The organism is Delftia sp. PX-1 (assembly GCF_055797465.1).
Window position 1 is genome coordinate 3,209,378 of the sequence record NZ_CP184763.1, and the last position, 113,692, is coordinate 3,323,069.

Below are 113,692 nucleotides of genomic sequence, written 5' to 3' on the forward strand. Positions count from 1 at the left end.
CGACGGCTGGATCGCCGCGCGCGGCTACGACAACCGCTCCGAAGCCATACGCGACGTGCTGCGTGCCCACCTGGCCCAGGTGCGCGAGCGCGAGGACGCCGACGGCCTGTGCGTGGCCAACCTGTCCTATGTCTACAACCACCACGAGCGCGATCTGTCCGAGCGCCTGGCCAGTCTGCAGCACGACCACCATGAGCTGCACATGGCCACCACGCACGTGCACCTGGACCACGAGCAATGCATTGAAACCGTCATGCTGCGCGGCCCGGCCAGCGCCGTGCGGCGCTTTGCCGACACCATCACGGCCGAGCGCGGCGTGCACCACGGCCAGCTCAACGTGGTGATGGCGCGCAGGGCAGAGCCTGGCGGGCACGATCACGCGCACCACCATCCGCATTCGCACGACGATTGAGCCAGCCCGGGGCCGGGCGCATTGCGCAGCCCCTGTCATGCAGGTCGGTATGAAGTTTGCTTTTTTCTTCATACAACTCCTGGAAACGCATGACACATCCCCTGAATTCCCCTTCCCGGCGCCTTGCCGTGCACCAGATTGCAGCAGCTGGCCTGCTGGGCCTGGGTTGCATTCCCCATGTCGGTGCACAGCAGGCGGGCAACGCCACGGCCAGCCTGCAGGCTGTCGAGGTCAAGGGCCAGACCGCGCGCGGCGCCTCGGCCGCCTACACCACCAGCGTGATCGAGGCCGAGGACATCGCCAACGCCCATGTCAGCCATCCGCAGGAGCTGCTGCGCCAGGTGCCGGGCATGAATGTGCAGAACTACCAGCTGTCCGGCGTGGGTGACGCCATCGTCATGCGCGGCTTCGGCGGTGGCGGGCACGGCGGCGACGTGGGCGTGGTGCTGGACGGCATTCCACTGAACGAGGCCATGTCGCATGCCGACGGCTATGTGGACCTGGGCGTCATCGTGCCGCTGGAGATGGAGCGCATCAGCATCTACAAGGGGCCGGTGTCGGCGCTGTACGGCAACTTCAACCGCGCAGGGCTGATGGCGATAGAGACGCGCAAGCAGGGCGACTACACCCCCTACCGCGAGGCCGACGTGAGCCTGGCCTCGCACGGCACGCTGGACGCTCAGGCGGCGCTGGGGCTGAAGCCGGGCGATGGCGAGTTCCTGAACCTGGCGGCCCAGCACTACCGCACGGACGGTTTCCGCGCGCAGTCGCAAATGCAGCGCAGCACGGCATCCCTGCGCTGGAGCAAGCGGCTCTCGTCGCAGCTGGAAGTGGCGCTGTCGGCACGGCTGCACCACGGCGAGGGCGACTCGCCTTCGTACCTGACGGCGGGGCAGTTCGCACGCGATCCGCGTGGCATCGATCCGCGCGCCATGAACGATGGCACGCGCAAGAACTTCGCCACGCTGCGCGCCGATGTGCAGTACGCGCTCTCGCCACGGCTGACCTGGCTGGGCTATGCCTACACCACGCAGCAAAGCTTCACGCGCTGGTTCAGCCGGCCCATCGACGCACTGCAGTGGCGCCAGCGCGAGGAAAGCTATGACCGCGCCGTCTACGGCGCAGGCACCAGCCTCAATGGCCGCCATGCCACGGCGCTGACCCCGATCAACTGGGTGGCGGGTCTGGAGGCCGTGCGCGAGTCCACCGACTACCAGTTCTACGACGGCCTGCAGTGGCGCGAGCGCACGGGCGCTGCCCTGGATGACCGCAATTCCAGGCTCAACACCCTCTCGGCCTTTGCCGAGGTGGATGCGCCCGTTCACCGCCTGCTGCAGCTGTCCGCCGGCCTGCGCTGGGATCGCTTCACGGGCGGCTGCCGTCCCAACGGCCCTGAGGCGGGCAGCGACCCCTGCGGCCCGCTGGCGCGCACCTCGCATGCCAGCCCCAAGCTGGGCCTGCGCTCGCAGGTGGCGCCGGGTGTGCTGCTGCGCGCCAGCTGGTCCGAAGGATTTGCGCTGGCCAGCGATTTCGCCAAGTACGCGCTGGGCGCCGCGCAGCTCGATCCCAACATCTTCCGCCAGACTGAAGTGGGCGCGCAGATCAAGCCCATGCCGGGCCTGGTGCTGGATGTGGCCGCCTATAGGCTGCAGTCCTCGGGCGAGATCCGCAGCGTGGCGCCTGGCGTGTACGAGAACTTCGGCGCAACGCGCCGCACGGGCGTGGAGGCCAGCGCGCTGTGGGCCGTGCGCAAGAACCTGGACCTGCAATTGGCCTGGGGCAGCGCCCATTCGCGCGTGACCGAGAACGGCAACCCGGCCCTGGTCGGCAACCAGGTGGCCGGCGTGCCCCGGCAGACGGCCACCGTGGGCCTGGCCTGGCGCCCGCTGGCGCAGTGGGAGGGCACGCTCACCTGGCGCCGCGTAGGCCGCTATGCCGTCACCGCCGACAACAGCGTCTTCTACGGCGGCTACGCCACCTGGGACCTGGGCCTGAGCTGGCGCCTGCCTTCGGCGCGCAGCCGCATTTACGCCGTGGTCTCCAACCTGGGGGACAAGGCCTATGCCACGTCGGCCTCGGTCATCCGCGGCGTGCCGCTGTTCGCGCCCGGCGCGCCGCGCACGCTCAAGGTCGGCGTACAGACGCAGTTTTGAGGAAACCCCAAATGAGAAACAGGTACATGACAGCCCGCCATCCCTTCGCCGCCGCAGCGTTCGCTGCGCTGCTGGCCTGCGCACCGCTGGCCCAGGCCCACAACGTCTGGCTGGAGCCCGATGCCGACGGCGCCTACACCGTGCAGTTCGGCGGCCATGAGGGCAAGCTGGAGAACTTTGCGGCCGGCAAGCTCAAGAGCGTTGAGGCCTATGACACGCGCGGCCGCCGCATCGACGTGGCCGTGCAGCCCGTGCCCGGCGGCGCCCGCGCCACGCCGGCGCGCAAGGCCGCGCTGCTGGCCGCGCATTTCGACAACGGATTTTTCAGCCGCGTGGGCGAGGGGCCGATGATTGAAAAGCCCATGACCGAGAACCCCGGCGCCACCAGCGGTGTGCATGCGCTCAAGTTCCACAAGACCATCCTCGAATGGGGCCCGGTCACCCGCGAGAAGCTGGGCCAGACCCTGGAGATCATCGCCAGGACCCGCCGCTCGCCCCACGCGGGCGAGCCCCAGCAATTCCAGGTGCTGCTGAACGGCCAGCCGCGGGCCGGCGTGCGCGTGTCGCTGGGAGAAAGCGGTCCGCCACTGGCAACCGATGCCGACGGCCTGGTGACCGTCACACCGCGTGCCGGCATGAACCAGCTGCTGGCCATCGTGCGCCTGCCCGTGGCAGGCGATGCGCGCACCACCAGCCTCAGCTACGAGTACCTGCTGGGGTTCTCGGCGCATTGAAAGGGGCTGGCGGCCAGGCCCGGCGTGGCCCGGCCTGGCGCGGCCCGGCGCTGTGGGGTCAGTCCAGCGCCAGGCGCCGGTCTGCAGCCAGCTTCTTCCACTTGGCGTTGTCCTGCGACATGAAGCGCTGGATTTCGGGCAGGGACATGGGCGTGGCCACGGCCCCGGCGGCCTGCAGCGTGGGGCGCAGCTCGGGCGACTGTATGGCCTGGTTGATCCACTGATTGAGCTGGGCCAGCCGCTCGGGGGGCGTGCCGGAGGGCACGGCCACGGCATACCACTGGGTGGCCTCGTAGCCGGGCACGCCGGCCTCGCGCATGGTCGGTACATCAGGCAGGCTGTCTATGCGCGTGGCGCTGGTCACGGCATAGGCCTTCAGCCGGCCCGACTGGATGTGCGGCAGCACGGGCGTCACGCCCAGCATGGCCAGGGGGATCTGCCCGCCCACCACATCGGTCACGGCCTGGCCGCCGCCCTTGTACGGCACATGCACCATGCTGGTGGCCGCCAGGGCGTTGAGCAGTTCGCCGGCCAGATGCTGGGAGGTGCCCGTGCCCGAACTGGCGTAGCTCCATTGGCCAGGTTTGGCTTTCATGGCGGCTACCAGTTCGCCCAGGCTGCCGGCCGCACCCGGGGCAGGGCCCACCAGCACCATGGCGCCCCGGGCCATCACGGCCACGGCGGTCAGCTCGCGGCCCACCTCGGGCTGGCGTGGGCCGGACAGCTGCGGTCCGGGCACGGAGACCAGGGTCAGGCCATCGGCAGGCGCCTTGGCTGCCGCCTGCAGGCTGATCGCGCCCGAGGCGCCCGGCCGGTTCTCCACCACCACGCTGACACCGGCCCTGGCCTCCAGTTGCCGGGCCACATGGCGGGTCAGCACGTCCAGGCTGCCGCCGGGCGCAAAGCCCACGATCCAGGTGATGGGCTTGCCCTGCGGCGCGTGCGCCGCCGGCTCGGCCGCGCGGGCCGTGGGCAGTGCAAGGGCCAGCAGGGCTGCGGCGGCCAGGGGGCGCAGTGCATGGCGGCGGGTGGTCGGCAGGCGGCCGCTGGCCTGCGGGGCGGGTAGGGGTGCGCAGGTCATTGGTCGGGGGCGCCGGGCGCGGTGTTGGGGTGTGCCTTGCAGCTTTCGTTGAAGCGCTGGACCATGGTCAGCATGGGGTTGAGCACCCAGGTGTTGAAGATCAGCACGTCATGCTCCTCCTTGGGATCGCGCACGATGTTGAACAGGTAGGGTGACTCCAGCTTGCCTTTGCTCTCGTTGACCTCGGGCTCCCAGTAGAAATGCAGCTTCCAGTCGCGCCACTTCGCGGCCCGCAGCTGGTCCTTGATGTAGAAGAGAAAGCCCTCGCGCGCGGACCGGGGCTCGCCCAGCAGGAAGGCCGTCTGGTCCAGGCCGTCGATGGGCCGGTCCTGTGGCATGGCGGCGCCCGCCACCGCCGCCAGGGTGGAGAAGATGTCGGTCACGTGCATGATTTCATTGCTGGTGCGCCCGGCCTGGATGCGGCCCGGCCAGCGTGCGATGAAGGGCACGCGCAGGCTGCCCTCCATGGCCGTGTGGTAGGTGCCGCGCCAGGGGCCGGCCGTGCCGCGGTAGGGCTGGCGGAACTCGGGGCCGTTGTCGCTGCAGAAGATGAACAGGGTGTCCTCGCGCAGGCCGAGCCGGTCGATCTCGTCCGAGATCTGGCCCACGCGATGGTCCATCTCCACCATGGAGTCGGCAAAGTCGCCCTGGCCGGTGCGGCCCGCGAAATCCGCATGCGGCAGCGTGGGAAAGTGCAGGTGCACCAGGGGCAGGTACAGAAAGAAGCGGCGGTCCCGGGCGTGGTTGCGGCGCATGAAGTCCAGCGAGCGCTCCACCAGCTCGGCATCGATGTTGCGCCGCGATTCTAGGTCGTAGACCTTGACATCGTCCGAGGGCGCGCCCGCGCGGCCTTCCATGATGTGGGGCAGGGGCGCCACCAGGGGGTCGTAGCCCGTGGTCGCGGTGAACTGGCTTTCGTCCGTGGTGCGGGGAATGCCGTACCACTCGTCGAAACCCCGGTCCGAGGGATAACGCCCCGGAATGTCCCCCAGATGCCATTTGCCGAAATGCGCCGTGGCATATCCCTGGGCCGACAGCAGCTGGGCCAGCGTGGTCTCGCCGCGCGTCAGGCCCTGTGGCAGCCCGGCCGGCACCGATTGCAGGGCACCCGTGCGGATGGGATGGCGCCCCGTCATCAGGGCCGAGCGCGTGGGCACGCAGTCGCTTTCCACGTTGAAGTTCTGCAGCAGCAGTCCCTCGCAGGCCAGCTGGTCGATGCGCGGAGTGGGCGCGCCGCGCAGCGCACCGCCGCCGTAGCAGCCCAGCTCGCCCCAGCCCAGGTTGTCCGCGACGATGAGCACGATATTTGGTGGGTTCATGATGTGGCTCAAAAAGTTTCCATGCCAAAACTCTAGCCACAAGCCCTGTCTTGGTGATAACCAAACCAGCGAAAATCGATGCACATCTGGAATGGCTTTGCTCGGCAAGGTAGCAAGCTTTCTCGTTTTTCTTCGTTGACAAGGAATGGCATGACGGGATTTGCCTATAACGAGCTGGCCTGCTTTCTGGCCGTGGCCGAGCATGGCCATTTCGGGCGTGCGGCCGCTGCCCTGCAACTGACCCAGCCGGCCGTCTCCAAGATCGTGCGCCGCGTGGAGCAGGGGGTGGGAGCGGCCCTGTTCACGCGCGGAACGCATGGCGTGGCGCTGACCAGCAGCGGCCAGCTGTTCATGGAGCCTGCGCGTCAACTGGTGCTGCGGCATGAGGAGACGATGCGCGCCGCCAGCGACATCCAGGCCCAGCATGTGGGCCTGATCCGCCTGGGCTTCACGCAGGCCACCTCGGAAAGCCGCGCCACCCGGGCCGTGGCCGAGTTGCTGCGCCGCCGCCCCGGCCTGCGCGTGCGGCTGACCGTGGGTAAGTCCGACGACTTGGAGCGCGCGCTGCTCGACGGCAGCCTGGACTTGGCCGTGGTGCCGTCCTACCCGGGCCATGCCACGCGCTGCGCCCAGGTGGTCATTGGCGAGGACGAGCTATGGGCCGCCGCACGGCCACGCCACCCGCTGTTCCAGCTGGCGCTGGAGCAGGGCCTGAGGTTCGGGCATTTGCAGGGCTACTCCTGGGCCTTGCCGGCACCGGGCGCCGCCGTGCGCAAGGTGGTGGACGAGGCCTTCGCGGCCCAGGGCCTGGGCGCGCCCACCGTGGCCCTGGAGATCCAGCACAACACCGAGGCCACCATCGACATCGTGGGCCAGACCGATCTGCTGTGCTACGTGCCCAGCCATGTGCTGCGCAGCAATCCCGAGCGCCTGCAGTCCCTGCCCATCCCCGAGCTGCGCACGCGCCGCAGCTGGCTTCTCATCAGCCACCCCAAGGCCCATTGGTCGCCGCTGATGTCCGCGCTGCGGGACCTGACGCTGGGGTAGCGGCCCGTAACGCAGGGCCGGTGCAGGCTGGCCTCAGATGTTCAAGGTGTCTTGCGCTCAGGCAGAGACGGGCGTGGAGCTGCCCCCCAGGTGCCGGGCCGGCCGGTGCGTGTAGCGGTCCAGGGCCAGGCCGTCGGTGCTGATTTCGGGGCTGCGGCCGGTGATCAGGTCGGCGATCAGCCGGCCCGAGCCGCAGGCCATGGTCCAGCCCAGCGTGCCGTGGCCGGTGTTCAGGAACAGGTTGGAGTAGCGCGTGGCACCGATGATGGGCGTGCCGTCCGGCGTCATGGGCCGCAGCCCGGTCCAGAAGCTGGCGCGCGCCACGTCGCCGCCCGGGAACAGGTCGTTGACCACCAGCTCCAGCGTGGCGCGGCGGCGCGGGTCCAGGCGCAGGTCGAAGCCGCCCAGCTCGGCCATGCCGCCCACGCGGATGCGGTCGTCAAAACGGGTGACGGCAATCTTGTAGGTCTCGTCCAGCACCGTGGACTGCGGCGCCAGCGCCGGGTTGCCCAGCGGCACGGTGAGCGAATAGCCCTTGACGGGGTAGACGGGCAGGTCCAGCCCCAGCGGCTCCAGTGCCTGGCGCGAGTAGCTGCCGAAGGCCATCACGTAGCGGTCGGCGGTCAGCAGTTCGCCATTGACGCGCACGCCGGCAATGCGGCCGCCTTCGACCACCAGGCCATCCACGTTCTGGTTGAAGCGCAACTCCACGCCCAGGCCGGTGGCGATGCGGGCCAATTCATTGGTGAAGCGGTGGCAGTCGCCGGTCTCGTCCTTGGGCAGGCGCAGGCCGCCGGTCAGCCGGTCGCGCGCCTGGGCCAGCGCGGGTTCCACCTGGGCCAGCTGGTCGCGGTCCAGCAGTTCGTAGGGCACGGCGCATTCGCGCAGCACGGCCACATCGCGCTCCACGGCGTCCAGCTGTGCCTGGGTGCGGAACAGCTGCAGCGTTCCGCCCGTGCGCTGCTCGTAGGCGATGCCGGTGTCGGCGCGCAGCTGCTGCAGGCAGCTGCGGCTGTACTCGGCCACGCGCATCATGCGTTCCTTGTTGACGGCGTAGCGCTGGGCAGAGCAGTTGCGCAGCATCTGCGCCATCCAGCGCAGCTGGAACAGGCTGCCGTCCAGGCGCACGGCCAGCGGCGCGTGTTCCTGCAGCATCCACTTCAGGGCCTTGAGCGGAATGCCGGGCGCCGCCCAGGGCGTGGAGTAGCCGGGCGAGACCTGGCCTGCGTTGGCAAAGCTGGTTTCGGACGCGGGCGCATCCTGCCGGTCCAGCACCGTGACCTCGGCACCGGCCCGCGCCAGGTAGTACGCACTGGTCACGCCGATGACACCGCCGCCAAGAACAAGGACTTTCATGGGATTCACCGCCAGGTCAACAAGATGAAATCAAAGTCTATTGACGATGAGGCAGTGGAAACCACTGAAATATTGATACTCTCCAGTGATTGATCATCCCCGGGAAGCACCGCCATGGCCGCCAGAAGTGAAAACCGCGTACTCGACCGCACCGACCGCAAGATCCTCGACATCCTGCAGCGCGATGGCCGCATCTCCATGACCGAGCTGGCCGAGCAGGTCAGCCTCTCGGCCACGCCCTGCTCGGAGCGCGTGCGCCGCCTGGAGCGTGATGGCGTGATCACCGGCTACCACGCCCATCTGTCGCCCGAGGCGCTGGGCAAGACGCTGCTGGTGTTCGTGGAGATCAAGCTGTCGTCCAAATCGGGCGAGGTCTTCGACAAGGTGCGCCAGGAACTGCTGCACGTGCCCGACGTGCTGGAGTGCTTCCTGGTCTCGGGCAGCTTCGACTACCTGGTCAAGGCCCGCCTGGGTGGCATGCGCGAGTACCGCCGCCTGCTGGGCGACATCCTCAAGAAACTGCCCGTGCCGGCCGAGTCGCACAGCTATGTGGTGATGGAGGAGGTCAAGGAGACGCTGTCGCTGCCTGTGGACCGGTGAGGGAGCCGTCCTCGGCGTTCCAGGGTCGGATCTACCCCCATTCCTTATTGTTATTTACTGCTTGAAACGTTTGTCACAATAGATTTGATTCAAATGGGGTATTGTGCGATCCAATCAAAATGGATATCAGGCGGCAGATCGGTTGTTATGGAGTTCCGCATTCATCGGCGCTCTCCGTTGAAAAGTAGGCAGGACGGCAACTTGGAGTTCCATTCCAATGGCGGTATTGCAAATATTTGTCATTGAAGGGTGAATTTTTGGGATTGGTGATTTTTAAAGTTCAATACCAGTGATACCTTGATAGTTCAAATCTATATATCACTGGGAGTTCTATGATAAATCACGCCCTCATGGCTGCCTTGATGGCCGGTGCAGCAATCTCGGCCTGCCCCCCCGCCAGCGCGCAAGTGACGCGTTACTTCGGGGAGATGAGAACCTCCTACTCGGATTTCCAGGATCGCACGGCTTGTCCCCTGGGGCCTCACGGCTCATGCCAGGATTATCCGAGGACCGCCCGCCTGGCCGGCTGGTTTGAAACGGCCGCACCCTTGCAGCCCGACCTGGACGAGAGCGAAATAAGGGCGCTGGTCACTTCCTATAGTTTCTCGGACGGATTGAACACCTACAGCAGTGCCGATCCGGATGTGCGCGCATTCATATTCAGGGTTTCCACGGACAGTGGGTCCAATATCGTGAGAAACAGAATCCACCTTCAACGCTGGCTGACGGGAAACAATCCGCACCGCTCCATCAATGGCGTTGGCCCGGGTGGATCTCCCAATGATGTGGATATGCTGAGCCGGTTTGAAATGGCCACGGAACAGGTGGCGGCGGTGAACAACGCGATGTGCGCTTCCCTGTTCTCGGAAACATCCCAGCAGGTCAGCCATTCGGGTGAGAGCGACACCTGTCTGGGGACCTATGAGATGCCCGACAACGGCGTGTCCGTTGCGTGGACCGGGGCGCCCGTGCAAAACCAGAACGTCATGTCCTGGCACAGGGAGGCCGTGCATCCTGCCCTGTCGTTGACCCACAGCATCTCGCCCGCAGGCCAGGTGCAGGCGGGGCAGGAGGTGCGCTACATCATCACCGTCAGGAATACGGGGACCGTGGCCGCCACCCAGGCGCAGATTGCCGACAGCCTGCCTGCCGGCCTGGAGCGCGCCACTGGACCTGTACGCCCGGCGCCAGCACGCCATGTCCCGTGGCGTCAGGCTCCGGATCGCTGGCAGTCACGGTGCCCGTGTTCGCGGCAGGAGACTCGCTGGTGTTCACCGTGATGGCCAGCGTGTCCAACCCGGCGCCCGCAACCATTACCAATGTGGCCACCGTGGATGCCGGGGACCCGTCGGTGCAGTGCATGCAAGCAGGGCAGGTCGTGGGAACGGTGCCGTGCATGGCTTCCGCGTCCATCAATACGGTGGCGGCTTTCCCCGGCGGTGGCCAGGTGACCCCCGTGCCGACGCTGCAGCACACAGCCCTTGCGGTCCTGAGCCTGCTGGCCGCAGCCATCGGATGGATGGGGCTGGGGCGGCGCCAGCGGGTCGGCGCGGGCCGCTGACGCGGCCACAGGGGCGCTGGCGCAGCTAGGTCGCGCTGGCGTCCTGCGCGGCGGCGCCCATTTTCTGGCGCGTGTCCTCGTCGAGCAGGCTGCGCACCTGGGCGAACAGAGGATCGGCGCCCGTGTACTTCCTGCCGTAGCCCAGGTTGAAGCCGTAGTCGAAATCCTGCGGATTGATCCCCTGGTTGTGCTGCAGGATGGTCTCCAGCTTGTCCAGGGCCTTGACGGCGCGGGCCTCGGGGGTGGCGGCGTCTTCGTACTCCTGCCACAGGGCCATGATGGCGTCGCGGTGCCCGGGCTGCAGCGAGCGGGTCAGGTGCAGCAGGTCGGCCTTTTCCTGCGCGCTCTTGTCGGGGTGCTGGTTCTTTTCCACGGCGGGGATGTCGCCGTGGATGGCCTCGCCCAGGTCGTGGATCACGCACAGCTTGAGCAGCTTGAGCATGTCCAGCTGTGCGAACTGGTCCTCGAAGGCGATGGCCATCAGGCACAGGCGCCAGCTGTGCTCGGCCGTGCTTTCGGTGCGGCCGGTGGAGGTGTGGGCGCTGCGCAGCACGCTCTTGAGCTTTTCCGCCTCGCGCAGGAAGTCCAGGCGGCCCTTGATGTTGTTGATATCCATGGCGGATATTCTCGTCGGCTTTCACCAGGGCCGCGCGCGTCCGGGCTCAGTCGATCAGCCGCCCCTGCGTATCCCAGAACGGGTGCGGGCCGTCAAACTGGCCGCTGGCCACGGCATGGCTGACCAGTCGGCCGCCAGGCGGCAGGGCGTGCAGCATGAAGCCGGGCGGCTCCAGCGTCCAGGCCGATGCCGCATCGGGCGCCAGGTCCAGGCATACCTGGTGGGCGGGCGCAGGCGAGGTCATGGCCACCGTGCCGCCAAAGGCGACCTGGATGCTGCGGTGCAGGTGGCCGCAGATGACGCGCTGCACGTTGGGGTGGCGGCGCACCAGGTCTTCCAGCGCCTGGGCACCCTGCAGCAGGCCGATCTTGTCCATGTGGCCTATCAGGGTCTCGAAGGGCGGGTGGTGCATGGCGATGACCACGGGGCGGCCTTCGCTGGCGGCCAGTTGCAGCTCCAGCCATTGCAGGCGCTCCTCACACAGCGCGCCCTCGCTGTGGCCGGGCACCACGGTGTCCAGCGCGATCAGCCGCAGCGCGCCAATGTCCACGGCGTACTGGATGAAGCCTTCGCTGCGCAGCCAGGGATGCTCGGGAAAGGCGGTGCGCAGCGCGTCGCGGTCATCGTGGTTGCCGGGCAGCAGGTAGATGGGAAGCGTGCCCAGCGGCGCCAGCAGGCTGCGCAGGTGGGCGTATTCGGCAGGCCGGCCGAAGTCGGTCAGGTCGCCGGTGATCACCAGGGCGTGCGGCTGCTGGGGCAGGGCCAGCACGCTTTGCACCGTGCGCTCCAGGTATTGGGCGGTATCGATGCGGCGGTAGGTCAGGCGGCCGGGTTCGCGGATGTGCAGGTCGGTGAGCTGGGCCAGGAAGGTGGTCATGGAGGGGCGCAGGGTTTCAGGCGTGGGCATGGTTGGGCATCCATTGGTGGGGGGCGATGCGCAAGGCCACGCGGTCGCCCGATTGCGCGGCGTGGTCGCGGGCCACGTCGGCCATCAGCGGCGTGTGGCCCGCCAGCTCCAGCGTGAGCTGCAGGCGGTCGCCCAGGAAGACTCGGCGCGCCACCGATGCGGGCACGGCGCCCGGCGTGCCGGCGGCGCAGACCTCGATGTCTTCAGGGCGCAGCAGCAGCCGGGCCGCGCCCGTGCATTCGGCCGGGCAGGCCAGTTCCATGCCGGCCAGCGCCAGCCGGTTGCTGCGCGCATCGTCTTCGCTGCGTTCGACCTGGTTCACGCGCCCCAGGAAGGTGGCGACAAAGGGATGGGCCGGTCGGCGGTACAGGCTCTCACCGTCGCCCACCTGCAGGATGCGGCCTGCCTGCATGACGGCCATGCGGTCGGCAATGGCCATGGCCTCCTGCTGGTCGTGCGTGACGTGGACGGCGGTGATGCGCAGCTGGCGCAGCAGCTGCGCGAGTTCGTCACGCAGGGTTTCCTTGAGCTTGGCGTCCAGCGCGGTCAGCGGCTCGTCCAGCAGCAGCACGCGCGGGCGCGATGCCACGGCGCGGGCCAGGGCCACGCGCTGGCGCTGGCCGCCGGACAGTTCGGCCGGGCGCTTGTGCTCCAGGCCGTTCAGGCGCACCAGGTCCACCAGTTCGCCCACCACGCGGCGCTGCTCCTGCTCGGACACGCCGCGTATGCGCAGGCCGTAGGCTATGTTGGCCTGCACGCTCATCTGCGGGAACAGCGCGTAGTGCTGGAACACCATGCCCACCTGGCGCTTTTCTATGGGCACGCGGGTGACGTCGGTGTCGCCGAAGGCGATGCGGCTGCCCGCATCCGGCGTCTCCAGCCCCGCGATGATGCGCAGCAGCGTGGTCTTGCCGCAGCCCGAGGGTCCGAGCAGGGCCAGCACCTCGCCGGGCTCCACGCGCAGGTCGGTGGCCTGCAGGCCGCGCGTTCCGTCGGCATAGGTCTTGGCGCACTGCCGGATGTCGATGGCGACGCTGTTACTTTCCATAATGCTTCTCGATGAAATGCCCCAGCGCCTGCAGCAGCCACATCACGGGCAGGATGACGATGAGGAAGATGAGGGTGTAGGCCGAGCCCACCTCGATGCGCATGGACGCATAGCTGTCGGCCAGGCCCACGGGCAGGGTGCGCGTCAGCGGCGTGTGCAGCATCCAGGTCAGGTTGAACTCGCCCATGGACAGGGTGAACACCATCAGGCAGGCGGCCACGATGGCGGGCAGCACGGCAGGCACCAGCACGCCCAGGAAGCGCTGCGCGAACGAGGCGCCCAGGCTGCGCGCAGCCTCCTCCAGCGCCACCAGCTCCTGGCGGCGCAGCGCCGAGCCCACCATGCGCACCATGAAGGGCAGGGTGAACACCACATGGCCCACCAGGATGAAGGCAAAGCTCTGGCGGAAGGCGGCCACGCTGCCATAGGCCAGCAGCAGGGCCAGGGCGCTGGCCAGGCCCGGAATGGCCACGGGCAGGGTCAGCAGCTCCTCGAAATGCCGGGCCCAGGACGAGCGGCTGCGCGCCAGCGCATAGGCGCAGGGCACGCCCAGCACCAAGGTCATGGCCACGCAGGCGCAGGCCAGCAGCAGCGACATCAGCACGGTATTGCCGTAGCCGGCCCAGACCTCGGCCAGCCAGCGCGTGGTCAATCCGCTGGACAGGCCCTGGCCGTAGTTCTGCACCAGCCCGGCCAGCACGGACAGCAGCATGGGCGCCAGCATGAACAGGGTGACGGTGGCGGTCACCAGCCACATCAGCGGCGGCATTTTTGGCCGCCGGGCCGCCCCAAGGCAAAAAGCGGCCCCTTCGGGGGGCAGCGGACCTTGCGCTGCAAGGGCAGCGTGGGGGCCATTTTCTTGTGTGGTCCGCATGGTCAGACTCCTGTGGCGGCGGGACCCGCCCAGCGCCGCGACAGCCACAGCACCAGCCAGGTGATCAGCCCCAGGCTGATCGACAGGCTGGCGGCCAGGGCGAAGTTGGCGTAGTTGGTGAACTCGTTGTAGATGGTGATGGGCAGCACCTCGAACTTGCTCGACAGGGTGAAGGCCGTGCCGAAGGCGCCGACCGACGTGGCGAACACGATGGCGCCGCAGGCCAGCGTGGTGGGCAGCAGCTGCGGCCACCACACATCGCGCGCCACGCGCCAGCCGTTGCCGCCCAGCGAGCGCGCGGCCTCCTCCAGGTGCGGGTCCAGCGCCTCGGCCGCTGCCGTGTAGGAGGCAATGGCGCGCGGCAGCGAGAAGTACAGGTAGCCCAGGAACAGGCCCAGCAGCCCGTAGGCGAAGGTGATCCGCTCACCGCCCAGGGCCACCGACAGGTCGGCCAGCGCGCCCTGGCGCCCGCCCAGCAGGATGATGAAAAAGCCGATGATCACGCCCGGAAACGACAGCGGCAGCGTCAGCAGCGACAGCAGCAGGCCGCGCCCCGTGAAGCGGTGGCGCGCCAGCGCAATGCCCATCACCGCGCCGATCAGCAGCGTGGCCACGGTCACGGCCAGCGACAGGGCCAGCGTCTGCAGCAGGCTTTGCAGGTACAGCGCGTCGGTCAGGGTGGCGAAATAGGTGCGCCAGCCTTCACGCGCCGGCAGCGCCAGCAGCAGGCCGGCCGGCAGCAGCCAGAACGCCGCGAAGAAGGCCACGGCCGGCGCGCTGCAGGCCAGCAGCAGCGCGCGGGCGCGCCAGTCGCCTGGCGCTTGGGAGGGAATGCCCACGATGCAGTCCGCCCGGCTCAACGCACTTCACGCAGGTAGCGCGTGGAGAAGCCCTTTTGCACATCGGCCATCTTCTGGTAGTCCACCGAGGTGGCGCGTGCGTACTCGCTGGCGGGCAGGAAATGGCCGGCCACCTCCTTGGGCAGGGCCACGTCGCGCACGGGGCGCAGGTAGGCGTTGGCCCAGATGGACTGGCCCTTGTCGGACAGCACATAGTCCAGCACCTTCTTGCCGTTGTCCGTGTGCGGCGCCTTGTTCACCAGGCTCATCACATAGGGCATGACCACGGTGCCTTCCTTGGGGATCACGAAGTCCACGTCGGCCTTGTCCTTGTAGCGGGCGCGGTAGGCGTTGAAGTCGTAGTCCAGCAGGATGCCGATCTCGCCCGACAGCAGGCGCGCATACGAGGTCTGCTTGGGCACGATGGGCTCGTTCTTCTGCAGCTTTTTGAAGTAGTCGATGGCGGGCTGGAAGTTGTCCAGCGTGCCGCCCATGGCCTGGTTCACGGCCACGGCGCCCACATAGCCCACGAAGGCCGAGGCCGGGTCCAGGTAGCCGACCAGGCCCTTGTATTCGGGCTTGAGCAGGTCTGCCCAGGACTGCGGCACGGGCTTGCCGCCCAGCGCCGCCTTGTTGACCATGAAGCCCAGCGTGCCCGAGTGGATGGTCACCCACTCGCCCTTGGGGTCCTTGAGGCCGGCGGGAATCTGGTCCCAGTGCGCGGGCTTGTAGGCGGCGACCACGCCGTCTTTCTGCGCCTGGATGGCGAAGGTCACGCCCAGGTAGGTCACATCGGCCACGGGGCTGGCCTTCTCGGCCACCAGCTGGGCCAGCGACTGGCCGGAGTTCTTGTTGTCGGGCGGCACGGTGATGCCGGTATCGGCCTTGATGGCCTTGATCTGCGTGCCCCAGTCGGCCCATTCGGGCGGGCAGTTGTAGCAGATGGCGCTCTGGGCCAGCGCCGTGCCGCAGACGGCGGTGGTGGCGGCCAGCAGGGCAAGGCGCTTGAAGGAGAGCTTGAAGGGGAGGGCAGTCAGTTTCATGGTGCGTACTCGAAGAGGTGGGGGAGCGTGGGGAAGGGAAGGGCGCGGCCTTGGCTTGCGCGGGCCGCTGTTGTTGGTTTCAGAGCCGGCAGGACTCGCCGCTGCGCCAGCCATGCGGCAGGCACAGGCTGTCCTGCGCGGCCAGGGTTTTCTTGCCCGCCAGCGCATCGCACAGCAGGCGCACGCAGGCCGAGCCGATGTCGTGGTTGGGTTGGGAAATCGAGGCCAGCGAAGGCGTGAGATCGCCGGCCATGGCAATCCCGTCAAAGCCGACCACGCTCAGGTCCGCAGGCACGGAGAACCCGGCCAGCGATGCCGCGCGGATGGTGCGTATCGCCAGCAGATCGTTGCTGCAGACAATGGCCGTGGGCGGGGCCTGCTCGCTCAGGTGCTGCTGCAGCATCTGCACGGCGGTGGCGGCAAAGGGCACCTCCCAGACCGGCAGCGGCGACAGGCCTGCGGCCTGCATGCCCAGCGCATAGCCACGGCAGCGCTGCTGGGCGCGGTCGGACGCGCGCAACTGGCCCGTGACCATGCCGATGCGGCTGTGGCCTGCCGCAGCCAGGCGCAGCACCAGCTCCCTGACGGCGCCCGTGTTGTCCACGCCCACGCAGGCATGCTCATGGGTGTGGTGATAGGCCAGCACATAGGGCTTGCCGGCCTGGCGCACACGCGCCAGCGCCGCCGAATCGCCAGGGTTGGAGACCACCAGCACCAGCGCATCCACCCCGCTGGCCAGCAGCCGCGTGGTGGCCGCGTCTTCACCGGCGTGGTCGTATTCGGTGGTGCAAGGCGAAATCGCATAGCCGCGCAGCGCCGCCTGTGAGGCAATGCCCTGCAGGCACTCGGCAAACACCGGATTGGTGAGCGTGGGCAGCACCACGCCCAGCACCTTGCTGCTGCGCGTGCGCAGCGTGCGGGCGCTGGCATTGGCCACATAGCCCACTTCCTGCGCCACGCGCAGCACCGTGCTGCGCGTTTGCGCATTGACCACCTCCGGCGAATTGAAAACCCGCGAAACAGTGGCGACGGACAGGCCCGCGCGGCGTGCAACCTCGGTGATGCTCATGGATGTAAACGATTTCTTGAAAACGTTTACATTGCACCCGCTGCGCGTGACAGGGAGGTGACGAAGGTTTGAGGCTTTTGTGGCAGTTCAGGCGCTGCCCGGGTAGTCTCTGACGACCTCCATGAACGCCGCCAGGAGGGCAGAGGTATCGTCCCGGCGGTGGACGCAGCTCAACTCGATGTCCTTGAGAAAGCGGGAGCGCAGCGGGCGGAAGACGACGCCCGGCAATCTCAGCATGGTTCCCGATTCGGGCGTGATGCACAGCCCCAGGCCTGCGCTGACCAGGGCGATGCAAGTGGTGACGTCCTCCACCTCCTGCATGACCTCGATCTGCACTTTTTCGCGGCGAAACGCTGCCATCACCTCCTGCGCCAGTCCCGCCAGCGGCGTGTTCGGGTACAGGATCATGGGTTGGCGCTCCAGGTCGCGAATGGAAATCCCGGCGCGTGTGCTGAGCGGATGGCCTTCATGCATGCCCACGTACATGGGCTCGCGCAGCACCAGGCGCACGGCCAGGTCGGGCTCGGTCGGGGGCAGCCGGTGAAAGCCCACCTGGATCCGGTGTTCCCGCAAGGCCTGGATCTGCTCGCCCTTGGTCAGGTTGTGAAGCCGGATGCGGACCTCGGGCCGCTGCGTGTGAAAGCTCCCGATCAGGCGAGGGATGACGTTCAGCACCCCCGAGCCGAAGATGCCGATGTCCAGATCACCCAGCAGCCCCTTTCCTGCCCGAAGCGCACGTTCGCGGGCCAGCCGGGCCAGTTCCAGGATGTTCGGAACATCGCGCAAAAGGGAGTGCGCAGCCTCGGTCAGCTCTATGCCCCGGGATTTGCGCACGAACAGTTCCACACCGAGGTCCTCCTCCATCTGGCGCATCTGCCGCGACAGGGGCGGCTGCGCCATGTGCAGCCGCTCGGCCGCACGGCTGACGCTTTGCTCCTGTGCCAGGGCGAGGAAGTAACGCATATGCCGCAGATCCATGGCCATTCCCTTTTTTGGAGATACCTGAATGGTATGGCCGATCGCTGATTCGGTATTGGACAGTATGGGGAGGGCACTCGAGAATGGTTTGCACAACCCCTGCCATCGCAGCCACGACGCATTCAGGAGGAGACAGGCCATGCATTCACTCATCACGCGGATCGCGCGGATCATCGGCGTCTGGGCCTGCGCGCTGGTGCCGCTGTGCGGCGCGGCGCAGGCCTTTCCGGACAGGCCTGTCACCCTGGTCCTGGCCTACTCCGCAGGGAGCATCTCCGACGTTCTCGCACGCAGCGTGGCCCAGCAGTTGAGCGCCCGGTGGAAGCAGCCGGTGCTGGTCGACAACCGGCCCGGGGGCAACCAGATCATCGCGGCCAGCCTCGTGGCCAAGGCCGCCGCCGATGGCTACACCCTGCTGCTGTGCGATGACGGCGTCTTCACGCTCAACCCGCATCTGTTCCGCAAGCTGCCCTATTCGCTGGAGGACTTCGCGCCGGTCGCGGATCTTGCGCAGTTGCAGATGGTGCTGTCCAGCGCGAGGCAGGTGCCCGCTGCCAGCATCGCTGAACTGGTGGCCCTGGCCAGGGCCAGGCCGGGCACGCTGAACTATGGCTCGTTCGGCACGGGGAACATCGTCCACCTGGCCATGGATGCGTTTTCCCGGATGGCTGCCATCGAGTTGGTGCACGTGCCCTACAAGGGCTATCCCGACGCCATCCGTGATGTTCTGGCCAACCAGGTCCAACTGGTGCTGGGCGGCATTGGCGGGCCGGCGCTTCAGTATTTGAAAAGCGGTGCCATGAGGCCGCTGGCCGTCACGGGTCCATCGCGCAGCCCCTTGCTGCCGGATGTGCCCACCCTGGCCGAAGCAGGCTTTGCGCGGCTCGACCCGCAAGTCAATTTCATCCTCATGGCGCCTGCGGGCACGCCGCCAGCCGTGGTGCGCAAAATCAATGCAGCCGCCGCTGTCATCGTCCGGCAGGAGATTGCGGCCACGGTGCTTGCGCCCAACGGCATGAGACCGCTGGGCGCAAGCCCGGACGCCCTGGCGGCCTCGCTCAGGCAGGGCAGGGCCGCATATGCCGAACTCGTGAAATCGTCTGGCGTCAGGCTGGACTAGAAAATGGAGAAAGTTGCCATGATCATCGAAAAGCAGAGCGACGTGACGGCCGCCGTGCTGGAGCAATTGCAGCAGTCAAGCGATCCCCGCTTCAAGGAGATCATGACCGCCGCAGTCACCCATCTGCACGGCTTCATACGGGACGCCCGCCTGTCGGAGGCGGAGTTCCACCAGGCCTGCGCCCTCATCGCCCGGCTGGGGCAACTGACCACGGCCTCGCACAACGAGGTGGTGCTCATTGCCGGCTCGCTGGGCGTCTCCGCCCTGGTCTGCCTGCTCAACAACGGGGACAACGGCCAGACGGAAACCACGGCCAACCTGATGGGCCCGTTCTGGCGCATGGATTCTCCGCCCACGGAAAACGGCGGCTCCATCGTCCGCTCTCCCACGCCGGGCATGCCCGTGTTCGTGAACGCCTGGGTGTGCGACCGGCAGGGTCGGCCCGTGCCGGATGCCGAAGTCGATGTATGGCATGCGTCGTCCGAGGGCTTCTATGAGAACCAGGACCCGGAGCAGGCCGACATGAACCTGCGCGGCAAGTTCAGGACCGATGCCGCAGGGTGCATCACCTTTCGCACCATCAAGCCCGTGGGCTATCCCATTCCCTTGAGCGGCCCGGTGGGCGCCCTGCTGCGCGCGCAGGGCCGGCACAACATGCGCCCGGCCCACATCCACTTCATGATCTACAAGCCCGGCTTCAAGACGCAGTTTGCCCAGGTGTATTCCAGTGACGATCCGCACCTGGAGACTGATGTGCAGTTCGGCGTGACGCGGGCGCTGATCGGACAGTACGTTCTTCACTCGGGCGAGACCCCTCCGGCAGACGACGTGCATGGCGCCTGGTACACGCTGGACCACCATTTCGTGATCGAGCCAGGGGAGGCTCGGCTGCCCAAGCCCCCGATCACCGGCAAGGCCGGCGGGGAGCGCCCGACGCTCACCGTGCTGGAGCGCTGTACAGACACTCACTGAGGAAAGCCCGGAAATGATCGATGCCACCGAACGCCAGGACGCGGCCCATGCGCTGCTGCAGGCAGAACAGAGCCGCCAGCCCATCGCCCAGGTCAGCCGGACCTGGCCGGCCATGGAGATAGCCGATGCCTACGCCGTGCAGCAACTGTGGGCGCAGGCCAAGGTCAAGGCTGGCGCGCGCATCGTGGGCCACAAGATCGGCCTGACCTCGCGCGCCATGCAGATGGCTTCCGGCATGAATGAGCCGGACTACGGCGTGCTGCTGGATCACATGGTCCATGCGGATGGCGCCCGGATATGCGCTTCGCAATTCCACCGGCCCCGCCTGGAGGTGGAGCTTGCCTTTGTCCTGGGCAAGTCCTTGGGCGGCACCCGGCCGGGCGGCAGGCCGGTGACGGTCTATGACGTGCTGGACGCCACGGCCTATGTGACGCCTGCGCTTGAGATCATCGACTACCGTACCGAGGTGCCGCGCAGCATCTGCGACACCATCGCGGACAACGCCGCAGCCGCCGCCATGGTCACGGGAGGGCGCATCGTGCGCCCCATGGACATCGATCTGCGCTGGGTGGCCGCCACCCTGTCCAAGAACGGCGTGATTGAGGAGTCAGGTGTCTCGGCTGCCGTCATGGGCCATCCCGCCCTGGGCATCGTCTGGCTGGCCAACAAGCTCGCGGGCCATGGCATCGCGCTGGAGGCCGGACACATCCTCCTGGCGGGCTCCTTCACTCGGCCCACGGCTGTCACGGCCGGTGACACCATCCATGCGGACTTTGGACCGCTGGGCTCCATCGGGGTGTCGTTCACGGAATAGGAAATGCCTGCCGTCCGGCCTTCACGGGACCGATGGATCCAGCTCCGATGCCAGCAACTGCTGCTGCCGGTGCAACCATTCCAGAAAGCTGGAAAGCCGGGCACTGAAGAGTGTTTTGGGCATACACGGTGCCCTGGCCTGGATCAGGAAGAAATCGATGGACTCTGCCAATTCCGGGTGGCGCTCTGAAAAACATCCGGCGAACTCCTCCAGCGTGCGCGGCCAGAAACCCCCTGAGCAGGGGCGCAGCACATTGGTGGCCCGGATCAGCTTGCGTGCGGCTTCGCGTTGCAGGCGCAGGGCCTCCATGTCGTCCCGGGTTCCGGCAATGCGCTGCAGGTAGTCGTTCAGCACCTGCACGTAGTCACCATTGACGGCTTGTGCAATCGCCCTGGACGGCTCGAACGCCTCAAACTGCTGCGCCAGGTCTTCTCCATGGATGCAGCGGCACTCATGCTTGAGCCAGTAGCCCCAGCTGTAGAGATGGGCCGGGTCCAGCACCTCTTGCCGAGTGCCCAGGTCGAAATCGATCTTCACGACTTCTGTGTGACGTAGTTGCAGGTCCTGGCGCAGCTGCTCCAGCCGGGCGCTCTCCTGTCCACTAAGGCAGCGCACCAGGACCACCGTCAGGTCCAGGTCCGAGAAGCCCGCCCTTGCGCAGCCGCGCGCCACGCTGCCATACAGGTAGAGGCTGTCCAGCGCCTCGCCGAGGGCGCTGGCGATGGCTGCGCGCGCATCTGCCACCAAATCCACAAATTCCGGCTGGATGGGGGCTCTGACAAAGACTTCGAGAGTGCCAGCGGAGCCGAGGTTGTTCATTGGTCTTGCAGTAGTGGAACGGGAGGCACGGCTCTGAGCCAGTCTCCTGCGAACAAGCCTGGAGCCTACAGGCCCCCTTCAGGGTCAGGCATAGGATTTGTAGCGATTGGAAACCGCATGCATCCCAGCGTGCGGGCGTCCATCATAAAAACACAACTCCAAGCCTCCTATGTCTTCATTCGATACCCAACTGCTGCTCATCGCGCTGGCCAGCGTGCTGGTCCTGGTCGCGCTGATCGTCTCGCGCATTCGTCTTCATCCCCTGCTGGCGCTGCTGGTGGTTTCCATCGGCGTGGGCTTTGCCACCGGCATGGCGCCGGGCGAGATCGTCAAGAACCTCACCAACGGGGCCGGCAAGACGCTGGGCGCGGTGGGCGTGGTGATTGCCCTGGGCGCCATGCTGGGCAAGATCCTGGCGGACTCCGGCACCACCGAGCGGCTGGCCAGTGCCATCCTGCAGCGCACGTCCGAGCGCATGATTCCCTGGGCCATGACCCTGGTGGCCTTCGTGATCGGCATTCCCATGTTCTTCGAGGTGGGGCTGGTGGTCATGCTGCCGCTGATCTTCAGCGTGGCGCGCAAGCTGGAAAGCAATGAGCGCTTCAAGGGATCGGCCTATGTCTATGTGGGCGTGCCCGTGATCGCCGCGCTGGCCGCCATGCACGGCATGGTGCCGCCGCACCCGGGCCCGCTCACTGCCATTGCCACGCTGCACACCACGGTCGGCCCGACCATGCTGTACGGCTTTCTGGCCGTGATTCCCGCCATGGTGCTGGGCGGCCCGCTGTACGGCGCCTTCATCACGCCGCGCATGAGTACGCGCCCCGATGCAGCCCTGCTGGAGCAGTTCACATCAGGCAAGAAGGAAGGCGGGGAGGGCAGTGCGCCCAGCATCGGCATGGGCGTGCTGTGCGCCTTGCTGCCCGCGCTGCTGATGCTGGTGCATGCGCTGGCCGAGGTGCTTCTGCCCAAGGATTCGGGCCTGCTGCATGCGGCGGCCTTCCTGGGCAATCCGCTGGTGGCCATGCTGCTGGGCGTGGTGTTTGCCTCCATCACCCTGGGCTATCTGCGCGGCGCCGATGCAGAGAAGCTGCGCGACGCGCTGGGCCAGAGCCTCAAGCCCATCGCCGGCATCATGCTCATCATTGCGGGCGGCGGTGCCTTCCAGCAGATCCTGACCAGCGCCAAGGTGGGCGATGCCATCGTCCACATGACCCAGCAGTTCGCCCTGCCTCCGCTGGTGCTGGGCTGGATGATCGCCATGCTGCTGTCGGTGTCCACCGGCTCGGCCACCGTGGGCATCGTGGGCGCGGCGGGCCTGCTGGCGCCGCTGGCGGCCTCCGATCCTTCGCTGAACGTGCCGCTGCTGGCGCTGGCCATCGGCTGCGGTTCGCTGTTCTTCAACTATGCCAACCACGCGGGCTTCTGGATGGTGAAGGAGTCCTTCGGCATGAGCATGGGCGAGGCCACCAAGACCATTACCGTGGTGCAGTCCATCGTGTCCTTTGTGGGCCTGCTGATGGTGCTGCTGTTCAACCTGCTGCCCAAGCTGGGATAGGTGAAAGGCATGAGGCGGGCCGACGGCGGCCGCTTCGATGCCGCGGCAACCACCAAGAGAGGGCACTTCTTCCGGTTCGACTGCGAGTTGCCCCAGTCGCGGCAGGGAAAATGCCGCCCCGTACAGGTGCGGTACCCGGCGCCGCTTCAACGCGGGTCCGGCAATTGACCTATACTGCTGGAGGTGCTGTCCTTGTTGTTCGCCTCCTCAGTGCCCGTCTGACATTCTTGCAGTCCCCGGACTGCCGTTGGCCGCCCACTGTGACGAAGTCCGCAACTGTCACTCCCATCGGCGAGCACCACGCGGGTCCAACACCCTTCCCCGGGCCCGCACTCTCCCTGCCACCTGCAGGGGCCTCTTTCCCTTTTTTCCGATGATCCGCTGCCTGTGTGCGGCGGTCATCCTGCGCTGGCCCAAGGCCGCAGCATGGTGCTGCACCGGCAACTTGCGGCGACGCACCCCTTTCAACATGTACTCACAGGAGTCCCATTGGCTAAAGAAGAACTGATCGAAATGCAAGGCCGGGTAGACGAAGTGCTGCCTGATTCCCGCTTCCGCGTAACGCTGGAAAACGGCCACCAGCTCATCGCCTATACCGGCGGAAAAATGCGCAAGCACCGCATCCGCGTGCTGGCCGGCGACAAGGTCACGCTCGAGATGTCGCCCTATGACCTGAACAAGGGCCGTCTCACGTTCCGTCATATTGAGCAACGCTCCGGCGGCGCCCCGGGCCAGCGCCCACCCCAGCGCCGCTGAGGTCTGCCAGCCCGCTCTTGCCTCGGAGCGGGCATGGGGGGTGCACAGAAAGGACCCGGCTTTGCGCTTGGTCCCATGGCCGGCAGCCCCGCCAGCCCGGCCGCCCGGGCGGCATCGGCCGGGACAGGCGAGTTCCCCGGCTTACTTGGACATTCCGTCCTTGCCCATGGAGTCCTTCTTCATTGCGTCCTTGGACATGCCATCCTTGTGCATGCCGTCCTTGTGCATGGAGTCCTTCTTCATTCCATCCTTGGACATGGAATCCTTCTTCATCCCGTCCTTGGACATGGAGTCCTTCTTCATCCCATCCTTGGACATGGAATCCTTGGTCATTGCGCCCTTGGACATGCCGTCCTTGGACATCTCATCCGCAGCGAATGCCGAGGTGGCGCCGGCCAGGGCGAGGCAGGCGGCGAGCACGGTGGTGGTGAACTTGGTCATTTGAGTCTTCCTTTGGATTAGCGGTTTGCAGGTTGCACAATCGGCCGGCCTTGCATGGCCCGGCCTCGCACCTTCGTTGGCGGCACAGCGGCTTGTGAGGCCCCTCAGCTGCCTCCGAACCAGTTGTAGCCCTGGTCTTCCCAGTAGCCGCCGGAGTAGGTGTTGGTGACGAAGATGGCCTGGACGTGCTTCGGGTTCTTGTAGCCCAGCTTGGTGGGCATGCGAAGCTTCATCGGGAAGCCATATTTGGGCGGCAGGGGCTGCCCGTCGTAAGTCAATGCCATCAGCGTCTGCGGATGCAGGGCCGTGGCCATGTCGATGCTGGTGAAGTAGTCGTCCACGCACTTGAAGCCGACGTACTTGGCGCTGGTGTCGGCGCCTATATGGCGCAGGAAATCGGCGAAACGCACGCCGCCCCAGCGGCCTATGGCGCTCCAGCCCTCCACGCAGATATGGCGCGTGATCTGTTCTTCCTGCGGCATGGCGCGCAGCTCGGCCAGGCTCCAGGCATGGCGGTCGGCGACCATGCCGGTCACTTCCAGGCGCCAGCTGGCCTCGTCCACCTCGCGCACCTCGTCCTCGCCGTAGTAGGCATTGAAGGGGAAGGGGCGCGTGATCTCGGCTGCTGAATAGGTGGGCGCCAGCCGCGTGGGGCTGAACAGCAGGCCCTGCACGCGGTCGTTGAAGCGCGATACCTGATTGAGCGCGGCCTCGACGTGGCTGTCATCGCTGATGCTGCAGCCCGTGAGCAGGGACAGGCCGCCCAGCGTCAGCGAGCGCTGCAAGAAGGCGCGGCGTGCGGGCTGGTCCAGCTTGCGGGCGATCAGCGAGCGTGCCTCGTGCACCACGGCCGCGCCATCGACGCCGGGCAGGGAAGGGGCTTTGAAGATTTTCATGGTGTCTTGGGCGCACGGCCGTGGATCATGGTCAGGAAGGTCCGGGGCACCAGGGCGACCATTGCCAGGTGCACCACCACAAAGGCGACCAGCGCAGCCATGCCGAAGAAGTGCACGCGCCTTGCGGACTCATAGCCGCCCAGCAGCTCGCGCAGCAGCGGGAACTGCACCGACTTCCACAGCACCAGGCCCGACAGCACGATCACCACCAGGTCCAGCACCACGAACAGGTAGGCCAGCTTTTGCACATGGTTGTAGCGGGCCGGGTCGGCATGCGAGAGCCGGCCCTTGAGGGCGGACACCAGGTCCTGCCGCACGCCCTGCACCGTGATGGGAAAGAACTTGCGCAGCCACCGGCCGCTGGCGATGTTGAGCAGCAGGTACAGCAGTCCGTTGAACACCAGCAGCCACATGGCCGCGAAATGCCATTGCAGCGCCCCGCCCAGCCAGCCGCCCAGCGTGATCGAGCCCGGAAAGCTGAAATCAAAGAACGGCGCCGCGTTGTAGATGCGCCAGCCGCTGGTCACCAGGATGACCACGGCCAGCGCATTGAGCCAATGCGTGAGGCGCAGCCACAGCGGGTGGATGCGCTGGCCATCCTTGGGCTGTGCCGGTTGGGGGGTGATGAGGGCGGTGTTCATGGGTCCCATTGTTGGAGGGACCCTGTAGCGGATGTATCACGCAAACTTCAATTAATCGTGATAACTCCCAAGGCCGGCTCAGCCCGCCTGGGCGCACCCGGCCAGATAGTCCACCAGCGTGCGCGCCGCAGGCGATAGCCGGCTGCCGTCCCTGAAGCAGATGGCGAACTGCCGCCGCGCCCAGGCATCGGTGAGCGGCACCATGTTCACGCCTTGCACACCTTGCCCGCCCTGACCGGAGCCCGCCATGCCCAGGATCTCCCTGGGCATGATGGCCACGCCCAGGCCGGCGCGCACGCAGCGGATCGTGGCGTCGAAGGAGCTGACCACGGCGCGGTAATTGAGGGGCCGGCCGATGATGGCCGCCGCCCGCGCCAGCATGGTGTAGACGGCCGTGGAGGCGGGCAGGCCCACATGCTCGCAATCCAGCGTTTCGCTGAAGCTGCAGCTGTCGCGCAAGGCCAGCGGGTGGCCGGCCGGCACGGCCACGGCCAGGGTGTCGCAGCGGTAGGGCAGGGTCTGCAGGCCCTCCAGATCGGCCGCGTTCCAGCACACGCCCACCAGGGCCAGGCCTTCGCGGATGGATCGGATGATTTCGCTGCTGGTCAGCTCCTCGATGTCCACGCGGATCTGCGCGTGCTCGGGCTTTTGCAGAAAGGCCGCAATGTCATCGGGCAGCGACTCGGCAATCGACGAGACCGAGGCCAGTATCCGCACCTGTCCCTTCACGCCATGCTGGTAGGCCGCCATGTCGCGGGCCGCGCGGTCGGCGCTGGCCAGCATGGCGCGTGCATGCTCCAGCAGCATCAGCCCGGCTGCCGTGGGCACCACGCCCCGGCGGTGGCGCTCCAGCAGCGGGGCCTGCACCTGCTCTTCCAGCAGCGCCATGCGCTTGCTGATGGCCGATGAGCCGATGTGCTGCTGCTCGCCCGCGCGGGCGATATTGCCCAGGTCGCAGGCCGCGACAAAGAGCCGCAGGGTGGTCAGGTCCAGGTCTTTCATGGTGGTTATGGATTTCCATTCGGGAAACTCTGAGGCGAAAAATTATCGCTTCTGCACGCTGGTTGGAATGTCTAAAGTGCCATTCAAGACAAACCACCCCACGCGAACCTTCCCATGCCAGAACCCATCCGTGCCCCGCAGTCCGCCGTCATCCGCGAGGTCGGCCTGCGCGATGGCCTGCAAAGCATCCAGACCGTGCTGTCCACCGAGCGCAAGAAGGAATGGATACGCGACGCCTACGCTGCCGGCCAGCGCGAGATCGAAGTCGGCTCCTTTGTCCCCGCACGCCTGCTGCCGCAACTGGCCGACACGGGCGAGCTGGTGGCCTATGCCCGAACGCTGCCGGGCCTGTTCGTCTCCGTGCTGGTGCCCAATCTGCGCGGAGCCGAAAGCGCCCTTGCCAGCGGGGCCGACCTGATGCTGGTGCCGCTGTCGGCCAGCCATGCCCACAGCCTGGCCAACCTGCGCAAGACGCCCGATGAGGTCGTGGCCGAGGTGGCCCGCATGCGTGCCGCACGCGATGCCGCAGGTTCGACGATGCTGATCGAGGGCGGCATTGGCACGGCCTTCGGGTGCACGCTGCAGGGCAGGGTGGAGCCGGCCGAGGTGCTGCGCTGCATGCAGGCCCTGCTGGACGCGGGGGCCGACCGCGTCAGCATGGCCGACACCGTGGGCCATGGCGGGCCGGGCCAGGTGCAATCGCTGTTCGAGCAGGCGCGGCGCATTGCGGGCGAACGCTTTTGGTGCGGCCACTTCCACGACACGCGTGGCCTGGCGCTGGCCAATGTGCATGCCGCACTGCAAACCGGCGTCACGCGCTTCGACGCCACGCTGGCCGGCATCGGCGGCTGCCCCCATGCGCCCGGCGCCAGCGGCAATGCCTCCACCGAAGACCTGGCCTTCATGCTGGACACCATGGACATCGACACGGGCCTGGACATCGAGGCCCTGCTGCGCCTGCGCGCCAAGGTGGCCGCCTGGCTGGATGGCGAAAGCCTGCATGGCGCACTGTGGCGCGCGGGCCTGCCGCGCAGCGTCACCGCCGACGCAGCCACCGCCGCTGCATGAACCCCTTACCTTCCCACGAGCACACCTGTATGGCCACCGAACCCCTGCTGCCGCTGTCCGGCATCCGCGTCATCGAATTCACCCACATGGTCATGGGCCCCACCTGCGGCATGATCCTGGCCGACCTGGGCGCCGAAGTCATCAAGGTCGAGCCGCCGGGCGGCGACAAAACGCGCACGCTGCCCGGCCTGGGCATCGGCTTTTTCCGCAGCTTCAACCGCAACAAGAAAAGCGTGGTGCTGGACATCACCACCGAAGCGGGCCGCGCCACCGCTGCCGAGCTGGCCGCTGGCAGCGATGTGGTACTGGAGAACTTCCGCCCCGGCCTCATGCAGTCCCTGGGCCTGGACTACGCCACGCTGTCGCAGCGCGCGCCCGGTCTCATCTACGTCAGCCACAAGGGCTTTCTGCCCGGCCCCTACGAGAAGCGCCTGGCGCTGGACGAGGTGGTGCAGATGATGGGCGGCCTGTCGTACATGACCGGCCCTGTGGGCCGGCCGCTGCGCGCGGGCACCAGCGTCAACGACATCATGGGCGGCATGTTCGGCGCCATCGGCGTGCTCGCGGCCCTGCGCGAGCGTGAGCGCACCGGGCGCGGCCAGGAGGTGCAAAGCGCGCTTTTCGAGAACTGCGTCTTCCTGTCCTCCCAGCACATGCAGCAGTACCTGATGACGGGAGAGGCACCGCCGCCCATGCCCTCGCGCGTGTCGGCCTGGAGCGTCTACGACGTGTTCACCCTGGCCGGTGGCGAGCAACTGTTCATCGGCGCCGTCAGCGACAAGCAGTTCGCCACCCTGTGCCGCGTGCTGGACCGCGCCGACCTGCTGCAGCGCCCCGAATACGCCGACAACGCCGCCCGCGTGGCCGTGCGCCCCCAACTGCTGGCCGAGCTGGGCGCCATCCTGGCCGGCCATGAATCGGCCCGGCTTGCGCCGCAGCTGGAGGCCGCAGGCATTCCCTACGCGCCCATCACGCGGCCCGAGCAACTGGTGGACGACCCGCACCTGCGCCAAAGCGGCGGCCTGGCTTCCATGCAGACCGAAGACGGCGGCCAGACCGACGTGGTGCTGCTGCCCCTGCTCATGAACGGCCACCGTCCCGGCGTGCGCATGCCGCTGGCCGGGATTGGCGAGCACACCGAAGAAATCCTCGGAGCCCTTGCATCACGGACCTGACAGCCATCCCCGGGCGCCGAAGGCCGCAGAAAAACCACCCCGGCGCGCATGAGACAACACAAAAAGGAGACAACCCCATGCACTCGTCCCATCCCTTCCGCCGCCGCACCCTGCTGGCCCTGGCCGGCGCATCGCTGGGGGCCGCTGCCCTGGGCGTGCGCGCCCAAAATGGCACGCCGCTGCGCGTCATCCTGCCCGTGGGGGCAGGCTCGGGCGCCGACACCATCGTGCGCTCGGCCCAGACTGCGCTGGTGCGCTCGCTGGGCGGCCAGCCCGTGGTCATGGAGAACCTGCCGGGCGCGGGCGGCATCACGGGAACGCAGGCCCTGGTCAAGGCGCCGGCCGATGGCAACACCATCGCCTTCATCTCCAACAACCACGCCGTCAACCCCAGCGTCTTCAAGAAGCTGCCCTACGACAGCCTGGCCGACATCACGCCGCTGTCCATCGTCGGCGGTTCGCCCTTCGTGCTGGTCGTCCACCCCAAGGTGGCGGCGCGCAATGCGCGCGAACTGCAGGCGCTCATGAAGGCGCGGCCCGGCGACCTCAACTACGCCTCGTCCGGCAACGGCACCATCTTCCACCTCGCGGCCGAAGTCTTTCTGGACGCGGCCGGCACCACGGCACGCCACATTCCCTACAAGGGCGTGGGCCAGATGGTGGTGGACCTGCTCAGCGGGCAGGTGGACTTCGGCGTGATCGCCGTGGGCACGGCGCAGGCGCACCTCAAATCCGGCGCGCTGCGTGCCATCGGCATCATGGGCCGCGAGCGCGTGGCATCGCTGCCCGATGTGCCCACCGTGGCCGAGCAGGGCTTTCCCGGCGTGGACATCGCCGGCTGGGTGGCCGCCATCGGCCCCAAGGGCATGCCGCCCGCCCAGGTGCGGCGCCTGCACGACGGCATCGCCTCTGCCTTTGCCGACCCCGAGGTCAAGGCCGGCTTTGCACGGCGCGACGAATACACCGTGCTCAACAGCCCCGAGGCGGCAGCCCAGTTCCTGCGCTCCGAGCAGGAGCGCTTTGCGCGCCTGGTCAAGAAGGCCAATGTCACGCTGGAGTAAGTCCGGATGGCCCTGATCTGGTCGGCTGTATCCCTGCGGGCGAAGTTTCTGAACGCGCTGCTGCCTTGCGCGCAAGGCCCCACGGCCGCGCAGGCAGTCTTCAGATGGGCGTGAAAAGGTCCGGGTGGTACCGCTTTGCCGACATGCCCGAGGCATGGTCGATTCATGGGCATCGTTGACATGTACTGGCAGGGTGGATATCTTTGATATATCCAAAGGAGTTGAATATGCCGACCCGCACAAACGCCAACCAGATTGCCTTCCGCTACCGCGCAGTGGACAGCGCCACCGGCGTCACGCGAGAAACCGCCAAGCGCCTGGCCGAGCATCTTGGTGTTGATGAAACGCAGGCGATACACCGTGCGCTGCATGAGCTTGCCGTACGCATGCTGCCGCAGTACGAGGCGGATGACGGCCCCTTGACGGCAGCCCAGGTCAGGCAAATCAAGAAAAAAGTGCCGCAAGGAGAGCAACGCTCGGTGAAGTCGAGCTTGTTCGACTTGGAGACGCTGTGACCGCGCCTTGGTGGGATGAGCCCACGGCGGGCGACATCGTCTGGTGCTATTTCCCGCAAGACATCATTTCCGGGCCCAAGCCTCGGCCCGCGCTGATCCTGGTGGTCTTCGATGACGATGCTCCGCAGTTCACGGTGCGAGTCGCCTACGGCACCAGCCAGCGCACTACCACGCTGTACAAGGGCGAGTTCGCCATCCTGCGCGAGCGCAATCCCGTGGCCTATGCGGCTGCCGGGTTGAGCTATGACACGAAATTCAATCTCAAGCAGGCCCTGGATCTGCCGTATACGGCAGAGTGGTTTGCAGTGCCGCCTGCAGCTCCCCATGGACAGACGCCCAAGTTGGGAGTCCTGCATCCTTCCCTTGTGCGCGCGGTGCAGGCCGCTTATCAGGCAGTGTCCAAATAAGCAGGGTCCTGCCACGGCCGCCGGGCCTGTCCTGTGTCGCAGGTGCCTTGCCCGATGGGAATCAACAAGCTGATGGTGGACAACGGCAAGGAGTTCACGTACGCCTTGTCCGCAGGCAATGTAAGCCGGGTGCAGCCATCAGACGATGTTGCAGAACCCACGTCCACTTCTCCCAATTTCCCCCCAGATTGGTCGCAAGAATTCCTGTGCAACTCCAGGAAAAGACCATGATTGATTTCTCGCAAACCAACGCTTCACGCATTCGCCCGGCACTGGTGCTGGCTGTGGCGGCCTTCGCGGCGGCCTGCAGCCATGCGCAGGGCCACGGGGGGCACGGCAATCCGCCGTCGCCGCCGCCCGAGGCCTATACCGCCTGCCAGGGCAAGGCCGAAGGTGACAGCGTGACGCTGACCATGCCCGATGGCAAGACGCTGGCCGGCACCTGCCGCAGCCTGAACGGGCAGCTGGTGGCCATGCCAGCCGGCGGACCCGGCGCAGGCGGGCCGCCGCCCCATCCGCAGCAGTGATCGCGTGGCCCGGCGGGCCACGCCGCCGGGCTGTCTGCAACCCCACGGGCCTGCGCACAGGCCCTCATGAAAAGCCATCCCCATGAACCATTCTCACGATGCCCATGATCTTGCTCACGACCTGGGCCTTCAGCACGATCTGCAAGTCATGGCGCGCCGCCTGTTCGACCGGCGCCGCATGCTGGGCCTGATGGCCTCTGGCGGCGCCGCGGCGCTTCTGTCCGCCTGTGGCGGCGGTGGTGATTCCAGTGATTCGACAGGAACTGGCACGGGCACCGGAACCGGGGCAGGAACGGGCACCGACACGGGTACGGGCACAGGTACGGGCACGGGGACTGGAACCACGACCGGCACCTGCATGGTCGATCCCACGGAAACCGAGGGCCCTTATCCCGCCGACGGCTCCAACGGCTCGCGCGGCAGCCTGATCAACGTGCTGTCGCAAAGCGGCGTGGTGCGCAGCGACCTGCGCAGCAGCTTTGGCGGCATGAGCGGCACGGCTGCAGGCCTGCCGCTGACGCTCAGGATCACCCTGGTCAACGTCAGCACCAACTGCAGCCCGCTGGAAGGCTATGCCATCTACCTGTGGCACTGCACCCGCGAGGGCGAGTATTCGCTGTACTCCACCGACCTGCTCAACCAGAACTTCCTGCGCGGCGTACAGGCGACGGACAGCAATGGCGAATGCACCTTTGTGACCATCTTCCCGGGCTGCTATGACGGGCGTTGGCCGCACATGCACTTCGAGGTGTTCCGCAGCCTCAACACGGCCGGCAGCTACACCAACAAGCTGCTGACCTCGCAGATGGCCATGCCCAAGGACGTGGCCAGCGCCGTCTATGCCGGTGTCAGCGGCTACAGCGCCAGCGTCTCCAACCTGTCGCGGGTCAGCGTGACATCGGACAATGTCTTCGGCGACAACACCAGCGAGCAGATCGCCTGGCAGACGCCCACCTTCACCGGAGACACCACCAATGGCCACACCGCCACGATATCCATCGGCATTGCCGTCTGACGCAGCAACTGAATGAGCCTCCGCCTCCCGCGACTGAAGCTGCAGCACAAGGCCTTCTTCGCCCTGGCCGTGCTGCTGGTGGCCCTGCTGCTGGTGTTTCTCGGCTTCTCGCGCCTGGGCCTGCAACGGGGCCTGGGCCCGTACATGGCCGAGGTGGAGCTGACCGGCATGGACGGGCTGGCCGAGCGGCTGGTCCAGCACCATGAGCAAAACGGCGGCTGGGATGCGGCGCGCGCCAACCCCGGTTTCTGGCGCGACATGGTGCGCCCGGGCGCAGGCATGGGCCGGGGCTTTCCTGCGGGTGAGCCCGGGCCACGGCCCCCCATGCACATGTCCATGCCCATGCCGGAGCCGAGGCCTGGTTTTGAGGGAAGCCACGGTCCGGGGCCAGGTCCGGAGTTTCCACCGCCACCTGGGCCGGAAGGCGGAGAGCCTGCCGATCGCTCAGATCGCTCCGACCGTACAGACCGCCCAGGCCCGCCGCCGGACCGCCCCTTCGGCGGCCCGTGGGCGCGCGTGGGCCTGCTGGATGCCCAGGGCCAACTCATCTCCGGCATGGCGCCGCAGCCAGGCGCGGCGCACCGCGTTCTGCGCGCCGTCAACGGGCAGGCCATTGGCGAGATCGTGCTGTCCCCCGTGCAGACCGGGCAGGGCATGCAGCGCGACCTGGACCGCGCTTTCCTCGCGCAGCAGATGGGTTTTGTGGCCTGGACCGGGCTGGCCGGCCTGCTGCTGGCGCTGCTGCTGTCGGCCTGGCTCACGCGGCGCTGGCTGGAGCCGCTGACCGCCTTCGTCGACGGCCTGCGCGGCATTGCGGCCGGGCGGCTGGACACGCGCGTGGCCATCAAGGGCGATGCGGAGCTGGCCCGCCTTGCGGAAACCTTCAACGACATGGCCGTGCAGCTGGCCACCATGGAGGCCTCGCGCCAGCGCTGGCTGGCCGACGTGGCGCATGAGCTGCGCACGCCCCTGTCCACCATGCGCGCCGAGGTCGAGGCCGTGCAGGACGGCGTGCTGCCCATGGACGACCGCATGGCGCTGCGCCTGCACCGGCAGATCATGCGGCTGATACGGCTGGTCAGCGACCTGCGCGTGAGCCTGGACGACCCGCAGGCCCTGCACGGCTCGGGCCATGTTCCCGTGCATGTGCTGACCCTGCTGGGCGAGGCGCTGGACGGCGCGCGGCCCGGCTTCGAGCAGGTCGGCATCGGCCTGGACCGCTCCACCGTGGACCAGCTGGCCGCGCGCATTCCGCCGCCGCTGGTGCAGGGCGATCCGCACCGGCTGCACCAGGTGTTTGCCAACCTGCTGGAAAACAGCCTTCGCTACACGGCTGCGGGCGGGCGGCTGCAGGTGTCTGCCGAAATCGTCCAGATGCAGGACCGCAGCATGCTGCAGCTGCGCTGGGACGACACGGCTCCCGGCGTGGCCAGCCAGCACCTGCCGCGCCTGTTCGACCGCCTCTATCGCGTGGACGCCTCCCGCGTGCGCGACGGCGACGGCCTGGGCGGCTCCGGCCTGGGGCTGGCCATCTGCCGCACCATCGTGCAGGCCCATGGCGGCAGCATTGAGGCGGCCGCCTCGCCGCTGGGCGGCCTGCGCATCACGCTGTGGCTGCCCTTGCTGGAAAATCCCGCGCCATGAAGCCTGCCCGCATCCTCCTGGTCGAAGACGAAACCGACATGGCCGCCATCGTCATCGACTACCTGCGCCATGCAGGCTACGAAGTCGAGCACATCCGCCACGGGCGCGAGGCGCTGGACCGCATGCTGCGCTCCCCGCCCGACCTCACCGTGCTGGACATCATGCTGCCGGGGCTGGACGGCCTGGACATCCTGCGCCAGTTCCGCCCCCACAGCGCCAGCCCCGTCATCCTGCTCACCGCGCGTGTCGAGGAAATGGACCGCCTGCTTGGCCTGGAGCTCGGTGCCGACGACTACATCTGCAAACCCTTCGCCCCGCGCGAAGTCGTGGCCCGCGTCAAGGCCGTGCTGCGCCGCAGTGCCGGCCCCGGCCCCGCGCAGCAACGCCTGACGCTGCTGCCCGAGCAGGGCCGCGCCATGCTCAACGGCAGCGTGCTGCCGCTGACCAAGCGCGAGCTGACCTTGCTGCAGGCCCTGATGCGCCAGCCCGGCCGCCTGTACTCCCGCGCGCAGCTGCTGGAGCTGGCCTGCGCCGACACGCTGGACGTGAACGAACGCGCCATCGACAGCCACATCAAGAACCTGCGCAAGAAACTCAAGGCGGCGGACGACCGCCATGAGTGGATTCGCTCCGTGTACGGCGTGGGCTTTGCGTTCGAGCCCGATGGCGGGTCCGACACGCGGGTGCAGTGAAGGCCAGGCGAGGGCAGGGCGCAGCCCCTACCTCGACTCGTCGAGGTGCTCCATGAACGTGGTGCCCGTGTAGCGGGAGCGGAACAGGCCGGCCTCCACCAGGCGCGGCACCAGCTGCTCCAGCACGCAATGCAGGGACTCGACGGAGCCGCCGGGCGCGGCCAGAAAGCCGTCGATGGCGCCGGCAGCGCTCCACTCGGTGATCTGCGCCACGGCATCGTCCACCGTGCCGACCACCTGCCAGTGCGCGGCGGAGAGGATTTCCGGCCGCTGCAGCAGCTCGTCAATGCGTAATGACTCGCGCTCCATCAGGCGCCTGAGCAGGCCCGCATGCGTGCGGCTGGACGGGGTTGCCACGGGCGGCGGAAGGTCGGCTGCGGTGATCGGCCGGTCTGCGGGCCAGTCCGTCAGGTCCAGGCCGACCATGGCCTTGATCGATGCCAGCTTGCGGCCCCTGTCCACCCGGCCGTGCGTCTGCTGGAACATCTCCCGGGCCTGCTCGCGGGTGTCGGCCAGGTACAGGCTCAGGCCGGGCAGCAGGCGCACATCCTGCGCTTGGCGGCCATGGCGCTGGGCGCGCCGAGACAGGTCCCGGCGCAGCTCCAGCGCCGCGTCCAGGTCCGGCGTGGGCGCGAAGACAATGTCTGCCACCGATGCGGCAAAGTCGCGCCCGGTGCTGGACGCGCCCGCCTGCACCAGCGGAATGCGCGGGCCGCCGAACTCCGGCAGGTTCAGCGGGCCGCGCACCTTCAGGTGCGGTCCCTCGTGGTCTATGGGGTGGACCAGCGAGGCATCGGCGTAGCGGCCGCTGTGCCGGTCGATCTTCAAGGCCTCGTTGGGGAAGCTGGCCCACAGCCGGCGCACCACGTCGGTGAATTCTGCGGCCCGCGCATAGCGTTCATCGGCATCGGGCATGGCCTGCAGCCCGAAGTTCTCGTGGCCCTGCAGGGCCGTGACGATGTTCCATCCGGCGCGGCCGTTGCTGATCCAGTGCAGCGACTGCAGCTGGCGCGCCACCGCATAGGGCGGAAAAAACGTGGTCGATACCGTGGACACCAGGCCGATGCGCGAGGTCTCGCGCGCCAGCGCGGCCATCAGCACCGTGGGGTCCAGGCTGGCGAAGCCCGCGCCCGTCTCCAGCGCTTCCATGGGCAGAAAGCTCACGTCCGGGCGGAAGACGAAGTCCAGGTGCGCAGCCTCGGCGCGCCGGGCCAGGTCCAGGGCGAAGTCGCTGGAGTACAGCCCTTCGATATGGCTGCCGGGCCGCCGCCAGGCGTCGCCGCTCAGCCAGGTGGGGGCCAGCGAAAGGCCGATGTGCAGGGGTTTGCGGGGTGTCATGTCTGCTGTCATTCCCATCTCAGAACGTTCCGCGCACGCCCACGCCGATCATGCGCGGCGCGGTCATGCTGGCCTCGATGCCGCCGATGCCGCGGTTTTGCTGCAGGTACGTCGGTGCGCGCCTGTCGAACACGTTCTTGATGTAGCCGTACAGCTGCACGCGCGCGCTGTAGGCATAGGTCATGCGCAGGTCGGCGATGGTGTTGGAGCCGACCGCATAGGCGCGCGTGTTGGCGGTATCGGAGTAGTAGCCGTCCAGGTGGCGCACCTGGCCGGAGACATTGAACCGGGGGCTGGCGTCCCAGCTCACGCCCAGGCTCAGGTTGTAGCCGGGCGAGCGGGCGAAGCGGTTGTGCTCGTAGCCGGGGTTGCTGCCCATCTCCTCGATGCGGGTGCGCAGCACGCCCACGCCGGCCTTGATCCGCAGGTTGTCCAGCGCGCGGTAGTCGGCGCCCAGCTCGAAGCCGTAGGCATGGGCCTTCTCCGCGTTGATGGTGTAGGACTGGGCCACGCCCGGGGAGATGACCACGGGGATGTTGTACTGCGCATCCCGCATGTCCATGTAGAACAGGTTGGTGTTGAGCATCAGCCGGTCATCGAGCAGGCTGACGCGGCTGAACAGCTCGTAGTTCCAGATCGACTCCTTCTTGAAGTACGCCCATTGCCGGCTGGTGAGGTTCAGCGACACACCGCCCGGGTTGTAGCCCCGGCTGACCAGCGCGCCCACGGTCCAGCGCGGTGTGGCGGCATAGGCCAGGGACAGCTTGGGCAGCAGGGCCGAGAAGGTTTTCGTGTAGTCGAGGGCGGTGGGTGCCAGCACCGAAGTGCCGGTGCGCACCACCTCGTCCTGCTGGTAGCGCAGGCCGCTGGTCAGGGTCCAGCGGTCGGCCAGGCGCCAGTTCAGCTCGCCGAAGACGCCCAGGTTCTTCTTCGTGTCGTCGAAGGCGGACAGGCCGCGCAGCAGCAGGCTTTCGTCCGTGCCGGTGCGCGCGTAGTAGACGCCGCCGAAGCCGCTCAGGCGGTCCTTGTCGCTGCCCACCAGGGCGCGGAACTCATTGGAGACATTGTTCTGGCGGATATCGGCATCGCCCTCGCCGGGAATGCCGGTATAGCGCTGCACGGACGAGCGCGAATACTGGGACTGGTTGACCAGCCGCACGCCGTTGCCCAGCTCGTAGCTGAGGTCGAGGATGCCGGTGTCGGTCTTCTGCTTCCAGCTGGGCATGGTCGTCGTCCAGTGCTCCAGCGCGCTGAACGGAGCGGACGCTGCCTCCTGGCTGGGGCGGTTGCTGTCGTTGTGGGAATAGGTGAACTTGGCCTCCAGGCCGGGAACGCTGCTGGGCAGCCACAGGAACTTCATGCGTGCGTTCAGCGCGCGGAAATCCTGATCGGCCTGGCCCCGCTGGAACTGCGGATTGGTGTAGTCGATGAAGGTATCGCGCCCCGAGTAGTCCACGGCCAGTCGCGCGGCCAGCTCCTCGCCCACGGGGCCGGAGACGGCGATGGACGCACGCCGCGATTGGTAGTCGCCCGCCTCCAGCTGGTAGGCCCCTTCGCGCTTGAAGCTGGGGTCCTTGGTGTTCACGACGATGGCGCCCGCGATGGCATTGGCACCCTGCGAGGTGGTCTGCGGGCCGCGGAACACCTCGATGCTCTCCACATCCCAGACCGAGGTCGCGCCGAAGAACATCTCGTTGTAGTTGAGGTAGTGCCCGTCCAGGTTGATGGTGGCGCGCGGCACCGTGCCGCCCCAGAAGACGTTCTGGCCGTTGTTGGGGCCCTGCGTGTCCTGCCCGCGGATGATGGGCGCGCCCACCGTGTCGGTGTAGACCACGTTGGGCACATCGTGCAGCACCTCGTGGACCGAGGCATTGCCGGACTCCTGCCGGGCCAGGTCCTTGCCGGCCTTGACCGACACGGAGGAGGCCGTGTCCTTGAGCTCGCGCCTGACCTTTTCTCCGCTGACCACGACCGCTTCAAGCGCGTTGGATTCCCCCCCGGAACCCGACGCGCCCTGAGCGAAGGCGCCGGCCGGCGCCATCAGGGTAGAGAGTGCGATGGCGCCCGCCCGGGACGGGAGCCTGCGATGGAAACACAGCTTCACAGCATCTTCCTTTGATGAGAATGATTCGTATTTTTCAAAGGTCGCCATCATGCATTGAAATTCCGCAGTAGGGAATGCATTCCCACATGCGGAAGAGAAAAACAGCGGCGAAATGGTGTGCGCGCACCCGTGCAGAGCCTTCGGCAGAGCCGGTATCATCGACACCGGCGGCGCCTGCGCCCCCACCTGCGATGCGCCTGGTACAGGCAAGAAAGCCCAGCCCTTGAAAACAACAACACCTCAGACGACAGCCGGCGAGAAGCGCTCCGGCACCATCCAGTCCGTCTCCATCGCCACCCGGTTTCTCATGGTCCTGGCCAATGCCGAAAGCGAGCTGGCGCTGGGCGAGGTGGCCCGGCGAACGGGAACGGGGGGCTCCACGGCCCACCGCTACCTGCAAAGCCTCGTCAAGGAAGGCCTGGCCAAGCAGGACCCGGCCAGCGGCCTGTACGACCTGGGCAGCGCGGCGCTGAGCATCGGCATTGGCGCGCTCAAGCGTGTGGATGCGGTGGAGATTGCGGCGCAGCGCATGAAGGCGCTGACGCACAGCCATGCGCTCAGCGGCGGCGTGGCCATCTGGACTGACCGCGGGCCGACCCTGGTGCGCTGGTACCGCAGCGCCTACTTCTCGATCAACCCGCTGGCGCTGGGCGACATCCTGCCCATAGACAACACCGCCTGCGGCCTGGTGTTCCAGGCCTTCCTGCCCAAGGCCACCATCGACGCTGCACGGCGCCAGCAGCCCGCCCATTTCCGTGGCAAGCCGCCAGCCAAGGCCGTGCTCGACGAAGTGCGCGAGCGCTGCTGGTCCGAGATGACCAGCCACCTGCTGTCCAACGTCACGGGCCAGGCGGCGCCGGTGTTCGATGCGCAGCATGAAATCGTCTGCGCGGTCACCACCGTCTCGGACCTGGGCCAGCTCAAGTCGCCGGAAGACCGGGTCGCGCTGTTCCGCGAGGCCAGCCTGATCAACCAGTCCACGGGCGGGCGGGCCTTCAGCGCAGATTCGCCTTGAAAGCCGAGCCGGGAAGAATGGCCGGGCGCCTCAGTTCCCTGCGGCGCGCTCCATGGCATTCACGGCCCTGCGCCCCCTGGGCACCACCAGGGGCGTCCCCGACACGGGGTCTGCCATGATCACGGCCGGCAGGCCGAACACCTCCTGCACCAACTGCTCCGTGAAGATCTCCCCGGGCGCGCCTTGCGCGGCAATGCGCCCGTCGCGCATGGCGATCAGGTGCGAGGCATAGCGGCAGGCCTGGTTGAGGTCGTGCAGCACCGCAACCACCGTGCGGCCGGCGTCGTTGAGATCCGCCAGCAGCTCCATCAGCTCGATCTGGTGGGCGATGTCCAGGAACGTCGTGGGCTCGTCCAGCAACAGGATCGGCGTCTGCTGCGCCAGCACCATCGCAATCCACACCCGCTGGCGCTGGCCGCCTGACAGCTCGTCCAGCAGTCGGTCGGACAGCGCTGCCACATCGGTGGCCTGCATGGCCTCGGCCACGGCCTGCTCATCCGCGTCCGTCCACTGCCTCAGGAAGGATTGATGGGGGTAGCGCCCCCGCGCCACCAGGTCCGCCACCGTGATGCCCTCGGGCGCCACCGCGCTTTGCGGCAGCAGGCCCAGGCGCCGTGCCACTTCCTTGGCGGGAAATTGCGAGATGTGCCGGCCATCCAGGATGACCTGCCCGGCAGCCGGCACCAGCAGCCGCGACAGCGCGCGCAGCAGGGTTGACTTGCCGCAGGCATTCGGCCCCACGATGACGGTGAAGGAGCCATCGGGAATGGCAAGGGACAGGCCCTGCGAAATCGTGCGCTCGCCGTAGCGCAGCGTCACCGCATCAGCACTCAGGCGCTGCGTCATGGCCGGTCATTTCCCACAATCGATAGGTCCTTCGGTGTTTGCAATGTGGAATGAATTCTACAATACGGAATACGCTGAAGACGCCGCCCTGGCGCCCGGCCCCGTCGCTTCGGATCGAGATGAACAGACTCCAACTTGCCGCCCTGGGCGCGGCCGCCGCACTGGCCGTGCTGGCCTGTTTCGCATGGTTTCCACGCGCCGCCGTTCCCGTGACGGGCGCCGCACCGCATACATCGCATGCGTCGGATGCATCGGGTACGCCGGCTGCAGCACACGCAGACCATGCACCGCTGCCCCGGCGCATCGTCTCCACCTCGCCCAGCGTGACCGGCATCCTGCTGGCCATCGATGCGCCGGTCGTTGCGACCGCCGCGACCACGCCCAGCCGCATGACCGACGACAAGGGCTTTTTCTCGCAATGGGCCGCCGTTGCCGACAAGCGCGGCGTGCAGGTGCTCTACCGCAACCTGCAATTCGACATCGAGGCCGCCATCGGCGCCAGCCCCGACCTGCTGGTGGCCTCCGCCACCGGGGCCGACAGCGTGGCCCAGCACCGCACCGAACTGCAGGCGCAGGGCGTGCCCATGGTCGTGGTCGACTACTCCAGCCAGTCCTGGCAGGACATCGCCACCGAGCTGGGCCGCATCACGGGCCATGCCAAGCAGGCCGCCGCAGCCATTGCCCGCTTCGATGCCCATGTGGCGCAGACCGCCGCCTCCATCACGCCCCCGGTCCGGCCCGTCAGCATCGTCGCCTACAACCTGGCCGGCAGCTACTCCATAGGACGCGCCGCCAGCCCCCATGCGCGGCTGCTGGCCGCACTGGGCTTCAAGGTGGAGGGCCTGCCGCCCGCGCTGGCCGCCCAGGTCACACGCGCCTCGGACTTCGAATTCATCTCCCGCGAGAATCTCTCGGCCGCCATCACCGGCGACTCCGTCTTCCTGCTCGGCGCCTCGCAGGGCGATGTGCAGGCCTTCCTGGACGATCCGCTGCTGGCCAACCTGCCCGCCGTTGCCGGCCGGCGCGTCTATCCGCTGGGCCCGACCTCGTTTCGCATCGACTACTACTCGGGGCAGCAGATGGTCGACGCCGTGGCAAGCCATTTCCGCTGAGCCATGCGTGCACGGCTCCAAGGCGCGGTGGCGCGGCCTGCCCAGCGCTCCTGTTTGCGCTCCTCCTCGCGGTCCTCGCCGCGGTCCTCCCTGCACTGCAGGCGTTGGCTGGGCCTTGCAGGCGGGCTGCTGGCGCTGGCCATCATCGCCGTGCTCGGCATCACCGTCGGCTCGCGCGACATAGCACTGGCCGACATCCTCGGCGCGCTGCGGGCTCCGGACCTGCGTGATGACCAGCACCTGATCGTCAGCCTGCTGCGCATGCCCCGCACCGTGGTGGCCATCCTGGCCGGCATGGCGCTGGGTGTGGCTGGTGCGCTCATGCAGGCCGTCACCCGCAATCCCCTGGCGGAGCCGGGCCTGCTGGGCGTCAACGCGGGTGCGGCGCTGGCCGTGCTCATCGGCATGACGGCCTTCGGCCTGACGTCCGTGCTCCAGTACGTCTGGTGCGCCTTTGCCGGCGCGGGGCTGGCGGGCGCCGCCGTCTTCGCGTTCGGCCAATCCCGGGGCGCGGGCGCGCACCCGGTGCGCCTGGTCCTGGCCGGGGCCGGCCTGTCGGTCATGCTCACCTCCAGCGCCGGCATCATCCTGCTCAACGCGCCCCCGGAAGTCTTCGACGGCTTCCGCCACTGGGCGGCCGGCTCGCTGGAGGGCAGCGGCTATGCCAGCGCCGCCGTGCTGGCGGCCGCCGTGGCGGCGGGGCTGGCGGCGGCCTGGGCCATCGTCGGCCAGCTCAACGCCATGGCGCTGGGGCATGACGTGGGCTTGGCGCTGGGTGTCAATGTGCGCGCCACCGCGCAACTGGCCTGCCTTGCGGTCATGCTGCTGGCCGGGGCGGCCACGGCGGCCGTGGGGCCCATCGCCTTCGTCGGCCTGGTGGCGCCGCATCTTGCACGCCTCTCGTGCGGGCCGGACTACCGCTGGATACTGCCGCTGTCCGCGCTCTACGCGGCGGTGCTGCTGCTGGGTGCCGATGTGCTGGGCCGCGTCGTCGCGGCGCCTGCCGAAGTGGCTGCGGGCATCGTCGCCTGCCTGATCGGCGGGCCGTTCTTTGTCTGGGTGGCGTGCAGATACCGGTTGAGCAGGCTATGAAGACCTCCGTGAACACATCGGTTGTGCGCTGGGGAGCCTGTTCGTTTCTCTGGCGGCCCAGGCCGCTGGCCGTGGGCATGGCGCTGGTCGTGCTGGCCCTGGTGCTGGGGGTGCTGCTGCTGGGCACGGGAACCCTGTCCCTCAGCTCCGCCGAAGTGCTCGACAGCCTGCTGGGCACGGGCTCCAACCCCGCAGCTGAGCGCATCGTGCAGCGGGTGCGGCTGCCGCGTGTCCTCACGGCCGTCTTCGTTGGCGCGTCGCTTGGCATGGCGGGCGCCATCTTCCAGTCCATCTCCCGCAACGCGCTGGGCTCGCCTGACGTGATCGGCTTCACCACCGGCGCGGCCAGCGGGGCGATTGCGCTCATCGTGCTCGGTGACGCCGGGCCGCTGTGGACATCGCTGGCCGCCGTGCTGTCGGGCATGGCCACGGCGGCGGTCGTGCTTGCGCTGTCCGGAGGCCGGCGTGCTGCCGGCGGCTACCGGCTGGTGCTGGTGGGCATAGGCGTGGGGGCCACGCTCTCGGGCCTGAACACCATCTTGCTGGTCATGGGGGACCTGGACCGGGCCGTCGCCGCGCAGCGCTGGCTGGCCGGCTCGCTCAGCGCGCGGACCTGGGCGCATGTCGTGCCCGCCGCGCTGGGCTTCATCGCCATCGTGCCCGTCGTGCTGTGGTGCGCCCGCCGCATCAACCTGCTGGAGCTGGGCGACGATGCCGCCACCCAGCTCGGCGTCAACGTGCCGCGCACGCGGCTCACCATGGTGATGGCTGCCGTGGCCCTGACCGCCATCGCCACCGCAGCGGCTGGGCCCATCGCCTTCATCGCGCTGGCCGCGCCCCAGGTGGCCAGGCGCCTGGGCCTGTCGCCCGACGTGCCCCTGTTCACGGCGGCAGCCATGGGCGCCGTTCTGCTGCTGGCGGCCGACATGCTCAGCCAGTGGGCGCCCGTGCGCCTGCATCTGCCCATCGGGCTGGTGACAGGGCTGCTGGGCGGGGTGTATCTGCTGTGGCTGCTGTTTCGCACACGCAAGGGGTAGACGGCCATGCAGGGTGCAGCGGCGCGCAGACCCGTTGCCTCCGGGACTACCTGCCGCCGCGCGCCACCGCAGGCCCCGCCACGGTGTACACATGCCCGGCCTCTTCGGCAGCCACCTTGGCCGCCTCGCTGCGGCGCACCTCTGCCTGGTCCTCATACTCGCAGTTCATCACCCGGGCTTCACTGCCCGCGAACTCCGCCAGCGATTCAGCGCTGTTGCGAATGGTCACCAGCGCCTGCGCCACCACGTCCAGCCGCTGATGGCCTTCGGGGATCTCCAGCCAGGCCAGCGCCAGCTGGGCCAGGGCGGAAACCTCGGCACAGCCTTGCTGCACGAAGCGGTCCATTTCGTGCAGCGCTGTTGCGAGCTTCTGGGCGTGGGTGTTTTCGGGGGGAGGGGATGGGGGGATGTGCTTCATGGGTTCGACTCTCCACGAAGCATTCCATTGGCATCTGACATTGCATCTCCTTCAAAAAGGGATGATGCTTGCCGGTTTTTCGTGACGCAGATACTACGAGTTGCGTAGCTGATTGACAGGGTGTTCAAGAAGATGGGGGCTGCCGGATGGACTTGAGGCAGGTGCCTACCAGTTTGTGGTTGGCCACGGGTCAATCGCTATGAGCTGGGGAAACACAGACCGGACCTCCTGACCGTGCGCAAGGTTCCGATGGCGTTCTTATATTCGGATACGGATAATAAGGCGGCGCAGTTGTCGCTCAAGAATATGCGATAAAAATTCAGTCATTGTGGAGAGAATATTTATATATTTTATTGAACGTTGTTATTTTGTGTAATATTTTTGAAAATTCAATAAATTTGATTAAAGAAAATAAGTTATTTAATTAAATTCTTCCTGTTTGTGGTGATGAATATTAGTTTGTTTTAAATTTTTGATTCTTGCTCAAGTGCAAATCGGCTCAAAAAATCAAAGCATTCTTGTTTAATTACTTCGGCGCCTGTTTGACTTTTTAGCGTTAGCTTCTTGGACACATCAATACGTTCAATAAAGCTCTGGCGTTGATCAAAACACATATTTGCAACGTCACCCAAGAACAATGAGTTATCGCGGCTGGCTAAAAGCAGGAGCTCAAACTCTTGAATTCCAATAAAAAATATATCTTTATCTTGAATATGAGTATCGTCAATTTTGTGCTCATCCCCTGCTAAAGCTGTGAAATGAACACCATGACCAATTTTATAGCTACGCTCTGTGATGACGAATCCTATTCTTCGCTTATTTAATGGTTTTCTTTTGAATTTAAAAATTTTATAATCATCAATATTTTGGGCTGTAGCCTTTATTTGTTTATATCCTTTTACGACTTGATTAAATAAATGACTAGATAAACGCTTGGAATTTTCAAGGCTGAATATATTTTTATCATATTTCTTATGTTTTATTTCTATGATATAAAAATAATTTTCATCTTCTGCTATAAAATCAGCATTAACAGAAGATTTAGGAAGATCTATTTTTACTTTATCATTTCCGAAATTGCTTAGTATTATATTTTTACAGTAATCTTCAAAATTTTTTCCAAAAACTTCGGAGAAATTATCCAGTTCAATTGACAGTTTTTCGTAGAAATAATTGGATATTTTTCTTTGCCATAATAATGAATCGACAGAAAAAATGAATTTCTCATTGATTTCTATTATTGGATAATTTTCAAGCCACGGAGATTCAGTTGATTCAAAAGTATTTTCCTCTAAGTTTATACTTGCTAAATATTTTATCAAGGCCTCATCGTAAGGTAGATTGGCGTCCAATCCATTTCCTGCTAATTCTTTCCATGTAAAAGTCAAATCTTCAATAATTGAAATTAATACTGCATGCAGATCTGTACTTATCGCTTTGGCAACTGTTATGGAGTTTTGGTGATTTATTCTGAATTGATAAAGAAGCGTAAAAAGCAGCTTTAACTCGGTGATTGATATTTTGTAGCGTGATAATATATGCTTTCTTATTAAATTATCTTCGCTAAGTGAATTGATAAAGCTTGGGAAAAAGAAAACGTCTGGTTGATAATTTTTCTGCCAAATTATCTGGGTATCAAACATATTTCTTAGAAAGTGGTGGATGTTATCTAGGTTGGACTCACTTTTCCATATAATCTGACTCCATTGGTCTATTTTGTTTTTGTTGCAATATATGCCTCTGTAAAAATCTTGTTTCTTATCGGTAGAAATAAATTTCCATTTTATTATCAGATAAATAACCCATTTTGCTTTGCAATCTTTTGAATTAATCATCTCAATGCATTCTTGCAATACACTATTTAGTGAATATCTTTTCATTTCTCTTATTATTTGGCGTTTATTGAAATTTAATGTATTTTGAAAATGCATTTATATATTCCTTAATATGTGATTTGATGCTTGAGTTCTCTGTATATACTTGGATTTTTCAAATAAAATCGGTGTAGTAATAGGTCTCACCCAAACAACCCCCCCTCATCCAACAACTCAAACGCCACCCCCGGCGTCCTCTCCATCCCCCGCCGAATCGCCGCAGGAATCGCCTGCCGCGTCTTGCTGCACAGCCCGCGCATGGGCAGGACCTCGATCTGTATGCCGCGCACGGTGCGCACTTCGCTGGCGCCGGGCTCGATGCGCACGCGGATGCCAAGCTGCTCATACATGCGCTGCTCCACATGGCGCAGGTCCTGCAGGCTGGTGATCTGCTCCAGCCGGTGTAGCAGGCGTTTTTCCTCTTCCCTGGTGAGTCGCAGGATGCGCTGGTCGGCCATGGAGTCGGCGAGCAGGGCATCGTGCTCACAGATGCAGGCGCCCGGAGGGCAGGGGACTCGGATCGGAATCTGAACGGGAAAGCTCATCGATGCCCAAGGAAGATCCGCCCCGGCCGGGGCGGTGCAGGCCATGCTAGTTCAAGGCTGCAGTGGGGCCAAGGGGAAAGTCCTGGGCGCGCCTGCTGCCTGCGCCTGCTGTCTCGTCCCCCTCCCGTATGTCCGCGCCTGCGTCGTGGCGGTTGCGGGGTTGCAAGCCTGCCGAAGGACAGGCTTGCTTCGTCATCTGACTCGCCGTGATGTTTGAGTGAAGCGCGCAGCGCGCAACGAGTTTCACGGCGAACCCCGCAGCCGTCACGACGCAGGTGGCCCCGCAGCGAAGCGAAGGGGTCGCGGACATCCGGGTCGCCTTCTTTGATCTGACCTTTCTTGGCGAATCAAGAAAGGGCAGTCGGCTGCCGGGCCGAGACCCGGCCTCTAAAAGAAACCGCCCGGCAGGGGCAAGAAGAGCGCGCGGCGCTCAAATTTACAGACGGTCAACAACGCAAGGCCGCAGCCGCCAAGTCACACAAACTGACCCACCCGCCTCACGACTTCTGACTCCTCCCATAAAGATTCTCCAACCCCGCCCACACCCTGCGCGTGAGCGGCTTGCTCTGCGCTGCAGGCCGGCGGTACAGCCGCACGTTGATGGGCACGTCCTTGTCGGGCCCGGCCGCGCGGGCCAGGCGGCCATCGGTCAGGTCGGTCTTGACCAGGGTGAGCGGCAGCCAGGCCAGGCCCAGGCCCTGGTGGACCATGGCGTGCAGGGAGTCGGCGAGGTCGGCCTCGTAGACAGTGCGCAGGCGCGTGGTGTCGCACAGCTCGTGCAGGTGGCTGCGCAGGATCTTGCCCAGGGACATGCTTTGCGCGTAGTCCAGGTAGGGCACCAGCGGGCCGCCGCCGTGGGCGGGCAGAGCGTACTTGGGCAATTGGGGGACCAGGGGGATGCTGACGGGGATCAGCGTGTCCTGGCCCACGGGCAGCCAGGCCAGGTGGTGGCCCTGCAGGCTGCCTTCGATGGCGGGCTGGGCGTGGCACATGAGCAGGTCAACCTTGCCCTGCAGCAGCATTTCCACGCCGTAGTCCAGGCTGGTGGTGACCACTTTCCAGCACAGCTGGGGCATGGCCTGGTTGAGGGCGGTGATGATGCCCGGCAGGACGGTGTGCGACAGCGTGCGGCCGGCCGCGATGGTGATGGTTTCATCACGCGTGCGGTGGGGGCGCTGCAGCAGGCCGTGGGTTTGCTCCAGGATGCCCAGCACTTCATGGGCCGAGGCCAGCAGCGTCTTGCCGGCTGCCGTGAGCGTGGTGGACTGGTGGCCGCGCTCGACCAGGGGCGTGCCCGCCCATTCCTCCAGCGCGCGGATGCGGCGGCCGAAGGCGGGGTGGGTGATGTGGCGGCGCTCGGCGGCCTTGTAGAGGCTGCCGGTGTCGGCCAGGGCCTGCAGGTCCTGCAGCAGTTTGAGGTTGAGTTCGTGCATGGGTAGGGTGGGCGCAGGGCTGTGCTGATCCGGCACAGCGCCGCCGCAATCGGCACAGCACCAAGGCGGGGCATGCCTAGCATGGCGGCATGCGAGAGAAGCCCTGTTATGCCTGAAGTTTGCCTCAGGAAGATGCAAAGCCATTTCATTGGCGGTGCGCAGCGCACGGTGCGGGATCTGCCGATCCAGCACAGGGAGGTGGTGCGCAATGGCGGCGAGCGGCCGCTGGACATGAATGGCAGCTATGCCGTGGGCCAGATGTACGCCATGGAGTACCGGCTGGCGCGTCCGCGCAGTCCTCTGCCCGTGCTGCTGTGGCATGGCGGCGGCATGACCGGGGCGCAGTGGGAGTCCACGCCCGATGGCCGCCAGGGCTGGCTGTGGCGCCTGCTGGAGGCCGGCCACGACGTGGTGGTCTGCGATGCCGTGGAGCGCGGCCGCGCGGGCTGGGCGATGTTCCCCGAGATCTATGCCGAGGCGCCCGTGTTCCGCAGTGCCGAGGAGGCATGGACGCTGTTTCGCATAGGCCATGGCGCGCCTTCGGGCGGCGGTGTGGGCGAGCCATTCGTTGGCCAGCGGTTTCCACATGAGAATTTTGGCGCCCTGGTGCGGCAGATGGTGCCGCGCTGGCTGGGGCACGAGGCCATGGCCATGGCGGCCTATGACGCCTTGCTGGAGCAGTTCGGCCCCTGCGTGGTGATGGGCCACAGCCAGGGCGGTGGCTTTGCCGCGCATGCGGCCATCCGCAAGCCGCACCTGGTGCGCGCCGTGGTGGGGGTGGAGCCTACGGGCATGCCGGTGCTGCAAGAAGGGCAGCAAGGTCAGCAGGGGGCGGATGCCTTCGCGCCTGCCTCGGCCATCCCGCACCTGGCGGTGTGGGGCGACCATTTCGCGCACAGCCCGCAGTGGCAGAAGTACCGCGCGCAGACCGATGTGTATTGGCAGCTGCTGCGCCGCCTGGGCGGCCGTGCCGAGGTGCTGGACCTGCCGGCCGCAGGCATTACCGGCAATTCGCATTTCTGCATGCTGGACACCAATGGCGACGAGGTGCTGGGCCGGGTGCTGGCCTGGCTGGAGCGCCTGGGCCGGTGACTGGAGAGTGCTGGTCCCGAAGAATTTCAACGAGGAGAAAAATCCTATGCAACGCCGCAATTTCATGATCCGCAGCCTGTCTGCAACCACGGCGGCCCTGGCCCTGGGCGCCCTGGCGCCCGCGCAGTCGGCCCTGGCGGCCGATGCCGGCTGGCCCACGGCCGAGCCCATCCGCCTGATCGTGCCGTTTCCGCCCGGCGGCACGGCCGATGTGGTGAACCGCCTGTTCGCGCAGCAGCTGGGCAAGGTGCTGGGCGCCTCGGTGATCGTGGAGAACAAGGCCGGTGCCGGTGGCTCGCTGGGCACGCGCTTCGTGGCCGATGCCAAGCCGGATGGCTATACGCTGCTGGGCGCCACGTCCAGCACGCACGGCACGAATCCGGCCGTCTACACCAAGCTGCCCTATGACGCGGTGAAGGATTTCACGCCCATCACCCAGGTGATCACGGTGCCGGGCGTGCTCAGCGTGCATCCCTCGGTCAAGGCGGCGAATCTGAAGGAGCTGATCGCGCTGGCCAAGGCGCAGCCGGGCCATCTGTCGTATGCGTCCTCGGGCGCGGGCGGTCTGGGCCATCTGGCCATGGAGCTGTTCAAGGTCAAGGCGGGCGTGCAGATCATGCATGTGCCCTACCGTGGCGCTGGCCCGGCCTTCACCGATCTGATCGGCGGCCAGGTGTCCATGCTGTGGGAGCCGCTGCCGGCCTCGCTGCCGCACATCAAGTCCGGCAAGATCCGCCCGCTGGCCGTGGCCACGGCCCAGCGCAGCAGCGAGCTGCCCGATGTGCCGACCTTTGCAGAGTCCGGCGTGCCCGGCTACGCCGTGCAGGCCTGGAACGGCCTGCTGGCGCCCAAGGACCTGCCCAAGGACATCCGCGACAAGCTGCACAAGGCCAGCGTGCAGGCCCTGGCCGATCCGCAGCTGCGCCAGCGCCTGGCAGAGCTGGGCGGCACGGTGGTGGCCAATACGCCGGAGCAGTTCGGCGCGGTGATCCTCAAGGATGTGACGACCTGGAAGCAGGTGGCCTCTTCGTCGCAGATCAGCCTGGACTGATGCAGCGGGCACCGGGGAAAGCCCTGTGTCCCGGCGCCCACGGGTGGCGGGGCCAGGCGTCGTGACGGTGCCATAGTCCGGGGGTGGCGGTCCGGGCGCGTTGCCTGCGGCCGCGCACAAGGCCGACCGCCTGACCTGCCGCTCTCAAGCCATGGACATCAACCTCATCCGCAATTTCGTAGAGATCGTGGACGCGCGCAGCCTCAGCGCTGCGGCGCGCAAGCGCGATATCACGCGCTCCAAGGTGAGCAAGGAGCTCAAGGCGCTGGAGACGGCGCTGGGCGTGACCCTGCTGCACCGCACGACGCGCAGCTTTTTGCTGACGGCGGCGGGCGAGGTGCTGTACGAGCACGGGCGCAGCATCATCCAGGAGGTGGAGGCCGCGCAGGGCGCCATCGACGCGCTGCAGCATGTGGTGACGGGCTCGGTGCGGCTGAGCATTCCCACGGGCCTGGGCGAGCTGTATCTGGCCGACATGCTGCTGGCGTTCCAGAAGCGGCACCCGCAGGTGCGCATCCGCGTGCTGTTCTCCAACCGGGTGAGCGATCCCATGAGCGCCCAGGTGGATGTGGCCGTGCGCGTGGCGCGCGACGTGCAGGAGCACCTGGTGGCGCGCGATCTGGGGCCGGTGGGCTTTGGCCTGTATGCCAGCAGCGCCTATGCCAAGGCGCGGCCGTTCCACGACCCCTCCGAGATTCCCCACGGCGTGCTGCTGACGCCGCCCGGCGACGGCAAGACCTATGCCGTCTCGGTGAAAAAGGGGCAGCAGGAGATTGCGCTCAAGTGCGAGCCCTGCATCACCAGCGAGCATTTCCCCTTTCTCAAGCAGTCCATGCTCCGGGGAAGCGGCGTGGCCACCTTGCCCAACTACATGGTGATGGACGAGCTGCGATCGGGCGCCGTGCAGCGCGTGTGCCCGGACTGGACGGTGTCCGGCCTGGGCGACCGGCTGTACATCATCACGGCCGAGGACCGGCGGCCCTCGCATGCCGTCAAGGTGATGACCGAGTTCCTCAGGGCCAGCCTGCTGCGCTTCGTGGAGCAGGCCGAGGTGTCCGGCCCTTAGGTCCTTAGTTCATCACCTTTTCGGTCTTCAGTTCTCCAGCGCAATCGCGTTGTCCGCGATCACCTTGCGCCACATCTGGCCGTCTGCGGCCAGGAAGTCGTCGAGCTGGGCCTGGGTCTGGGGCTTCCTGGCGGCCAGGGTCTGGTTGCCCAGGGCGCTGGCGAATTCGGGGTTGAGCATGACCTTGTTGACGGCGGCCTGCAGGGTGTTGCGCGCGTCCGCTGGCGTGCCTGCGGGCACGGCAATGCCGAACCAGGTGGAGGCCCTGAAGCCCGGCACGCCCGATTCGGCAATGGTGGGCGTCTGCGGCAGGAACTGCGAGCGCTCCGGCCCGGTGGTGGCAATGGCCACCAGCTTGCCGGCCTTGATGTGGGGCAGGGAGGTGCCGGCCACGTCCACCATGAGCTGGGTGTCGTTGGCCATGAGGGCGGTGAGGGCCGGCGCGCTGCCGTTGAAGGGAATGTGGGTGGCGGCCACGTCCAGGCGGGACTTGATCAGCTCGGTGGTCAGCTGCAGCGGGTTGCCCAGGCCGACCGAGCTGTAGTTGAGCTTGCCCGCGTGCGCCTTGGAGTAGGCCTTGAGGTCGGCCACGTTTTTGATGCCGGTCTGGCTGTTGGTGACCAGCACCAGCGGGGCCTCGGCCAGGATGTTGGTGAGCTTCAGCTCCCGGTCGGGGTTGTAGCTGAGCTTCTTGTAGAGCAGGGGGTTGAGGACCATGCTGGCATTGCTGGCCAGCAGCAGGGTGTAGCCGTCGGCCGGCGAGCGCGCCACGGCCGAGGCGGCAATCATGGTGTTGGCGCCCGGCCGGTTCTCCACGACCACGGACTGCTTGAGCTCCGTGGACAGGTGCGTGGCCAGGGTGCGGGCCAGCACATCGACCGAGCCGCCCGGCGCATACGGGGCGATGAGCTTGATGGGCTTGCTGGGGTAGTCGGACTGGGCGAACCCGGGGGCTGCGGCTGCGGTGGCCGCAGCGGCAAGCAGCAATGCGATGGCCTTGTTCATGCGTTGTCTCCTTCTCTTTCGGTGTTGGCGGGTTCAGATCTTGCGCTGCGTCGCGCCCCAGTGGGCGTCGCGCAGCTTTCTTTTGGCGATCTTTCCGTTGTCGTCGCGGGGCAGGCGCTGGAAGACGAAGCTGCGCGGCAGCTTGTAGGCCGCCAGCCGGCCGCGCAGCCATTCTTTCAGTTCCGCTTCGGGCAGTGTGCCTGACTGGCCGGGCTCGACCAGGGCCAGCAGCCGTTCGCCGTACTCGGCATCGGGCACGCCGATGACGGCGCAGTCTGCTATGCCGGGGTGCCTGAGCAGCTCGTTCTCAATCTCGGCCGGGTAGATGTTCACGCCGCCGGAGATCACCATGTCCGAGTCGCGGTCGCAGACGTAGAGAAAGCCTTCCTCGTCCAGGTAGCCCATGTCGCCCAGGGTGATGAGGCCGCCCTGGTCCATCTTGCGGCGGGCCTCTTCGTTGCCCTTGTAGGTGAAGTCGGCATAGGCGGGCTGGCGCACGTAGATCAGGCCGACCTCGCCCGTGGGCAGGGCCTGGCCCTGCCTGTCGAGGATGCGGACTTCGGCATCCTGCAGCGGCAGGCCCGCGCTGCCCGGGTGGGTGAGGGCGTCGGCCGAGCCGATGAAGGTGACCAGGCCCGACTCGCTGGAGGCATAGGTCTCATTGATGATGGGCCCCATCCACTCGATCATGGCCTTCTTGACCTCGGGCGCGCAGGGCGAGCCGGTGGAGGCGATGAAGCGCAGCGAGGAGATGTCGTAGCGCTCGCGCACCTCGCGCGGCAGCCGGAGCAGGCGCACGTACATGATGGGCACCATGTAGGCGGTGTCGATGCGGTGCTCCTGCACCAGCTGCAGGAAGCGCTCGGGGTCGAAGCGCTGCTCCAGCACCACCAGCTCGCTGAGCATGAGCGCGTTCTGGAAATACAGGCTGGGCGCGCTGTGGTAGATGGGCGCGGTCAGCAGGGTGCGCGCGCCGGGCTGCAGGCCGTAGGCGGTGGCGATCAGCGCCTGGTTCACGGCCAGGCGCCGGGGCAGTTCTTCCACGGGAAACGCCTTGCGCAGCACGCCCTTGGGGCGGCCCGTGGTGCCCGATGTATAGGCCATGTGGCCGCGCGGCGCGACCAGCGGGCCGTCGTAGGGTGCCTGGGCGGCCAGCCAGGTTTCGTAGTCCTGCTCCGGCTCGCGTGCGTGGGCGACGCGCCGGGGCAGGTCCGCATAGAGCTCGCCCTTGAGGCCGTCGAGCAGGTCCTGGCTGGTGATGAGGCCGCGGGCGCCGCTGTCGGCCAGGATGTAGTCGATCTCCGTGGCCGTGAAATGCCAGTTGATGGGACAGTAGTAGATGCCCGCAATGCGGCAGGCATGGACCACATCGGCGTATTCGATGCCGTTGCGCAGGAAGACGGCCAGCACGTCGCCTTCGGCCAGGCCCAGGCTGCGCAGGCCCTGGGCCAGCTGGCGGCCGCGCTGCTGCTGGGCGGCGCCGGTCAGCGTGCGCTGTTCGAAGACCAGGGTGGAATGGGGCGTGGCGGCGGTGCTCATGTGGGCGTGGCCTCCTGCTCCCCATCGTTGACGTTGGGCTGGTTGGCGGCCTTGGCCATCTGCCGGGCGCGCGCCCAGTCGGCATCGTCCCAGGCCTGGTATTCGGTGAAGTAGGCGCCGTTGGCCAGGGCGTCGCCGCCGTCCAGCGTGATGGTCTGGCCGTTGAGCCAGGTGTTGCCCGGGGCCAGGATGAAGGCGGCCATGTTGCCGATGTCCTCGCCCGTGCCCAGGCGGCGCGTGGGGTTGTCCAGGCGGCGGCGGTCGGCCGAGTCCTCGTTGCCGTCGATCCTGGGGCGCAGGCGCTGGCTGGCGCCCTGGGTGGGAATCACGCCCGGTGCAATCGCGTTGAACCGTATGCGCTTGGGACCCCATTCCACGGCCAGCGATTTGGTCATGGCGTCCAGCCCGGCCTTGGACATGGCCGAGGGCACGACAAAGGGCGAACCCGTGTCCACCCAGGTGACGACGATGGACAGCACCGAGCCCGGCAGCCCTTCGGCGATCCAGCGGCGGCCCACGGCCTGGGTGACGTAGAAGGTGCCCCGGAAGACGATGTCCGATATGGCATGGAAGCCGTTGATGCTCAGGTCCTCGGTGCGGCTGACGAAGTTGCCGGCCGCGTTGTTGACCAGGCTCGTCAGCGGGCCGTGTTCGGCCCAGATGCGGTCGATGACGGTGTGCACGGCCTCGGGCTGGCGAATGTCGAGTTCATGCGCAAAGGCCTGCGCGCCCGTGTCGTTGTTCAGCATCTCGCAGGCCTGCTGCACCACGGAATGCCGCCGGCCGCACAGGTGCAGCTCGGCGCCCAGTTCCGCCAGCTTGGCCGCCATGGCCAGGCCCAGCCCCGTGCCGCCCCCGGTGATCAGGACGCGCTGGCCCTGGAATAGATTGGCTTCGAACATGCTTGTCTCCTTTTGCTTTCACTCTAGGGAGACAGGGGCGGCTGGGAAAGGAGGGTGGTGGAACGCGGTTGGTTCCGTGGTGGAAACAATGGGCTTGTGATTTGGGGCTGTGGCCGCGGCTTGTCAGCGAGTGCAGGGGGCTCATCTCCCCCTGCCGGGCGATTGCTTTTCGAGGCCGGGTTTCGGCCCGGCAGCCGACTGCCCTTTCTTGATTCGCCAAGAAAGGTCAGATCAAAGAAGGCGACGGTACGACTCACACTCATAGGTGACACATCAGTACAAGGACATGGGTAACAGATCCAAGCTTGGCAGCTGGAGCCAACAGCAGCCAAGGAGCGATCACCATGCCCTGGAAGGAGTGCGCACCCATGGACGAGAAACTGCTCTTCATAGCCGACCATCTGCGCAGTGGCGTGCCGCTGAGCGAGCTGTGCAGGCGCTACGGCATCAGCCGCAAGACGGCCTACAAGTGGGTTGAGCGTTACCGCCAACTGGGCATGGATGGATTGCAAGAACGCAGTCGCAGGCCCCACGGGAACAATCAGGCGATCAGCTATGCACAGCGCCGGGCCATCATTGAGCTGCGCACGCAGCAAAGGTCACAGATGGGGCCCAAGAAGCTGCACGCTTTGCTCCTGCAGCGCTGGGGCCCACAGGAGACACCCAGCAAAACCACCATCTACAACGTGCTGAAGGCTGAGGGGCTTGTTTGCAGCAGGCGTGTACGCAGACGCTCGGTGCCTACGGCCCAGCCCTTGCGAACGAGCAAGCAGCCCAATGGGGTGTGGAGTGCAGACTACAAAGGCCAGTTCAAGACAGCCGATGGTCACTGGTGCTATCCATTGACCATCATGGACCACGCCAGCCGTTATTTGCTGGCCGTGCATGTCTACGACAGCCCCAACTACGAGGATGCCAAACGCAGCTTCGAACAGGTGTTTCGGCAATACGGACTGCCCGAGCGCATACGCAGTGACAACGGTCCGCCGTTCGCGACTACTGGCGTGGCGGGCCTGTCACGCCTGGCGATATGGTGGATAAGGCTGGGCATCAGGCCGGAGCGCATCGAGAGGGGCAAGCCACAGCAAAACGGTCGCCACGAGCGGATGCACCGCACGCTCAAGCATGCCCTGGGCAAAGAGCCTGCGGCGGACAAAGCGGCATTGCAGATGCAGCTCGATGCCTTTGTGGAGCACTACAACCAGCAGCGCCCGCATGAGGCCTTGCAGCAAAGCATGCCGGCCCAGCACTACAGCGACTCGGTCAGGCCATACCCCTCAAAGCTACCGGAGCTGGAGTATCCGAAGCATTGGGAAAGGGTTCGGGTCAGCCACAACGGCTTGATTTACTGGCGAGCGCTGCGGATCTACATAGGCTACCTGCTGGCGGGGCAGTGGATCGGGATGCAGGAGGTGGCCGCTGGCCAGTGGGATGTGTATCTGGGGCCGGTGCGACTGGGCTGCTTCAACGAAGAGGATGTGCGAGGACCCCAGAAGGACTATGTGAGCTTGAAGTGTTACCCATGTCTGTGAGCTGAGTTGTTACCCATGTCCTTGACACGTACAACCCGAATGCCCGCGACCCTCCGCTTCGCTGCGGGCAACCTGCGTCGTGGCGGTTGCGGGGTTCGCCGTGAAACTCACTTCGCGCTGCACGCTACGTTCAGACATCACGGCGAGTCAGATGACGAAGCAAGCCTGTCCTTCGGCAGGCTTGCAACCCCGCAACCGCCACGCCGCAGGCGCGGGCATACGGGTTGGGCTCCGTAGAACAGCCGGTGTTTCACGGCGCAGCCTTGTGCCCTGACTTTCCGGCTGCGCTGCGCAGGTCGGCCACCTGGGCGGCGGTCACATCGGCAGGCTGGCCGCCCAGGGCCGTGCGGGTGTAGTTGGCCAGGGCGGCGACTTCTCCATCGGTCAGCTCCTGCATGAAGCCGGGCATGCCGGGCAGGGGCGTGGGGCCCTGCTGGGTGGCCGGGTGCTTGGGCAGGCCGACGAGGATGGCCAGCACCAGGTTGCGGGCGTCGGCCTGGCGCACGGTGCTGTTGCCCTTGAGCGGGGGCATGGTGAGGCTGCGGCCCAGGCCCTCGCTGCCGTGGCAGCTGGCGCACAGCGCCATGTAGTGGCCCCGGCCCGCGTCCAGCGTGCCCGCACCGTTGCCGGCGCCATTGCCCGCGCTGTTGCCGGTGCCGGAATCCGGGGGCGCGGCGGCCGGCAGGGGCTGGGGCGCTGGCGGGTTGTCGCCCAGCAGGAAGGTGGACAGCGCCGTCATGTCCTCGGCCGTGAGGTACCGGGTGCTGTTGGCGATGACCTCGTGCATTTCATCGAAGGCGCTGCCGTGGGCCGAGAAGCCCGTCTGCAGGAACTGGGCCATGCCCTCGCGCGTCCAGCCGCGTGCGGCCAGGGCTTCGGCGGTGATGCCGGGGGCCGTGAACAGCGACAGCGTGCCGCCCTGCAGCCAGCGGTCCTTCTGCATCTGGCCGAACATGCCGCGCGGCGTGTGGCATTCGGCGCAGTGGCCCATGACATTGCCCAGGTACTGCCCGCGCAGCCAGGCTGGGCTCTGGCCCTGCGAGCCCACGGGCAGGGGCGCGCTGGACAGGAACAGCGTCTTCCAGCCGAACATCAGCACGCGAAGGTTGAAGGGGAAGGGCAGGGCGGGCTTGGTGTTGGGCTGGGCCACGGGCCGGATGTTCATCAGGTAGCCGTAGATCAGGTCCGAGTCTTCGCGGCTCATCAGGTGGTAGGAGGCATAGGGCATGGCCGGGTAGAGCTGGCGCCCGCCCGGCGCCGTGCCGCGGGTGACGGCGGCGTGGAATTCCTCGGCCGTCCAGCGGCCTATGCCGTGGTCGGGGTCGGGAGTGATGTTGGTGCCGTAGAGGGTGCCGAAGGGCGTGGGCAGGGGCTTGCCGCCCGCAAAGGGCTGGCCTTCCCGGGCGCCACCCATGCCACCCACCCCGTCATGGCAGGCCATGCAGTCGGCGGCGCGCGCCAGGTACAGGCCCTGGGCCAGCTGCTGGGGGCTGCGGTGCACGGCCTGCGGCTCGCGCTGTGGCACATGGGGCCGGTTGCCCCAGACGGCGGCAATGGCAAACAGCACGGCCAGCAGCAGGAGGATGAGCAGCAGCCCGCGCCAGCGGCGCCTGGGCCTGCGCGGTGGCGGGGGGCGGGCACCGCTGTAGTCGGCAGGTGGCGCGGCGGTGGCTGCGCTGGGGTCGGCGGCGGACATGGCGCTCATCCTTTCAAGGTCAGCCCGGGCGTGTTCAGGACCAGGTCCTTCACGGCCGCGTAGTAGCGCACATAGCCGGTGCAGCGGCACAGGTGGGGCTGCAGCGCCTCGCCCACGACCTGTTCCACATCGGCCGCGCGGATGGGCGCCTTGGCCAGGCGCTCGACCAGCACCGTGGCCGCGATGACGAAGCCCGGCGTGCAGTAGCCGCACTGGAAGCTGAAATGCTCCAGGTACTTCTGCTGCACGGGGCTGATGGCGATGACCTTGCGCGGCTGGCCCGAGGTACCCGAGGCGCCCGGGGCTGATGGGGGCGCGGTGTCCGCGCCGGCCGGGTCGGCAATGCCTTCGATGGTGCGGACCTTGCGGCCCTGGAAGTAGTGGGCGCCGGTGATGCAGGTGCGCATTTCGCGGCTGCCCTCGGGACCGTCCACGATGATGGTGCAGGCCCGGCATTCGCCGATGCCGCAGCCCAGGCGCGAGCCGGTGAGGTTCAGGTATTCGTGCAGGAAGTCGATCATGGGCATGCCTTCGGGCACGTCCATGGGGCCGACGGTCTGGCCGTTGACGGTCAGCGACAAGGGGCGCGGGACAAGGCTCATGGTGCGAGTGCCTCCCTGATCTTTTGCGGGGTCACGGGCAGGTCGTGGAAGCGCTTGCCTATGGCGTGGTGCAGTCCGTTGACGATGGCGGCGACGATGGGAATCATCACCACCTCGGCAATGCCCTTGGGTGGATCGGTGTCGGACAGCGGGGGCAGCAGCTCGGCCGTCTGCTTCCAGACCGCCACCTCGCTGCCGCGCGGCAGGTGGTAGCGGTGGAAGTTCCAGTTGCCGTCGCCGGGGCCGCCCTCGTACAGCGGCATGGTTTCGTACAGCGCATGGCCTATGCCCATGGCGATGCCGCCTTCGAGCTGGCCATGTACCAGCTCGGGCACGATGGGCCGCCCGCACTCCATGATGGAGTGGTGGGCCAGCAGCTCGACCGCGCCCGTGCCCGTGTCCACCGCCAGCTCGACCAGGGCCGCATTGGCGCTGTAGTAGGTGACGCCCGCGTTGTTGCGCTGCATGGGCGGATAGAACAGGTTGCGCCGCGCAATCATGCGGTAGCCGGCGGCGCTGCGCCGCGCGGTGACAGAGGCCTCGACGGGCGTGGCCGCCTGCGGCGTGTCGGTGGTGTCAGGGGCCGGCGTGACGGCGGAAGCATCGGGCGCGCTGCCCAGGCGCACGGCCAGCGCGTCCAGCGGCCGGCGCGCGCTGGTGCCCAGGATGTCGAAGTCCGCCTCGGCCCATTGCCAGCGGTTGAAGGTATGGCCCACGGCGCCCGTGACCAGCTGCATGGCATGGGCCTTCTGGGCCAGGGCCTGCAGGGACAGCGGCTGCATGCCGTTGGCCGTGAGCATGCCGTTGACCCAGCGCGCGTCCTCGCGGCGCACCACGTAGGGCGCCTTCTGGCCGCCGCCCGTGCCCTGGCTCCAGATGGCGACGGCGGCCGGCCACAGGCCGTGCTCGAAGACCACGCGCGCCGTCTCGCTGGTGGCGTGGCTGTAGTAGTAGGCCGAGTTGCTGGCGCTGGCCGGCGAGGCGTAGACCGGCGTCCACAGCGGCCGGGTGGCGAAGCGGTCCTGGTCGGCCTGGGGCATGGTGTAGTTGTCGCCCTCGGCCTTGAGCGGCAGCTCCGGCCAGTCCAGGCAGGCGGTCTGCAGCTCGTCGGCGGGCTTGCCGAACCATTGCACGCACAGCTGGGCCTGCGAGGTGCCCATGCCCGTGCCGATCTCGGTGCCCGAGTGGTGCAGCAGCACGCGGCCCTGGGGCGATATCTCGATGCGGGCGAAGGCCGCCTCGCCGCCCGTGCCGAAGTCCTTTTGCACGCAGGCAAAGCCCACGCCGTAGCGCTGGCCCGGGTGGCTGGCCTCGTAGGCGGTCTTGCGCTTGGCGCGCTCGGTCCACAGCGGATGGCGGCGGGCGCGCTCCAGCACCTCGTCGGCGCGCAGGGCGCCAGCGGCAATGGCGCCCTGGGTGTTCTTGGCGCCCGAGGTCAGCACGTTGCGCAGGCGCAGCTCGATGGGGTCGATCTGCAGCAGTTCGGCGATTTCGTCCACCATCATTTCGGTGGCCGCCATGCTCTGCAGCGTGCCGTAGCCGCGTGCCGAGCCCGCGTCCAGCGCGCGGCTGGCCAGGGCCACGGCGGTAATGTCGTTCTTGGGAAAGTAGTAGATGGACTGCGCCGCCGTGCCGCCCACCATGGCGACCGAGGGCGAGAAGTTGGCCCGGCCGCCGCCATTGGCCGTCATGTTGGCCACCAGGCTCTGGAAGAGGCCGGTCTTCCTGTCGATGGCCATGGTGTAGTCGATCTCGAAGGCATGGCGCTTGAGCGAGGACTGGAACTGCTCGAACCGGTCATTGGCCAGGCGCACGGGCTTGCCGTCCGCATACAGCGCGCAGACCAGGCCGTAGTAGGGCATGGGCGCGTGGTCCTTGGAGCCGTAGCCCACCGTGTAGCACGGGTGCACGAAAAGGCGCTTGAGCGGGAACCTGCTGGCCTGCACCATCTGCGCTGCCCATTCGGCCACTTCGTGCGGCGATTGCGTGGCCAGCACCATGTGCAGGCTTTGCGTGGCCGCGTCATACCAGCAGTTGGCGTTGTCGGGCTCCAGCGCGGCCGTGTCCACCGATTGCGTGGCGTAGTGGCGCTGCAGCACCAGCCAGTCGGCCGGCGGCGTGGCCAGTTCCTGGGCGATCTGCTCGGCCGCGCGCAGGCCGCGTGCCGTGACCGCGTCGGCCTTGGAGATCTGCGGCCAGACCAGCGGCTTGCGCTCGGCGGGGAACAGCGGGGCATCGCGCAGGCTGGAGAACACGTCGTCGTCAAAGGCCGTGGCGCCGCCCTGGCGCACATAGCGGAACACGCCCCAGGGTGGACGGTCCAGCGCGCCTGTGATGCGGCCGTAGCGGATGACGCCGGCCGTGGCCTGCAGCCTTTCCTTGGCAAAGCGAAAGCGCGCGAAGTCGTGGTAGATGAGGATGGCCACGGCCTGGCCCAGGTAGGCGGGGGTCTTGCCTGCGGGCAGCAGCATGTCTTCGCCATAGAACTCGGGAAAGGCCAGGCCGTCGCGCGCCAGGTCTTCGGCGGTGACCACGCGGTCGGGCGCCAGTTCGCCGTCCAGGGAAGACAGGTCCATGCCGTCGAACAGCCGGTCGGCCAGCGTGGTGCGCACGATGAAGGCATGGGATTGCTGCTGGGGCCAGTGCGGCATGTCGCGGGCGCGGATGTCGCGGGCGAAGACCTTGGCGCCCATGACCTTGGAGCGGCCATCGAGCCGCATGCGCGGCAGCTGGGTGGCCGGCTCGCGGGCCACGCTGCCCAGGACGCGGTCTTCAAAGAGGGCTGCATAGGCCTGGCTGGCCAGCGGCGCCACCCAGACGCTGACGCCTGCGATGCTGGCGGCCTGCAGAAAGCCGCGCCGCGACAAGGGAGCCGAGCCGGCCTGGCTGCCGGCGCCGGAGTGTTGTTCTGGGCGCATGGCGCTCTTCTCCTGTGGGGTTGAGCCCACTGTAGGAGGGCGCGTGCCGCGCGGCCTGTCAGCAAAGGCTGCTTCTGGCGTCAGCGCGGCGGCAGCGGCGGGTGCCTGCCATCGTCAAAAGCAGGAGCGGGCCAGGGCCGCCAGGCCGCGACGGCAGCGTGCCGGCCGCACTGTCAATCAGACGCCGCCGCAAGAAGGGCCTTGCCGCAGTGCTCCGTGGCGCCGCGCATAGCCCGGCAGGGCCAGGGCGTGTCCACATTCAGGCATAGTTGAGGGTTGTGCAGAAAGTAGTGAAGTCCTGGGCATAACCGGAGCTTCTTATTACTTTATTTTTTTATAGTTTGCGTTTTTATACGCACAACCTATATTTGCTCCCACTTCCCAACAATGCGCAGCGGCGTCCCCAGGCCGTCCTGCGCCGCGGCGTTTTTTCATGATCGAGATTCGGGATCTTTCCCTGACCTACAAGGGCCCCACCGGGCCCGTCCATGCCTTGCGGGGCATCAACCTGCAGATCGAGTCGGGCGAGGTGTTCGGCATCATCGGCCGCAGCGGCGCGGGCAAAAGCTCGCTGGTGCGCTGCCTGAACCTGCTCAACCGCCCGACCTCGGGCCAGGTGCTGGTGGGCGGCCGTGACCTGATGCAGCTCAGCGATGCCGAGCTGCGCACGGCGCGCCGCGACATCGGCATGGTGTTCCAGCATTTCAACCTGCTGTCCTCGCGCACGGTGTTCGACAACGCCGCGCTGCCGCTGGAGTTGGCGGGCATGTCGGCCGACGACATCAAGAAGCGCGTGGACCCGCTGCTGGACCTGGTGGGCCTGAGCGCGCTGCGCGACCGCTATCCGGCGCAGATCTCGGGCGGGCAAAAGCAGCGCGTGGGCATTGCGCGCGCGCTGGCCAGCCACCCCAAGGTGCTGCTGTCGGACGAAGCCACCTCGGCCCTGGACCCCGAGACCACGCGCTCCATCCTGGACCTGCTGCGCAAGGTCAACCGCGAACTGGGCCTGACCGTGGTGCTGATCACGCACCAGATGCAGGTGATCAAGCAGATCGCCGACCGCGTGGCCGTGATCGACGGCGGCGAGATTGCCGAGCTGGGCCCCGTGATCGACGTGTTCACGCGCCCGCAGCAGGCCATCACGCGCAGCCTGATCGACGAGATCGTTCCCCAGCAACTGCCCGAGTCGGTGGCCGTGCGCGTGAACGCGCTGGCCGCCCAGCTGGCGCCCGGCCAGCAAGGCCGGCTGCTGCGCCTGTCGTATGCGGGCGAGAGCGCCTACCAGCCCATCCTGTCGCACCTGATCCGCGAGCTGGGGCTGGACCTGTCCATCCTGCATGGCCAGATCGACGAGATCCAGGAGCAGACCTTCGGCTCGCTGGCCGTCTTCGCCAGCGGCGATGCGGCAAAGATCGATGCCGCCGTGGACCATCTGCGCGCCACCGGCGTGCAGGTGCAGATCGTTTCCACCAGGGATTGAGCGATGTTTGAGAATTTTTCGGAAATGATGCTGGAGCTGTTCGTCAGCTCGCTGTGGGAGACCATCATCATGGTCGGCGTCTCGGGCCTGGTGGGCGGCCTGATCGGCATTCCCCTGGGTGTGTTCCTGCGCCTGACCGACCACGGCGGCGTGCTGCAGAACGGCCCGGCCAACAAGATCGTGGGCTGGATCGTCAATGCCCTGCGCTCCACCCCCTTCATCATCCTTTTGGTCGCCATCATCCCGCTGACACGTCTGATCACGGGCTCGTCCATCGGCACCTGGGCGGCCGTGGTGCCGCTGACCATTGCGGCAGCGCCTTTCGTGGCGCGCCTGGTGGAGACCGCGCTGCGCGAGGTGGACAACGGCCTGGTGGAAGCGGCCCAGTCCATGGGCGCCACCACGGGCCAGATCGTCTGGAAGATCCTGCTGCCCGAGGCGCTGCCCGGCATCGTGGCGGGCCTGACCATCAGCTTCGTGAGCCTGACCGGCTACTCGGCCATGGCCGGCGCCATTGGCGGCGGCGGCCTGGGCGACCTGGGCATCCGCTACGGCTACCAGCGCTTTTTGCCCGATGTGATGCTGGCCGTGGTCATCATCCTGATCTTCTTCGTGCAGGCCATCCAGAGCCTGGGCGACTGGGCGGTGCGCAGGTTGAGCCACCGCTGATCCACACACCCCGGCGGCCGGGGCAGCCGGGGCGGCAAGCTGCCGCGAGATTGTCTGAAAGAGGGATTCCATGAAAAAGCGCGCATTGCTTCAATCGCTGGCCCTGGCTGCCGTCCTGCCCCTGGCGGGAATGGCCGCGCTGCCGGCCCATGCGGCCGACGGCTCGGTCACCATCGGCGTGACCTCGGGCCCGCATGCCCAGATTGCTGAGGTGGCCAGGAAGGTGGCCGAGAAGAACGGCCTGAAGGTGAAGCTGGTCGAGTTCGGCGACTTCATCCAGCCCAATGCGGCCCTGTCGCAGGGTGAGCTGGATGCCAACATCTACCAGCACCAGCCCTTCATGGACGCCCAGAACAAGGACCGGGGCTACAAGCTCGTGCCCGTGGCCCGTGCGGTCAACCAGCAGATGGGCGTGTACTCCAAGAAGATCAAAAGCCTGGCCGACCTCAAGAGCGGTGCGCGCGTGGGCATCCCCAACGACCCCACCAACGGCTCGCGCGCACTGATGGTGCTGGCCGCGCAAAAGCTGATCGAACTGAAGACCGGCGCGGGCGCGCGTGCCTCGGTGCTGGACATCACGGCCAATCCGAAGAAGCTGCGCTTCGTCGAGCTGGAGGCCGCCCAGCTGGCGCGCTCGCTGGACGATCTGGACGCCGCCGCCGTCAACAGCAGCTATGCCGTGGCCGCAGGCCTGTCGCCGCAAAAGGACTCGCTGGCGCTGGAAGCCACGGACACGCCGTACGTGACCGTGCTGATCGCCACGCGCGCCGGCCATGAAAAGGACGCGGGCCTGCAGGCCTTCGTCAAGGCCTACCAATCGCCCGAGGTGCGCCAGTTCATCGACACGCAGTTCAAGGGCGCCTACACGGCGGCCTGGTAAGACCATGGGCGCCCTCGCATCCCACCGGGTTTCCGACGCGGACTTCGTGGCCGCCATCGGCGTGCAATGGCAGCACCGCCCGCTGGCGCCCGAGCCCGGCCTGGCCGCGCTGCTGGCGCAGGCCCAGCTGGATGACGGCGGCAAGGCCACCGTGGTCCAGGCCGTGGGCATGCTGGTGGTCGACGAATGCGTGGCCCATGGCTACCACAGCATGGACCTGGTCGTGCTGCACCCAGGCACCCCGGGCCTGGACGAGGCGCTGGAGCGCTTCGACAAGCCCCACACCCATGCCGATGACGAGGTGCGCTACATCCTCGAAGGCGAAGGCCTGTTCGGCTTTTTTGATGCCCACGGCCAAGAGCGCGTGCTGCGCGTGCAGCCCGGCGACTACCTGCGCATACCGGCGGGCGTGGAGCACCGCTTCACGCTGACCGCCACGCGGCGCATCAAGGCGCTGCGCCTGTTCGCCGATACGGCGGGCTGGGTGGCGCAATATACCCAGCGGCCCGCCGCTGCCATGGAGGTGCCTGCATGAGCCTGCCTGTCCCGACACTGTTCCAGACACTTGACGAGGCGCTGTTCACGCGCGCCCAGGACCTGCTGGACGAGGAATGGCTGGCCAAGGATGCCGACCTCGCCCCCGTGCTGCCCGTGGTGCTGGCGCGCGGCGTGGGCCAGGACTGGCACAAGGCCGGCACCTTCCGCCACCACCTGGCGGGCGTGGCGCGTTCGCTGGCGCTGTGGCGCCAGCCGCGCGACGTGCGCCTGCTGGGCCTGCTGCACAGCGTCTACGGCAACGCCTTCGTGGACCTGGTCAAGTTCGACGCGGGCAGCGAGCGCGGCCGCCTGCGCGAGCTGGTGGGCGAGGGCGCCGAGCACCTGGTCTACCTGTTCTGCACCATGAGCCGCACGCAGTTCATGCAGAAGATCCTGGCCGGCGACCTGGCCGAAGACGGCTCCATGGCGCTGGAATCCGCCGGCCGCAGCCAGCGCCTGAGCGCCTATGAGGTGGCGGCCTTCACCATCGTGAGCATGGCCGATGCCATGGAGCAGTGGTTCAGCTGGCAGGAAGACATCTACTCGCAGTTTCCGCAGGTGCAGAACCAGCGGCAGCAGGGCGTGCACTGGGCGGCCTCGCTGTGGCCCGGTCCCATGCGGCCTGCCAGCCGCATGCTCAGCCAGATCAGCGACCTGGGCCGTGCGCTGCAGCACCCGGCGCTGCGCGCCCAGCTGCCGCTGCCGCCGGTGTTCGACCATTGCAGCCGGCAGCTGTCGCCCGGCGACGAGGCCGCTGCCGTGTCGCTGTACTGGTCGGTGATCCAGCTGGACCAGCCGCTGGTGGACCTGGACGCCGCCACGGCCGTGCTGGAAAGCGCCGTGCGCCTGAACCCCTGGGTGGGCGAGCCGCAGATGGTACTGGCCCAGCTCTACCTGTCTGCCGGCCGCGCCGACGACGCCGCGCGCGCAGCCACCAGCGCGCTGCAGTGCTTCAGCGGCTGGGGCAATGCCTGGGACAAGCGCGTGCAGTGGGACGCCTGGATCGCCTGGACGCGCATCCTGCTGCAGTCGGCGCAGCAGGGAAGCTGGCCTGAACGGCTGGACAAGCTCAACAACCTGGCCCTGAAGGGCTGAGATGCAAAAAAGCCTGGCGCGAGAGCCAGGCTTTTTCGTTGTGGGAGCGCGCCCGTGCCTTATTTGGCCGGCGCCGTTCCGGCCTTGGCGGCCGGCGCAGCGCTGGCGGGCACGGCGCCATCCTCGATCGCCTCGGGGTGCATGGGCCGGCGTGCATAGCGCTGGGCCAGCACGGCGCAGACCATGAGCTGCAGCTGGTGGAAGATCATCAGCGGCAGCACGATGGCGCCCACGGCGCTGGACTCGAACAGCACCTTGGCCATGGGCACGCCGCTGACCAGGCTCTTCTTGGAGCCGCAGAACACCAGGGTGATCTCGTCCTCCTTGGAAAAGCCCAGGCGGCGCGCCGTCCATGACGTGATGACCAGCACCAGGGCCAGCAGGATGGACGACAGCAGCAGCAGGCCCAGCAGCGCAGGCAGGGGCGTCTGCTGCCACAGGCCGCTGATGACGGCGGCGCTGAAGGCCGTGTACACCACCAGCAGGATGGAGCCCTGGTCCACGAACTTCACGCGCTTGGCATGGCGCGAGATGAAGCCGCCGATCACGGGCCGCAGCAGATGGCCCAGCACAAAGGGCAGCAGCAGCTGCAGCGCGATCTTGCCGATGGCCTGCAGCGCGTCGCCCCCTTCGGCGCTCTTGTGCAGCAGCATGCTGACCAGGATGGGCGTGATCACGATGCCCATCAGCGTGGAGGCCGATGCGCTGCACACGGCAGCGGGCATGTTGCCGCGCGCCATGGCCGTGAAGGCGATGGCCGACTGCACCGTGGCCGGCAGCGTGCACAGGAAGAGCACGCCCATGTACATCTCGGGCGTGACCAGGGGCTCCAGCACGGGGCGCAGCGCCCAACCCAGCAGGGGAAAGAGCACGAAGGTGGCCGCGAAGATGGTCAGGTGCAGGCGCCAGTGGCCTATGCCGGCAAAGATGGCCTCGCGCGAGAGCTTGGCGCCGTGCAGGAAGAACAGCAGGCTGACCATGAGCGTGGTCGCCACCTCCAGCCATTGCGAGACGGTGCCCGAGGCGGGCAGGAAGCTGGCCAGTGCCACGGTGGACAGCAGCATCAGCGTGAAATTGTCAGGGGCGAAGCGGGGGCGTGCCATGGGAAAACTCTCTCCAACTAACTATCGGTTCGTGCAGCCAGGCTGCAAGGCCCCGATTGGACGCCACGGCCATTGAAAAGAGAAATGGATTTATCTGATGGTTTTATAATTTTTCCGTATGAATATCAGCCTGCGCCAGCTGCGCGCCTTCCTGGCCGTGGCGGAAAGCCGCAACTTCAGCCGCGCCGGCGAGCTGATGGCGCTGACCCAGCCCGCCGTCAGCCGCAATGTCACCGAGCTGGAACAGGCCCTGGGCGTGCAGCTTTTGCACCGTACCACGCGCGAGGTGGAGCTGACCGACGCCGGCCGCCTGCTGCAGGGCCATGCCACGCGCGTGCTGGACGCGCTGGATGAATGCCTGCTCGAAGTCAGCGGCTTGGCCACCCAGCGCCTGGGCAAGGTGCGCGTGGCCAGCAGTCCCACGCTGTCGGCCCACCTGATGCCGCGCTGCATTGCGCGCTGCCGCGAGCAGGCGCCGGGCATCGAACTGCTGCTGCTGGACCGCATCCAGAGCGATGTGCTGCAAAGCGTGCGCAGCGGCGAGGTGGACTTCGGCGTGGTCATCGACCCGCAGGGCCGCGACGACCTGCACTGCGAAACCATACTCAGCGAGCCCTTTTGCCTGGTCTGCCCGGCCACGCACCGGCTGGCCCGCAAGCGCCAGGTGGCCTGGAGCGACCTGGCCGGCCAGCCGCTGGTACTGCTGGACCACGCCTCGGGCAGCCGCCGCCTGATCGACGCCGCGCTGCAGGCCCACGACGCCGAGGCCGCCGTCGTGCAGGAAGTCGGCCACACCACCACCATCTTCTGCATGCTCCAGGCGGGCCTGGGCCTGAGCGTGGTGCCGGAACTGGCCGTGCCGCAGGAATGGCGAACTCCCGCGAGTGGCGCCACCCCCGACGCCCTTGCCAGCCGCCCCCTGCTGCCGCGCGTGCAGCGCGACATCATGCTGGTGCGCCGCCGCCAGCGCGAACTGTCGCCCGTGGCGCAAAGCGTGTGGGATTTGATCAGGGTGGAGGCGGGGCAGCTGTGAGGCTCGCGTTGCAGGCTGCCGCATACGGCCGTATCGCCTCGCGCACGCGGTCCAGCACCAGCGCGTGGGGCGAGGGTGCCAGCCGCCCGGCGCGCACGGCCTGGTATTGGGCGGGGAGGAACTGGCTGAGCATGTTCTCGGGCAGGGTGCAGGCGGACAGGTTGTCCAGCAGCCGCGCCACGGCGGCGTTCACCGTGGGGTCGGCCCAGTAGTAGCGGATACGGTCGCTGTAGCTGTAGATGCGCAGCAGCCTTTGCGCGCCGGGATCGGGCTGCTCGCCGCGGTAGTAGCGCTCCCAGCTGGCCGGGCGGCCCAGCATGGCGGACTCCAGCACGGCGGGCAGGTGGGAGCGCTGGGGTGCGTCCACAAGCTGCTCCTCGATGGCGGCCAGCGCGAACAGCGCCTCGCGCAGCGCAAAAGTGGCGCCGGGCCCGACCTTGAGGATGGCAAAGCCGTCCTGCACCAGCTGGCGCAGGGCCTCGGGCCGCTGGTAGTCGGTGGAGTGGGCCTCGAAGACCAGTTGCGGATGCTGGCGCAGCAACTGCCGGAGGTCGGCTGCCCCGGCTGGCGCGTAGTCCACCACGCGCGTGTGATCGAACTCCACGCCCGGCTGCACCACCAGCGCGATGATGCGCGGCCAGACAGCGTCCAGCCCCTGCTGCGCGAAGACGTCGCGGTGCACCTGCAGCGTGCGCTGGGCGTCGGCGCGCGCGGTGACTTCCACATGCTCCAGCGCATGCGCGGCGCCACCGGGCACGGGGACTTCGGTGCCGATCACGTAGGCCGGGCCGGGCGCGGGGCAGGTGCTGGCCTGCTCGGCCGCCTGGCAGAGCAGGGCGGCGCGGCGGGCCACGGTGGCGTCGTCCAGTGCCTGGGGGTCGCCCGCGCAGGCCATGCTGGCGTCCAGGTGCAGCTTCACGAAGCCGGCCGCCGCATAGGCGTGTACCAGGTCCTGCGCCAGGTCCATGGCCTCGGCGGCAGGCAGGTGTGTCCACGCCGTGGGGCCCAGGTGGTCGCCGCCCAGCAGCACGCGGTCCTGCGGCAGGCCGCAGCGGTCGGCAATGGCCAGCACGAAACGGCGAAAGTCGGCGGGCTGCATGCCGGTGTAGCCGCCGAACTGGTTGACCTGGTTGGCGGTGGCTTCCACGAGCAGCGGCGTGCCGTCGTCCAGCGCCTGGTGCATGGCGGCCTCGATGACCAGGGGATGGGCCGAGCAGATGGAGTAGATGCCGAGTGCGCCGTTCGCGCCGCCAGCGGCTGCTGGCGCCTGCCCGCAGCGTGACTGTGCCAGACGGGTGAGGTGGGTGAGCATGGTTTCAGCCCTCCATCACCGCATGCCGCAGGTGCTGCGGCTGTTGTGCCAGCAGCGCGTCGAGCCCGGCAAAGCCGGAGGTCCCCTCCATCGGCCCCTTGCTGGAGACGGCGAGCGCGCCGGCCGCATTGGCGTAGCGCAGCGATTGCAGCGCGGTCTTGCCCAGGCGCCGGCAGGCGATGAAGGTGGCACCGAAGCAGTCGCCCGCGCCCGTGGGGTCGGCCACGTCCACGGGGAGGGCGTCGAGGTCGATGCGCTCGTCGGCACTGAAGTAGCTGCAGCCGTCGGCGCCGCGCTTGACCACGATTTCGCGCACGCCGCGCGCAAAGATCTCGGCGATGGCGCCGGCCTCGTCTGCCGAGCGGGCCAGCTGGGTGACCTCGTGGCCGCTGGGCAGGAAGATGTCGGTGAACTCCAGGATGTAGGCCAGGGCTTCGCGCATTTCGGGAATGCGCAGCATCTCCTTGCGCACGTTCGGGTCGAAGGACACGGTGCCGCCCTGGGCCTTGACGATTTCGATGGCCTTCTTCATGGCATCGATGATGCGAAACGAGAACAGCGACGAGCCCATGACGTGGAAATGCGCGCAGTCCTTGAGCACGGCCTGGTTGACCTGCTCGGGCTGCAGCTGGGCCGAGGCGCTGTTGGTGATGTTGAAGATGAAGTCGCGCTCGCCGCTGTCGCGGTAGGTGACGAAGGCGCTGCCCGTGACGGCGTTCTGGCACACGGCGATGGCGCTGGTGTCCACGCCGTCGCGGCGCAGCCGGTCGATGTTGAGCCAGCCAAAATCATCATCGCCCACGCAGCCGATGATGGCAGCCGGATGCCCCAGCCGGGCGACCTGGTCGATGAAGATGGCGGGCGCCCCGCTGGCATAGGGCCCGGCCAGCGGCCCCGGCGCGCGAAAGCTCTGGCCTTTTCGGCCGGCCATGATTTCGACGAGGATCTCGCCCATGGTCATGATGGATTGCATGCTCTCCCTCCCTTTGGAAGCAAACCCCGTGCGCCGTTCGCTGCACCACCGGCCCATGCGTCAGCGCCTGCGCCTGCTGTGCACATCGATGCACACGGCCACCAGAATCACGCTGCCCTTGACGATGAGCTGGTAGAAGTAGGGCACGCTCATCAGGTTCATGCCGTTGTTGATGACGCCGATCATCAGTGCGCCGATGAGCGTGCCGACGATGGAGCCGTGGCCTCCGGCCAGGCGCGTGCCGCCCAGCACGGCGGCGGCGATGGCGTCCAGCTCCCAGCCCATGGCCGCGTTGGGCTGGGCCGAGTACAGGCGGGAGGTGAGCAGCAGGCCGCCTACGGCCGCCATCAGCCCCGACAGCATGAAGATGGCGATCTTCAGCCGCCCCACGCGTATGCCTGCATAGATGGCCGCCTCGGCATTGCCGCCTGCCAGATAGGTCTTGCGGCCGAACACGGTGCGCGACAGCACGAAGTGGTTGGCAGCCAGCAGCGCGGCCAGTATCCAGATGGGCACGGGCATGCCCAGCAGCTCGCCATTGCCGATCCACAAAAAGGCTTCGCTGTCCACCGGCTGCGGCATGCCGCCCGAGACGATATAGGCCAGCCCCCGGAAGATACCCATGGTCGCCACCGTCACGATGAAGGACGGCAGATGCAGCAGCGCCGACAGCGAGCCGTTGAACGCGCCCAGCAGCAGGCCGCACAGCAGCACGGCGGGCAGCACCAGGGCAGGCGCCAGGCCCTGGCCCAGCATCAGGCCGGCCGCGCTGCCGGCCAGGGCGACCACCGATCCCACCGAGAGATCGATCTCGCCCAGCAGCAGCACATAGGTCATGCCGAAGGCCACGATGGCGATGATGGACACCTGCAGCAGCACGTTGAGCAGGTTGCCGGCCGTGAGAAAGGCGGGCGACAGCAGGGAAAACAGCGCCACCAGGCCGGCCAGGCCCATGAGCGTGCCGGCATGGCGCCGCAGCGGCTTGCAGGCATGCCGCCAGCCATGCCTGCCGTCATACCGCCGGTCGCCGGGAAGGCGTTCTTCGGGCGCGCCCGTGGCGGGGAGGCCCAGGTCGGAATGGTTCATGGCAGTCCTGCTCCGGTGGCGTGCGCCATCACGGTCTCCTGGCGCAGATGAAGGGTGTCCAGGCTCTGGACCAGGCGCTTGTTGCGCATGACCAGCAGCCGGTCGCTCATGGCCAGTGCCTCGGGCAGTTCCGACGACACCAGGATGACGGCGGTGCCGGCCGCTGCCAGCTCGCGGATCAGGGCGTAGATCTCGAACTTCGCGCCCACGTCGATGCCGCGCGTGGGCTCGTCCAGCACCAGCAGCCGGGGCCGCATGGCCAGCCATTTGGCGAACACGATCTTTTGCTGGTTGCCGCCCGACAGCTGGCGCACGGGCTGGTGCAGGCCGGCAACGCGTATCTTCAGCCGCTGCACGCAGGCGCGGGCCAGCGATTGCTCGGCGGCCTCGTCGGTGAGCAGTGCGCCGCCGCGCCCGCTGTGCACCTGCACCATGCAGATGTTGTGCTGCACGGACTGGTCCAGCACCAGGCCTTGTTCCTTGCGGTTCTCGGTCACGAAGGCCATGCCCTGGCCGATGGCGTCGGCCGGCGAGCGTAGGCGCAGCGGCCGGCCGTGCAGGAGGATGCTGCCCGTGCAGCGGTGCATGCCGAACAGCGCATCCATGACATCGGACCGGCCCGAGCCCACCAGCCCGAAGAAGCCCACGATCTCGCCCGCGTGGACCTCGAAGTCGATGCATTCGAAGCGCCCGGCCAGGCCCAGCCCGCGGACCTGTAGCAGGGCGCGCGTGCTGCGGTCAGGGGCGGGGCCGCGCGGCGGATAGATGTCCTGCATCTGGCGTCCGACCATGAGCGCGATCAGCGCCCCGATGTCGGTCTCGTCCCGCGCCAGGGTGCAGATGGAGCTGCCATCGCGCATGACGGTGATCTCGTCGGAGATGCGCATGATCTCGTCCATGCGGTGCGAGACATAGATGATGGCGCGCCCCTCGGCCTTGAGGCGGGCGATGAGGGTGAAGAGAATCTGCGCCTCGCTGTCGCTGAGCGAGGACGTGGGCTCGTCCATGATGACGATGCGCGCGGGCTGGCACAGCGCCTTGGCGATCTCCACCAGCTGGCGCCGGGCCAGGGACAGGTCGGCCACCTGCGCGTCGGGGTCCAGGTCCATGCCCAGTCGGGCCAGTAGCGCGGCGGCGTCGCGGCGCAGTGCGCGGCGGTCCACGCAGCCGGCCCGCTGCGGGAGGCGCGCGGCAAACAGGTTGTCCGCCACGCTGAGGTTGGGCGCCAGGCTCAGCTCCTGGTGAACGATGGCGATGCCGTGGCGCTGCGCATCGCCGGGGCTGCCGAGCCGGGCCTGGGCGCCGGCCACCAGCAGCTGTCCGCCATCGGGCCGGTGTACGCCGGCCAGGATCTTGAGCAGGGTGGATTTGCCGGCCCCGTTCTCGCCCAGCAGCGTGTGCACCGTGCCTGCGCGCAGGCGGAAGGAAACGCCTTTGAGCGCCTGCACGGCGCCAAAGGATTTGGCCAGCGCCCGGGCTTCGAGCATGGGGGGCGGCGCAACGGCGTCGAGCATGGCACGGCCTGGGCGGCTGTGTGCAGTGGGGCCTGGCATGGCGGGCTCCGCAGGTTCATTTACCTGGCGGCAGCCGTGTACACGCCGGGCAGCACGGGGTGGAGTTTTTCCACCGGCTTGCCCGACAGCAATTGCGCGGCAAGGGCCACGGATTGCAGTCCCAGCTGGTCGGGGTACTGGCGGATCACGCCCACGAAGGCCGGTTCGCGGTCCACGGCTGCGCGGGCCTCGGCCATGCCGTCAAAGCCCACGATCTTCACCTGCTCCAGCTTTCTGGCGGCCTTGACGCTGGCCAGCGCGGCCAGGGCCGCATCGTCGCCAAAACCGAAGATGCCTGCCAGGTCGGGGTGGGCCTGCAGCATGTTCTGCGATGCGGACAGGGCCTCGGCGCGTGTGATGCCGGGTTGTACCGAGACGATCTTCATGCCGGGGAAGGCCGCGATGGCCGACTTGAAGCCCTCCACGCGATCGACCACGGACTGTATGGACGGGTAGTGCAGCACCCCGATCTGGCCCTTGCCACCCGTGGCGCGGGCCATGAGCTGGCCGGCGAGCACGCCGCCGGCGCGGTTGTCGGTGGCTACGTGCGAGGCCACTTCCACCCCGCTGGCCGCAATGTCCACGGTGATCACGGGAATGCGGGCGGCGGCAGCCTTGAGCACGGCGGCCTTGACGCCGCGTGAATCCACGGGCGACAGGATGATGGCATCGACCTTCTTGCTGACGAAGTCCTCCACATCGGAGATCTGCTTGCCCAGGTCCTGGTTGGCAATGCTCAGGTCCAGCTTCAGCCCCTGCCGCGCGGCTTCCTGCTGCATGGCCTGGGCCAGCTCCAGGTAGAACGGGTGCTGCTGCGTGAGCAGGGACACGCCGAGGGTGCGCGCGGGGCCGGGGCCCGGCTGTGCAAGCACCGGGCTGGCCGGCAGGCCGAATGTGAATGCGCCGGCCAGCATGCGCCGGAGAAACGTGTTGCGGTCCATGGCGGTCTCCCTCCCTCTGTCGTTGTGGAAAAACTCAGCTTCTGGCGAACTCGATGCGGCCCTCTGCCTTGTGGGTGGCCTGCAGCCGGTGGCGTGCCAGCAGATCGAAGGCGCCGGGCTCCATGTCCTGGTGCGCGCACAGGCCGTCGAGTTGAGCGATGTCGCAGACCGGGTGTCCGCCCGAGGTGCTGTCCAGATCCAGTGCCAGCGCCACGGCCTTGGCGCTGTGCTCCACGGCTGCCGCGTACAGCCGCGCGGCGCCCGGGTCGCGGCACAGCAGGCGGTTGCGCTCGTCGATGCCGCAGATCTCGAAAAGGCAGATGTCCAGCGGCCGGCCGCGCAGGCCCGTTTCAGCGCCGGGGCCGATGAGGCAGGGCTCGTCGCCGGCCAGCGAGCCGCCCGTGACGTGGATGGCGCAATCGAGAAACTGCCGTGCCGTCGCCACCATGGACAGGTCGTGCAGCGTCAGCGCAATGCCCTGGCGGCTGGCCAGCAGCGGCAGCACGCGGTGGGTGATGCGGCCACCGCCAAGAAAGACGGACGCATCGTCTTCAATCCAGCCCAGGGCGCCCTGGGCCACCTGGGCCTGTGCCGGGCCTTGTGCGGCGGCGTGGGCGCCGGGCAGCTCGGCCGCCGTCTTGAGCAGGGCCGGGTTGTAGCGCGCTTTGCCGAAGGCGCGCACCACATAGCCCTGCTGCTCCAGGTAGTGCAGGTCGTTGCGGATGGTGACGGTGGAGACGCCGAAGAGCACGCTCAGCGCCTCGACCCGCACCTCGTCGGTCTTGCGCGCCAGCTCCACGATCTGCAGCCTGCGCTTGAGTGAACTGTTGCCTTGTTCCTGCATGGATTCTTTCGATTCGAAAGTTTTATATTTCGTATCGAAAGTTTCCCTGCACGCAAAAGCTGCGTCAAGCGCACCCAGGGTATTCACCAGGGATTGCCTGGCCTGGAAGGTTTACCGGCTGGCCGCGCTCAGGGGCACGACCACGGGCCGCTGCAGCTGAGACGTCCAGGCCCGGTAGGTGCGGTGGGCCAGGGCGTGCAGCACGGGAATGCGCAGGTCCAGGTGGCGCAGGATCTCGCTCTCGGTCTGCGCCGCGGGGCCGCGTGCGCGCAGCAGCTCGTCATGGCCTTCGGCGCACCAGGCAGCCACGCTGGCGGCAGTCACCTCCATGTGGCCCTGGAAGGCCCAGTGCCGACCATGTCGAAAACCCTTGTTCAGGCAATGGCTGCCGTACATGGTGCGCACGGCGCCGCGCGGGATCTCGAAGGTGTCGTAGTGCCAATGGAAGATCGTGGCCTCGCGCGGCAGGTCCATGAGCTGCTGGGCGGCAGCCGTCACCCAGATGCGGCTCCAGCCAATGTTGGGGCAGGGGTTGCGCCAGACCCTGGCGCCCATGGCGCGCGCCAGCATCTGCGCGCCGAAGCAGTGGCCGAGCACGGGAACGTCATGCCGCAGCGCGTCGGCCAGCAGGGACTGTTCATCCTCCATCCAGGGCAGGCCCTCGTTGACGCAATGGTTGCTGCCCAGCACCACGATGCCGCTGTAGTCGGCGGCATGCACAGGGGCTCTGCCATCGAGGGCGGGCTGCAACATTCGGTAGGGAATGCACTGCTGCTCCAGGTGTTCACGCAGAACGCCGGGGCCCTGGGTGGATTCGTGCTGGAGGATGGCGACAGGTCTCATGGCGGCGCGGCTTCATCGGGAAGCCATTTGTTGTGAGGCCTTGACTCTAGGGACGGCTGCCTCAAGGGCGGATTGTGTTTGCGCACAACGCCATCAAGGCCGCATCAAGGCCGCCCCATGCCTTGCGCAGGCCCAATGCAAAAAGGCGCCACGGCCGTGGCGCCTTTGATGGTGGCAACTACGTCAATCGTGGTGCCGCCCGGAGCACTGCGGGCCCGGCTGCCTGCCACGGCGGCGCAGTCCCAGCGCCGCCGCGCCCAGCAGGAGCAGGGAGGCCCAGGCCCCGCCCACGGGGATGGCTGCGACGGAGTCGCTGCCTGGGGCATCGCCCGCGCCAGGCGTGGTCTTGATGGTGGTCGCAGTGCTTGAGTCGACATCGCCCGTCGCCTGGGTTTGGGTGACCGTGATGGTCACCGATCCCTTGGGCAGGCCGCTCACGTCCGTGGCAGGAGTGGTCCAGTGGCCATTGCCATCGCAGGGCACGGTCACCACTACGGCCTTGGGTGCCGTGCCGATGGTCACCGTCACGCTGCCACCGCCGGCCGTGCAGGTGCCAGAGAGGATGTAGCCGCCCTGGTTGCCCGCGTCTATCGGGGGAGGATTCACTACCGTGACCGAGGGCGTGGTGGGCGGCGTGGTATCGACCTTGGTGACCGTGGCATCGGCCGTGCCCGAATTGCCGGCGGCATTGGTCTGAGCCACATGGATGCCCACCGTGCCCGCAGGAAGTGCGCTCACGTCGGTGGCGGGGGTGGTCCAATCGCCATTGCTGTCGCAGGGCGCAGTGGCCACCACCGCGTCGGGCGCCGTGCCTATGGTCACCGTGACGTTGCCTGCGCCGACTGTACAGGTGCCAGAGAGGATGTAGGCGCCCTGGTTGCCGGCATTGATCTGGGGCGCGGTGCCCACTGTGACCACAGGCAGCGTGGTGTCTGCCTTGGTGACGGAGACATTGGCGGTCCCTGTATTGCCAGCCGCATCGGTCTGGCTGGCCTGGATGGGCACCGTGCCCGCAGGCAGCCCGCCCAGGTCGGTGGCGGCAGTGGTCCATTGGCCGTTGCTGCCGCACGCTGCGATGGCTTCCACGGAGTTGGGCGCCGTGCCGATGCTCACCCTGACATCGCCATCGCCGGCCGTGCAGGTGCCCGAGACGGTGTAGCCGTGCTCATTGCCGGCATTGATCGCGGCTGCGTTGACTACCGCGACCACGGGTGCCGTCGTGTCCGTGGCTGCGGCTGTGGTCTCGGTGGTGATGACACTTCGCGTGCCGGTGTTGCCGGCCGCATCGGTCTGGATGGCCGTGATGTCCACCGGACCCTGGGGCAGGCTGGCCACATTGGCAGCCGGTGCCGTCCAGGCTCCGGCTGCATTGCAGGCCGTCGTCATGGCCACGAACTTTGGGGCCGTGCCGATGGTCACCTTCACATTGCCATCGCCCGCGGTGCAACTGCCTGCGACGATGTAGGCGTCCTGGTTGCCTGCATTGATCACCGGGGACGTGGTGATGTCTACCGCAGGTGGCGTGGTATCCCCTTCCACTGCGGTGCAGTCGGCAAGCGAGGCTTGCGAATGGCCGAAGACGAGGTTGACGTCGGCGAAGGTGGGTATTTTTGCGCCAATGCGCAGGGCATTGACTTCCATTCCCCCATCCACGGGAGTTTGCTCATTGAAAACGATTTCCAGGATTCCGGCATTCAGTCCGGTATTGGGGGATGGATTCAGTGGAATTGAGATGGGGACGCCGAGCACGGAGATGCCCAGATTCTCGATGGTCGCGGCCCCGGTGGGCTGGACGGCGCCATTGACGCAGGTTGCCTGCACTTGGGACTGCAGCACATCGGCCTTGATGGCCACGACGCCAGCGATTGACAGGTTGACGTCGCTGATGCCTGCGGTTGTTTCAACGCGGTTTTGCGCCAGCGAGCTCCCGGTGCTTGCCGAAAGCACCCCCGCCTTCAATGAAATCAAGCTGTCGGTGGCGGTCCCGATGTCTGCAGCAAGCATTTTCCCGGAGACATTGAACGCCGGCGGCGCACTTTGCAGTCCGGTATCTACCAGCGGGATATCCAGCCCGAGGTCTACCAATGAAACGCCGGCCTTCGCTTCCAGCGCATAGCCGCGACCTTGCCCTGCCGAGGCGGCCCATGCGGTGCCACCCGTCCCCAAAACGATTGTGCAGCTGGCTGCCATTGCCGCCGTAAAGCCGGCCAATTTCCGTCGATTCCCCGTGCCATGCTTTTGCATTCCATCGCCCTTTCATGAGTTCCTGAATTGAATGACCATCAAGCCGATGAATGGCTTGCCTGTTTTCAAAATCGGAATCTAAAGGGTTGATTGGGTTCTGTATCGATTTTTTTGATGGGAATCGGATTTTCAGAGTCGTCTTAGGATTATTGAATAAATGGGATTTATCCTAGGAATGGGTTATTTGAGATCGGATGTTTCTGATTGATTATGAAAATACCGTTTTTCAAGAGCTTCTGAGAAGTGTCCTGACCTGGCTTTCAAGGCGGTTGGCATGCCCCCGCTGTTTGTCCTGCGCAGCAATTCGCCTGTGGCCTTGCGGCAGGGTTGGACAGGTGCGGCCCAGCACGCCGGGGGCGCAGCCGGGGTGCGTTACGGCTTGGGTGATTGCCTGCCCAGGCGCAGCTCGCTGACCAGCACTCCGCCCACGATCAGCACTGCCCCCAGGATGGCCAGCCCCGGCAGCCGGTCGCCGGCCATGCGTCCCACGATGCCGGCCCAGACCGGCTCGCTGGCATAGATCACGGTCGCACGCGTGGGCGACAGGGACTTTTGGGCCCAGTTCATGGTCAGCTGGATCAGGATGCTGGCGCAGGCCATGGCCACGGCGGCCGTCAGCCAGATCCACGAGAAATCCGGCACCGACTCGCCAGCCACGGGCATGGCCAGCAGCGCCATGGTGCCGGCCGCCAGCAACTGCACCGTGGTCACGCGCCGCGCATCGACCTTGCCCGCGAAATGCCCGATCAGGAGCACCTCGGCCGCAATCGCCAGCGTGCTCAGCATGGTCGCCATCTCGCCCACGTTCAACTCCATTCCCCCGGACTCGGGCCCCGCCACCAGCACCAGGCCCGTGAAGGCCAGGCCGATGCCTATCCAGCTCATCAATCGCGGCGGCTTGCCCATCACCAGCCATTGCAGCAGAGGCACGATGGGCACATACAAGGCGGTCAGAAACGCCGACTTGCTGCTGCTGATGGTCTGCAGGCCGAAGGTCTGCAGGCCATAGCCCAGAAAGATGCTGGCGCCGATGGCCGTGCCTGCGACCAGCTCGGTGCGCGTGAGCCCGGCCATGACCTTGCGGAACACCAGCAGCCCGATCAGACCCGCCGTGACGAAGCGCAGGCCCACAAAGAACAGCGGCCCGCTGTGCTGCATGGCCAGGTGGACCACGAGAAAGGTGCCGCCCCAGACCATGGTGACGGCAATGAGGGCAAGCTCCTGCCGGCTGAGCAGCGGCGTGCGCGAACTGTGAGAAGATGACGTGTGCAACATATTGCGCAGATCATATGAGAAATATATTGCACAGCGCTGGCGGGCGCTCCGATGTCCTGGCTTTCGTCAGCGAAAACCTGCGCCGCCTTCGCCAGCGTGCAGGACTGAGCCAGGCGGCCCTGGCCGAGGCCGCAGGCCTGAGCCGGCGCATGGTCGTGCAGCTGGAAGGCGGCGACACCAATATCAGCCTGTCCAGCCTGGATCGGCTGGCCGATGCGCTGGGCGCCAGCTTCATAGAAATCGTCAGCGACCCGGCCGCGCAGCGCCTGCGCATGAACGCCATGGCCTGGCGCGGCACCCGGCCCGAAAGCCAGGCCATGCTGCTGGGCAGCGTGCCTGCCACGCGCGAGGCTCAGCTGTGGTCCTGGTCCCTGGGCCCCGGCGAACGCTACCAGGCCCAACCCGACCCGGAAGGCTGGCATGAAATGATCGTCGTGGTCGAAGGCCGCCTGCTGGTGGACCTGAGCGAAGGCCCCATGACCATCGAGGCCGGCGACTACGCCATCTACGGCAGCGCCCAGGACTACGCCTACATGAACCTGCACGAAGGCGTGACGCGGTTCATTCGGAATGTGATTTCCTGAGGGCGCTGCAGCGGTCTGTGCCGTGCTTTGAGCAAGGTACCGTCGTCAGTGAAATGCGGTGGCCTGCGGTGCCACTTCAGACTGGCCGTTGAAGAAATACACAAGATCGGATGCAGTCATGACGCGGCCGTAGTAGGGGTTGGACTGCGTGCCTTCCAGTGACCTGCCCGAGCGACGTGCAATGGCTGTCGCAACGCTCATGTCCAGATCATCACCGTCCAGGCCGAGCTCTTCCTCAAGCCGGTCGGATCCGCGGACAGGAAAGCTCTTTTGGTAGCTGAGCAGTTCTTCCTGAAGCTGTTCATACACAGCGCGGATTACCAAAGGATCTGTGCTGCGCAAATCGAAGGAACGGGCGAAGCCGCAGATCGACTCGCCGTTGCGGGTGGCGGCAAGCGCCTGCAATCTGGTTTTCTCGCGGTTGTTCGACCATGCTCCGCAACTGACCAATGCAGTGACTGTGAGAGCTGTGGCAGCCGGATGAGCCACGGAAAGAGTGCCTAGGGCGCACGCCAAGATTGCAATGAGGCTCCAGAAAGCCAAGCGCTGCAAAACGCCGGGCACGGTGCCCGGTACCGTGCGGGCGGGCGAGGGAAGCTGTCGGCGAGAAGATCTGCGCATGGAGAGAATGCAGCCCGTGAACGGATGCAGGAAGAAAACGATTCTTCGTGGCGATCATAGATGCTCAGCGGCTGGGCGCAAGGAGGCATGGATTGCCACAGGCGATGGCCCCAGCCCATGCACCCTTGCTGCCGTCCCTCTGAACAACGCCTTGTCTCCCATACACCGGCTATGGAATGCTGCCGACCTTGCAGGTGCGCCGTCCTTGCAATTTCGCTCTTTGCTCTGTATTCCTGGGGTTGATACCTAATGTCTAAGCATGTATAGACAACTAAAGTCATCCCATACCAAGGAGATGCAAATGAGGCGAGGCAGACTTTTCCGGGGCTGGTACATCGTGGGCGCCGTCCATGTGCTGCTGGCGCTGATCTTTGGCGCGGCCTATTCGTTCGGGGCGTTTTTTGCCAGCATTCAGACCCAGTTTGGCGCCAGTAGTTTTTCCACGGCCTCCATCTTTTCCCTGACTGCCCTGATCTACTACGGCGTGGGCGTGTTCTCGGGGGCCTGGAGCGACAGGACCTCGGTACGCACCGTCACCTCGGCCGGCATCGTGCTGCTGGCGCTGGGCTTTGTGGCCAGCAGCCTGCTGTCCTCATCGCCGGTGCTGTTCCTGGGCGCCTTCTGCATTCTGGTCGGCCTGGGCGTGGGCCTGGTGTATGTGCCCGCCGTCTCCACCATTGCGCGCTGGTTCGTGCTGTGGCGCAGTTCTGCCTCCGGCATCGCGCTGGCGGGCACCGGGCTGGGCACGCTGCTCGGCCCCGTGGTGGCGGGCGCACTCATGGAGCACCTGTCCTGGCAACTGACCATGCAGGTATATGCCGCAGCCATCGCACTTACTGGCCTGGCGGCGGCGGCGGTCCTGCGCGGCCGGCCTGAGGAGCTGGGGCTGCATCCCGACGGCGTGCCGCCTTCGGGTGACCCTGCCGCCGGGCAGTCCGCCCAGGGCATGGACCTGGCCCAGGCGGCGCGGCAGGCCCGTTTCTGGTGGTATTTCGCGGCCATCTTTCTGGGCTCCATCGGCCTGTTCCTGGCGCTGATCCACATCAACCCGCTGGCACGCCAGCAGGGGTTGTCTGTCGCTCAGGCCAATGGGCTGATCGGGCTGATCGGCGTGGGCAATGTGCTGGGGCGCCTTGCGCTGGGCCGGCTGGGCGACAGGATGGGGGCGCTGCGTTTTCTGCTGGTGCTCACCGTGTCCCTGGCAGTGCTGTGCGGGCTGTGGGCCATGGCGCGAGGCTTCGTGGCACTGGCCGGTTTCGCGCTGGTGTTCGGCGCGGCCAACGGCGGCTGCATCGCGCTGTATCCGGCTGTCGCCGCGACCTGGTTCGGCACGCGGAACCTGGGTGCCATCCTGGGGGCGCTCTATGTGGCGGTCGGCATTGCTGCCGTGGCTGGGGGCAGCCTGGCAGGCTGGCTGTTCGATGTCTGGGGTGGCTATACGCCATCCATCCTGCTGGCGGGTGGCAGTGCCGCGCTGTCGGCTCTTGCGGTGTGGCGTGCCGAATGCGCCGGGCGTGATGGCAGGGGCTGACAGGCAGGCCCGCGAACCAGATGGCTGCGGGCCCGGGTATGGAAAAGCCGATGCCCTGGGGGCGTGCCTGAGAAGTATTGAGAGGGAGGGAGGAGAAAGACCTCAGGCTCGGCGGAAAGCGGATGCCGTCAGTATGCCCATCAAAGCTCGAAAAAGCTCTATGGCGAGCGGCTCGCACGGATGGCCGCAGCGTGATCGATTTTGAGGACGCAGTGGGCCTGGCCACGCTATGTCGAAGGCTGCCGGTCACGCCAATCTTGCGCCTGTGAGAAGCTTCTCTGTGTGATGTCGATGTGGGCTGGTGCGTGGAAAGGCGATTGCCTCCAGATCAAGACATCTTCGTTGTCGCAGGGGCGCTGCGGCGTAAATCGCAGATCATCGGGTAAAGAGCTATCGGGAGCAGGAAGTAGGTCAATAGATATCTGTATTCCCCGGCGCTGGAGAAGAGAAAAATCGCGAACAACTGCAGAATTAGAGAAGCATAGATAACCAGATGGTCGGCCTTCAAGCGTTTCCATGCCATTATGGTGGCAACAGCCAGCATGGCCATGCCGAAAAAAGGTGACCAGAGAATAAACCTGTATTTCCATGAAATGGAATTGAGAAGGGTGATCCATTTGCTAAGAAATGGAGGGGGCGACAGCTCTGAATAATAATCCTGGAAATTCTTCAGAACATAGCTCTTTGTCTCTGCCGTGGGAAAGTGGCCATCAGCCAAGGCGGAAACCATAAAGACATTGACCCGGCTTGACAGGAATGCGGGAATATTGTGCCAGAGATTGTATCTGGAAAACTCCTTGATCAGGATCTCCTTGTCCTCTGGGAGTATTGTAAGAACGTTCGGTGAGTTCGGTTGGTGTACAAGAGAATCCCAGTAGTCTCGATCGTACCAATCGTTGAATTTCTGAATGCCACCGTATTTTTCAAGTACTTCGACGGTGGTCTTGGAGACATTGTATGCAGGCAGGCCGAAGGCCACGGAAAACGGGCGTGGTTGAACAAAGTTGGCTGTCTCGAAAATAACCAATGGATAAGTGGCCTCTTGTGGCTTTCCTGCTTGATGCAGAGTCAGGAACGTGGATGTCAGAGTCCAGAAAATGCCGATTGTGGCGATAATGATGCGGCCGAATCGATCTGTTTTGAATAAAAGATATATAAAAGGTATCAATAATACTATCCCATTCGACCTTGCGAAGATGGCGAAAGGCATGCATAGAAAAATAACGAAAGCGGAGAAGGATGTGACTTTAGAACGCCTCAGGCATATCCATATTTCGAAGATAAATCCAATTCCGCAAATGGCAAATGGTCCGTCCGGGTAGAGCATCCCGGAAAAGTTCAGGATGTGAGGTGTTGCAACAAAGAAAGCAAAAAATATGGCAGATCGCAGTATTCCGTGGTTATTGTAAATGTAGTGGATTATTCTGGAGAAAACGAATGCAGAAACCATCATCTGCAGTGTTGTGATCGTGCCAATACTGCTGTTCAGTGCCAGTGCCAGCTTGATAAAGCCTATCCATATCGCTGTTTTTCCAACCGATATATTTCCTGTTTTATCTGTTGCCTCCATCAAGGCGGCCATGCTGTCATTGCCCAGATTTCCTGGCCAATTGCCATATATCCAGATCCCATAGATAAGAGATATCAATGAGAATATCGTAAGGAAACCTTTGTATTCTCTATGGGTGGTTGTTTTTTCTCTCAAGATAGTGCAAGGTTATCGAGTGATGCTCACGGCATCTTACACCCGCTCTGCATCTGTGGATCTCTATGCACCTGATTTCCGTATTTTCATCAGCATCGACTTTGATGTTCGGGTAATCCATCAGATCCAAGTGCTCTTTCTGTGGTTGACGCAAAGCAATTGGCCGTGTCAATGGTCTTGAACAGTCCATGCGAATTGCTTCACTGTTGGAGACGAACAAGCCCAATCCCGGCCGGTTGGTCTTGGTTCAAGACGTATCGTCGAAAGTCTGTGGGCCTTGTGCCAATACGCCGTGGTCGTGTTCTCGGCAGTAAGGCTTGCCTGCAGTGCAGTGCAACCGGCTGATCGGCATGGGCAATGTCATTGGGATCCTGCTGCTGGGCCGAGTGGGCGACAGGATGGGGCGCTGCGCTTTCTGATGGTGCTTTCCGTGTGCTTGGCCTGGCCTTGCTGTGCGGGCTGTGGGCCCTGACACGGGCTTCATCGCCCTGGCCAGTTCGGCACTGCCAACGGCAGCTGCATCGCGCTGTATCCCTGTATGGCCGCGACTTGGTTAGGCTCGCGGAACCTGAGGGCCATCCTGGGGGTGCTCTATGTGGCGGTCGGCATTGCTGCACCGACCGTGGCCGGTGGGCACAGGAGTAGGCCCGCGAGCCGGGTGATTGCGGGCCTGGGTATGGAAAAGCCGATGCCCTGGGGGCGTGCCTGAGAAGTATTGAGAGGGAGGGAGGAGAAAGACCTCAGGCTCGGCGGAAAGCGGATGCCGTCAGTATGCCCATCAAAGCTTAAGAAAAAGCTTTATGGCGGCGCTGTTTTCGGGAATCGCCGCCTTGCTGCAGCCTCTGCGCTGAGGGGGCTCGGGCTCTGGACGGCAGGCCCTGGCTCTTGCGAGCCAGGGCCTGCCGTGCTCCCGGGCGGCCCGCGTGTCAGCGCCGGGCCGTGAACACCTTCCTGCTGCGCAGGGCCAGGCCTCCCAGCAGCCCGGACAGCATTGCGAGCGCCCATCCACCCAGCGAGGGAATGGCCTGCGCGCCTCCGGGTGCCACGGCAGCCACCACGGGAACGAACGGATCGCTGACGGAGCCCGTGGCCGGGTTGGTATCGCCCAGACCGTTGTCGGTGATGGTGTAGCTGACCGTGGTGCGGGCAGCGTTCAGGACCACGTTCAGCGAGGTGGCTGCATTTGTGGGGTCGAACCAGCCTCCTGCTCCGTCGGGCTTGCGGAACTGCACGTCCACGGGCAGCGGGCTGGGGTAGACCAGGGTCATCGTCACGGCGCCCGTGCACTGCTCGGCCGTGAAGGCGAATTGGCCGTTGGGCGCCTGCAGGCCTGGCGGTGTGGACGCTGCAGGGCCGAAGCCGCCGGTGGCCTGCAGCGTGCAGGTGGCACCGCCGCCGGACAGCGTCGCTGTTGGCGTGCCGGACATGCCGGGCACGCTGCCTGGTGCGCCCACCAGCTCCAGCTTGCGCGGCGTGGCTTGTACCGCTGCGGAGTCCGCGCTGGTCTGTGCGCCGTTGGTGGCCTTGACGGTGAAGTTGTAGACAAATCCATTTGTCAGACCCGTCACGACGATGGGCGATGCCGTGCCCGTCTGCGTTGTCACGGCGGGTGCACCGGGTGCCGCCACTGGCGTGGCGGTCACGGTGTAGCCGGAGATGGGTGCACCGCCGCTGCCCACGGAGGCCGTGAAGTTCACCGTGGCCTGGGCGTCTGCGGCAGTGACGGTGCCGATGACGGGGATATCAGGCGCGATGGCGTTCACGGCAAAGCTCTGCGTGACCTGGGGTGCGGCGCCGATGGCGGCATCGCCGGCCTGGTCGGCTGCAATGGTGCAGGTGCCTGCGGTCACGAAGGTCAGCGCGCCTGTAGGAGTGACGGTACACACGCCCATGGTGGACGAGGCGAAGGTCACCGGATAGCTGGCCCCTGCGCTGGAGCTGGCCGCCAGTGTCGGCGTGGTGCCGAAGTTCTGGGCGCCGGGGTTGGCAAAGCTGATGGTTTGCGTGGCCTTGGGCGTTACCTGGTTGGATGTGGCCGAGGGCGTGCCGGTACCTGCGGAGTTGGCGCCGGTCACTGTGAAGGTATAGGCCGTGCCGTTGGTCAGGCCGGGCACGGTGATCGGGCTGCTGCCCGTCGCCATGATGCCCCCCGGGTTGGATGTGGCGGTGTAGGTGACGGCTGCACCCCCCGTGAAGGCGGGCGCGGTAAAGCTCACCGTGGCCTGGGCATTGCCGGCCGTGGCCGTGCCGATGGTGGGCGCACCGGGGGCGACGGCGTTCACGGCAAAGCTCTGCGTGACCTGGGGTGCGGCGCCGATGGCGGCATCGCCGGCCTGGTCGGCTGCAACGGTGCAGGTGCCTGCGGTCACGAAGGTCAGCGCGCCTGTCGGAGTGACGGTACACACGCCCATGGTGGACGAGGCGAAGGTCACCGGATAGCTGGCCCCTGCGCTGGAGCTGGCCGCCAGTGTCGGCGTGGTGCCGAAGTTCTGGGCGCCGGGGTTGGCAAAGCTGATGGTTTGCGTGGCCTTGGGCGTTACCTGGTTGGATGTGGCCGAGGGCGTGCCGGTACCTGCGGAGTTGGTGCCGGTCACTGTGAAGGTATAGGCCGTGCCGTTGGTCAGGCCGGGCACGGTGATCGGGCTGCTGCCCGTCGCCGTGATGCCTCCCGGGTTGGACGTGGCGGTGTAGGTGACGGCTGCACCCCCCGTGAAGGCGGGCGCGGTAAAGCTCACCGTGGCCTGGGCATTGCCGGCCGTGGCCGTGCCGATGGTGGGCGTACCGGGCGCGACGGCGTTCACGACAAAGCTCTGCGCGACCTGGGGGGCGGAGCCGATGGCGGCATCGCCGGCCTGGTCGGCTGCAACGGTGCAGGTGCCTGCGGTCACGAAGGTCAGCGCGCCTGTCGGAGTGACGGTACACACGCCCATGGTGGACGAGGCGAAGGTCACCGGATAGCTAGCCCCTGCGCTGGAGCTGGCCGCCAGTGTCGGCGTGGTGCCGAAGTTCTGGGCGCCGGGATTGGCGAAGGTAATGGTCTGCGTTCCCTTGGGGACGACGGTATTGGTCGTGGCTGCTGCGCTGGTCAGGCCGGCGCCGCTGGTGGCCGTGACGTTGAAGCTGTAGCTGATGCCATTGGTCAGACCGGGCACGGTGATGGTGCAGGCTGTCGGCCCCGTGCAGTATCCGGTCTGGCCTCCGCCCCCGCTGGCCACTGCATTATAGGTGGAGATGGCCGAACCGCCGTTGCTGGCCGGGGCAGCGAATGTGATGGAAGCCTGGGCATTGCCGGCCGTGGCCGTGGCACCCGTGGGAGCACCGGGGGCCACCGGCACGGCGACCGTGTGAGTCCCGCCGCTGCTGAAGGTCGCAGGCGGCCCGTTGCCCACGCTGTCGGCGATGTTGGTGCTGCCGTTCAGGTTGGTCTTGAGGGTGCCGGTGCCCGTGATGCCCGAAACGTTGACGTTGACGGTGCTGCCCGTGCTGGCCGAGACACTGGATATGGTGCCTGAGGCCGTGCCCGTGCCGATCAGGGTGAAGTCGTCGGTGGAGATGTTGGTGACTGGCTTATTGAAGGTTACCGTGAACGCCACGCTGGCATCGCCCGGGGCTGGCGAGCCGCTGACGGCAATGCTGCTGACGACGGGGATCAGGGTGTCCACGGTGGCGTTGGAGCTGCCTGTCGTGGTGGTGATGTTGCCGGCGTTGTCCACGGCGCTGATGCTCGCATTGAGGTTGTTTCCTGCAACCCCAGCCGGCAGCGGGTGGGTGGCTGTCCAGATCCCGGCGGCGTTGGTGGCCGGTATGGCCACCGGGCCGTTGAAGGCGGACAGGTTGATGGACACCGCACTGATGGTGTCAGTGTTGTTGTCGCCCGCAGCAGTGTTGTTCCACTGGGCGATCACGGTGTCACCGGCCTTGAAGACGCCACCCACGCCCGACGCTCCCGACAGGGCGATGTTGCCAGGGGTGACGACAGGGGCGATGGTGTCTACCGTGGCATTGGTGGTATCGGCCGTGGTCGTGCTGCCGCCGGCATTGGTGGCCGTGACGCTGACGTTGCGGTTGGTGGCGTCGATTGAGCCGGCGACGATGGTATAGGCCGCTGTCCAGACGCCGCCGGAATTGGTGGCCGTGACCGCTGAAGGCCCGCCGAACTGGCTGAAGTCCACCGTGACGCCGGTGATGCCGCTATTGTTGTCGCCGCCGGCGCTGTTGTTCCAGCTGGCGGTGACGGTGTCATTGATCTTGTAGGCGCCACCGGTGCCGGATGCGCCTGAGATCGAGATGCGTGCATCGGTCACCGTGGGCGCCAGGGGGGTGTCGATGGCGTTGGCGATGGTGAAGTTTCTGAACTCCAGGAAGGCCGTCTCATTGGCAGCGCAGGAACCGTCGCAGTCAAAGTACAGCTTGAAGCCCTGCAGCTTCACCCCGGCGAAGGCCGCCAATTGTGCGGGGCCGAACATGAACGCCTCACTGCTGGCTCCAGCGGAGTTGACGGTGGCCGATTGGATGGTTCCGCCGCCGTGGACCGTTCCCACGATACGCAGGTTGGTGAATTCGCCCGAACCAAACTCACCGGCGTTCAGCCCCGTCAACTCGAAGGCCGTGGTATTGGAGCCGTCGGCTTTGACATACAGGTAGTGGTTGAGGTTGTCGTTTGCCGCATTGGTCAGCATGTAGGAGATCCCTCCTAAATAGATTCCGACCTTGGGAGTGGATCCGTCGCCGTTCCCTGCGGTCAGGCGGAAGTCGGTGGTACTCAGTTGTGGCGACAGTGCTCCCGACCATCCTGCGAAATTCCGGGTTCCATCGGCTGCGACCAGCACCTCGGAGAAGTCCGCCCTGGCCTTGTCCGAGAAAGCCACCGGGGTGTCGATGTGGCCGCGCTGGATCTCCAGGGTCCAGTCCGCTCCCAGGGCCGGGCTGCCGGTCGGATTGCTGGAGGCAGCGACATCAAGCCCCGTCTGCCGATGGACGATGTCCAGCAGGGCAGCCCCCTTGTCGCCGGCCGCCAGATCGCAGCCGTAGAACAGCAGGTCGCCGCCTGCGCGCACTGCCTGGCGCAACGCGGCCAGCGCCGACGGCTGCTGCAGGACGCTGTCGGAGGTGACACGGCTGCTGCCCAGCTGCAGTTCGCCATCCCAGGCGTGCGAGACCACATGGACCGCGGCCAGTTCGCGGTAGTTGCTCAGGGCGGCGGCCAGCTGAGGGATGCCGGGCCGCGATGGATCGATCTCCACGGCCGCCACGCCGGGCCTGAGCCCGCTGTACAGGGTGGCCTTGTCGGCCACCGACCCGTCGATCACCACCAGTTCGGAGATGGCCGCAGGATGAACGATGTCCAGGCCTGCCGCATCCGTGGCCGCCGGGGGGCGATGGGGCTTTGCATGGTGGGGCCTGTCGAAGGCGCGGCTGGAGGCATCGAGCTGCAGGCGCGCATGGCGCCCCGGCTGGTAGCCGCCACGCATCAGGTATCCGCCGGCCGGTGTGGCCGCCGCATGGGCGGCAAAGGGAAACAGCAGCGAGGAAAGGCCGCTGAGCAGGGCACGGTTCATGGGGTCTCCTCCGGTATGAGTCGTTTCTGGGTGTCTGCCCTGCGCGGGGCGATGATGCCTGCCTCGGTTCCCGCCTGGTCCTGCCAGAAATCCATGTCCTGGTACTTGGCGAACAGGTCGGGAGGAAGAATGCTGCGGCGTGCCTTGAAGGCCACTTTCCTTTGGACGTCGTGCAGGCCCTTGACGCCAAGGTTCAGGTCGAACTCGTTTTCGGAGTACTCGACATTGTCGAAATCGTGTGCGAAGGCGGGTTCGCCGAGGAAACGGTAAATGAGTTCCAGCGTGCGCCCGGGATGCTGCGTGAGCAGGTCATAGTCCACCAGCAGCAGGCGCTCGGACAAGGGGCCGTAGTAGGCTTCCTTGAGCGCCGTCCAGGCGCCACCCACCGCGCCGGCCGCGGACATCATGGTCTCGCAGCGCGAATACACCGTCTGCCGGCTGGCGGCGTTGAACATGCGGCTGTAGTCGAAGGGGTTCTTGCGATGGATGAGCTCGAAGCTGTCCATGACCCAGGCGGGATTGCGCACGCAGCAGACCACCTTGAAACCCTCCACCAGTTCGGCCAGCTGGTGCAGGCGTGCCGTCCACTGGCGGTTGGTGTCGAAGATCACCGGCTGCGGGATGTCGGCGTAGTAGGCGTCGATCAAGGCCCGGCACATGGTCTTGCGCCGGGCCTCGTTGAAGAAGGGGTAGGACTCGCTGCCGGCGCCCATCTGCTCCAGGACACTGTTGAGCAGCCCCGCCACGGGACTGCTCATCGCGGCATGCATGCGGGGGTTCTGACGCAGGATGCCCGCGAGCAGAGTGGAGCCCGAGCGCGGCAGGCCGGAGATGAAGTGCAGTGTGCGGGGCATGGCGCCGGCTGTACTCAATTGCGTGGCGGGAAAATCCCGTCCGAGATCGCGATGCAGTAGCTCAGTGCGAGAAACGGTTGCCGGTTTTCGTGGGCCGTGGAGCCGCCGCTGGGACCCAGTGTGGTGGGCGCCAGGGTGGTTGAAGGGGCCGCCACATTGGCCTGCATGTAGCGGACCACGCCGGAGCCGCCGCGCGCGTCGAAGCCCAGATAGCAGCCGGTTTCCGGGGATGCCTTGGTTCCCGCATTGTTCAGGCCGATCACCGCATGGTTGTGCGTGGGCATTTCGTCCTGTATCAGCGTCACGGAGTTCGATCCCGCTTGGGTACCTATGGGCCAGTTGGCGTTGGGATCCATCCCCAAGGGCACGCCGCCCTGCAGGTTGGGCAGGCCAAAGGTAGTCTTGCCATCGCCGCCATAGTAGGTACCCAGCAGGGCGAACAGCGCCGAATACCGCTGGATGGGCATCAGTTGGCCGTTGCACAGTGCCCAGCCACGCGGGGCAAAGTAAAAGGCGAATTGGCGGATTTCTCCGAGGTAGTAGTCCATGTGCCTGGCCTTCAGTTGCTGCTTGGGAAAACGCCGTAGAGCGCGATGATGTAGTTGACTGCCGTGCTGCGCATGATGTTGCTGTGCGGCAGGGTGGAGCCGGACAGGGTCACGCTGTTCGGCTTCATGCTCTGGGGGAGGGCGCCGCTGCTGGGCTTGGGCAGATAGAAATTGTCGGTGCCGTTTTGCGCAGGAACCAGGTCCGGCGCCGGCTGCGAGGCCGTGGCGGCCGAGGTGCTGGCACGCAGGTCGTGGGTATGGGCGGGCATATTGTTCTGGAGCAGCGTCACCTCCGCGACGCCGAATTGCTCGCCCATCACCCGGTTGGTCAGGCCCGGGCCCTGCCCCTGGCCCACGGGTATGCGGGCACGCAGGTCGGGCAGGGCGAAGGTGTTCTGGCCGTCGCCCCCGTAGGTGGTGCCAATCAGCGCGAACAAGGTGTCGTATTGACTGATGCTCAGGATGGCGCCATTGCACAGCGCCCAGCCTGCGGGTGCGAAATTGCCCCCGAAAAGACGTATTTCACCGACAAAGTTGTCCATGGTCTTGCTCTCTTGTATGGCCTTCAGTTGCGCGAGGGGTAGACGCCCTGTACCGCGATGCAGGGGTTAAGCACCAGGGAGGGCTGGCAGTTCTCGTGGGGCAGGTTGCCGCCGGTGGGCGAGACCGAGCCCGGATCCAGGGCCACCAGATTGCCGGGCGGTGCGTAGAAATTCGTGGCCGCCGGTAGCGTTGAAGTGACCATGGCCGTGGCCATGTAGTTGTCTGTGAAGGTGGCCGAGTCGCCGCCGCCCGTGCTGGCTGCCAGCATGTGGGTGTGCCCGGGCAGGTTGGAGACCGTCAGGGTGACGTGTTCGCTGCCTGCGCTTGTACCCAGCGCAACGGGGGGACTGTCGGTGCTGGACCAGTGCATGGAGACCCGGCCACGCAGGTCTGGCAACTTGAAGGTGGTGACGCCATCGCCGCCGTACGTGACGCCCAGCAGGCTGAAGAGGGCCTGGTTCTGGGTGATGCCCAGGGTCTGCCCTGAGCAAGCCATCCAGCCCTTGGGAATCCTGTTCCAGGCGAACAGGCGGATTTCTCCGAGATACGGTGTCGTCATGGGGTGTGTTGCCTTTCTGGGGAGGTCATGGAGGGTGGGGTGCGCGCATGGCCGGCCTGCTGCGGTGCCTGCCATTGCATGTCGAACTGGATGGCATCCGCACTCAAGGTGGAGAAGCCCAGGCGCAGGTAGAGCCGCTGCGCAGCCGGGTTGGTGGCATCGACACTGAGCGTCACCCGGCGGCCCAGCACGGCGGCACTGCCTTGTACCCAGCGCAGCAGCGCCGTGCCATGTCCCTGGCCGCGCGCGGCCAGTGCCAGCACGATGTCCACGATGTGCAGGTCTGCCGCGCTGTCATGCAGTGTCAAGGCGCCAATGGGTGTGTCGCCGGCCTGGACTACGAGGTGGCTGGCGTGGGGAAAACGGCGCTGGTGGCCTGCCTGCTGGAAGCCGTATTGCTGGTCTATCAGTGCCGCCAGCGCGGCCTGCGGCAGCGGCAGCGATTGGAGGTGCGGGCGTGCGCAAAGGAACAGATCCCGCAGCAGGCCCTGGTCCTCGGGTTGCGCGGGCCGTACGCTCAGGCCCCGCGGGCGCAATGCTTCAAGTAGCATGCAGGACCTCCAGGCTATCGAAGGAGCCGGCCCGTCGCAGCAGGTGCGCATAGGGCTCGGCCAGCCGGCTTTCGATGAGATGACGGTCACGGGCGTCGAACGCGGCCGCCTTGCTACAGCCGTCGGGTACGAACCGCTGGTCCAGCGCCTTCGCATGCTGGCGCAGGCGCGCCGCCATGCGGGCAAGGGCGGCGTTGCTGTTGGCGAGTCCGAAGCCGTGGGCGATCCGTTCCAGGGTCTCGGGTCCGAGACGGCCGTAGTCCAGCACGGGCAGGCCATGCCCGTCGTGCAGCTCGCGCATGCGCTGCATCAATGTCTGCAGCACCCGGATGCGGTGGTCCAGCACGGAGACGAACGGCTGTCGGTCCGACTGGAGATCGAAGACCGGGGCCAGCCGCGCCAGCGACGGATCGCCCGACATGTGCCGGCCGCATTGCCGGTGGTGGGAGGCCAGGATCTCGACGGGATCGCGCACCAGCAGCAGGCAGGGGACCTGCGGGTACAGGTCGCGCAGCAGCTCCCATTGCAGGAGGTCCCATGCATTCCACTTGATGACCAGGTCCTGGCGACCGCGTACGGCGGTGCCGATCACGGCCAGCAGGCCGCTGATGGCCTGGCGCTTTTCCTCGGCGCGGAGCGTGGGGTCCAGCAGAAGCTCGGTGAGCACCGGCGGCTCCGACAGCACCATCGTGCTGTCCAGTTCCGACAGGCAGCCCGAGACCAGGGTAGAGCCACAGCGCGAGAGATGGAAGATGAAACCAGCGGGCCGGCGCACCGGGCGTTTCGGTCCCAGGTCTGTGCCCAACCGTGCCAGGGTGGCCAGCGGCGTGCGCGGTCGCAGAAACTGGTTCAGCGGCTGGCGCTGGAGGCAGCGGCCGATGTATTCGTCGTGGAAGGGTTCGGTGGCGGGCCCGTCCGGCAGGCACCACTGGATGCTGCGCGTGCGTGCCTCGTACCTGTGGGGCAGCCAGCCGCCGGCCACCAATGCGGCGGCCGGCACGGCGGCCGCCTGGTTCACCTGCTCCAGCGCCTGCATGAGCTGGGCATCGTTCCAGGCGGGAAGACACCACAGCCGGCGCAACTGGGTGAGCAGCGACTCCACGCTCCTGGCCTGCTGGAGCAAGGCCTGTTGCTGGGGGCTTGCAATCAGTTCTGCAAAGGCTGCCTGCAGCTCATGCATGGGCCTGCCCCTTGCCGATGCGGTCGGCCAGCCAGGCGTTGGCAATGCAGTCGATGACCAGATGGGTGCGGTCCTGCGTGCTCTGGTTCAGCACTTCATGCGTGGCGTCGGCATTGAAGTACCAGAGCTCTCCTGGGGCCATGGGGATCTCCAGGCCTTCCACGATGAATCGCACATCGGGGTGTGTGTAGACGGGCACGTGCAGTCGCGCCTGGCCATGCTCCAGGCTCAAGCCATGGTCGCGATGCGGCTTGATGGATGAGCAGGCCTTCAGCTGCATCAGGCGCACGGAGCGCAGCGGGCATTGCAACTGGTCCAGCACCTCGCGCATCGCCGGGCTGTGCTGCAGCGAGGGCAGATCGTCCCATTCTTCGTCAGGCGCCTCGATGGAGAAGCTCTGAAGAAGGGGGTGGGCCGCCACATGCTGGCGCTGGCAGCGCAGCGGCACCACGCGCCATGCACCTTCGTAGCCGCGGTGGTTCACATGGTCACACCAGTGTGAGGACAGCAGCGCATCGACCTCGTCCCGCAGTCCCTGCAGCCGTACCTCGGCCTCCAGCCGGGCAAACAAGGGTGCGTCGGCGCATGCGTCGGCAGGTGTGCAAGACGGAATGGCCCTGGCATTCATTGCAGTGCCTTGGCCAGCGGCAGGGGTGAGTTCACCAGCGGCACCACGCCACATGCTGCCGGGCCTGGTTCGGCCGCCTGCTCCATCTGCAGCAGCGCCTGTATGCGCGAGACGCAGGCAGCGATGCTGAGCTGGTGCGTGGCCAAGGCCAGGTCCGGAGCCGGGGGGGCCTCGTAAGGAGAGTCGATGCCGGTGAACTGGCGCAGCTCGCCGCGGCGCGCTTTCCTGTACAGGCCCTTGGGGTCGCGCTGCTCGGCGACGGACAGGGGGACATCCACGAAGATCTCGAAGAAGTCGCCCTTGTCGAACAAGGCCCGTGCAGCATCGCGCTCGGCCCGGAAAGGGGAGATGAAGGCGGCGATCACGATGGTTCCCGCATCCACGAACAGCCGTGCGACCTCTGAAACCCTGCGGATGTTCTCTGCACGGTCTTCGTTGGAGAAGCCCAGATCGCGGTTCAGGCCCTGGCGGATGTTGTCGCCATCAAGCACATAGGTGCGTCTGCCGGCGGCATGCAGGCGGGCCTGCAGCGCATTCGCGATTGTCGATTTGCCAGATCCGGAAAGACCGGTGAGCCATATGGCGCATGCCCTGTGTCCATGCAGATTTTCCCTGTCTTGCCTTGTAATGCAAAACGGTTGTGCATGTACGTCGGGCGGTGGGGTATGGCCGGAAAATGGCATGGCTTGGGTGGGAAAGCGGGAAAACGAAAGACGGGTCAATCGGACAGGGCGAATATCTACGAATTGTTAAGAAATTTCAAGAAAAATTACTGACGGCACCATTCGCTACTTCGCAATGCGAACGCATCCGTCTCCCCTGGGAAATACGTGTCGTAGCGTCCTGTCAGGGGAGTGGGGAGTGTCAATAGCCATTGGCGATGGTTGTTGGCTATTTATTTGTCTCAAGAAGGTGTTTTCAATAGCTTTTCCTGAAAACGTTTATCGACTATTCTCGCAAATGAGATTCTTGTTGAAATGATTTTTCATTTTCATTAATACCATTTGCTCCAATGAATATCGCTGAAATGAGAGGAAGCCGCGATCATAGGAGACGCACGGAAAGTGGTATATCACTGGAAATAGGTATTTGTATGGGACGCTCCGTTGCCGGCATCAAGTTCATATCGGCTGCCGAGCGTTCCTGCGCGTGCACGGGCCCGCAGCCCTTTTTCCGTCCGGCGCCGGCAGGTCACGTGTGATGGAGGTTGGAAGCAGGACCGCTGCGTGTATTTCGCCCGAACGGGCTGCAGGCGGCGCAGGCGGCAAATGACGGGTCCCGGCTGCGACCCGAAGCAATGGCAGAGGCCGGCCCTGCCTGCGAGCCGTTGCGCGACAGAGGGCTGGCAGCGCTCCTACCGGCAGGACGCAGGGGGGTATGCCCGCGGCAGCATGAAAAAAGCCCCTGGCTCTTGCGAACCAGGGGCTTCCTGTTTGGTGCCGGAGAAAGGAATCGAACCCTCGACCTTCTCATTACGAATGAGCTGCTCTACCAACTGAGCTACACCGGCGACAGACAAAAATTATAACGGCAAATTCATGCCTCGGAATGGTATTGCGTCACTTTTTCGACTTCGTTCTTCGAGCCGAGGATGACGCTCACACGTTCGTGCAGCTGCGTGGGCTGGATGTCGAGGATGCGCTGCTTGCCGTTGGTGGCGGCGCCGCCGGCCTGTTCGACCAGCCAGGCCATGGGGTTGGCTTCATACATCAGGCGCAGCTTGCCGGGCTTGTTGGGCTCGCGGCGGTCCCAGGGGTACATGAAGATGCCGCCGCGGGTCATGATGCGGTGCACGTCGGCCACCATGGAGGCGATCCAGCGCATGTTGAAGTCCTTGCCGCGCGGGCCTTCCACGCCGGCCAGGCATTCGTCCACGTAGCGCTTGACGGGGGTGTCCCAGTGGCGCATGTTGGACATGTTGATGGCGAATTCCTTGGTGTCCTCTGGGATGCGGATGTTTTCCTGCACCAGCACGAAGGAGCCTTGCTCGCGGTCCAGCGTGAACATGGAGACGCCGTCGCCCACGGTCAGCACCAGGGTGGTCTGCGGGCCGTAGATGCAGTAGCCGGCCGCGACCTGCTGGGTGCCGGGCTGCATGAAGTCTTCCTCGGTCACGCCGGGGTGGCCTTCGGGCTTCTTGAGCACGCTGAAGATGGTGCCGATGGAGACGTTGACGTCGATGTTGGACGAGCCGTCCAGCGGGTCGAACATCAGCAGGTACTCGCCGTGCGGGTAGCGGTTGGGCACCAGGTAGATGCCTTCCATTTCCTCGGAGGCCATGGCCGCCAGGTGGCCGCCCCATTCGTTGGCCTCGATCAGCACCTCGTTGGCGATGATGTCCAGCTTCTTCTGGACTTCGCCCTGCACGTTCTCGCTGCCGGCCGTGCCCAGCACGTCGCCGATGGCGCCCTTGTTGACGGATTGGCTGATGCGCTTGCAGGCGCGTGCCACGACTTCCAGCAGCAGGCGCAGTTGGCCGGGGATGAGGCCGTCCACGCGTTGCTGCTCGACCAGGTAGCGGGTCAGGCTGACGTTTTTCTTCATGGGTTCAACTCCTAAAAATCCGGGAGCAGATGCGGCATGGCGTATGCATCTGCTGATGAACAGCATTTCAGTGATTCCTGGCTTGCAGCATAAAACCGGCGCTGCTCAAGCCAGGGACACCGAGGAAGAGCCGCCTCGCACCGAGGGTGTCGTCCCCCTGCAAGGGGGAAGGCGCGAAGCGACTCAGGGGGTGGCTCGTCAATCCGCGAGGGCGCGGGTGACGACTTCACGCACGTCGTTGCTGAGTTCGGCGCGGGCCGCCACGCGGGCGATGGCTTCACGTGCAGCGGTGCGGTAGGGCTCGGCCAGCTTGCTCCAGCGGTCCAGGGCACGCGCCAGGCGGGCGGCGACCTGGGGGTTGATGGCGTCCAGCTCGATGACGCGCTCGCTCCAGAACACGTAGCCCGCCGCGTCGGCGCGGTGGAAGGCGCCGGGATTGGCGCTGCAGTAGCTGAAGATCAGGCTGCGCGCGCGGTTGGGGTTCTTGATCTGGAAGTCGGGGTGCTTCATCAGCTGCTTGACGGCCGGCAGCACGTTGCCGCCACGGTCGCAGGCGCCGCCCTGCAGCGCGAACCACTTGTCCAGGACCAGTGCATCGTGCTGGAACAGCTTGTGGAAACGTGCCAGGGCCTGGGCGGCCAGCGGGTGGCCGCTTTGCACCAGTGCCGTCAGGGCGCTCATGCGGTCGGTCATGTTGCCTGCGTCCTTGAAGCGCTGCAGCGCCTTGCCGGGCCAGACCGTGTCGCCCGAGGCGCGCGCGGCCAGGCACAGCATGGACAGTGCCATGCCGGACAGGGCGCGGCGGCCGGAGCTGACGGGGTCGGGGCGGTAGGCGCCGGTGTCGCTGTGCTCCTGCCATGCCTGCTGCCAGTCGGCCTGCAGCTCGGTGGCCAGTTGCTGGCGCATGGCTTCGCGCACGGCGTGCACGCGCTGAGGATCGACCACGGCCAGTTGCTCGGCAATGTAGCTTTCGCCGGGCAGGGTCAGCATCAGTTCCTTGAAGGCTGCATCCAGCTGCGGATGGCGCAGCACGCCGCGCATGGCCTCGACGAAGGAGGAGGGCAACAGGGCAGCGGCGATCTGGCCGCTGGCGTCTGCCGTGATGGAGGTGTCGCCAATGGCCTGCAGCGCGATGCGCAGGCCCAGGCGCTGGCCGGCTTCCCAGCGGTTGAAGGCATCGCTGTCATGGGCCAGCAGGGTCAGCAAGGCGGCATCGCTGTCGCTGTGCTGCAGCACCACGGGGGCGCTGAAGCCGCGCAGCAGCGAGGGCACGGGCTCCTGGTCCACGTCGGTGAAGACGAAGCTGTGGCTGGGTTCAGACAGCACCAACAGGCGGCTGTCGCCGGCTGCCTGCGCATCTTCGCCCTGCAGGCGCAGGGTCAGCGCGCGGCCGTCCTGGCCCAGCAGGCCCATCTGCACGGGGATGACGAAGGGCAGCTTCTCTGCCTGGCCGGGCGTGGGCGCGCAGCTTTGGCTCAGGGTCAGCGTGTAGGTGCGGGCGGCCGCGTCATAGCTGCCTTCGGCGCGCAGCTGTGGCGTGCCGGCCTGGCTGTACCAGCGCTTGAACTGGTCCAGGCGCCGGGCCAGCTCGCTGTCGGGGTTGGCGTCGGCCATGGCCTGGGCGAAGTCGTCGCAGGTCACTGCGTGGCCGTCATGGCGCTCGAAATACAGCTTCATGCCCTTGGCGAAGCCTTCGCGGCCCACCAGGTTGTGCTGCATGCGCACGACCTCGGCACCTTTTTCGTAGATGGTGACGGTGTAGAAGTTGTTGATCTCGATGTAGCTGTCGGGCCGCACCGGGTGGGCCATGGGGCCTGCATCCTCGGGGAACTGGGCGGTGCGCAGCACGCGCACGTCCTCGATGCGCTTGACGGCGCGCGCCGAGGGGCTGCCCGCCATGTCCATGCTGAATTCCTGGTCGCGGAAGACGGTCAGGCCTTCCTTGAGCGACAGCTGGAACCAGTCGCGGCAGGTGACGCGGTTGCCGGTCCAGTTGTGGAAGTACTCGTGGCCGACGACGGACTCGATGTTGGCGTAGTCGGTGTCGGTGGCCGTGGACTGGCTGGCCAGGACGTACTTGGTATTGAAGACGTTCAGGCCCTTGTTCTCCATGGCGCCCATGTTGAAGTCGCTGGTGGCGACGATCATGAAGCGGTCCAGGTCCAGGGACAGGCCGAAGCGGGCCTCGTCCCAGGCCACGCTGGCCATGAGGGAGTTCATGGCGTGCTCGGTCTTCTCCAGGTCGCCGGGGCGCACGAAGACCTGCAGCAGGTGGTCGCGGCCTGCGCGGCTCTTGATCTTTTGCTCGCGCGCAACCAGGTTGCCGGCGACCAGGGCGAACAGGTAGCTGGGCTTGCGGTGCGGATCGGCCCACTTGGCGAAGTGGCGGCCGTCTTCCAGCGCGCCTTGCTCGACCAGGTTGCCGTTGGACAGCAGCACCGGGTACGCGGTCTTGTCGGCGCGCAGCGTCACGGTATACATGGCCATCACGTCGGGACGGTCCAGGAAATAGGTGATGCGGCGGAAACCCTCGGCCTCGCACTGGGTGAAGAACGTGCCCTGGCTCACATACAGGCCCATGAGCTTGGTGTTCTTGGCGGGCGCGCAGGTGGTGAAGATTTCCAGATCGACGGGGTCGCCGCCCTCGGGCAGGTTCTCCAGCACGAGCTGGTCGCCGTCCATCTTGAACGAGGTGCCGCCGCCGTTGACCAGCACGCGCGCAAGGTTCAGTTCATCGCCGTCCAGGCGCAGCGGCTGGGCCGGCACCTCGGTGTTGCGGCGCACGCGCATCTTGTTGAGCACGCGGGTCTTGGCCGGATCGAGATCGAAGGTCAGGTCCACGGTGTCGATCCACCAGGCAGGAGCCTGGTAGTCGGCGCGGTGGATGGCGGTGGCAGGGGCCTGCCCGTCACGCAGTTGCAGCATACAGATTCCTTCCTATGCCAATATCAGGGGACAGAGTCCAAGCCCCTGTGCGGCCGGTGCCGCCCAGGGGCTTGAAACTCAGAGGCCTTGCTTGAGCGAGGCTTCGATGAAAGCGTCGAGGTCGCCGTCCAGCACCTTCTGGGTGGCCGAGATTTCGACGTTGGTGCGCAAATCCTTGATGCGGCTGTTGTCCAGCACGTACGAGCGGATCTGGTGGCCCCAGCCCACATCGGTCTTGGTGTCCTCCAGCTTTTGCTGCTCCACCATGCGCTTTTGCATCTCGTGCTCGTAGAGCTTGGAGCGCAGGCGCTGCCATGCGACGTCGCGGTTGCTGTGCTGGCTGCGGCCATCCTGGCATTGCACGACGATGCCGGTCGGGATGTGCGTCAGGCGCACGGCCGAGTCGGTCTTGTTGATGTGCTGGCCGCCGGCGCCCGATGCGCGGTAGGTGTCGGTGCGCACGTCCGAGGGGTTGATCTCGATCTGGATCGAGTCGTCGATCTCGGGATAGACGAACAGCGAGGCAAAGCTGGTGTGGCGGCCGCCCGAACTGTCGAAGGGCGACTTGCGCACCAGGCGGTGCACGCCGGTTTCTGTGCGCAGCAGGCCGTAGGCGTACTCGCCCTCGATGTGGATGGTCGCGCTCTTGATGCCGGCGATGTCGCCCGGCGTCTCTTCCTCGACCGTGGCCTTGAAGCCCTTGCGCTCGGCGTACTTCAGGTACTGGCGCAGCAGCATGCCGGCCCAGTCGCAGGCTTCGGTGCCGCCGGCGCCGGCCTGGATGTCCACGAAGCAGTTCAGCGGATCGGCTTCCTTGCCGAACATGCGGCGGAACTCCAGTTCCTCGATCAGGGGCTGCAGCTTGGCGGTCTCGCCCTCGATGGTGAGCAGGCCGGTCTCATCGCCTTCTTCCTTGCTCATCTCGAACAGCTCGGCGTTGTCGGCCAGCTCGGTGGTGAGCTTTTGCAGCGTCAGCACGACGCCGTCGAGCAGCTTCTTTTCCTTGCCCAGTTCCTGGGCCTTCTTGGGGTCGTTCCAGACGCTGGGATCTTCCAGCGAGGCATTTACCGTGCGCAGTCGTTCGTACTTTGCATCGTAGTCAAAGATACCTCCGTAGATCTGCCGTCCGCTGCGACAGATCTTCGAGGGTGTTGCCGATGAGGTTGATGCGTTCTGCTTCCATGATGTGTTCCGTCTTCTGATGAATGTGTTCTTGGCTGAATCGCCGATTTTCTCATGCTGGGGCACCGTGCCGGGCCAAGCGCCTGTCGCACGGGGCTGCGGGAGGGCCGCAGACTGGCGAGGGCTTTCAAAACAAGGGCTTGCAGCGGTCGATCATGGCAGATTTGAAGGGCTTGGCCATGGCAGGGGCGTGATCCGCCTGCGAGGCGCCCGGAAAAAAGGCCCGGCCAGCAGGAGCTGGTCGGGCCTTGGCCGGTGTGTCCGCCCCCGGGCGGGGCGGGCGAAAACCTGGTTCAGAAGGTTTCCCAATCGTCGTCGGAGGCCGTGCTGGCCGCCTTGGCCTTGGCCCTGGCAGGTGCGGTCACGGCAGGCCGGGCCGGCTGCGCCGGCTGGGCCGGGCGCGCGGCGCCTGCCGGAGCAGGGGGTGCACCGGCCGCACCAGTTGCAGAAGGCAGGGCGGCCGATGCGCGTGCGGGCACAGCGCCTTTGGGAGCGGCAGGCGCCAGATGCGGACGGGGCGCCGCCGGTGTTTGGCGGGGCGCTGCCACGGCGGCGGCGTGGCTGACACCGCGGCTGCTGCCCAGCATGCCGGTGGACGGCGAGAGCTTGAACACGCTCACCACCTCGGCCAGCGCCTTGGCCTGGGCCTGCAGGGCGCCGGTGGCCGCCGCCGATTCCTCGACCAGGGCCGCGTTCTGCTGGGTCATCTGGTCCATCTGCGTGACGGCCTGGTTGACCTGCTCGATACCGGCCGTCTGCTCATGGCTGGCGGCCGAGATCTCGCCCATGATGTCGGTCACGCGGCGCACGCTGGCCACGATCTCCTCCATGGTCTTGCCGGCCGAATCGACCTGGGCGCTGCCTTCCTCGACCTTGCCCACCGAGTCGTCGATGAGCTGCTTGATCTCCTTGGCGGCGGCGGCCGAGCGCTGGGCCAGGGTGCGCACTTCCGAGGCGACGACGGCAAAGCCCCGGCCCTGGTCGCCGGCGCGGGCCGCTTCCACGGCGGCATTCAGCGCCAGGATGTTGGTCTGGAAGGCGATGGAGTCGATGACGCCGATGATGTCCACGATCTTGCGCGAGGCATCGTTGATGGCGGACATGGTCTGCACCACCTGGGCCACGGCCGTTCCGCCGCGCACGGCGACCTGGGACGCGGCGGCGGCCAGCTGGTTGGCCTGCTGGGCGTTGGCGCCGTTTTGCTTGACGGTGGAGGTCAGCTCCTCCATGGAGGCGGCGGTCTGCTCCAGCGAGCTGGCCTGCTCCTCGGTGCGGGCCGACAGGTCCTGGTTGCCCGATGCGATCTGGCCGCTGGCCGTGGCGATGGAGTCCGTGCCCTGGCGCACCTGGCCCACGATGCGTTGCAGGCTTTCGTTCATGTGCTGCAGGGCCAGCAGCAGCTGGCCGGTCTCGTCCTTGCCATGCACCTCGATGCGGCTGCCCAGGTCGCCTGCGGCCACGGCCTGCGCCAGGCTCACGGCCTGCTGCAGGGGGCGCGCCACGCTGCGGGCGATCAGCAGGGCCATGGCCAGGCCGAAGACCACGGCGCCCACCAGCAGGGCGATCACCCACCAGCGCGCAGCCGTGAAGATGTCGTCACCGGCCTGGTTGGCATCTTCGATGCCCTGGGCGTTGAGCTTGATCAGTTCATCGAGCTTGCTGTTGATGGCGCGGCTGGTCTTGACCGAATCGCCGCGCAGCAGCTCGGAGGCCTCGTCGGTGCGCAGGGCGTGGGACAGGTCCACGATCTTTGCCGTGTGCTGCGCGTACTGGCCCAGGTCGTCCTTGATGCCGGCCATCAGCTCGCGCTCGCGAGCCGTATTGGCATAGCGCTCGAAGGCCTGATGGTTCTTCAGCAGCTCGGACCACAGCGCGGGCATGTTCTTGTCGTAGACGGCCATCTCTTCCATGGAGGTGGCCAGCACATGCTGCATGGTCTGCGAGCGGTAGCGCTGCAGCTGGTAGCGCATCTCCAGGAGCACGCGCTCGGCAGGCATCCAGTGGTGGGCCAGGTCGGTGGCGGTCTGGTTGACGCGGTCCAGCTGGACCACGGAGAACAGGCCCAGGCCTGCGGTCAGCAGCAGCAGGGCGATGAAGGAGGCCAGCAGCTTGGGGGCCAGCTTCAGATTGCGGAAAAACATCATGGTGGGGGAGTGCCGTATGGCGAAGAGCGGAAGCGGATGAGCGGCTGGGGCTGGGAGTCGGCGGAAACGGTGGCGATCTGTGGCGATCAGCGGGGCCGACACTCAGCCGCCGCCATGCCGCAGATATCGGTCACTTGCCGGCGAGGCTTAGGGAAAAATAGGTCCAGTCCGAATATTTATTGCGGATTGTTACTTTTGCCGGCCAAGGTCTCCGCGCGCATGGCTTGGTCCGCTCACATGCCCGTTCACATGTCCGCTCACACGTCCGCTCACACGTCCGCTCACACGTCCGTCGCCAGGCCAGCCTGCGCGCTCGATGCCTGCAGCCACCGTTCCAGATCAGCGGCCGGCAGCGGGCGAGAAAACAGATAGCCCTGTGCCACCGGATAGCCCTGTTCGCGCAGGATGGTGTTCTGCGCTGCCGTCTCCACGCCCTCTGCCACCACGGTCAGGTGCAGGCTGCGGCCTATGCCCAGGATGGCGTTGCTCAGCGCCTGCGCGGCCTCGTCGTGCTCCAGGTCGGCGACGAAGCTGCGGTCCAGCTTGAGTTCGCTGACCGGCAGGCGCCGCAGGTAGCTGAGGCTGGAGTAGCCCGTGCCGAAGTCGTCCATGGACAGGCGCACGCCCTGGGAATGCACGGCCTGCAGCGTGCGCATGGTGCCCGGGTTGGTGTCCAGCAGCAGGCTTTCGGTGATCTCCAGCGTGAGGTCCTGCGGCTTGAGCGCGTTGTGCTCCAGCGTGTCGGCAATCATGCGCGGCAGGTCCAGGTTGTGAAAGCTGGTGGGCGAGAGGTTGACCGACATGGCCGGCACGTCGATGCCCCGGCTGCGCCACTCGCCCAGCTGGCGGCAGGCCTCGCGCAGTGCCCAGGTGCCCAGCTCGCCGATCAGGCCGCATTCCTCGGCCAGCGGAATGAAGCGTGCGGGCGAGATCTCGCCGAATTCCGCATGGCTCCAGCGCGCCAGGGCCTCCACGCCGTAGAGGCGCCCGTCCTTCAGGTCGAGCTGGGGCTGGTAGTGCAGGCGCAGGCCGCCGCTGCGCAGGGCGTCGCGCAGCGCCGTCTCCAGCACCAGCCGCTCCTGCGCCAGGCGGTTCATCTCGGGGCTGAAGAAGCTGTAGAGCCCGCGTCCGCCGGATTTGGCCTGGTACATGGCCATGTCGGCGCGGTGCAGCAGGGTCTCCATGTCGCGCCCGTCGGCGGGAAACACGGCAATGCCGCAACTGGCCGTGCTGGCCAGGGATACGTCGTCGATCATGCAGGGCTCGCCAAGTGCCGACTGCAGCCGCTCTATCACCTCGGCCGCCTGCGCACCGCCGCAGTGTGGCAGCACGATGACGAACTCGTCGCCCGACAGCCGTCCGGCAATGTCGCCCGTGCGCAGCTCCGCCTGAATGCGCTGGGCCACGCTGCACAGCAGCCGGTCGCCGGCCGGGTGGCCCAGCGAATCGTTGACCTGCTTGAAACGGTCCAGGTCGATGAAGACCACGGCCAGCTCGTGGCCCTCGTGCGAAGCCACGGACAGCGCCTGCTCGGCCTGGGCCAGCAGCAGGCTGCGGTTGGGCAGGGTGGTCAGCCCGTCGTAGAAGGCCAGCTGCCGGATGCGGCGGCGTGCCTGCTCGCGCTCCAGCGCCAGCGCGCACAGGTCGGTGCAGGCCTCCACCAGCCGCTGGTGGAAGGGATCGGGGCCGGGCCGGTTGAAATGGCGGTAGTAGAAGGCAAAGGTGCCGGCCACGCCGCCCTGCAGCCCGCAGATGGGCGTGGACCAGCAGGCCGTATACCCCAGCGGCAGGATGAGGTGCTTGTAGTCGGCCCACAGCGGGTCGGTGGCGATGTCGCCCACCAGCACGGGCCGGTTGTGAAAGGCCGCCGCGCCGCAGGAGCCGACATTGGGGCCGATGGGCACGCCGTCCAGCGCCGCCGAATAGGAGGCCGGCAGGCTGGGCGCGGCCAGCGGATGCAGGCGGTTCTGGTCATCGACTTCCAGCACCGAGACCGCGATATCGGGCGCAATGCGCTCGACCTCGCGGCACACCAGGTCCAGCACCTCGGTCAGCGGCTGGTCGCGGGCCATGGCCTCCAGGGCGCGCCGCTGCAGCACCTCATGCATCTTGGCTTCGGTAATGTCGGTGATCACCGTCACCGTGGTCTGCAGCCGCCCGTCCGGCCCCATCACGGGATTGGCCTGGGCGCTGACCCAGTAGCGCTCGCCGTCCTTGCCCACCAGGATCTCCTCGCGGTACACGGGCTTGCCCGCGTCCAGCTCGGCACGGTAGGCGGCCGTGAACTCGGGCGAGGCATGGGGCACCAGCAGGGCGATGGGCGCACGGCCCACCACTTCCTCGCTGGTCCAGCCGAACATGCGGCTGAAGCCCGCATTCACATAGCTGATGGTCCAGTTGCCATCGGCGATCACCACGGCAGCATCGGTGGCATCGGCCACCAGGGACAGGCGCCGCATGTGCTCCTGCCGCCGGCGGTCGGCCAGCATGCGGGCCGAGACATCGGTGGCAATGCACAGCACATGGCTGAGGGCGCCGGCCGCATCGAGCACGGGCGCATAGGTGGCCTCCAGCCAGCAGGTGCTTCCGTCGCGGCGCCGGTGCTCTCCCACGCGCGAAACCGTCTCGCCCGCGCCCCAGCGCTGGCGCCACTGACCGTAGGCGGCCGGGTCGGCCTGGGCCTGCGTGCACAGATCGCTGTGAAGCAGACCTTCAGCGCCCGTGGCCGGATAGCCGAGGATGGCCTCGTAGTTGGCATTGGCGCGCATCAGCCGGCCTTCGGGCGTGAATTCCGCCAGCGCCATGGCCTTGTCCAGCGTGCTCCACAGCGCCTGTTGTCCTGCCGTGCCTGCTACCCGCGTTTCGAACATGGTTCGCTCTCCTGATGGATGCTGAGCTGATGATTGATTGTTTCTAAATGATACCGATCCGGCGCAGCAGCTGGATGTCAGCCACTCTGGTCGCACTTGCTCCCACTGTTCGCCTTTGGATGGTCCGCCTGATGGCACTCTTAGGCAAGTGATTCCGCTGGTTACAATGATTTGAGAATGATTCTTGTTTGATGGTGACTCCCGCCTTCAAGCCATCGGGTCCTACCATGCCATCCGCCCCAGCCTCCACCCCCCAGCACCGAGAAGCCGCCTCCCTGTACGCCGCCCACCATGGCTGGCTGCAGGGCTGGCTGCGCCGCAGGTTGGGCAACGGGGCGGATGCGGCCGACCTGGCGCAGGACACCTTTGTGCGCATCCTTGGCGTGCGCGACTTGGACGGTGTGCAGGAGCCGCGTGCCTACCTGACCACGGTGGCCAAGGGCGTGCTCGTCAACTGGTACAAGCGCCAGGCGCTGGAGCGCGCCTACCTCGAAGCCCTGGCCGCCTTGCCCGAGCCCGTGGCGCCGTCGCCCGAGCAACGCGCCCTGGTACTGGAGACCCTGCACGAGATAGACGCCATGCTGGACGCGCTGCCGCCCATCGTGCGGCGCACGTTTTTGCTGTCCCAGCTGGACGGCGTGAAGTACGAGGACATCGCGCAGCAGCTGGAGATCTCGCTCACCAGCGTCAAGCGCTACATGGCCCAGGCGTTTCGCCAATGCCTGGTGGCAATGGCGTGATGGAGACGCCCCTGCAAGCGCGCGTGCTCGACGAGGCCGCCGAATGGCTGATGCGCCTGCACGACAGCGGCGCCACCGACGCCGACCGCGCCGCCTGCGAGCGCTGGCGCCAGGCCGACCCACAGCATGCCCTGGCCTGGGAACGCGCCGAGCGGCTGCTGGGCAAGTTGGGCGGCCTGCCTGCAGCGCTGGCCATGCCGGCGCTGGACCGGCCCCGAAGCCACCGCGCCCAGCGCCGCGCCACCGTGGCCCGGCTGGCCGCGCTGCTGGCCGTGGCGCCTGCAGGCTGGCTGGCCTGGCAAGCCTGGTATGCGGCGGACCAGCGCGGCTGGGGCGCCGACCTGCGCACCGCCACCGGCGAGCGCCGCACCGAGCATCTGGCCGATGGCAGCCGCCTCCTGCTGGACACGGCCAGCGCGGTGGACATCCGGTTTGATGGCGCACTGCGCCTGCTCACCCTGCGCCAGGGCGCGATTTCCATAGAAACGGCGGCCGATACCGCCACGCCGCACCGTCCCTTTGTCGTGGACACCGCCCATGGCCGGCTGCGCGCCCTGGGCACCCGCTTCACCGTGCGGCAAGAGGGGGGCAGGGCGGACGGCGGCCCCGTGCGCCTGGCCGTGACCGAGGGCGCCGTGGAGGTCACGCTGCGCGGCGCCGCCAGCCCGGCGCTGGTCGTTCAAGCCGGTCAGCAAACGGTATTGCGAGCGGGGGAGGTGACCGCGCCCCAGCCCCTGCAGCCCGAGGCCACGGCCTGGACCCACGGCATGCTGATGGCCGACGCCATGCCGCTGGCCGCGTTCTGCGCAGAACTGTCGCGCTACCGGCCCGGCCTGCTGCAGTGCGCGCCCGAGGTGCGCGCGCTGCGCGTGTCCGGCTCCTTTCCGCTGGGCGATACGGACCGGACGCTGACCATGCTGGCCTCCACCTATCCCGTCGACGTGCAGACGCGCATGCGCGGCTACTGGATCACCGTGGTCGCCAGGAACTAGAAAAATCGAGGCAGGGTGACACTTTTTCGGATCTCGGCTGGCAACGGGGAAAGAGCTTTTTTCTTCACCGCCTCCAAGGACCGATTTCCATGCCTGCCGTACCCATGCCGCATCCCGTCTTCCATCCCCTGGCGCATGCCGCCCGCCTGGCCCTGCTGGGCATGGCATTGGCCGCAGGCGCCGGGCAGGCGGCCGAACCGGCACCTGCTCCCACGCCCGCTCCCGCAGCCCAGACCTACCAGATTGCGCCCGGGCCGCTGGGCCGCACGCTGGCTGGCGTGGCCACGGCGGCGGGCATTTCGCTGTCCTTCGATCCTGCGCTGACCGAAGGGCTCACCAGCCCGGCCCTGTCCGGCCACTACGCGCCGCAGCAGGCGCTGCAGCGCCTGCTGGCCGGCAGCGGGCTGGACATGGTGGCGCGCAGCGATGGCAGCTACACGCTGCGCAGGCAGGCCGCACCGGCCGGCGCTGGTGCCGGTTCCACCACGGTCCTGAACGAAGTGCAGGTGACGGCCCGCGCCGAGCGCAGCGCCACTAGCGAAGGCACGGGCAGCTACGCGGCCCGCGCGGTCACGGTGGGCAAGGGCGAGCAGGCGATCAAGGACATCCCCCAGTCCATCAGCGTGATCACGCGCCAGCGCATGGACGACCAGAACCTCCACACCGTGGACGACGTGCTGGCCAGCACCACGGGCATCACCATGTACGACAGCCCCATGGGCGGGCGCTATGTCTACTCGCGCGGCTTCCGCGTCGATACCTACCAGTTCGATGGTGTGAACCGCGCCTTCTACTACCCGCAGGCCGACAACTTCACCAGCAACGCCGCCACGCTGGACCGCGTGGAAGTGGTGCGCGGTGCCACGGGGCTGCTGCAGGGGGCGGGCTCGCCCAGCGCCGCCATCAACATGGTGCGCAAGCGCCCCCTGGCAGAGCGCCAGCTGGAGGTCTCGGCCGGTGTGGGTTCCTGGAACAACCTGCGCAGCGAGATCGATGCCACGGGCCCGCTCAACGAGGCCGGCACGCTGCGCGGGCGCGTGGTCGCCAGCCTCAACAGCCGCGACTATTTCTACGACGTGGCCAGCAGCCGCACCGGCGTGCTCTACGGCGTGCTGGAGTACGACCTCAGCTCCCAGACCCGGCTGACGGTGGGCGCCACCCACGAGCGGCTGCGCTCCACGCCGTTCTTCCAGGGCCTGCCGCGCTATGCCGACGGGGCAGACCTGCGGCTGCCGCGCTCCACCTTCCTGGGCGCGGACTGGAACCGCTGGGACAGCGAGCAGACATCGCTGTTTGCCGAGTTGCAGCACCGCTTCAACGCGGACTGGACCGTCAAGGCCACGGCGGGCTACACCCGGGAAAAGCACGACATGAAGTACGCCTTCGCCTTGGGGGCCATCCATCCCGCCACGCTGGCGGGCAACGAGATGTATGCCGGCCTGTTCGATGTCACCACCGACAACAAGACCCTGGACGTGGCGGTGGACGGCAAATTCGACGCCTTCGGCCGCCGGCATTCGCTGAGCTTTGGCGCCAACACGGGCCGCATGGTCAACGACAGCGACTATTCGCTGATCCGCATGGGCCTGCCCAACAACGTGTTCGACCCGAGCGCCGCCATCCGCGAGCCATCCCGCGCGGAATTCCTGGCCAACCGCTATCGCGGCGATGAAAGCCGCACCCGCATGACCCAGTCCGGCGCCTACGGCGTGGCGCGGCTGAGCCTCACCGATGCGCTGACCCTGATCGGCGGCGCCCGCGTCACCCGCTTCACGGGCAGCAGCAACTACCGCAACACGGGCGAGGCCTACAACGACCCGTACAAGGAAAGCGGCGTCATCACGCCCTATGGCGGCCTGGTCTATGCGCTCAATGACCAGTGGTCGGCCTATGCCAGCTACTCCGACATCTTCCAGGCCCAGAACGCCGTGACGGCGGCCGGCGACCTGCTGGCTCCCATCAAGGGGCGCAATCTGGAAGTGGGCATGAAGGGCGAATTGCTGGACGGCAGGGTGAACGCAGCCGTGGCCCTGTTCCGCATCGACCAGAAGAACCGCGCCGAAGAGGACCTGGTCAACCCCTGCTCGGCCAGCACCTACTGCTATGTCTCCGTGGGCAAGGTCCGCAGCCAGGGGCTGGATGCCGAGATCAGCGGCGAGGTGGCGCGCGGCTGGCAGCTGTTTGCCGGCTACACCTTCAGCCATTTCAAGTACCTGGACAACACCTCCAATGCCGGCGTGGAGTTCGCCAGCACCTACACGCCCAAGCACATGCTGCGGGTCTGGAGCGACTACCGCCTGCCGGGCGAATGGAGCGCCTGGAACGTGGGCGGCGGCGTCAACTTCCAGACCGCCAGCTCGCGCGCGGTGGGCGCCATCACCGACGTGCAGCCAGCCTATGCCGTGTGGTCTGCCCGCCTGGGCTACCGCATCGACCGCAACTGGTCCGTGGCACTGAGCGTGGCCAACCTGTTCGACAAGACCTACTACCAGACCATAGGCGCGCCGGCCTGGGGCAATGTCTACGGCGCACCGCGCAGCGCGACGCTCACCCTGCGCGGCAAGTTCTGAAACACGGCCAGGAGGAACGGACTGCAGCAGCATGCGGGAGAGCTGGGCCGCAAGAGGGGCGCAGTTGCCTATAATTGAGAATTATTCTCAATCTCGGGTCGCCGCGTGTCCAGCCCATCGCCTTCCTTGTCCGCCCATGTCGAATCCCTGTACCTGGCCCACCACGGCTGGCTGCAGGGCTGGCTGCGCAAGAAGGTGGGCAATGCCTTCGACGCGGCCGATCTGGCGCAGAGCACCTTCCTCAAGGTGCTGGGCGCCAAGGGGCTGGACCAGCTCCAGGAGCCGCGCGCCTACCTGACCACCATTGCGCGCAACCTGCTGATCAACCAGGTGCGGCGCCGCGCCATCGAGCAGGCCTATCTCGATGCCCTGGCCGCCATGCCCGAGCCCGTGGCGCCGCCGCCCGAGGTCCGGCTCATGGTGCTGGAGACCCTGGTGGAGATAGACCGGCGCCTGGGCCGCCTGCCCGCGCTGGCCAAGCAGGCCTTCCTGCTGGCCCAGCTCGAAGGGCTCGGCCATGGCGAGATCGCGGCCGAGCTGGGCATCTCCATCTCCACCGTCAAGCGGCATCTGGCCAAGGCGGCCATGCGCTGCTTCTTCCCGGAGTAGGCGGCATGCAGGCGTTCCCTTCCGCTTCTTCCCCCATTTCTGCCGAAGTGGCCCGCCAGGCCGTGCAATGGTGGCTGCAGCTGAACTCCGGCCAGGCCCAGGCCCGGCAGCACGATGGCCTGCAGCGCTGGCGTGCGGCCAGCCCCGAGCATGAGGCCGCCTGGCAGCGCATCGAATCCATGGGCAGCCAGATGGCCGGCATCCCCATGCCGCTGGCGCGGGCCGCATTGGCCGCACCCGGCTCGGCCGGCAGGCGTCGTGCGGTGCAGGCGCTGGCCGTGCTGCTGGTCTCGGGCGCAGGCTCCGCGGCCGTCGTGCGCTCGCAGGCCTGGCGCGGCTGGACGGCCGACCAGGTGGCTGCCGTAGGCGAGCAGCGCCGGCTGCCGCTGCCCGATGGCGGCAGCGTGGTGCTCAACACCGGCAGCGCCCTCAACCTGCGCTACGGCGCGGCCGAGCGCGTGCTGGAGCTGGTGCGTGGCGAAATCCTCGTGCAGACCGCGCCGGACAGCCTGCACCGGCCCTTCATCGTGCAGACCGCCATGGGCGCCGTCCAGGCCCTGGGCACGCGCTTCACGGTGCGCGAGCGCGAGCCCGGCATCGAAGTGGGCGTGCTGCAAGGCGCCGTGCAACTGCGGCCCGCGCATGCCCCGCATGCCGCGCAGCGCATAGCTGCGGGAGAGCAGGGCACGTTCACGGCCCAGCAGGCCGCGCACTCCGGCGCGCTGGACACGGCGGCCAGCGCCTGGGCCGAAGGCATGCTGGTGGCCTCGCGCATGCGGCTGGAGGATTTCCTGGCCGAGCTGGGCCGCTACCGGCGCGGGCGCCTGGGCTGCGACCCGGCCGTGGCCGGCCTGCACGTCTCCGGCGCCTATCCGCTGGCCGACACCGACCGCGTGCTGGCCGCGCTGACTTCCTCGCTGCCCGTGGAAATCCACTCCTTCTCGCGCTACTGGGTGATGGTGCGGCCTGCCGGGGCGGGCAAGGCATGAGCGGCACGGGCTGCATGAAGGCCTTCGCCTCTCTTTTGAAAAAAATTTGAGCTGATTTGCCGGCGATGGCTGTCAACAGAGACAGGAGCGCACCGCAGCGTGCGCCAACGCTTCTCTACAACCATTGCAACAAGGCCTTTCCATGCGCCCTCAGACCATGCGCCAGAACTCCATGCGGCAGGCTGCCGCCCCCACTGTCCGCCCATCCCAGGCGGCCCCGGCGTTACGTCCGGTGGCGCTGGCGCTGCAGGTGCTGTGCGCGGGCACGCTGGCGGGGCTGGCTGCCGCAGGCGCCCTGGCTCCGGCACAGGCCTGGGCGCAGCCGGCTGCCGGTGCTTCGCAGCAACGCCAGTACGACATTGCCGCCGGCCCGCTGGAAAGCGTGCTCAACCAGCTCGGGCGCGAGGCCGGCGTGCTGGTCACCTTCGGCTCGGCCGTCACCGAAGGCTTGCGCAGCGGCGGCGTGAGCGGGCGCTTCACCGTGGAGCAGGCGCTGGACCGCGCCTTGCTGGGCACGCCGCTGGCGGCCGTGCGCTCGGCCGGCGGCGGCTACACCCTGCGCGAGATGCCCGTGGTGCCTGCCACCTCCGGCGCGGCGGGTGCTGCGGGTGCGGCAGGCGCGCCGTCCTCCCAGACGCTCAGGACCGTGCTGGTCACGGCCTCTGCCCAGGCCAGCCCCACCACCGAAGGCTCGGGCTCCTACACCACGCCGGCCACGGCGGCGGCCACGGGCCTGAGCCTGTCGCTGCGCGACACGCCGCAGTCCGTCAGCGTGCTCACGCGCCAGCAGATCGAGGACCAGGGCCTGCTATCGCTCAACGACGCCATGCGCAGCGTCACCGGCATCCATGTCGTCAGCTCGGACAGCGACCGCTCGGACTTCTACTCGCGCGGCTTCTACGTGGACAACCTGCAGTACGACGGCGTGCCCACCTCCATCGGCCTGTCGTTCTACGGCGAATCGGGCAACGACACCACCATCTATGACCGCGTCGAAGTGGTGCGCGGCGCCACGGGCCTGCTCACGGGCGCGGGCAATCCGTCGGCCTCCATCAACATGGTGCGCAAGCACGCCAACAGCAAGGTGTTCACGGGCTCGGCCTCGGCCAGCGTGGGCTCGTGGAACCACCATCGCGGCACGGTGGACCTGTCCATGCCGCTGACGCAGGACGGCCGCATCCGCGCACGCGTCGCCGGCATGGCCGAAGAGCGCGACTCCCATGTGGACCTCTACCACGCGCGCAAGCAGGTCTTCTACGGCGTGATCGATGCCGACCTCACGCCCGACACCACGCTCAGCGTGGGCGCCGACTACCAGGCCAACCGGCCCACCGGCTCGACCTGGGGCGGCCTGCCGCTGGTCTTCACGAACGGCATGCCGGCCGACTGGAGCACCTCCAAGACCACGGCTGCGAACTGGACGCGCTGGAACAGCACCAACAAAAGCATCTTCGCCAACCTGCAGCACCGCTTCGGCAACGACTGGAAGCTCAAGGCCAACTTCGTGCACCGCGACAGCGCCTACGACGCCAAGCTGCTGTACCTCATGCGCCAGCCCGACATCACCACCGGCCTGGGCATGGCAGCCCTGCCCAACTACTCCGAATACAGCTTCCAGCAAAACAGCGCCGACCTGCAGGTGACGGGCGGCTGGGAACTGGGCGGGCGCCGCCATGAGGCCGTGGTCGGCCTGACCAGCAGCCGTGCCCGCGAACACAAGGCCGGCCATGCGCGCACCAGCCCCCTGCAGGACGTGGGCAACTACTACCAATGGGACGGCTCCTATGCCGAGCCCACCTGGGGGCCGCTGACCACCAGCAGCCTGGACCACAGGCGCCAGGACGCGCTGTACGGCGCGCTGCGCCTGTCGCTGGCCGATCCGGTCAAGCTCATCGTGGGCGGGCGCCAGAGCAGCTGGAAGGTGCGCAGCCTGAGCGAGAACCGCTCGCACGATGTCTTCATCCCCTATGCCGGCGTCGTCCTGGACCTGAGCGAAGGCTTCTCGGCCTATGCCAGCTACACCGACATCTTCCAGCCCCAGAACTACCGCGACCGCGGCGGCAGCTACCTGGACCCCGTGGCGGGCAAGAGCTTCGAGATCGGCATCAAGGGCGAGCACCTCAACGGCAGGCTCAACAGCTCCCTGTCCGTCTTCCGCATCCAGCAGGACAACGTGGCCCAGCTGGACGAAGGCCAGGTCGTGCCCGGCACCACCGACTTCGCCTACTACGGCGCCAAGGGCGTGACCAGCAAGGGCTTCGAGGCCCAGGTCTCGGGCGAGCTGGCCACGGGCTGGAACCTGTCGGCCGGCATTGCCCACACCGTCGCGCGTGACGCCCAGGGCCTGTCCATCAACGCCTGGGCGCCCAAGACCCAGGCCCAGCTGTTCACTTCCTACCGCCTGCCCGGTGGATGGAATC

At 66.5% G+C, this 113,692-nt stretch carries 98 protein-coding genes and 1 tRNA gene (2 of these 99 cut by a window edge); 43 read left to right on the top strand and 56 right to left on the bottom strand.

Annotated elements, in window-relative coordinates:
• The 3 genes from nikR to ACN20X_RS14830 form a co-directional block, all read left to right on the top strand.
• Window positions 1–412, top strand: the 3' portion of a protein-coding gene (nikR, locus tag ACN20X_RS14820) for a nickel-responsive transcriptional regulator NikR (RefSeq protein ID WP_043781638.1). Its footprint begins 47 nt before the window's first position; the window shows 412 of its 459 coding nt (coding positions 48–459); the start codon falls outside the window, past its left edge; the stop codon is at window positions 410–412.
• An 89-nt stretch (window positions 413–501) separates the two neighbouring features.
• The gene (locus tag ACN20X_RS14825; protein ID WP_392414212.1) at window positions 502–2,565 is read left to right on the top strand and encodes a TonB-dependent receptor; all 2,064 of its coding nucleotides are present in this window, start codon (window positions 502–504) and stop codon (window positions 2,563–2,565) included.
• 26 nt (window positions 2,566–2,591) lie between these two features.
• Window positions 2,592–3,299 (top strand): DUF4198 domain-containing protein, encoded by a 708-nt coding sequence (locus ACN20X_RS14830; protein ID WP_034347927.1) that lies wholly within the window; start codon window positions 2,592–2,594, stop codon window positions 3,297–3,299.
• A gap of 58 nt (window positions 3,300–3,357) precedes the next feature.
• Here the strand turns inward: ACN20X_RS14830 and ACN20X_RS14835 are convergent, their stop codons facing one another.
• Both ACN20X_RS14835 and ACN20X_RS14840 read right to left on the bottom strand, forming a co-directional pair.
• Window positions 3,358–4,380 carry a tripartite tricarboxylate transporter substrate binding protein gene (locus ACN20X_RS14835; RefSeq protein WP_013802904.1) on the bottom strand — a complete coding sequence of 341 codons (1,023 nt, stop codon included), beginning with the start codon at window positions 4,378–4,380 and terminating at the stop codon, window positions 3,358–3,360.
• Window positions 4,377–5,699, bottom strand: a complete 1,323-nt coding sequence (locus ACN20X_RS14840; protein ID WP_016448136.1) for an arylsulfatase — start codon at window positions 5,697–5,699, stop codon at window positions 4,377–4,379. The genes ACN20X_RS14835 and ACN20X_RS14840 overlap by 4 nt, the downstream gene beginning before the upstream one ends.
• Before the next feature lie 150 nt (window positions 5,700–5,849).
• Between ACN20X_RS14840 and ACN20X_RS14845 the strand changes: the two genes are divergently transcribed.
• Window positions 5,850–6,746 (top strand): LysR family transcriptional regulator, encoded by an 897-nt coding sequence (locus tag ACN20X_RS14845; RefSeq protein WP_013802902.1) that lies wholly within the window; start codon window positions 5,850–5,852, stop codon window positions 6,744–6,746.
• Between the two features lie 57 nt (window positions 6,747–6,803).
• Here the strand turns inward: ACN20X_RS14845 and ACN20X_RS14850 are convergent, their stop codons facing one another.
• The gene (locus ACN20X_RS14850) at window positions 6,804–8,102 is read right to left on the bottom strand and encodes a D-amino acid dehydrogenase (RefSeq protein ID WP_016448135.1); all 1,299 of its coding nucleotides are present in this window, start codon (window positions 8,100–8,102) and stop codon (window positions 6,804–6,806) included.
• 114 nt (window positions 8,103–8,216) lie between these two features.
• Here ACN20X_RS14850 and ACN20X_RS14855 point away from each other — a divergent pair, with 114 nt between their 5' ends.
• The 3 genes from ACN20X_RS14855 (at window position 8,217) to ACN20X_RS14865 (ending at window position 10,263) form a co-directional block, all read left to right on the top strand.
• Window positions 8,217–8,702 carry a winged helix-turn-helix transcriptional regulator gene (locus ACN20X_RS14855; RefSeq protein WP_473209524.1) on the top strand — a complete coding sequence of 162 codons (486 nt, stop codon included), beginning with the start codon at window positions 8,217–8,219 and terminating at the stop codon, window positions 8,700–8,702.
• Window positions 8,703–9,052: 350 nt separating this feature from the next.
• Window positions 9,053–9,982, top strand: a complete 930-nt coding sequence (locus ACN20X_RS14860) for a DUF11 domain-containing protein (protein ID WP_473209525.1) — start codon at window positions 9,053–9,055, stop codon at window positions 9,980–9,982.
• A complete protein-coding gene (locus tag ACN20X_RS14865; protein ID WP_473209526.1) occupies window positions 9,970–10,263 on the top strand; it encodes an IPTL-CTERM sorting domain-containing protein in 294 nt (97 codons plus the stop codon). Before ACN20X_RS14860 ends, ACN20X_RS14865 begins: the two co-directional genes overlap by 13 nt.
• A 25-nt stretch (window positions 10,264–10,288) precedes the next feature.
• Here the strand turns inward: ACN20X_RS14865 and ACN20X_RS14870 are convergent, their stop codons facing one another.
• The 8 genes from ACN20X_RS14870 to ACN20X_RS14905 all read right to left on the bottom strand — a co-directional run bounded on the left by ACN20X_RS14870 (window position 10,289) and on the right by ACN20X_RS14905 (window position 17,637).
• Window positions 10,289–10,879, bottom strand: a complete 591-nt coding sequence (locus tag ACN20X_RS14870; RefSeq protein WP_016448132.1) for an HD domain-containing protein — start codon at window positions 10,877–10,879, stop codon at window positions 10,289–10,291.
• A 46-nt stretch (window positions 10,880–10,925) separates the two neighbouring features.
• Entirely contained in the window at window positions 10,926–11,786 is an 861-nt protein-coding gene (locus ACN20X_RS14875) for a phosphodiesterase (RefSeq protein ID WP_312840640.1), read from the bottom strand.
• On the bottom strand, window positions 11,773–12,834 hold the full coding sequence (locus ACN20X_RS14880) for an ABC transporter ATP-binding protein (protein ID WP_016448130.1): 1,062 nt from the start codon (window positions 12,832–12,834) through the stop codon (window positions 11,773–11,775). The genes ACN20X_RS14875 and ACN20X_RS14880 overlap by 14 nt, the downstream gene beginning before the upstream one ends.
• Window positions 12,824–13,591: an ABC transporter permease gene (locus ACN20X_RS14885; protein ID WP_473210814.1), complete on the bottom strand. Its 768-nt coding sequence runs from the start codon at window positions 13,589–13,591 to the stop codon at window positions 12,824–12,826. The genes ACN20X_RS14880 and ACN20X_RS14885 overlap by 11 nt, the downstream gene beginning before the upstream one ends.
• 119 nt (window positions 13,592–13,710) lie before the next feature.
• On the bottom strand, window positions 13,711–14,568 hold the full coding sequence (locus ACN20X_RS14890; protein ID WP_319072920.1) for an ABC transporter permease: 858 nt from the start codon (window positions 14,566–14,568) through the stop codon (window positions 13,711–13,713).
• Complete coding sequence (locus ACN20X_RS14895; protein ID WP_252651580.1) at window positions 14,565–15,590, bottom strand: ABC transporter substrate-binding protein; 1,026 nt, start codon at window positions 15,588–15,590, stop codon at window positions 14,565–14,567. The genes ACN20X_RS14890 and ACN20X_RS14895 overlap by 4 nt, the downstream gene beginning before the upstream one ends.
• Before the next feature lie 79 nt (window positions 15,591–15,669).
• Window positions 15,670–16,659 carry a LacI family DNA-binding transcriptional regulator gene (locus tag ACN20X_RS14900; protein ID WP_473209527.1) on the bottom strand — a complete coding sequence of 330 codons (990 nt, stop codon included), beginning with the start codon at window positions 16,657–16,659 and terminating at the stop codon, window positions 15,670–15,672.
• 87 nt (window positions 16,660–16,746) lie between these two features.
• Complete coding sequence (locus ACN20X_RS14905) at window positions 16,747–17,637, bottom strand: LysR family transcriptional regulator (RefSeq protein WP_473210815.1); 891 nt, start codon at window positions 17,635–17,637, stop codon at window positions 16,747–16,749.
• A gap of 139 nt (window positions 17,638–17,776) precedes the next feature.
• Between ACN20X_RS14905 and ACN20X_RS14910 the strand changes: the two genes are divergently transcribed.
• From ACN20X_RS14910 to hpaH, 3 genes are read left to right on the top strand one after another with little or no spacing between them, the layout of a single operon-like run.
• Window positions 17,777–18,757, top strand: a complete 981-nt coding sequence (locus ACN20X_RS14910; protein WP_016448124.1) for a Bug family tripartite tricarboxylate transporter substrate binding protein — start codon at window positions 17,777–17,779, stop codon at window positions 18,755–18,757.
• An 18-nt stretch (window positions 18,758–18,775) separates the two neighbouring features.
• Window positions 18,776–19,729 (top strand): dioxygenase family protein, encoded by a 954-nt coding sequence (locus ACN20X_RS14915; protein ID WP_016448123.1) that lies wholly within the window; start codon window positions 18,776–18,778, stop codon window positions 19,727–19,729.
• 13 nt (window positions 19,730–19,742) lie between these two features.
• Window positions 19,743–20,543, top strand: a complete 801-nt coding sequence (gene hpaH, locus ACN20X_RS14920; RefSeq protein WP_012204968.1) for a 2-oxo-hept-4-ene-1,7-dioate hydratase — start codon at window positions 19,743–19,745, stop codon at window positions 20,541–20,543.
• Window positions 20,544–20,564: 21 nt separating this feature from the next.
• Here the strand turns inward: hpaH and ACN20X_RS14925 are convergent, their stop codons facing one another.
• Window positions 20,565–21,296 carry a nucleotidyltransferase domain-containing protein gene (locus ACN20X_RS14925; RefSeq protein WP_232357002.1) on the bottom strand — a complete coding sequence of 244 codons (732 nt, stop codon included), beginning with the start codon at window positions 21,294–21,296 and terminating at the stop codon, window positions 20,565–20,567.
• 235 nt (window positions 21,297–21,531) lie between these two features.
• Between ACN20X_RS14925 and ACN20X_RS14930 the strand changes: the two genes are divergently transcribed.
• Together ACN20X_RS14930 and infA are read left to right on the top strand one after the other, a co-directional pair.
• Entirely contained in the window at window positions 21,532–22,920 is a 1,389-nt protein-coding gene (locus ACN20X_RS14930; protein WP_016453662.1) for a GntP family permease, read from the top strand.
• 489 nt (window positions 22,921–23,409) lie between these two features.
• On the top strand, window positions 23,410–23,676 hold the full coding sequence (gene infA / locus ACN20X_RS14935) for a translation initiation factor IF-1 (RefSeq protein WP_016448120.1): 267 nt from the start codon (window positions 23,410–23,412) through the stop codon (window positions 23,674–23,676).
• Between the two features lie 141 nt (window positions 23,677–23,817).
• Here infA and ACN20X_RS14940 read toward each other — a convergent pair whose 3' ends face one another.
• From ACN20X_RS14940 to ACN20X_RS14955, 4 genes are all read right to left on the bottom strand, one after another.
• Window positions 23,818–24,117 (bottom strand): pentapeptide MXKDX repeat protein, encoded by a 300-nt coding sequence (locus tag ACN20X_RS14940; RefSeq protein ID WP_016448119.1) that lies wholly within the window; start codon window positions 24,115–24,117, stop codon window positions 23,818–23,820.
• 104 nt (window positions 24,118–24,221) lie between these two features.
• Complete coding sequence (locus ACN20X_RS14945; RefSeq protein ID WP_473209528.1) at window positions 24,222–25,013, bottom strand: molybdopterin-dependent oxidoreductase; 792 nt, start codon at window positions 25,011–25,013, stop codon at window positions 24,222–24,224.
• Window positions 25,010–25,663 (bottom strand): cytochrome b/b6 domain-containing protein, encoded by a 654-nt coding sequence (locus tag ACN20X_RS14950; RefSeq protein ID WP_370690609.1) that lies wholly within the window; start codon window positions 25,661–25,663, stop codon window positions 25,010–25,012. Before ACN20X_RS14950 ends, ACN20X_RS14945 begins: the two co-directional genes overlap by 4 nt.
• Window positions 25,664–25,732: 69 nt before the next feature.
• Window positions 25,733–26,656 (bottom strand): LysR family transcriptional regulator, encoded by a 924-nt coding sequence (locus ACN20X_RS14955; RefSeq protein ID WP_046983529.1) that lies wholly within the window; start codon window positions 26,654–26,656, stop codon window positions 25,733–25,735.
• Window positions 26,657–26,770: 114 nt separating this feature from the next.
• Between ACN20X_RS14955 and ACN20X_RS14960 the strand changes: the two genes are divergently transcribed.
• From ACN20X_RS14960 to ACN20X_RS15000, 9 genes are all read left to right on the top strand, one after another.
• Window positions 26,771–27,724: a hydroxymethylglutaryl-CoA lyase gene (locus tag ACN20X_RS14960; protein ID WP_473209529.1), complete on the top strand. Its 954-nt coding sequence runs from the start codon at window positions 26,771–26,773 to the stop codon at window positions 27,722–27,724.
• Between the two features lie 29 nt (window positions 27,725–27,753).
• The gene (locus tag ACN20X_RS14965) at window positions 27,754–28,899 is read left to right on the top strand and encodes a CaiB/BaiF CoA transferase family protein (protein ID WP_332317136.1); all 1,146 of its coding nucleotides are present in this window, start codon (window positions 27,754–27,756) and stop codon (window positions 28,897–28,899) included.
• Window positions 28,900–28,976: 77 nt separating this feature from the next.
• Window positions 28,977–29,960 carry a tripartite tricarboxylate transporter substrate binding protein gene (locus ACN20X_RS14970; protein ID WP_016453659.1) on the top strand — a complete coding sequence of 328 codons (984 nt, stop codon included), beginning with the start codon at window positions 28,977–28,979 and terminating at the stop codon, window positions 29,958–29,960.
• A gap of 227 nt (window positions 29,961–30,187) precedes the next feature.
• Window positions 30,188–30,475, top strand: a complete 288-nt coding sequence (locus ACN20X_RS14975) for a hypothetical protein (protein WP_016453658.1) — start codon at window positions 30,188–30,190, stop codon at window positions 30,473–30,475.
• A complete protein-coding gene (locus ACN20X_RS14980) occupies window positions 30,472–30,882 on the top strand; it encodes a hypothetical protein (RefSeq protein ID WP_016453657.1) in 411 nt (136 codons plus the stop codon). The genes ACN20X_RS14975 and ACN20X_RS14980 overlap by 4 nt, the downstream gene beginning before the upstream one ends.
• A gap of 227 nt (window positions 30,883–31,109) precedes the next feature.
• Window positions 31,110–31,409: a hypothetical protein gene (locus tag ACN20X_RS14985; protein ID WP_016448111.1), complete on the top strand. Its 300-nt coding sequence runs from the start codon at window positions 31,110–31,112 to the stop codon at window positions 31,407–31,409.
• 82 nt (window positions 31,410–31,491) lie between these two features.
• Window positions 31,492–32,424, top strand: coding sequence for a dioxygenase family protein (locus ACN20X_RS14990; RefSeq protein ID WP_034347923.1), 933 nt, complete (start codon window positions 31,492–31,494; stop codon window positions 32,422–32,424).
• Window positions 32,425–32,436: 12 nt separating this feature from the next.
• Complete coding sequence (locus ACN20X_RS14995; protein WP_473209530.1) at window positions 32,437–34,068, top strand: ATP-binding protein; 1,632 nt, start codon at window positions 32,437–32,439, stop codon at window positions 34,066–34,068.
• Window positions 34,065–34,760 carry a response regulator gene (locus ACN20X_RS15000; RefSeq protein WP_209669408.1) on the top strand — a complete coding sequence of 232 codons (696 nt, stop codon included), beginning with the start codon at window positions 34,065–34,067 and terminating at the stop codon, window positions 34,758–34,760. Before ACN20X_RS14995 ends, ACN20X_RS15000 begins: the two co-directional genes overlap by 4 nt.
• A 27-nt stretch (window positions 34,761–34,787) precedes the next feature.
• On the opposite strand, the gene ACN20X_RS15005 is transcribed toward ACN20X_RS15000, so the two are convergent.
• Window positions 34,788–36,098 carry an NtaA/DmoA family FMN-dependent monooxygenase gene (locus ACN20X_RS15005; RefSeq protein ID WP_473209531.1) on the bottom strand — a complete coding sequence of 437 codons (1,311 nt, stop codon included), beginning with the start codon at window positions 36,096–36,098 and terminating at the stop codon, window positions 34,788–34,790.
• Between the two features lie 19 nt (window positions 36,099–36,117).
• Window positions 36,118–38,067, bottom strand: coding sequence for a TonB-dependent receptor (locus ACN20X_RS15010; RefSeq protein WP_473209532.1), 1,950 nt, complete (start codon window positions 38,065–38,067; stop codon window positions 36,118–36,120).
• A 358-nt stretch (window positions 38,068–38,425) separates the two neighbouring features.
• On the opposite strand from ACN20X_RS15010, the gene ACN20X_RS15015 reads away from it, so the two are divergent.
• Window positions 38,426–39,217: an IclR family transcriptional regulator gene (locus ACN20X_RS15015; RefSeq protein ID WP_096916011.1), complete on the top strand. Its 792-nt coding sequence runs from the start codon at window positions 38,426–38,428 to the stop codon at window positions 39,215–39,217.
• Window positions 39,218–39,247: 30 nt separating this feature from the next.
• Here ACN20X_RS15015 and ACN20X_RS15020 read toward each other — a convergent pair whose 3' ends face one another.
• On the bottom strand, window positions 39,248–40,063 hold the full coding sequence (locus ACN20X_RS15020) for an ABC transporter ATP-binding protein (protein WP_473209533.1): 816 nt from the start codon (window positions 40,061–40,063) through the stop codon (window positions 39,248–39,250).
• 119 nt (window positions 40,064–40,182) lie between these two features.
• Here ACN20X_RS15020 and fepB point away from each other — a divergent pair, with 119 nt between their 5' ends.
• Genes fepB through ACN20X_RS15035 form a run of 3 tightly spaced genes read left to right on the top strand, consistent with a single transcriptional unit; the run spans window position 40,183 to window position 43,304 of the window.
• Window positions 40,183–41,175 (top strand): Fe2+-enterobactin ABC transporter substrate-binding protein, encoded by a 993-nt coding sequence (fepB, locus tag ACN20X_RS15025; RefSeq protein WP_473209534.1) that lies wholly within the window; start codon window positions 40,183–40,185, stop codon window positions 41,173–41,175.
• 3 nt (window positions 41,176–41,178) lie between these two features.
• The gene (locus tag ACN20X_RS15030; protein ID WP_473209535.1) at window positions 41,179–42,267 is read left to right on the top strand and encodes a FecCD family ABC transporter permease; all 1,089 of its coding nucleotides are present in this window, start codon (window positions 41,179–41,181) and stop codon (window positions 42,265–42,267) included.
• The gene (locus ACN20X_RS15035; protein WP_126311907.1) at window positions 42,264–43,304 is read left to right on the top strand and encodes a FecCD family ABC transporter permease; all 1,041 of its coding nucleotides are present in this window, start codon (window positions 42,264–42,266) and stop codon (window positions 43,302–43,304) included. The genes ACN20X_RS15030 and ACN20X_RS15035 overlap by 4 nt, the downstream gene beginning before the upstream one ends.
• Before the next feature lie 46 nt (window positions 43,305–43,350).
• Here ACN20X_RS15035 and ACN20X_RS15040 read toward each other — a convergent pair whose 3' ends face one another.
• The 4 genes from ACN20X_RS15040 to ACN20X_RS15055 all read right to left on the bottom strand — a co-directional run bounded on the left by ACN20X_RS15040 (window position 43,351) and on the right by ACN20X_RS15055 (window position 47,574).
• Entirely contained in the window at window positions 43,351–43,722 is a 372-nt protein-coding gene (locus tag ACN20X_RS15040) for a hypothetical protein (RefSeq protein ID WP_338496514.1), read from the bottom strand.
• Window positions 43,723–44,186: 464 nt separating this feature from the next.
• Entirely contained in the window at window positions 44,187–45,653 is a 1,467-nt protein-coding gene (locus ACN20X_RS15045) for a hypothetical protein (RefSeq protein WP_473209536.1), read from the bottom strand.
• An 86-nt stretch (window positions 45,654–45,739) separates the two neighbouring features.
• Window positions 45,740–46,141, bottom strand: coding sequence for a hypothetical protein (locus tag ACN20X_RS15050; protein WP_473210816.1), 402 nt, complete (start codon window positions 46,139–46,141; stop codon window positions 45,740–45,742).
• A 497-nt stretch (window positions 46,142–46,638) separates the two neighbouring features.
• The gene (locus ACN20X_RS15055; RefSeq protein WP_071955294.1) at window positions 46,639–47,574 is read right to left on the bottom strand and encodes a LysR family transcriptional regulator; all 936 of its coding nucleotides are present in this window, start codon (window positions 47,572–47,574) and stop codon (window positions 46,639–46,641) included.
• A gap of 132 nt (window positions 47,575–47,706) precedes the next feature.
• Between ACN20X_RS15055 and ACN20X_RS15060 the strand changes: the two genes are divergently transcribed.
• The 3 genes from ACN20X_RS15060 (at window position 47,707) to ACN20X_RS15070 (ending at window position 50,783) form a co-directional block, all read left to right on the top strand.
• Window positions 47,707–48,666 carry an alpha/beta hydrolase gene (locus ACN20X_RS15060; protein WP_473209537.1) on the top strand — a complete coding sequence of 320 codons (960 nt, stop codon included), beginning with the start codon at window positions 47,707–47,709 and terminating at the stop codon, window positions 48,664–48,666.
• A 46-nt stretch (window positions 48,667–48,712) separates the two neighbouring features.
• Window positions 48,713–49,717 (top strand): tripartite tricarboxylate transporter substrate binding protein BugE, encoded by a 1,005-nt coding sequence (locus ACN20X_RS15065; RefSeq protein ID WP_473209538.1) that lies wholly within the window; start codon window positions 48,713–48,715, stop codon window positions 49,715–49,717.
• 151 nt (window positions 49,718–49,868) lie between these two features.
• Window positions 49,869–50,783, top strand: a complete 915-nt coding sequence (locus ACN20X_RS15070; protein WP_016454661.1) for a LysR family transcriptional regulator — start codon at window positions 49,869–49,871, stop codon at window positions 50,781–50,783.
• Window positions 50,784–50,810: 27 nt separating this feature from the next.
• Here ACN20X_RS15070 and ACN20X_RS15075 read toward each other — a convergent pair whose 3' ends face one another.
• From ACN20X_RS15075 to ACN20X_RS15085, 3 genes are read right to left on the bottom strand one after another with little or no spacing between them, the layout of a single operon-like run.
• Window positions 50,811–51,788, bottom strand: coding sequence for a Bug family tripartite tricarboxylate transporter substrate binding protein (locus ACN20X_RS15075; RefSeq protein WP_012205004.1), 978 nt, complete (start codon window positions 51,786–51,788; stop codon window positions 50,811–50,813).
• Between the two features lie 33 nt (window positions 51,789–51,821).
• The gene (locus tag ACN20X_RS15080) at window positions 51,822–53,327 is read right to left on the bottom strand and encodes an acyl-CoA synthetase (protein ID WP_016454660.1); all 1,506 of its coding nucleotides are present in this window, start codon (window positions 53,325–53,327) and stop codon (window positions 51,822–51,824) included.
• Window positions 53,324–54,229 (bottom strand): SDR family oxidoreductase, encoded by a 906-nt coding sequence (locus ACN20X_RS15085; protein WP_016448092.1) that lies wholly within the window; start codon window positions 54,227–54,229, stop codon window positions 53,324–53,326. Before ACN20X_RS15085 ends, ACN20X_RS15080 begins: the two co-directional genes overlap by 4 nt.
• A gap of 344 nt (window positions 54,230–54,573) precedes the next feature.
• Here ACN20X_RS15085 and ACN20X_RS15090 point away from each other — a divergent pair, with 344 nt between their 5' ends.
• On the top strand, window positions 54,574–55,761 hold the full coding sequence (locus ACN20X_RS15090) for an IS481 family transposase (RefSeq protein WP_070080668.1): 1,188 nt from the start codon (window positions 54,574–54,576) through the stop codon (window positions 55,759–55,761).
• 250 nt (window positions 55,762–56,011) lie between these two features.
• Here the strand turns inward: ACN20X_RS15090 and ACN20X_RS15095 are convergent, their stop codons facing one another.
• The 3 genes from ACN20X_RS15095 to ACN20X_RS15105 are packed head-to-tail and all read right to left on the bottom strand — an operon-like array spanning window position 56,012 to window position 60,977.
• Entirely contained in the window at window positions 56,012–57,457 is a 1,446-nt protein-coding gene (locus ACN20X_RS15095) for a c-type cytochrome (protein WP_473209539.1), read from the bottom strand.
• Between the two features lie 5 nt (window positions 57,458–57,462).
• Window positions 57,463–58,059: a (2Fe-2S)-binding protein gene (locus tag ACN20X_RS15100; protein ID WP_046988347.1), complete on the bottom strand. Its 597-nt coding sequence runs from the start codon at window positions 58,057–58,059 to the stop codon at window positions 57,463–57,465.
• Window positions 58,056–60,977, bottom strand: a complete 2,922-nt coding sequence (locus ACN20X_RS15105; protein WP_473209540.1) for a xanthine dehydrogenase family protein molybdopterin-binding subunit — start codon at window positions 60,975–60,977, stop codon at window positions 58,056–58,058. The genes ACN20X_RS15100 and ACN20X_RS15105 overlap by 4 nt, the downstream gene beginning before the upstream one ends.
• A gap of 433 nt (window positions 60,978–61,410) precedes the next feature.
• On the opposite strand from ACN20X_RS15105, the gene ACN20X_RS15110 reads away from it, so the two are divergent.
• From ACN20X_RS15110 to ACN20X_RS15130, 5 genes are all read left to right on the top strand, one after another.
• Window positions 61,411–62,457, top strand: coding sequence for a methionine ABC transporter ATP-binding protein (locus tag ACN20X_RS15110; protein ID WP_016448088.1), 1,047 nt, complete (start codon window positions 61,411–61,413; stop codon window positions 62,455–62,457).
• A 3-nt stretch (window positions 62,458–62,460) separates the two neighbouring features.
• Entirely contained in the window at window positions 62,461–63,126 is a 666-nt protein-coding gene (locus ACN20X_RS15115; RefSeq protein ID WP_012205011.1) for a methionine ABC transporter permease, read from the top strand.
• A 70-nt stretch (window positions 63,127–63,196) separates the two neighbouring features.
• Complete coding sequence (locus ACN20X_RS15120; RefSeq protein ID WP_012205012.1) at window positions 63,197–64,006, top strand: MetQ/NlpA family ABC transporter substrate-binding protein; 810 nt, start codon at window positions 63,197–63,199, stop codon at window positions 64,004–64,006.
• Window positions 64,007–64,010: 4 nt separating this feature from the next.
• A complete protein-coding gene (locus ACN20X_RS15125; protein WP_016448087.1) occupies window positions 64,011–64,541 on the top strand; it encodes a cupin domain-containing protein in 531 nt (176 codons plus the stop codon).
• Window positions 64,538–65,638 carry a DUF6817 domain-containing protein gene (locus ACN20X_RS15130; protein WP_099733951.1) on the top strand — a complete coding sequence of 367 codons (1,101 nt, stop codon included), beginning with the start codon at window positions 64,538–64,540 and terminating at the stop codon, window positions 65,636–65,638. Before ACN20X_RS15125 ends, ACN20X_RS15130 begins: the two co-directional genes overlap by 4 nt.
• Before the next feature lie 59 nt (window positions 65,639–65,697).
• Here the strand turns inward: ACN20X_RS15130 and ACN20X_RS15135 are convergent, their stop codons facing one another.
• Window positions 65,698–66,741: a bile acid:sodium symporter family protein gene (locus tag ACN20X_RS15135; RefSeq protein ID WP_017404669.1), complete on the bottom strand. Its 1,044-nt coding sequence runs from the start codon at window positions 66,739–66,741 to the stop codon at window positions 65,698–65,700.
• 118 nt (window positions 66,742–66,859) lie between these two features.
• Here ACN20X_RS15135 and ACN20X_RS15140 point away from each other — a divergent pair, with 118 nt between their 5' ends.
• Window positions 66,860–67,774, top strand: coding sequence for a LysR family transcriptional regulator (locus tag ACN20X_RS15140; protein WP_473209541.1), 915 nt, complete (start codon window positions 66,860–66,862; stop codon window positions 67,772–67,774).
• Here the strand turns inward: ACN20X_RS15140 and ACN20X_RS15145 are convergent.
• The 9 genes from ACN20X_RS15145 to ACN20X_RS15185 all read right to left on the bottom strand — a co-directional run bounded on the left by ACN20X_RS15145 (window position 67,749) and on the right by ACN20X_RS15185 (window position 78,845).
• Window positions 67,749–69,086, bottom strand: coding sequence for a D-tagatose-bisphosphate aldolase, class II, non-catalytic subunit (locus ACN20X_RS15145; RefSeq protein ID WP_016454652.1), 1,338 nt, complete (start codon window positions 69,084–69,086; stop codon window positions 67,749–67,751). The two genes, ACN20X_RS15140 and ACN20X_RS15145, sit on opposite strands and share 26 nt — an antisense overlap.
• Before the next feature lie 4 nt (window positions 69,087–69,090).
• Window positions 69,091–70,059, bottom strand: coding sequence for a tagatose kinase (locus ACN20X_RS15150; protein ID WP_016454651.1), 969 nt, complete (start codon window positions 70,057–70,059; stop codon window positions 69,091–69,093).
• 60 nt (window positions 70,060–70,119) lie between these two features.
• Entirely contained in the window at window positions 70,120–71,145 is a 1,026-nt protein-coding gene (locus ACN20X_RS15155) for an ABC transporter permease (RefSeq protein ID WP_016454650.1), read from the bottom strand.
• Entirely contained in the window at window positions 71,142–72,698 is a 1,557-nt protein-coding gene (locus ACN20X_RS15160; protein WP_473209542.1) for a sugar ABC transporter ATP-binding protein, read from the bottom strand. The genes ACN20X_RS15155 and ACN20X_RS15160 overlap by 4 nt, the downstream gene beginning before the upstream one ends.
• A gap of 20 nt (window positions 72,699–72,718) precedes the next feature.
• Window positions 72,719–73,639, bottom strand: coding sequence for a substrate-binding domain-containing protein (locus ACN20X_RS15165; protein WP_151019788.1), 921 nt, complete (start codon window positions 73,637–73,639; stop codon window positions 72,719–72,721).
• Window positions 73,640–73,673: 34 nt separating this feature from the next.
• Window positions 73,674–74,483: a DeoR family transcriptional regulator gene (locus tag ACN20X_RS15170; RefSeq protein ID WP_047475096.1), complete on the bottom strand. Its 810-nt coding sequence runs from the start codon at window positions 74,481–74,483 to the stop codon at window positions 73,674–73,676.
• 111 nt (window positions 74,484–74,594) lie between these two features.
• Window positions 74,595–75,326 (bottom strand): type 1 glutamine amidotransferase, encoded by a 732-nt coding sequence (locus ACN20X_RS15175; RefSeq protein WP_016448076.1) that lies wholly within the window; start codon window positions 75,324–75,326, stop codon window positions 74,595–74,597.
• Between the two features lie 183 nt (window positions 75,327–75,509).
• On the bottom strand, window positions 75,510–76,967 hold the full coding sequence (locus ACN20X_RS15180) for a hypothetical protein (RefSeq protein ID WP_473209543.1): 1,458 nt from the start codon (window positions 76,965–76,967) through the stop codon (window positions 75,510–75,512).
• Window positions 76,968–77,942: 975 nt separating this feature from the next.
• On the bottom strand, window positions 77,943–78,845 hold the full coding sequence (locus ACN20X_RS15185) for a DMT family transporter (protein WP_016448074.1): 903 nt from the start codon (window positions 78,843–78,845) through the stop codon (window positions 77,943–77,945).
• 14 nt (window positions 78,846–78,859) lie between these two features.
• On the opposite strand from ACN20X_RS15185, the gene ACN20X_RS15190 reads away from it, so the two are divergent.
• Window positions 78,860–79,429, top strand: a complete 570-nt coding sequence (locus ACN20X_RS15190) for a helix-turn-helix domain-containing protein (RefSeq protein ID WP_016448073.1) — start codon at window positions 78,860–78,862, stop codon at window positions 79,427–79,429.
• Between the two features lie 45 nt (window positions 79,430–79,474).
• Here the strand turns inward: ACN20X_RS15190 and ACN20X_RS15195 are convergent, their stop codons facing one another.
• Window positions 79,475–80,050 carry a hypothetical protein gene (locus tag ACN20X_RS15195; protein WP_016448072.1) on the bottom strand — a complete coding sequence of 192 codons (576 nt, stop codon included), beginning with the start codon at window positions 80,048–80,050 and terminating at the stop codon, window positions 79,475–79,477.
• A 301-nt stretch (window positions 80,051–80,351) separates the two neighbouring features.
• On the opposite strand from ACN20X_RS15195, the gene ACN20X_RS15200 reads away from it, so the two are divergent.
• Complete coding sequence (locus ACN20X_RS15200) at window positions 80,352–81,581, top strand: MFS transporter (RefSeq protein WP_016448071.1); 1,230 nt, start codon at window positions 80,352–80,354, stop codon at window positions 81,579–81,581.
• A gap of 328 nt (window positions 81,582–81,909) precedes the next feature.
• Here ACN20X_RS15200 and ACN20X_RS15205 read toward each other — a convergent pair whose 3' ends face one another.
• The 16 genes from ACN20X_RS15205 to ACN20X_RS15280 form a co-directional block, all read right to left on the bottom strand.
• A complete protein-coding gene (locus ACN20X_RS15205; RefSeq protein ID WP_016454644.1) occupies window positions 81,910–83,163 on the bottom strand; it encodes a hypothetical protein in 1,254 nt (417 codons plus the stop codon).
• Between the two features lie 1,049 nt (window positions 83,164–84,212).
• Entirely contained in the window at window positions 84,213–88,844 is a 4,632-nt protein-coding gene (locus tag ACN20X_RS15210; RefSeq protein WP_473209544.1) for a DUF4347 domain-containing protein, read from the bottom strand.
• Window positions 88,841–89,698: a sulfotransferase family protein gene (locus ACN20X_RS15215; protein WP_016450612.1), complete on the bottom strand. Its 858-nt coding sequence runs from the start codon at window positions 89,696–89,698 to the stop codon at window positions 88,841–88,843. Before ACN20X_RS15215 ends, ACN20X_RS15210 begins: the two co-directional genes overlap by 4 nt.
• 14 nt (window positions 89,699–89,712) lie before the next feature.
• Window positions 89,713–90,246 carry a phage tail protein gene (locus tag ACN20X_RS15220; protein WP_016450613.1) on the bottom strand — a complete coding sequence of 178 codons (534 nt, stop codon included), beginning with the start codon at window positions 90,244–90,246 and terminating at the stop codon, window positions 89,713–89,715.
• 11 nt (window positions 90,247–90,257) lie between these two features.
• Window positions 90,258–90,788, bottom strand: a complete 531-nt coding sequence (locus tag ACN20X_RS15225) for a phage tail protein (RefSeq protein WP_016450614.1) — start codon at window positions 90,786–90,788, stop codon at window positions 90,258–90,260.
• Window positions 90,789–90,811: 23 nt separating this feature from the next.
• Window positions 90,812–91,348, bottom strand: coding sequence for a phage tail protein (locus ACN20X_RS15230; RefSeq protein WP_473209545.1), 537 nt, complete (start codon window positions 91,346–91,348; stop codon window positions 90,812–90,814).
• Window positions 91,345–91,899, bottom strand: coding sequence for a GNAT family N-acetyltransferase (locus ACN20X_RS15235; protein ID WP_016450616.1), 555 nt, complete (start codon window positions 91,897–91,899; stop codon window positions 91,345–91,347). Before ACN20X_RS15235 ends, ACN20X_RS15230 begins: the two co-directional genes overlap by 4 nt.
• Window positions 91,889–93,079, bottom strand: a complete 1,191-nt coding sequence (locus ACN20X_RS15240; RefSeq protein WP_016450617.1) for a sulfotransferase family protein — start codon at window positions 93,077–93,079, stop codon at window positions 91,889–91,891. Before ACN20X_RS15240 ends, ACN20X_RS15235 begins: the two co-directional genes overlap by 11 nt.
• On the bottom strand, window positions 93,072–93,707 hold the full coding sequence (locus tag ACN20X_RS15245; protein WP_016450618.1) for an aspartyl/asparaginyl beta-hydroxylase domain-containing protein: 636 nt from the start codon (window positions 93,705–93,707) through the stop codon (window positions 93,072–93,074). The genes ACN20X_RS15240 and ACN20X_RS15245 overlap by 8 nt, the downstream gene beginning before the upstream one ends.
• Window positions 93,704–94,390 carry an adenylyl-sulfate kinase gene (cysC, locus tag ACN20X_RS15250; RefSeq protein ID WP_016450619.1) on the bottom strand — a complete coding sequence of 229 codons (687 nt, stop codon included), beginning with the start codon at window positions 94,388–94,390 and terminating at the stop codon, window positions 93,704–93,706. The genes ACN20X_RS15245 and cysC overlap by 4 nt, the downstream gene beginning before the upstream one ends.
• A gap of 751 nt (window positions 94,391–95,141) precedes the next feature.
• Window positions 95,142–95,217: transfer RNA gene (locus ACN20X_RS15255), tRNA-Thr, on the bottom strand.
• A gap of 26 nt (window positions 95,218–95,243) precedes the next feature.
• The gene (locus tag ACN20X_RS15260) at window positions 95,244–96,251 is read right to left on the bottom strand and encodes a class 1 fructose-bisphosphatase (RefSeq protein ID WP_016452944.1); all 1,008 of its coding nucleotides are present in this window, start codon (window positions 96,249–96,251) and stop codon (window positions 95,244–95,246) included.
• A 198-nt stretch (window positions 96,252–96,449) separates the two neighbouring features.
• Window positions 96,450–99,176, bottom strand: a complete 2,727-nt coding sequence (pepN, locus tag ACN20X_RS15265; protein ID WP_016452943.1) for an aminopeptidase N — start codon at window positions 99,174–99,176, stop codon at window positions 96,450–96,452.
• Window positions 99,177–99,254: 78 nt separating this feature from the next.
• A protein-coding gene (gene prfB / locus ACN20X_RS15270) for a peptide chain release factor 2 (protein ID WP_126312227.1) occupies window positions 99,255–100,359 on the bottom strand; the annotation gives its coding sequence in 2 pieces (ribosomal slippage) (window positions 99,255–100,277 and window positions 100,279–100,359; 1,104 coding nt in all).
• 292 nt (window positions 100,360–100,651) lie between these two features.
• Complete coding sequence (locus ACN20X_RS15275) at window positions 100,652–102,502, bottom strand: methyl-accepting chemotaxis protein (RefSeq protein ID WP_473209546.1); 1,851 nt, start codon at window positions 102,500–102,502, stop codon at window positions 100,652–100,654.
• Window positions 102,503–102,783: 281 nt separating this feature from the next.
• The gene (locus ACN20X_RS15280) at window positions 102,784–105,372 is read right to left on the bottom strand and encodes a sensor domain-containing protein (RefSeq protein WP_047219769.1); all 2,589 of its coding nucleotides are present in this window, start codon (window positions 105,370–105,372) and stop codon (window positions 102,784–102,786) included.
• 227 nt (window positions 105,373–105,599) lie between these two features.
• Here ACN20X_RS15280 and ACN20X_RS15285 point away from each other — a divergent pair, with 227 nt between their 5' ends.
• The 6 genes from ACN20X_RS15285 to ACN20X_RS15310 form a co-directional block, all read left to right on the top strand.
• Complete coding sequence (locus tag ACN20X_RS15285; protein ID WP_017406812.1) at window positions 105,600–106,112, top strand: sigma-70 family RNA polymerase sigma factor; 513 nt, start codon at window positions 105,600–105,602, stop codon at window positions 106,110–106,112.
• Entirely contained in the window at window positions 106,091–107,104 is a 1,014-nt protein-coding gene (locus tag ACN20X_RS15290; RefSeq protein ID WP_473209547.1) for a FecR domain-containing protein, read from the top strand. The genes ACN20X_RS15285 and ACN20X_RS15290 overlap by 22 nt, the downstream gene beginning before the upstream one ends.
• Window positions 107,105–107,193: 89 nt before the next feature.
• On the top strand, window positions 107,194–109,674 hold the full coding sequence (locus tag ACN20X_RS15295) for a TonB-dependent siderophore receptor (RefSeq protein WP_473209548.1): 2,481 nt from the start codon (window positions 107,194–107,196) through the stop codon (window positions 109,672–109,674).
• Between the two features lie 126 nt (window positions 109,675–109,800).
• Window positions 109,801–110,283 (top strand): sigma-70 family RNA polymerase sigma factor, encoded by a 483-nt coding sequence (locus ACN20X_RS15300; RefSeq protein ID WP_016450750.1) that lies wholly within the window; start codon window positions 109,801–109,803, stop codon window positions 110,281–110,283.
• A gap of 5 nt (window positions 110,284–110,288) precedes the next feature.
• Window positions 110,289–111,272 carry a FecR domain-containing protein gene (locus ACN20X_RS15305; RefSeq protein ID WP_473209549.1) on the top strand — a complete coding sequence of 328 codons (984 nt, stop codon included), beginning with the start codon at window positions 110,289–110,291 and terminating at the stop codon, window positions 111,270–111,272.
• A 142-nt stretch (window positions 111,273–111,414) separates the two neighbouring features.
• A protein-coding gene (locus ACN20X_RS15310; RefSeq protein WP_473209550.1) for a TonB-dependent receptor crosses the window boundary here: on the top strand, window positions 111,415–113,692 show its 5' portion. 257 nt of this gene lie beyond the right edge of the window; only the first 2,278 of its 2,535 coding nucleotides appear in the window; the start codon lies at window positions 111,415–111,417; its stop codon lies beyond the right edge, outside the window.

Coding starts and splice junctions, on each gene's coding strand:
- ACN20X_RS14975 (WP_016453658.1), top strand. CDS start 30,188: ATGCCGACCCGCACAAACGCCAACCAGATTGCCTTCCGCTACCGCGCA.
- ACN20X_RS15195 (WP_016448072.1), bottom strand. CDS start 80,050: ATGCGCAGATCTTCTCGCCGACAGCTTCCCTCGCCCGCCCGCACGGTA.
- ACN20X_RS14870 (WP_016448132.1), bottom strand. CDS start 10,879: ATGGATATCAACAACATCAAGGGCCGCCTGGACTTCCTGCGCGAGGCG.
- ACN20X_RS15290 (WP_473209547.1), top strand. CDS start 106,091: ATGCCTGGTGGCAATGGCGTGATGGAGACGCCCCTGCAAGCGCGCGTG.
- ACN20X_RS15185 (WP_016448074.1), bottom strand. CDS start 78,845: ATGTTGCACACGTCATCTTCTCACAGTTCGCGCACGCCGCTGCTCAGC.
- ACN20X_RS15045 (WP_473209536.1), bottom strand. CDS start 45,653: ATGCATTTTCAAAATACATTAAATTTCAATAAACGCCAAATAATAAGA.
- ACN20X_RS14825 (WP_392414212.1), top strand. CDS start 502: ATGACACATCCCCTGAATTCCCCTTCCCGGCGCCTTGCCGTGCACCAG.
- pepN (WP_016452943.1), bottom strand. CDS start 99,176: ATGCTGCAACTGCGTGACGGGCAGGCCCCTGCCACCGCCATCCACCGC.
- ACN20X_RS15135 (WP_017404669.1), bottom strand. CDS start 66,741: ATGGCACGCCCCCGCTTCGCCCCTGACAATTTCACGCTGATGCTGCTG.
- ACN20X_RS15105 (WP_473209540.1), bottom strand. CDS start 60,977: ATGCGCCCAGAACAACACTCCGGCGCCGGCAGCCAGGCCGGCTCGGCT.
- ACN20X_RS15240 (WP_016450617.1), bottom strand. CDS start 93,079: ATGCATGAGCTGCAGGCAGCCTTTGCAGAACTGATTGCAAGCCCCCAG.
- ACN20X_RS15235 (WP_016450616.1), bottom strand. CDS start 91,899: ATGCTACTTGAAGCATTGCGCCCGCGGGGCCTGAGCGTACGGCCCGCG.
- ACN20X_RS15100 (WP_046988347.1), bottom strand. CDS start 58,059: ATGAGCCTTGTCCCGCGCCCCTTGTCGCTGACCGTCAACGGCCAGACC.
- ACN20X_RS15260 (WP_016452944.1), bottom strand. CDS start 96,251: ATGAAGAAAAACGTCAGCCTGACCCGCTACCTGGTCGAGCAGCAACGC.
- ACN20X_RS14830 (WP_034347927.1), top strand. CDS start 2,592: ATGACAGCCCGCCATCCCTTCGCCGCCGCAGCGTTCGCTGCGCTGCTG.
- ACN20X_RS14960 (WP_473209529.1), top strand. CDS start 26,771: ATGCCAGAACCCATCCGTGCCCCGCAGTCCGCCGTCATCCGCGAGGTC.
- fepB (WP_473209534.1), top strand. CDS start 40,183: ATGAACAGACTCCAACTTGCCGCCCTGGGCGCGGCCGCCGCACTGGCC.
- ACN20X_RS15160 (WP_473209542.1), bottom strand. CDS start 72,698: ATGCCAGGCCCCACTGCACACAGCCGCCCAGGCCGTGCCATGCTCGAC.
- hpaH (WP_012204968.1), top strand. CDS start 19,743: ATGATCGATGCCACCGAACGCCAGGACGCGGCCCATGCGCTGCTGCAG.
- ACN20X_RS15120 (WP_012205012.1), top strand. CDS start 63,197: ATGAAAAAGCGCGCATTGCTTCAATCGCTGGCCCTGGCTGCCGTCCTG.
- ACN20X_RS15175 (WP_016448076.1), bottom strand. CDS start 75,326: ATGAGACCTGTCGCCATCCTCCAGCACGAATCCACCCAGGGCCCCGGC.
- ACN20X_RS15210 (WP_473209544.1), bottom strand. CDS start 88,844: ATGAACCGTGCCCTGCTCAGCGGCCTTTCCTCGCTGCTGTTTCCCTTT.
- cysC (WP_016450619.1), bottom strand. CDS start 94,390: ATGCCATTTTCCGGCCATACCCCACCGCCCGACGTACATGCACAACCG.
- ACN20X_RS14905 (WP_473210815.1), bottom strand. CDS start 17,637: ATGGATCTGCGGCATATGCGTTACTTCCTCGCCCTGGCACAGGAGCAA.
- ACN20X_RS15090 (WP_070080668.1), top strand. CDS start 54,574: ATGCCCTGGAAGGAGTGCGCACCCATGGACGAGAAACTGCTCTTCATA.
- ACN20X_RS15020 (WP_473209533.1), bottom strand. CDS start 40,063: ATGACGCAGCGCCTGAGTGCTGATGCGGTGACGCTGCGCTACGGCGAG.
- ACN20X_RS15065 (WP_473209538.1), top strand. CDS start 48,713: ATGCAACGCCGCAATTTCATGATCCGCAGCCTGTCTGCAACCACGGCG.
- ACN20X_RS14875 (WP_312840640.1), bottom strand. CDS start 11,786: ATGCCCACGCCTGAAACCCTGCGCCCCTCCATGACCACCTTCCTGGCC.
- ACN20X_RS14945 (WP_473209528.1), bottom strand. CDS start 25,013: ATGAAAATCTTCAAAGCCCCTTCCCTGCCCGGCGTCGATGGCGCGGCC.
- ACN20X_RS15030 (WP_473209535.1), top strand. CDS start 41,179: ATGCGTGCACGGCTCCAAGGCGCGGTGGCGCGGCCTGCCCAGCGCTCC.
- ACN20X_RS15085 (WP_016448092.1), bottom strand. CDS start 54,229: ATGTTCGAAGCCAATCTATTCCAGGGCCAGCGCGTCCTGATCACCGGG.
- ACN20X_RS15005 (WP_473209531.1), bottom strand. CDS start 36,098: ATGACACCCCGCAAACCCCTGCACATCGGCCTTTCGCTGGCCCCCACC.
- ACN20X_RS14970 (WP_016453659.1), top strand. CDS start 28,977: ATGCACTCGTCCCATCCCTTCCGCCGCCGCACCCTGCTGGCCCTGGCC.
- ACN20X_RS14845 (WP_013802902.1), top strand. CDS start 5,850: ATGACGGGATTTGCCTATAACGAGCTGGCCTGCTTTCTGGCCGTGGCC.
- ACN20X_RS15125 (WP_016448087.1), top strand. CDS start 64,011: ATGGGCGCCCTCGCATCCCACCGGGTTTCCGACGCGGACTTCGTGGCC.
- ACN20X_RS15110 (WP_016448088.1), top strand. CDS start 61,411: ATGATCGAGATTCGGGATCTTTCCCTGACCTACAAGGGCCCCACCGGG.
- ACN20X_RS15130 (WP_099733951.1), top strand. CDS start 64,538: ATGAGCCTGCCTGTCCCGACACTGTTCCAGACACTTGACGAGGCGCTG.
- ACN20X_RS15145 (WP_016454652.1), bottom strand. CDS start 69,086: ATGCTCACCCACCTCACCCGTCTGGCACAGTCACGCTGCGGGCAGGCG.
- ACN20X_RS14835 (WP_013802904.1), bottom strand. CDS start 4,380: ATGACCTGCGCACCCCTACCCGCCCCGCAGGCCAGCGGCCGCCTGCCG.
- ACN20X_RS15050 (WP_473210816.1), bottom strand. CDS start 46,141: ATGAGCTTTCCCGTTCAGATTCCGATCCGAGTCCCCTGCCCTCCGGGC.
- ACN20X_RS15140 (WP_473209541.1), top strand. CDS start 66,860: ATGAATATCAGCCTGCGCCAGCTGCGCGCCTTCCTGGCCGTGGCGGAA.
- ACN20X_RS15200 (WP_016448071.1), top strand. CDS start 80,352: ATGAGGCGAGGCAGACTTTTCCGGGGCTGGTACATCGTGGGCGCCGTC.
- ACN20X_RS15060 (WP_473209537.1), top strand. CDS start 47,707: ATGCAAAGCCATTTCATTGGCGGTGCGCAGCGCACGGTGCGGGATCTG.
- ACN20X_RS14900 (WP_473209527.1), bottom strand. CDS start 16,659: ATGAGCATCACCGAGGTTGCACGCCGCGCGGGCCTGTCCGTCGCCACT.
- ACN20X_RS15055 (WP_071955294.1), bottom strand. CDS start 47,574: ATGCACGAACTCAACCTCAAACTGCTGCAGGACCTGCAGGCCCTGGCC.
- ACN20X_RS14895 (WP_252651580.1), bottom strand. CDS start 15,590: ATGAAACTGACTGCCCTCCCCTTCAAGCTCTCCTTCAAGCGCCTTGCC.
- ACN20X_RS15275 (WP_473209546.1), bottom strand. CDS start 102,502: ATGATGTTTTTCCGCAATCTGAAGCTGGCCCCCAAGCTGCTGGCCTCC.
- ACN20X_RS15165 (WP_151019788.1), bottom strand. CDS start 73,639: ATGGACCGCAACACGTTTCTCCGGCGCATGCTGGCCGGCGCATTCACA.
- ACN20X_RS14915 (WP_016448123.1), top strand. CDS start 18,776: ATGATCATCGAAAAGCAGAGCGACGTGACGGCCGCCGTGCTGGAGCAA.
- ACN20X_RS14855 (WP_473209524.1), top strand. CDS start 8,217: ATGGCCGCCAGAAGTGAAAACCGCGTACTCGACCGCACCGACCGCAAG.
- ACN20X_RS15080 (WP_016454660.1), bottom strand. CDS start 53,327: ATGAGCACCGCCGCCACGCCCCATTCCACCCTGGTCTTCGAACAGCGC.
- ACN20X_RS15035 (WP_126311907.1), top strand. CDS start 42,264: ATGAAGACCTCCGTGAACACATCGGTTGTGCGCTGGGGAGCCTGTTCG.
- ACN20X_RS15280 (WP_047219769.1), bottom strand. CDS start 105,372: ATGTTCGAAACGCGGGTAGCAGGCACGGCAGGACAACAGGCGCTGTGG.
- ACN20X_RS15000 (WP_209669408.1), top strand. CDS start 34,065: ATGAAGCCTGCCCGCATCCTCCTGGTCGAAGACGAAACCGACATGGCC.
- ACN20X_RS14985 (WP_016448111.1), top strand. CDS start 31,110: ATGATTGATTTCTCGCAAACCAACGCTTCACGCATTCGCCCGGCACTG.
- ACN20X_RS14965 (WP_332317136.1), top strand. CDS start 27,754: ATGGCCACCGAACCCCTGCTGCCGCTGTCCGGCATCCGCGTCATCGAA.
- ACN20X_RS15215 (WP_016450612.1), bottom strand. CDS start 89,698: ATGCCCCGCACACTGCACTTCATCTCCGGCCTGCCGCGCTCGGGCTCC.
- ACN20X_RS15040 (WP_338496514.1), bottom strand. CDS start 43,722: ATGAAGCACATCCCCCCATCCCCTCCCCCCGAAAACACCCACGCCCAG.
- ACN20X_RS15070 (WP_016454661.1), top strand. CDS start 49,869: ATGGACATCAACCTCATCCGCAATTTCGTAGAGATCGTGGACGCGCGC.
- ACN20X_RS15285 (WP_017406812.1), top strand. CDS start 105,600: ATGCCATCCGCCCCAGCCTCCACCCCCCAGCACCGAGAAGCCGCCTCC.
- ACN20X_RS15075 (WP_012205004.1), bottom strand. CDS start 51,788: ATGAACAAGGCCATCGCATTGCTGCTTGCCGCTGCGGCCACCGCAGCC.
- ACN20X_RS14840 (WP_016448136.1), bottom strand. CDS start 5,699: ATGAACCCACCAAATATCGTGCTCATCGTCGCGGACAACCTGGGCTGG.
- ACN20X_RS15190 (WP_016448073.1), top strand. CDS start 78,860: ATGAGAAATATATTGCACAGCGCTGGCGGGCGCTCCGATGTCCTGGCT.
- ACN20X_RS14880 (WP_016448130.1), bottom strand. CDS start 12,834: ATGGAAAGTAACAGCGTCGCCATCGACATCCGGCAGTGCGCCAAGACC.
- ACN20X_RS15220 (WP_016450613.1), bottom strand. CDS start 90,246: ATGGACTACTACCTCGGAGAAATCCGCCAATTCGCCTTTTACTTTGCC.
- ACN20X_RS14910 (WP_016448124.1), top strand. CDS start 17,777: ATGCATTCACTCATCACGCGGATCGCGCGGATCATCGGCGTCTGGGCC.
- ACN20X_RS15095 (WP_473209539.1), bottom strand. CDS start 57,457: ATGTCCGCCGCCGACCCCAGCGCAGCCACCGCCGCGCCACCTGCCGAC.
- ACN20X_RS15230 (WP_473209545.1), bottom strand. CDS start 91,348: ATGACGACACCGTATCTCGGAGAAATCCGCCTGTTCGCCTGGAACAGG.
- ACN20X_RS14850 (WP_016448135.1), bottom strand. CDS start 8,102: ATGAAAGTCCTTGTTCTTGGCGGCGGTGTCATCGGCGTGACCAGTGCG.
- ACN20X_RS15245 (WP_016450618.1), bottom strand. CDS start 93,707: ATGAATGCCAGGGCCATTCCGTCTTGCACACCTGCCGACGCATGCGCC.
- ACN20X_RS14860 (WP_473209525.1), top strand. CDS start 9,053: ATGGCTGCCTTGATGGCCGGTGCAGCAATCTCGGCCTGCCCCCCCGCC.
- ACN20X_RS15305 (WP_473209549.1), top strand. CDS start 110,289: ATGCAGGCGTTCCCTTCCGCTTCTTCCCCCATTTCTGCCGAAGTGGCC.
- ACN20X_RS15205 (WP_016454644.1), bottom strand. CDS start 83,163: ATGGCCGCCTTGATGGAGGCAACAGATAAAACAGGAAATATATCGGTT.
- ACN20X_RS14940 (WP_016448119.1), bottom strand. CDS start 24,117: ATGACCAAGTTCACCACCACCGTGCTCGCCGCCTGCCTCGCCCTGGCC.
- ACN20X_RS14950 (WP_370690609.1), bottom strand. CDS start 25,663: ATGGGACCCATGAACACCGCCCTCATCACCCCCCAACCGGCACAGCCC.
- ACN20X_RS15150 (WP_016454651.1), bottom strand. CDS start 70,059: ATGCAATCCATCATGACCATGGGCGAGATCCTCGTCGAAATCATGGCC.
- ACN20X_RS14955 (WP_046983529.1), bottom strand. CDS start 26,656: ATGAAAGACCTGGACCTGACCACCCTGCGGCTCTTTGTCGCGGCCTGC.
- ACN20X_RS15295 (WP_473209548.1), top strand. CDS start 107,194: ATGCCTGCCGTACCCATGCCGCATCCCGTCTTCCATCCCCTGGCGCAT.
- ACN20X_RS15170 (WP_047475096.1), bottom strand. CDS start 74,483: ATGCAGGAACAAGGCAACAGTTCACTCAAGCGCAGGCTGCAGATCGTG.
- ACN20X_RS15180 (WP_473209543.1), bottom strand. CDS start 76,967: ATGGAAGTCAATGCCCTGCGCATTGGCGCAAAAATACCCACCTTCGCC.
- ACN20X_RS15155 (WP_016454650.1), bottom strand. CDS start 71,145: ATGAACCATTCCGACCTGGGCCTCCCCGCCACGGGCGCGCCCGAAGAA.
- ACN20X_RS14995 (WP_473209530.1), top strand. CDS start 32,437: ATGAGCCTCCGCCTCCCGCGACTGAAGCTGCAGCACAAGGCCTTCTTC.
- ACN20X_RS14990 (WP_034347923.1), top strand. CDS start 31,492: ATGAACCATTCTCACGATGCCCATGATCTTGCTCACGACCTGGGCCTT.
- ACN20X_RS14885 (WP_473210814.1), bottom strand. CDS start 13,591: ATGTGGCTGGTGACCGCCACCGTCACCCTGTTCATGCTGGCGCCCATG.
- ACN20X_RS15225 (WP_016450614.1), bottom strand. CDS start 90,788: ATGGACAACTTTGTCGGTGAAATACGTCTTTTCGGGGGCAATTTCGCA.
- ACN20X_RS14930 (WP_016453662.1), top strand. CDS start 21,532: ATGTCTTCATTCGATACCCAACTGCTGCTCATCGCGCTGGCCAGCGTG.
- ACN20X_RS15115 (WP_012205011.1), top strand. CDS start 62,461: ATGTTTGAGAATTTTTCGGAAATGATGCTGGAGCTGTTCGTCAGCTCG.